This window comes from Serratia odorifera, from assembly GCF_041448735.1.
GTDB classification, from domain to species: domain Bacteria; phylum Pseudomonadota; class Gammaproteobacteria; order Enterobacterales; family Enterobacteriaceae; genus Serratia_F; species Serratia_F odorifera.
Genome location: NZ_JBGMUT010000007.1, coordinates 1 through 115343, shown reverse-complemented (window position 1 = coordinate 115343; position 115343 = coordinate 1). Strand labels below are relative to the sequence as shown.

Below are 115343 nucleotides of genomic sequence, written 5' to 3'. Positions count from 1 at the left end.
CAGTCGCCAGCGGCAGGCCTGCCCCGCACAGCCGTATTGTGCTGTTGCCATGCTTGCTGCGGTAGTCGCATCATGGGGCTAGCTGTGTCGCAGAATGGGGAACGCTGAAGTGAATATTGAAGAGCTACAGACATTCGTCGAAGTTGCCGATGCCGGTGGGATTTCGCCTGCCGCACTGCGGCTCGGCGTCGCCAAATCGATCGTCAGCCGCCGCCTCGCCCGGCTTGAGAAAGCGCTGGGCGTCCAACTGCTGGCCAGAACCACCCGTGGGACGGCGCTCACCGAGGCCGGCGCCACCTTCAGGGACTACGCGGCCAGAGCCTGCGCCGAGATTGATGCCGCCAGGGAAACCATTTTGCCTACTGGAGAGCTGCGTGGCCGCCTGCGCGTGGCAGTGCCGCTTTCTTTCGGCTCCACACACTTTGCTCCAGCGATCGCGGAAATGGCACGACGCCACCCACGGGTTAATATCCAGGCCTGCTACAGCGACCGTTTCGTTGACCTGATCGCCGAGGGCTACGACTGTGCGATACGGGTTGGCTATCTGCAGGACTCCAACCTGATCGCAAGACGCATCGGCCCGATTTACGGCAAACTGGTCGCCAGCCCGGACTATATCCAGGCACATGGGCAACCGAATTCGCCAGAGGAACTGCTCAGTCACCAGGCTCTGATGCAGGGAACCGAAACCTGGCAACTGACGGATGGCGACAAAATCATTACGGTGCGCCCGCAGGGGCGTTTCAAGGCCGATAACGGGACCGCACTGGTGGCCGCCGCAACGGCCGGCCTCGGCATTGCCTACCTGCCCGACTGCCTTACCCACCCGCACCTGGCCTCCGGCGCACTGGTGCCGGTGATGATCAACCATCCGCCACCGCCAGCCGGGGCCTACGTTATCCGACCGCCAGGACAGCATCCGGCACGCAAGATACGCGTCCTCACCGAACTGCTGATTGAATATTTCGACCCACCGCCACACTTTGCAACGACGCCCGTGGTGTAAGCATGCACCGACCAGGCTGTCTGGCATGAGCCGAGGTAACCCTGGTGGACGGTGATTCTGCTGGCGTGGTCGGGCGATACCAATGGGAAAAAATGTCGGTCATCCAGCCAAATATAACGACAGAGCATGCGGACCATTCGTTCACCAACCGCCAGATTTCTCTGGGCCAGTGGATCATCTCATGCTGTAAAACCGCTGCTGCCTGCTGCCCAACCAATAAGTATTGTCAGTGGCACTACTCGATGCAAATCAATGACTTACATATCAATCACGGTCAGAAAAACAAAAAAAACGCCACCCAGTGCGGACACCGTCGGCGCCAAGCCATTACCCGTATAAAATCTCATTCGCCATATAAGCGCATACGTTTGATGTCGCGCTGCGGAGACTCGCCAAACTCCCGGCTGTATTCGCGACTAAACTGCGATGCGCTTTCATAGCCAACGATTAACGCCGCGCTGTTGGCATCAAGATTGTTGCTTAACATCTGCTGCCGGGCTTCCTGTAGCCTGAGCTTTTTCTGGTACTGCAGTGGGCTAACTCCCGTCACCGCACGGAAATGCTGCCGAAAAGTGGACGGGCTCATATAGGCGCTCGCGGCTAATTCATCGATGCAGACAGCCCGCGTGAAATTCTGTTTAAGCCAGCCCACCACCCTGGAAATATTCTGACTCGGCGAACCTGCCGTTGCCAGATGCCGCAGCTGTGGGCCATGGTTACTGGCTAATAAGCGGATAATAATTTCCTGCTGGATCAACGGTTCGAGATGGGCAATCAAATCTGGCTCAGCGAGCAGCTGTATCAAACGCCGTAACGCGTCGGTTAATCCCTCATCTAGCGGTTCAACAGAAAGCGGATTAAGCGGGACTTCTCTTATCGACTTCGCCGTCGGCATCAGTGCCGCCATCTGGACCACGGTCCGGGGATCCAACGTCAGCATCAGCCCCAGAAAAGGTTCATCCTGGCTGGCCTCGGTAACATGAGAAATCACCGGCAGATCTATCGTAGTCAGCATGGATTCGCCTGCGCGGTATCGGGTTGGTTTTCCTGCCAGCATGACCTCTTTTGCCCCCTGCACCACAACCCCCAGCCCCATCTGATAAATACAGTGCACTGGCGCCGTGGGCATCTGGCGGCGATGAACGGTAAGTGAAGGGATTGTCGTGGGATAGTCACCATCATTTTGGGCAATCATGGCAACCAGTTCTGCCAACGACTTTTTGGCAGAGGCAGCATTTAGTGCAATTTTATCGACCATATTCCGCCTATCAGCATCAATTTACATATCATAAATAATTTATCATCGGGAAAACAATGATGCATCTTTCAGCAACCATAAATCATTTTAGGCAAAATTATCGACAGATCTGACAAAGACATCAGGCGGCAATGGGCGAATAATAAATTACAATTTCACCCGAGTTATCGAGATGCCAGATGCCTAAGCTGTTTGATTGCTTCACGCTTAAAGATATTACCCTGCGCAACAGGATTGTCGCTTCACCGATGTGCCAATATCAGGCTGAGAACGGTTTTGTTAACGACTGGCATAGGTCGCACTATTCGATGCTGGCACGCGGTGGCGTAGGTTTGCTTATCGTTGAGGCGACTGCCGTTAGCCCTGAAGGACGCATCACGCCAGGCGATCTGGGGCTTTGGAGCGATGCACATGCCGAAGGCCTTACTTCCGTCGCCACTGCAATCAAACAGGCGGGTGCGGTAGCGGGTATCCAGCTTGGACATGCTGGCAGAAAAGCGGGATGTACCCCGCCCTGGAAAGGCGGCACGCCGCTGGATCGTCAGGATCCACAGGCCTGGAGACCGGTCGCGGCCAGCGCCCTACCTTACGTTCTGGAGAGCGATTACGTTCCTCGTGCCATGTCTCTGGCCGACATCCGCAAAGCGGTGCACGATTTCAGAGACGCGGCCCGTCGCGCCAGTGACGCCGGGTTCGAATGGCTTGAGCTTCACTTTGCTCACGGTTTTCTCGCGCAAACTTTCCTTTCATCAAAGACCAACGCCCGTGAAGACCAGTACGGCGGCGCCCTGAAGAATCGTGCTCGCTTTATGCTTGAGGTGGTAGAGGCGGTAAAATCCGTCTGGCCGTCACACCTGCCGCTTACTGCACGCCTGGGCGTCGTTGAGTTTGATTCCTGTCCTGAACACAGCTTTGCCGAATCCCTGCAGGTGATCCGCTGGCTGAAAACAGCGGGTATCGATTTTGTCGATGTCGGTCTGGCGCTTTCTACCCCAGATGAACAGGTGCCATGGGGGCCTAACTTTATGGTCCCCTATGCTGAACGGGTACGCCGGGAAACGGGCATTCCCGTATCAACGAGCTGGATGATCACCCGCGCCAGTGATGCCAGTGATTTTATTCAGGACGTCAAACTCGACCTGGTGTTTTTCGCCCGCACGCTGCTGACCAATCCCCACTGGGTTTTCCAGGCTGCACGAGAGCTTGGCATCGTCGCTCCCGAGTCCGTTTTACCGCAGCCATATGCCTACTGGCTGCAGAACTGGGCGGAATAACGTATCGCTACGCCCTCCCTTGGCAAAAACCCTTGAATGTGAACTAAGGAACCTGAGATGACAGACAATATTAAAGATAAAGTAATTGTAATAACCGGTGCTTCAAGCGGCATGGGTGAAGCTGCGGCTCGTCACCTTGCCCACAAAGGGGCCAAACTGGTACTTGCAGCCCGCCGTTCCGATCGCATTGATGTGCTCGCCAAAGAAATCAACGCTCAGGGGGGAACAGCAATTGCCGTAGCCACGGACGTCACCCGTGAAGATGATGTTAAAAAGTTGGTGGATACGGCCGTGAACCAGTTGGGACGTATTGATGTGCTGATTAATAATGCCGGTGTCATGCCGCTGTCACCGCTCGATCAGGTAAAAGTAAATGAGTGGAATCAGATGATCGATGTGAACCTGCGTGGCGTTCTGCATGGCATCGCTGCAGCCCTGCCTTATATGAAAGCCCAAAAGTCGGGGCATATCATCAACACGGCATCGGTTGCTGGCCACCTGGTATTTCCCGCATCCGCGGTTTACTCCGCCACTAAATATGCAGTACGCGCACTCACTGAAGGGCTAAGAAAAGAAACCTGTGCTTATAACGTCCGTGCAACCATTATCTCCCCTGGCGCCGTCTCTACCGAACTGCTGGAGCATATCAGCGATAAGGACGTGCAGGCGGCCAATCAGGAATATGTCGGCAAAGTAGGCGTTCCGCCGGAAACCTTTGCCCGTATGGTTGCTTTTGCGATCGGCGAGCCTGACGATGTGGGAGTTAACGAAATTATTTTCCGACCGACTGCCCAGGATCTGTAGGCGCAGAACCGTGAAGGGCCGAGAACCAGTCGGAAACCTGGCGGCGGCATCGGGCTGATGGCGGTGCAGCGGAACCGGTGGTGGGTAAGCGAAGGCACGATGAAGTTTCTTCTGTTTTGTTGGCGTAATCAGTAGGTCGCTCTTCATCGTGCTTTCATTTTTCTGGCGATCCTTCACCCTGTTGGCTACAGCTGGAGTTTATCAAGCCAACTTAGAACCAGGCCTCAAACATGCCGCCGATGTTCAGCGAATCCAGCTGCTGGTCGCTGGTACCATCTACTTTGGCGGTGTGCTGGTTATCCACCTGGCCACCGGTGACGTAGAAGCGCAGCATCGGGCGGAACTCCGGCCCCATGCCAATGGAGATGTTCTGCGACAGCGTCAGCTTCCAGCCCTTGTTATCCCCGCCCTGATCGTAGTCTACCCGCTGATAGCCCGCTTCCAGCCAGGTGGAGTGCACGTCGTTCCAGAAGTACATCGGCCGCACGATGGCACCGTAGTTTTTACGGTTGTCGGTATTGTCCTTGCCGTTATCGTAATCGTGGAACGCCAGCAGATATTCTACCTGCGCCTGCTGGGTAAACTTATGGCTGCCCTCAAAGCTGGCGTACACCGTGGTCAGGTCGTCGGTTTTGTTGTAGACGCTGTTATCCGAGTTATCGGAGTAGCGCAGAATGACCTTGTTCACCCCGCTGTCGTTGGTGTGGCTCAGTACCAATCCGCCCTGCCAGGCATCGAGACGCTCGTCGCTATCCACCGCTTTCGAATCAAAGCCGTAGTTGGCGTACACTTCGACGTCGATCGGCCCGGCCTTGATACCGTGGGTTTTGCTGGTTAACGCATAGTGGCCGTTGTCGCCGGTATCAGAGCTGCCGGTACAGGTGATGCGTGAAGGGTTAGTCTCGTCGGCCATCACTTCCGGGCTACAGGATTTCACCTGCGACACCGTCGCCACGTCAAACAGTACGCCGCCAATATCGAAGTTCTTCACCCCCGCCCCCTGGCCGTCGTGGTTCATCCAGAAGTAGTCGTTGATCCCCTGCTGCGGACGCTGGTGGAAGTCGCGCCCCGCCCAGATATAGGCATTCGGGTTCGATTCGAGAACGTTGGTAACGCCGACGTAAGCCTTTTTCAGGTTCACTTCGTCGCTCCAGTGGTCAAACATGACGTTAAGATCCCAGATGGCCCCCTGGCTGCTTTTGAAGGCCTTGCTGAGCTGGAATTCGCCACCGTTGCTTTCGTTGCCCAGACGGCCGATCGCCGAGGCGCCGTTATAGGAACCGTCAACGCCGACGTATTTCTGATCGCCGGTCTGGATGTGGGCGCCATAACGGGCGTAGCCGCTGAATTTGAGGCCGAATGGAATCGCTAAATCCGGCGAACCCGCAGTGGTTTGCGGGTCGGTAATCACGTCGACCTTTTTATCGGCGGCGGCAGTGATTTTCGCCTGCCGTTCGGCCAGTGCTTTATCGACCGCTTTAGCCACGATGGCGTCAATCTGTTCCTGAGTGAATTCCTGCGCCAGGACGGAAACAGGGCACAGCGCGGTGATAACCGCCATAGCTAAATGAATTTTTTTTACAGTTTTCATGGCTATCTCAAGTTAATTATTTTCTTAGAAAATAACCATCCTGTTCTGGTGTAAATAGCAACAATGCCACCAAAACAAGCTGATTTTATTTTTATTTCGCAGAGGTACAGTTAAATAATTGGCGTGATGAGTGTCTCCATAGTCAGAGTGATGAAATATAAATATTGATAATGATGAATGGTTTATTCTGCTAATTCGCGCGTCAGCAAGATGTTCGCCAGATAATTCTGACTGTACAACATAATCAAGATCGCAGGCTGGCATGCCTCGCCTGTATCTTGTTCAACCCGCGGAGTTTGCTTGTGCGGCGCCTGGCGGGGTAGCCATCGGCCTGCCGGCTTTAGCACCGTGTGAGTGCCAATCAGCAGCAACGCCCTTGATGGCCGGGCGTTGCACCTATTATCTGAGTTCGCGCTATCGTATTTAATTAAATCTCGATTCGCCTGCTTCCCAGCTATAGCCGTCATTGGCCGTTAACGAGTCACCCAGTTCCTGATAATCGAAACTATAAAATTCTGCACTGGCGGCATAACCAGAGTAGTCGACTACCGCCAGGCCAACGAATGCCCCGGTAAAGAACCCACCGTAACTTTGTAGTACATAATCATCTGAAAGAATTGCGGCATCCAATTTGACAGGGATTTCAGTGAAGCTCACCCCATCAAAGCTATATTCATAACAATAGCTTTCCTTTCTAACCCTGGTGCGGAACCAGACATATTCGGTACCATCTGGGATATTGATTGCCTGATCTTTCAGGTAGGAGGTGTATTTCCCACGATTATTCTCGCCTACTTCGATCACCGAACCATTAATTTCATTCCAGGTAATGAAAACAAAGCTCCAGTGGCGATCGTTATAATAATTGGTTAAGCCCGCCATTTGCTGGTAATTAAACGGATTGAATTTCACTTTGACTTGCGCATCAAAATAAAAGGCTTGCCAACGCCGGGCAATAAGCGAAAGGTCATGAGTATTCGCTAAAGAACCTTGACCTATAAGCGTCAATTTACCATCACCCGTTGTCCCCATTTTTTCGTTGAACGGGACACGAAGTGTATTCCAGTTAAGATCGAGCGTTGACGAGGTAAACTCATCCCGCTGACTATGATCTTCCGCACTTTGGGTATAAATAGCGTCCTTTGGCCCTTCGACAAAGGTTTTTCCACCGTGGCCCCCGACAATGCGTGGCCAGTCGTCTGCATCCCATATAACTTTTTGGATCGAGGTTTCTCTGCCAAGCGTTGACCAACCACGAGGATCGTAGACAGACTCACCAGCATGATTCCAGGGACGCGCACAGAGTGAGGCGTAATACCATTCCCCATTCGGGGTTGACACCAGACTGCCATGCCCCTGTTTTTGGATGTAACTGTCAGGGGTATCTACGTTGGTCAGGAAAACCTCTCCTGGCGCGGTTTCAAAACTGTTGGCGTCCAGGGTTTTGGAACGAGCAACCACCTCCTGGTGGGTAAATACGGTTCCTCCCTGAGCGGCAAAAAGATAGTAATACCCGTTTAGTTTGTAGAGATGTGGCCCCTCAACCAGCGCAACGGCAGTGCCGCGATAAATGGTACGCGCGGTTTCTGGTTTTAACTTCAGTGTCTTTGGATCAAGCTCGGTTAATGTAATGCCATTAAACGGGTGATGGTACTCTCGATGGTCCCAGGTTTGTTGAACCAAGTATTTACCACCATCATCGTCATGGAACAGTGAAGCATCAAAACCGACGCCATTAAGTTTGATAGGATCGGTCCATGGGCCACGAATATCCGTTGCGGTGGTCAGGTAGTTCGTCATGTCTTTAAAGGCACCTTCGGTGATTTTCACATCGGTATAAACCAACCAGAATTTGCCATCGGCATAGGAGAGCGCTGGAGCCCAAATCCCCCCTGATGAAGGATTGCCCTTCATATCTAAAAGAGCAGTGGTCGACAATGGACTAGGAAGAAGATTCCAGTGTTCCAGGTCTTTTGACTCATGCAAACGAACGCCTGGGAACCACTCAAATGTCGAGTTTGCGATATAGTAAGTATCCTCTACACGGATAATACTGGGGTCTGCATTGAATCCAGGCAATATAGGATTTTGAATGATTGACATGGCATTTACCTTTTTTAATCAACTTGTTCGTATTTATAAAAAAATCAAGAAACTTATAACTATATACGAATCTCATCAAGCCGACGGTTGATATCCGTGATATTTTTATCTGAGATTGGATATAACTGAATGACGATCATCGACACAAAGGCTAAAACTATCGGGATCCAAATCGCTGTCATGTTTATGCCGGCGATGGCATTTGCATGTTGCTCTACGCCGGTTTCGTTAAAGCCATACACCGCCAGCAGCCAAAGTGGCACCGCGCCGCCAATAGTAAAGCCAATCTTGAAAAACAGCCCCATAATGGCATTGATAATTGCGGCATTGCGCTTGCCTGACTTTAATTCACCATAAGCAATAACTTCAGGCACCAGTGCCCACATAAAGCCGGTAGCCGAGGTTAAGCCCCATTGCTTAATAAATGTTGCGATATAAGCCAGCCAGAGCTCATCATGCATTCCATCAAGTGACCAAATGTACGTCAAAAACTCCCCCACAATAAACATGCCAAGGAAAAGGTGGAAGAAGCCTTTTTTACCAAATATTTTCTTCAGTCGTGGCCAGAAAATCGGGAATACAATACCTGGAATTGAGGCTACCAGGCCAACAGCGCCCATCCATTCTGAATGGCCGACCACATACTGATTGAAAAAGCCATTAACCGTGTTCATGAAAAACATGAAGGTAAAGGCCAGCATGAAAAAAAGTCCGAGAACAACCAGCGGCCGATTGTTTTTGAGTTCAAGGAATAAATCAGTGGCTTTTACGTTGGCAGATTGTTCTACCGTCGCAACCACCCGTTCCTTTGTTAATTTATAACAGAGTAAAAGTGCCACAGCCCCGATAACCATATACACCGAGTAAACGCCAAACCAGGCGTAACTTGCTGATGGATCGGTATAATTCCCCAAATTGAGTTCAAGTCCAAAAAAACCGGTATCTTTGAGGCTGCGATCTTTTGGCGCGGCCATTTGTACGAACATGGGGAAGAGCGTATAGACCAGAAGATTGGCGCTATTGGCCAGCATCATTCGCGTACTGGTCAATTTATCAATAGATTCAGGATCTCTGGTTAATGAAGCATTAAGGGAACCATAAGGAATATTCACAACTGAATAAACCAGATCCAGCGCCAAATACACGATAAAGGCGAAAGGAACAGAGCCTCTGACTTCAGGAATAGGGGCAAAAAGCAAAGCAGAAAGAATAACGAGTGGAATGCCTGCCCTTAACAACCATGGGCGATATTTTCCGGCTACTGAAATCCTTTTGTCAACAAAAGTCCCTACCATCGGATCCCAAAAGACATTGATGATTCTGACAAAAAGAAATATAAAACCGGCGGCGGCGGTGCTGATGGTATTAACAGTCAGCATGTGAAGAGCAAGAAAACCGCCGATGGTGCCAAAAACAAGGTTTTGGGCAAAGTCACCCATGCCATAACCAATGCGTTCACCACGCGTTAGTTTATGGTACTCATCATGCCGACTTTGCATTATGTTTCCACTCATTTTAATCACATCTCCTGCCTATTTTGTGAATGCGGAATACTTTCTGACACAGATTACATCCGGGGATCTATTACGTTTTTATATTTATTAATTATGTTTTTTTATTTCCGTGAGCGTTGTGACAAAGGTCTTGTATAGGTCATCTATCCAATGTGCTGACTGGCGGCTAACTAGCAATATCCGCAGTAGTTGAACGCACCAGATAAAGCGATATTTTTTTATTTCTGGTTACCTGTCTAACAAACGTTAACACCTCGTAGGGTTATTAACGTACTAAATAGATGATCGTACTTTTTGGGATATGGTTCACATTTGAGCATTATCTTAATCACAGAGTGAAATAACGTAATTGAGCAATCAGCCGGAAAAATACAGGATGATGCCGCATTTTTTATTTTCCGCTGACAGCATTACGGAGTTCATTATACAAACCTTTTTCGATCAACCTGACCGCCTGCGTTTTGCAACGCCGGAAACAGCAAACCCGCAGGCTTTTCGTCACTACACCCCGGATGAAAGCGTGCTGGGCAAACGGATGGAAAAGCACGTCGGTGATTGGCCCAACGCCTGCTGGAATGGCGCAGATATGCTTGGCGCCGGTTCTTTTGAACGCCCCAGCAGGCAGCCGCCATTGCTCTTTATTGCTATTACACTCGGCACATGGGTCAGTAATGCCGATTAATTGTTGCCTTGCATAAACCGTAGCTAACAGCGGCCAGAAAGTGCCAGATACAAAAACAAAAAAGCCCGCAGTGATGCGGGCTTAGAGGTGGTTTACGGCTTATACGTGCCGGCTGGTGCCAGACGTTAAATCATTCCCACTCAATGGTATTTTTAATAAAAAAAATCATTAAATTCATACATTTACATTAACATTTAAATAAAATACCATGATTAATACCACGTCACCACACATAGATTTGGTGACAGGGTTAGGACGCCAGAATGGCCCTATCACATTCCAAAACGACATACTCCGGCACATTATCGAACTTGTGGGGATTTAGCTGCATCACATATTCGTTCTCGATGTGGAATGACTCGTTCACAAATTTCTGAAGAATGCTATCCTGCTCCCCATTGGCGGAACCATGCACTTCCTTAAAGATGCGGAAAAGCTGGATTTTGTCGTACCCAACGGTAGCTTCTGTGAAGCGACGCTTCATCTCTGCTTTATCTTTAATCGCAGCAAGCACCGCCGAGTAATCAAAAGCCGGGATGAATTTCTTGATGCCAGCTTCGGCGTTCGCAATCTGTTCAGCATTCATAGCGATATCGCCCACCGCAGATTTTAGAATTGGCACGTCCCTAGCGTGTAAAAGATTGGCCAAATAATTATATTCTGCGCCTAGATCATTGATGATCTCAAAATGCCTTCTCAAATATATGCACTTAATAACTTCATCATCAAGTTCGAGAATATTATCACTACATATCTGCGCAAATGTTTGAATATTTTCCTCTCTAATCTCCACCTCGGATACTACACCCGCTTTCGACGCCAGAAAATATGCCGTTGGCTTAGGATGTTGGAATAACCGCTTAACGCCACGTATAACATCTATTGCAGGTTCAATATCATGGGTCAGCATAAGGACGGTCGTATCACGAAGACTTGCCTTGCCTCTAAACAACTCGTTCAGAATGGCGAATTTCTTCGTCTTATCAAAGCTTGAGACAGGATCGTCCAAGACCGCCAATCCAGGTTTTTCCCTCAAAACCTGATACATGAATAGAATAAGAGCGAAGGCGTTCCTTTCTCCATAGCTTAGGTGCTGGGCCGCTGTCTCAATATGTTCGTCATGGTCTTGGTGTACCAGCTTCATCTTGTAAGACTCGGCTTCAGACTTGATAACTACGCTGTACTTGTAACCAGCCGACTTAAGGAAGCCATTAATGCCATCTTGATTTTCCGCGACGGTCCTCTCAATTAGCTTTTTATGCTTGTTGATCTTACCTTTGAGTTCTCCCACCTTCTCCGCCAACTCTTGGAGCTTAGCATTTACGGGATCAACAACAGATTTAGTATCTGCCGAATTAAGTCTCCCAAGAAGGTCGAGATCAATTCTCAGCTTGCTGATTTCGTCTTCAATTTTCTCAACGTCTCGAAGTACAAAAAACGAGATAGATCGCAACCCTTCGAGTTTTGCAATGAGCGTTTCAACGTCGCCTCTAAGGGCGCTTAGGAAATTAGTTTCTTCTAACGAAAGCTCAACCTTTGATTTTGTGATTTTCTCCAAGCTCTCACGGCAAGCATCATCAAAATATTTTCCCAATCTTGCAATGATTGCCTGTAACGCACTCAAATGCTCAACGGACTTTGAATCGTATTCTTTGGCAACTGCTTGCGCCACGTCCTTCTTATCAGTACCTTGAAAACTAGAAGAACAATAAGGGCAGTTATCCGACAATTCCAAGAAGGAATTACCTTTAGTCTGCCAAGCTATCCACGTCGCCGGTTGATCACTTTTTATAAATTCTTCAAATGGCTTGAGATGTTCTGGAATATTTGCAATTTTATTTCCTGAACCAAATGCTTTATATCCCTTGCTTGACTTGGAAAGCGCCCCCGTTTTTGTAACTCCAAATGCATCACGAAGTTCTTTCAGATCTGATATAGCATTGCCCAAGTCCTCGTTTCCGTCGAAGGCCGCCTTAATTCCTTGGAATAGTGCTTCTATCTCCTGCATAGCAGCAAGAAAATCATCTGTCTTTATGAATATGTCAAAACTATTCTTGAGGACTTCATCCCGCTGGAATGCAAATTGCGAAACGTAGGTGTCGTCAAAAACCAAAACCGACTTTATATCTTCGACCCCAACCACAGACGGATCAAACTGCCCTGCAAACGCACGATGTTTAAAGGGCTTCAATTTTTGAAGCGTCCCATCATCGCTCACGGATGCTAGGATTGCTTTCGCTATTGAGCTTTTCCCCAATCCATTAGGCCCGTACTTTATATTAAGCGTGCCCTTATTGATCCGAATCTCAGCACTTTCGATGCTGTTGCAGTTTTTTATCTGAATCGTAAATGCAGACATCCCTTCCCCCCTTACAGTTTATAAAGATACATTTATAAATTGCAGAATTTATGCACCATTAAAATATATAAAACGCATTCTATTAGAAAACTTGAGAAGTACTCTCATCTCAGTTTTTTAACGCGCCGTATGGCGTGCGCTCAATCCCCCCCTTTCAGTCAATTAAGGTTCCAAGAGCCGCCGCGATATTGGTATGCACCATCAAGGATGCCAGCCAACCACACAGGCACAGTCGCGGTCTTAAACCCGCCGAACTGAACCGGTTGCTCGCCCTCGGTGTCCAGTATCGCCACCGGCAACTCGGGCAGCATGCCAGTACCGATTCCACTAGCCGGAAACACGTTGCCGAAATCACGCTTCAACAATAGGCGTGACGTGGCCTTTCCTAAGGTCATGAATATCTCTTTGCGAACCAGCCAGTAGCACTCAACGCCCGATGCAACGTACCGCTCCTGCCGACGCGTGAAGTCGCGTAGATGCTGGTAGGAACGTTGCAGCTCGATGACGATGGTGCGACCGGAAACCGAGAAGAGAACATCAGCCTCCCACTTGTCGCCGCTTGGTGATCGGCCCGGCACCTCGTCACGGTTTTCGATACCCATGCCGGTTAAGGCGGCCATCACTGCTGCCTTACCCGACTTATGCCATTTAGTCTCGGGTGCAGTGCCGCACTCCTCCGACAGATGAGCGAAGAAAGGTAAACCATTGATGCTTGTCTTGAGTACTGCCGGTGCCTTGCAGCACGGCATGACAAAGTCACCTAACTGCGCCGTCTGTTTCAACGCCTCCCACTCGGCGCCGGAAATGGAAGCCGCATCTACCGGCCGTCCGTCGAGTGTCCAAGCTGCTTGCGTCATAGTTGTCTCACCGGAGAGCCCGAACGTTTGCAGTCGCTCCCGAACGCCTCGTCCATCTGCCGCAACAGAATTGCCAGCTCGTCCGGGTTGCCGTCACGACGGACTTCGGCAAGCAACTCCGCTGCATAGGTCGGATCGGCTCGGAAGTACTCGGCCATGGCCTCTCTATGTGGTCTGTCTTTCATTTGATGCCATTCTCCTAGCCAGGGTCATGATATCTGCACCATCCTTACCCCGATAATAGACGTCTATTCGTCCTCCATCACCTTTTCGTAGGTACAGCCCCGTCTGATAGAGGCCTCTTGGATTGTGAACTTCGGGCCTAATTCTATCTGTAGCGCATGCATACGCAGACCAAAGAAATCGAAATGTTGAAGGTCTGTCTCTAATTCATCAATAAATGTAGATTTATAGGCGTTTGCATCAAACCCTTGAAACGGCACTCCCGCCGTATCCAATGCAGCAAAAACTCTCGAAACCGCAGAATTAAATATCGGCAACAAGTCCAAATACACCTGCTTGGTAGGATAGCGATCTTTTTTTGCTTTGGCCCACACTCTCTCGAAGGCAAGGCCATTTTCCAGAGTGATAAATCTAGATAAAGCATTGCTCTTACCCATTGGATTTATGTGCACCGATTCACGACGTGGGTCGAGCCGACTGTATATATCTTCCAACTTGATCAAGTGCATCATCGGCGGGGGATTGCCACCCGTCGTTCGATGCCTAGCCATTAAATACTCCGCTCCAAGCAGACGCTCTGGCTTCCCGTCCAACCAAATAGTCTGAAGAAGACTATGGAATAAAGGATGGTCACGATGATGAAGAGCATTACGAATAGCAATTAGGAGACTGGTATCCGGATGAGCATGAAAGTCAAAAACCCCTTGCGATACATCATATAACGTATGAAAACTCTCAAGATTTTGCTCAAATGCTCGGTCGAGGTTGTGGATAGCCTCTTCACGGTCGATTGCTGCCAGCCGTCGATATCTGATGAAGGCTTCACCATAGAGCCGCAGGGCGTTGGCAAAACGCCCAATAGCATTGGTAATAATTGTTACATTGCCCATTTGCGTCCTCAGCACGGCAGTATTTATAGACTAATTATTATGAATGTTCGATTGGATTGCACAATCCAATCGAACATCTGACAAATGAAATCGCTGGATATACGGCTATCGACATAAAATATCGGGACACTCACGCTCTCATATCGGGACACTCACGCTCTCAATTGGATTTGCATTGGGATAGATAAGAAGCGATATCATCCTTACTTACGTGTCGAGCATGTCCCACTCATCACCCAAGACCCATCGCAGGGCAGAGAGCTTCCCATTGAGCATCCCCCATTCAAAGTCGCTCCAAGGCCCAGTATCTTCATATTTATCCCTGACCCGTTGAGCTGCAATTTCTGCTTGGCCGAGGATATCTTCGTGAATCACATCATTGCCGTAGCGTTTTGTGCCAGCGGGGACGACCTCTATGTCACCATTATCTAGGTGATACATCATGTTCATATGGCGGTTGTACCAAACTTTATCGAACAACTCGTCCATCGCAGACATGATTTCCTGAAGCCCACGAGTTTCGTCCTCCCAAGCAAAGCTATTCTCATAGTGAAATTCTTCAAGATCGAGCAAATCCTCGATGGCAGAGCTTGTGGCGTTAAAGAATAAAGAGCTGCTGCCGTCAAAAATATCTGCGAAATCGTCGTGTGGCTGCCTGTGGTCTTTGCCGGAAAAATCCGTGACATTATGAGTGACAAATCTAAAGGTTTCGTACTCACTTGCGTGTGACACCCGAAACTCTTGGAAAGTCTCTGCTAACACTGCGTCAGCAACACTATTCTTCTGCTTATGGAACGGTGCCTTCTTAGCGATAGCCCGCTCTGCTGCTCTGATTTTTGCGACATCAGAGATTACAACTTCGTGGGCCATGTCAAAAAGTTTGGTAACACGATTTACTGTGTTTTGATTTACTTCGGAAAGAATAGGCAGCCTGTGATTAACATCATCCAAGGTTTTGAGCGCAGTCTCTTTACCTTCACCGCCAAACGACTCAACCACCCCTTTAATTACTCGAAATTCACTGGCGAGCCGTTTTCGCGTAGCCTCAATCACCCTATCTTTATTTCGTTCGTACTCGGCACGTATCAGATCGGGCAGTAGTATTTTGATACTCCCATCCTGCACCAGATGTTCTATGGCAGTAAGCATCGGCAATTCAGCTTTTTGAGACGAAATATCAAGCCAAACACATGTATCGAGCATTATTAGATGCATTAAAGCTCCTACTAATTATTCTTTCCAAGATTCAACCCATACACTTTATGGGATAATGCCTCGTCAGCATAGAACAGTGCCAATAAACGCAGGACAACCTACTTTCTGACGAGTCATTGAACGATGTTTTCAGCTATATCAGTCCATTAGAGCGGTCCTTCGGTTGCATCTGCCTACGCTGTGGGGCCACGCCTGGCATATCGCTCGCCTCTCCCTTTTTGGTGTCCTTCGGAGCGTATACCTCGGTCTGAAAGGCCCTCTCCATTTCCTTATGCTCGGCCGTCTCGCGGCGCATACGCTCCATCGCCGGATCGGTGAACGTGACCTTAAGGCCGTGCATACCGGCGAGCTGGGCGACTTCAAGCCGGAACTCGTCTGTGCCTTCCACGATGAGGGCTTGGCCCTCGAACCGCTTGGACGCCAGTTCGAGCGCAACCAGTGCCGCGCCGGTCGTGGCTTTCTGCGCCTGAACGTGCGTCTTCCGGTCGATCACCATGCCGCCGTCGATGGTGCTGTACGCCATCGTCCCGTCTTTCCGGGCCTTGGGCTTGAGCTTGTCGAGAACAACAGCCTTGGCCTTGTCGGCCCGGTCGGCGGTCAGTAGCTCCCCGTTCCAGCGGCGTGTCCGTTCCTCGCGGTCGCGCAGCACGGCCAGCGCCTCGGCGTTGCCGCGCTCGGCCTGCTGCGTCAGCCAGTCGGCCCAAGTCGGCATCGTCGTCTGTTTGAACAGCGCCTGACGGCGAGCGTCTGCGCTCTGCCGGTTCTTTTGGCGCGAGGCGTCGGCCTGCTGTTTGATAGTGCCGTACATCAGGCGTTTGGTCGGCCCCTTGCCCGCGACCTTCAAAAGCATTCGCTCTGTCTGGCTCCACTGCTTAACCTGCGCATTGAAAGCCGCACTATCGTGCTTGATCTGGTCGAGGCCCTGACGGCGGGCCAGAATGGCCGCCTGTCGCTCGCGCTGGTACTGGTTGAACAGGCCCGCTGTCGTCGGGTTATCCGGCCGCCGGGGTCGTGGCTCGTACCGCTTGCGGTTCGCCTTCGCCTCGGCCTGCCGTTCGGAAGGCTGGAACGGGCCAAGACGGTCAGTTAGGGCCTTCATGGAAAGGTCGCGGCCGACGTTGCTGGCCTTCGCCCAAATGCCTGAATCTGGCTCGCCGATGACAAGGCCAGCGCCGCGCTGGCGAACCTCTAGGCCGTGTTCGGCCGCTGCGTCGTGCAGCTCCTGCCAGCTCGTCGCCTGTCGCATCGCCGGGGCCAGCTCGCGGGCCGCGTACCCGGTCAGCGTCTCGATGCCGGACTGCGCCTCCACGCTGGCCACCTTCGCGCCGATGCGGACTGGCTCCGCTTTATCTGCTGACTGTCTCTGTAGACGGGTATCGGACAGCTTGCGCAACCCGTTCAGGGTTTTGGCTTCAGGAGGCTTCGATATGCTGAGGTCGTAAGCGTTTCTAAGGTGTTCCCGGAATAGGCTGTCGCGCTGCTCTGGGGCTTTCGCTGGCAACAGCTCAATGTCGCGGTTCTGATGCCGCTGCTTTGCCTCCAGACCATGAAACGTTCTTTGCAAGCCATGCTCTACCTCAAGACGCTCACAGGCCTCCATCAGGCGGAACTGATCGTAATAGGGTTCAATGTTCTGTAACCCGGTCGGGTGAACCTTGTTGATGGCCACATGCACATGCAGGTTATCGGTGTCGATATGAACCGCTGATACACGCTGGTGCTCATCGAGGCCGATGGCAGCGCATAGTTCGTCTTCGATGGCGTGCAGCGTCTCAAGGTCTGGCTGCTCGCCGGGCGGGAAGGAATAGACAAAGTGGTAGGTCTTTTCCGCCTTCGACCTGGTGTTAGCCGCTTGCGTGGCTTGGATCAAGATTGCGGCATCTGCCGGATCATCCGTACCGCAGTTGGTAACGCGGTAGCTGGCGACCTTCTCGCCCTCGGTCGTGCCATTGGCGGAATCCAGAATGTAATCGGCCGTGCGCTCCCAGCTCGTCGGGTCAATGCCGCCCTTGGCCGCCACCATATACTTGATTAACCGGGCTGGGCTTGAGGCCTTGCGTTCACGGTTGATGCGATGTGCGATCATTTGGAAATCCTCCCCATGAGCGCCCGCATGTCCTCTTGGATTGCGCGGAAATCCATCATCATCGCTTCTACGTCAATCGGTCGCGCGCCCTGACCGCGTTTCTCAGCGAGCCACAATTTCAGCAATCCGGCCACCCGGCCTAGGTCGCCATTCACCTTTGCCAACTGGCGGACAGCTTCCAAATCGGCCCGTGAACCTATAGGCAGATTCAGCCCAACAGCGCGAAGGAAAGCGGCATTCGACAATCCCGCCTGATCGGCCCTTTTGGCTAACTCTTTTTTCTCATCAATGCTGACCCAAACCTCAATTCGCTCCCGCCGTGGACGTGTCCCACGCGAATGCGGCTTGATAGCCTCAATCGCATTTTCACCGGCCATAAGCCTTTCCTCTTTGGTGTAAATATCGCGGAGCGACTGACAGCCTCGCAGAGCAAGATGCCGTCGAACCGCAGGTGAGTAAGGGGCGGTGTTGGACTGGTGCGGGCTTGCCCGTACCGGTACAACACACATCTTGCCGTACTGCTCAGTGCAATCTTAGGCAATTTAATACTAATTGCCAGATTTACTGATGACAGTCGCGTTGATTTTCCTTGAATTGCCTTCAGTTTACTAAAGTTGCCTAAAGTTGCCTTGTGACCGAAAAGAATTTCCCAAAATTGCCCTATTTTTCTCTGGCAGATACACTATTCGGAACAGAAGCGAGATAACGGAGAACGGAGATGAGCGACCATCAAAATCAAGATGCAAAACGTCACGCTCCGCGTCGTGGTCGTGCATCGTTCGTAGCAGTTCTTGAGGATGTACGAAGGGAGCACGAACGTGGCGTGCCATTGACTTGGATTTTTGAGACGTTCGAGGATCGGCTCGATATTGGATACACCCAGTTCACGAAATACGTCACACGGTACATCAAGCAGAGCCAGCCAGTTGTGGCGTCTTATAGGCCTCGCAAAAGCTGATGTTCCCGATATGGTTAAACCTGTAGTCGGTCGCTAGAATGCAATTACATTCAACGGCGTAAAGCCAAAATGGCACCAAAGAGGAGTAGATAAATTGGCCAGAAAGACACTTTCAGAGCGGCGAGCTGATGCGCTTTCGGAGCTTGAAACGGCAAAAGCAAGGCTGGCAAAACTTGACAATGAGGCAGCCGAAAGAATCGGAAGAATTGCAATAAAGTCAGGATTGGTTAATCTTGAGCTTACGGACGATCAAGTCCGGGAGGAATTCGACAAAATCGTGGAAAGGATCAGCAAGGGGAATTGATCATGAAGACAGCTCACCGCATCAGCGCATTGGCCAATCAACTCAACGAACTGCAAGCCTGCCTCGGTCGAGCCAGTGGGCGGCCTAGCAAGAGCGTTATGGAAGCCCAGCGCATTGCGGCCGAGCTGGCTTCTTTACTCGAAGAGTGGCACCTTGAAACGTTGCACATCCCTGAAACAGAGCGTGACCTCTATCGAGTACAGAATCCCTATTACGCGGCCCACTGACGCCGCGCACCGCCTAATCAAAAGCTCACTTCGGTGGGCTTTTTTATCCGCAAAACGTATCAAAACGAACAGCAAAACCCGTTACGCTCGTCATGAAAAACGCGATCAAAATCATAGTGTTGAGAAACAATCTCGTGAAGATTGACGGACAGTTTACGGACATAAGCCATTGAATTCTATGCGGATACAAGATTATCCGCATATTTAAAACCGCTCCATATCGGTCAATAATCAAACCTCGGACGATGACAAAATGAGGTATTCGGTATGGAAATGGAATCGCAAAAAACGTCGGCTTATGCCGCCCGCAAATTCGGTCGAGGCGTGGCGCTCGCTCTGGCAATGGCAAGCGCAGGCCTCGGTGTAAGTCTCTACATGGCACCGGCTCCGGCCTATGCCATCTATTGCTCGAACTGCTCGACGTTCTATCAGCAGATGTACGAGTACGCCGAAGCGGTGAATACGCAACTGAACACCGCGCAGCAGTTGCAGACGCAGATCCAGCAGTACGACAACATGATTAAGCAGGGCATGTCACTGCCCAGCCGCATGTTCAACACCATCACTGGCGACCTTCAGCGCGTGGCCAGCGTCTACAACTCGGCGCAGTCGCTCGGCCGCAACATCAGCAATCTGGACGAACAGTTTCGCCAGCAGTTCAAGGGCTATGACAGCTATCTGAACTCGATTGGCCAAGGGCAAAACAACATGCCGCAGCGTTATCGGGACTGGGCACAATCCGGCTTCGATAACGCCCGCACGGCCATGCAGGCCGCTGGGGTAAATACCAGCACATTCGAGGATGAGAACGCGATGCTGGATCAGTTGGTGAGCCGTTCGCAGTCGGCCGTTGGCCGTCAGCAGGCCATTCAAGCCGGGAACGAGATTGCGGCGCAGAACGTGCAGCAGCTCCAGAAACTGCGCGATCTGGTGGCCACGCAAATCACCCTGCAAGGCAACTACATGGCCAAGCAAACCGAGCAGGAGGCCGTGAAGAACGCCGCTGATGAACATTTCTGGGGCGGCCAAAGCACACGCGGCGGCGCTAAAGGGTACTGATTATGACGATTTCTAAGATCTTCCTTTTGATGCTGTGCCTCGGTTCCGCTCTTGGTGGGGCCGTTTTGACTGGTGTGATTGTCTACGCGGGCAATGATTGCGCGGTAACGACACCCCAGACCCCGAAAGAGGCAGACGCAAAATTCTGGAGCGGCCAAAGCACACGCGGCGGCGCTAAGGGGTACTGATTATGCAGCGTTCACTAATGCTGAATTGCATCATTATCGGCCTGCTTCTGACAGCCGGAAGCGCCTCGGCCGCCGGTGTCGATTTGGGGCAGAGCGACACTTCAATGCAAAGCCTCTTGGATATGATTCTGGAGAAATCCAGCGAGTGGGGGCCAAAGTTACAAGGGTATGCCCGAAATTTGTTGTTCCTGCTCGCTGGGATTCAGTTCGTTTGGACGTTCGGCAACTTGCTTTGGCAAAGTGCGGAAGTAGGAGAAATGTTCCGCGAGCTGATCAAGTTCGTCATGACGATAGGCTTTTTCCTCGCCTTGCTGACGTACTCCACGGAGTGGAGCACGGCTATCGTGAACAGCTTCCGTGAAGCAGGGGCACATGCTTCGGGGTTTGCCAAAGAACTGATGCCCGGCGATATGTTCGCCACTGCTGTGGAACTATCAGAGAAAGTGCTATCCAGCATTTCTCTTTTCTCTCCCGAAACTGCGATTGTCATTGCTATTTCGGGCATCATCATTCTGCTGTGTTTCGCGTTCATCGCCGCATTTATGTTCGTGACGCTTGTCGAGTCTTACGTGCTGATTAATGCGGCCGTGCTGTTCGTCGGCTTTGGCGGTTCGTCGTGGACGCGGGATTTCGCAATTGCTCCACTTCGCTATGCCGTGGCCGTTGGTGCCAAGCTGTTCATTCTGACGTTGATTGTCGGTCTGATCGTGACGGTATCAAAGGAATGGTTCGCTCACTACCAAGGTGATATTGGATCAACGCTAACCTTACTGGGTCTGTCATTGGTGTGCGCCTACCTGTCTCGCTCTATCCCGGAGCTGATTGCGGGCATGATCACCGGCTCATCGATGGGCGGCGGTGCGGCGATCGGTGGTATGGCAATGGCTGCTACGGCCGCCGTCGGCGGCTTGGCAGTGGGTTCCATGATGTCAGGCGGCGCAAATGCAGCCGGTGGCGCTGCGGGTGCGTTAGGCGGCGGTTCTGGTGGTGGCGCTGGAAGTGGATTGGCCGAAAGCATCAATGCGAGTATGGCCGGTGGCCAGCAGAACCCCGCACCGTCTGCCATGCCGTCCATGAACAGTACGGCAACCACAGGAACGGCAACGGGCGGTAGCACAGCCGCTCAGTCGGCCGGTTCTCGCGTCGGTGGCTCGCAGGCGGGCAAATCGCTGTCAGGTAGCGGCATCAACAGCCCGATCGACACTCCGCGCAGCAGTGGTCTCAGTGGGCCGCAGCAGGCGGCGCAAACACTGAAAAAAGCGGCCTCAGGCGCTAACAACTTGGCTAGTGCGGCCACCCGCGGCCTCGGGACGCTCGCCGCTATCTCTGTGCCGGGCATGGAAGGTGCGGCGAGTATGGGCGGCGGCACCCCGCCGCAAATACCTGACGGCGATGAGGGTGACGAAAAACGCCCACCTAACAGCGGTGTATCCGCAGATGTTGCGGAAGAAACCAACGTTATTCGTCCAGCACAAGAACCGTCCGCCGCCCCGGCACAGCCGACCGGCGCGGAGAAATCCAACAACCCGAAACAGGAAGGTGAGGCATGAACCCCTATAGCAAACCAATTCCCGGCACCCTTGCTCGCATGAAGGTGCCCGGCATGTCAGCGGAAGCAACGGCCAAGGCTGACGCGCTGGCAGCGGCAGGAAACCGCAAGAACGATGAAACACAATCAACTGCTGCCAAGGCGGCCAATGCACCGGAGACCGATCAATGATTGAATATCTGATTTTCTGTGTGGTGGCCTTCGCTGTCGCCTTCGGCATGTACTTCCTGCGCGAATACCTGCGCTCACGGGGCTATGGGCCGCAACTCGATGCGTTTGCGCGGTGGCTGGAACCACGAGAACAACGCATGAATCGTTATCGCCTTAAGGCTGCTAATGGCTTGTTTGGGGCAGCGCAGTCCATCAACCGCCTGCCGCTGTTCGGAAGCAAACATCAGGTGGTGCTGATAGAGCAACTGCGCATGGCCATCATGTCGGAACAAGCACTAAGGGAGCGCCAGCAGCGCCGCAAATGATCCCGCCCGCCCTGCCAAGTGCAGGGCTTTTTTATGGGCACCAAAAGGCAAGCAGCCCGGCCTGCGGGCCGTCGCCTGCGCCTGCTGGGGCTGTAGTGCGCTCTGAGCGGTTTTCAGACCTCACAGCTACACTATTCTCCCCTCCCCCTGAAATCGCCTCTCTGCGAGTCCTGCGAAGCCTGACAGCGGTTTTGCAGCGTGGCGACCGTCCTCTGCTGACATGGCCTTGATGTATGGGCCTGCATGGCCTGTCTCGCAGCTCCGTCTATTACACACCGCCAAAACATCCCGTGTCGCGCTCTACTGGATTTTTCGGTCTTGGCACCACCCTCCCATAGGCAGCGGTAAAAAAACTCGTGTTTGGGTCATACAGGGCCAATTTGCGACGTGTTTACAGCTCATTAGCCGATCTTGGCGTTGCCCTGCCCTTTTTTGGTGCCTGATCGTTCTTTGCCCTTTTTGGGTCTGACCAGGTGCAAATGGGGCGGTGGGTAATCCACGGAGCTAACCACGTCGGCGACGGCAAGCCGTCACCTCAAGCTAAACTTGTGAGCATAGCGAACGCATTTCATGCGGGCGGGGAACCCCGCAGGGGTGCCCGTGTCTGGACCGTGAAACCGAATTTTCGGTTCGAGTTATCCACAGGCAAACGGGTTTTAAACAGTTTTATATATGGTTTTAAAAGAAGTTTTAGGAAAAAATAAAGCCATTTTTCAATTTAAAAACATAGACTTACAAAACAACCCGGTACCTAATAGACGGTGATTGGTACCTAATAGACGGTCAGAAGGTACCTAATAGACGGTGATCGGTACCTATTAGACGGCGTATCCACAGGATGGCGAACTGATTCACTCCTTGTCCGGCAATCAAACGGCAAAAGGCCCGCAAATGGGGCCTTTTGTGATCTCGGTCACCGTCTATTAGGTACCGCCTGACGGCAGATCGGGGCGGAGCGTCATGATGAGCTGCGGTCCACTTTGGCCAATTTCCTCTCGCAAGTGGTACTCAGGCAGGTCGTTGGCTTCGATGATGCGCCGCAGGTTTTGCGAGAATTTCTTGAGAGTCCCTCCGCTGCCGCTGCGCTCGTAAATGGTCTTGAACGCCCATTTGGCCGTGTTCTTGCCCGCAGCACGACGTGCAAGCCGGTACAGGAAGCGACCGATTCCCGGCTCGATCAGGAAGTAATCCGGGTGGACAGTCAGCACGTCCGGCTGCTTCCCCTCTACCACTTCCCGATAAATCCACTCCGGAGCCTCGATTTCGACGGTTGCTATCTTCTTGGTGTCCGTGCGCGACAGAACACGATAACGCGCAATAAGGCCCTCTGCTTCGGTAGTGCGAAATTTGCCGTGCTCACGCACGGTCTTGATGGTCGTACCTCGCAGCCGGTCTAACGCATGCTCCACCTCTTCAACCTGACGACTTCCGTCACCGCGCCGGGTGAATTTGAGAATGTCACTGACATGCGGTCGGAACACTCTCCCCGGCTTGTCGCCCTTTCCTTCTCGATAGCGGTTCATAGCTTCGTTTAAGTGAGAAACCATCATTAGAACAATATCGTAGTCCCACACTGAGGCCATCCCGTGCGCCCCTGCGGAAACCTCTACATATCCATCCTTCAGGTCGTAGCGGATCAGTTCTCCGGCTCGCTTGTCCTTCTTGGACAAACGGAACACGGCCACATCCATGACGCTGCGATTGTCGCGGCCGCCCACGTCATAAAGGCTGGGCACAAAAAAATCTGTCTGGGCGTCGCCTTGTGGAGGCTCGCGGACAAGTGACAACGCTTTGTCCCGCTCTTTTGCCCTTTCCATCTGTTCATGCACGGTCGAGACGTTAGACGGTCTACCGCGTTCAGCAGCAGTTCGGTCACTGTTCCGCTTCCTGATATTTTCAAGGCGTTCCAGTAGCCCGCCAGAATCGCCTATTACCGCGCCTATGGGCTTAAGACCGCTGTTTCGGCTACTCATGCGCGGCCCAACCAGAGCCGTATTAAGTCCAGAACAAGCGGTCTATTCGTAAATGTCGCCTGCAAGTTGGCCGCCACAATTCAGTTCCCCGGCCGATGGGCTTTGCCGCCTCTGCGCGATTCAATCCACGCCTCGACCTCGGCCAAATCCCACGCAACCTTGTAGTTGGTAAGCGCCATGCGGCGAGGGAATTGGCCTTCTTTTTCAAGTCTGTCGATCGCCCGCTCTGCCAGCGGAATCATTGCCAGCAATGCTTTCTTGTCGATTAGCGTTGTGTTTTTTGGGTGCATACCTTGGCCTCTTCAGTCACTTCAACCTGTGCCTGAATATGCGTGGATATACGGTTTGCTTCGAGGGAATGATTGGCTATAATGGTTGACATGAAAAAAAGTTCAACCATTACCGTCTGGGAAGGATGTGATCCAACCATTGCAGACGCCATCAAGCAATTTGAGAATCGCTGGGAGTCCTACTCCGAGTCAGCCAAGCGTTACCCCATCGGGCGGCTGATTGAAGAACTCATTGACCCCGCCGTAGCCGCATATTCGGCAATGCTTCCCTCGCGCTATCTTGGGCACATACCCGGAGCCGGAACAGGCGTCCGCTTTAGCGAGATCATGCAATTGGTGGGGACCGATGCGATGGTTCGGTTACAGCGCCAGTTGATACGAGCGTTTGTTCTGACGGAGGACAAACAGACCGAAAGAGACCAACAATTTATCGCAACGCTCGAAACGATGATGGAGTTGGTATGGGCAAGTAAGCGCAAACAACCAAAAAAAAGAGACGTGCGCGGACTGAATAGTCAACGCGTACAGGGATTCTGCCGATTTTGCGGCGAGCTTGCGGAGCTGGCTTCATTCGCGGGTGGGAACGGGCAGCGCGGTCCAGATGATCAACTGCGACTGAGCAACCTGTACTGTGCTGCCCATCGACCCAAATTGCCGGATGGCGCGTGGAACCCCGCATACAGTCAAGCGAAACGATCCGTGGCGCAGTTCGATCTCGAACTAAGCAGGCTTAGCCTTCAATCCGCGAATCTCCGAACGCCTTTGGCAACTTCCGGCGACCCACTCATAGACAGCTACGTCTATCACTATGTCCGCAAATACGGCCTTCAACCAGCTGACGAACCAGAATTGCGCCATCACGCAAGGCGGATGGCGGACATGAAATTCACAGATCAGAAAAAGAGAATCGTGCTGCTTCAGCGGTATGGCGTGAGTCAGTCCGAGATTTCTAGGATGCTGCGGATCAGTCGCCAAGCCGTATCCAAGGCTCTTACCTCGACCCCCGCGCCGTTCCGCGAACTTCCGACATTAAGCGGCTTTCCATCCTATCTCTTTCGTCAACTAGAATGACCAATTATCATCTTACCAAAATCACTCTGTTATCCTGCGCTTCCTGAGCGTCCATTCGTCAATCATGTCCGCCCAATCCTGTAGCATTGCCCGGCGCTGATCGCGGTACTCGGCCTTGTTGTAGACGGCACGAACGCCCTTCTGTTCGTGCGCAAGGCACTTCTCGATCCAGTCAGTGTTATAGCCTGCCTCATGCAGCAGCGTGCTGGCTGTACGCCGCAAGTCGTGCGGTCCGAACTTTCCAAGCGACTGCCCTTCCTTCTGAGCCAGACGATAGGTCAACGTCAGCACCTGATTGAGCGTGGCGCTGCTCATCGGCAAGTCCGAGTCATAGCGCGACGGCAGCACGTACTCCGAGCCGCCCGCGAAGATTTTCAGAGCTATGAAAATGTCGAGCGCCTGCCTAGAAAGAAACACCAAATGGGGATTGCGGCGTTTCATCCGCTCCTTGGGGATTGTCCAGAGCGCTTCGGTGAAATTGATTTCGCTCCACGTTGCGTTGGTCAGTTCGCTTTTGCGTACCATCGTAAGCAACAGCAACTTGGCGGCTGCGCGGATCGAAGGTGTGGTGCCAATGCGCTCCATGTACTGGTACATCAAGCCGATTTCATCGGGCGTCAGTGCTCGATCTCGCGGCTCAAACTTTGCAATAGTCGACGGGCGCACCAAATCGGCCGGGTTCTCAACCTTCTGGCCGCGTTCTATAGCCCAACGGAAGACCTGCATCACAATTTCGCGGCAAAGCACGGCCGTTGCCGGTGCCCCGCGCTCCACAATCGCATCTGTGAGCGCCCGTAAATCCTCATGGGTGATTTCTGTCAGCTTCTGGTTACCGAACTTCGGCTTAAGCTCGCGCTCGAAGGTAGCTCGACGCATATCGCGGGTAACATCAGCCATTTGATAGCCGCGCAGCCACTTTTCGCCCCAAGCACCAAAGTTTTCAGCGTCCTTAACGCGGGCTTTGTCCCGCGCCTTCTCTTTGGCTGGAGATTTCCCTGCGGCGATCATCTTCTTGGCTTCGCCCAGCCGTTCGCGGGCTTCCGCTAGCGTAATCCCTCCGATACCGTAGCGGCCGAAGGTGATTGTCTCCTGCCTGCCGTGGATCGAGTAGTTGTAGCGGAATGAAATCGAACCCGCTGGCGTGATGGCCACGTAGAGGCCGTCACGGTCATTCACTTTGTAGAGCTTGTCCTTTGGCTTGAGGTTGCGCAGCTTGGTATCAGTCAGCATGGTCGGGTTGGGTCTCCACTCAAAAATACCATGCTCAAAAATCCTCGCATTTTCCCTATATATTTCATATAAATCAATGCGTTACACACCTTCAATACCATGAACAGCTCGTCAGGAGCACCATGGTATTGAATGCCGAACATGGCATCAGGTTCAAATCATACCATCTACCATACCGTAGAAATACGGTGCTTGGCTACGCGAGAATGGTGCGAGGATATGCGACACCAAAAAGCAAAAAAGCCCGCAATTACGCGGGCTTAAGAGCGATTTAATACGAAGATGCGCGAGGATGCGCGAGGCCTATGATCATTCCCACTCGATGGTCGCCGGTGGCTTGCCGCTGATGTCGTACACCACGCGAGAAATACCGTCGACTTCGTTGATGATGCGGTTGGAAACGCGGCCGAGGAACTCGTACGGCAGGTGTGCCCAATGCGCGGTCATAAAGTCGATGGTTTCTACCGCACGCAGCGACACTACCCAGTCATACTTGCGGCCGTCGCCCATCACGCCAACGGAACGCACCGGCAGGAACACGGTGAACGCCTGGCTGACCTTGTTGTACAGATCGGCTTTGTGCAGCTCTTCGATAAAGATCGCGTCGGCACGGCGCAGCAGGTCGCAGTACTCTTTCTTCACTTCGCCCAGCACGCGCACGCCCAGGCCCGGCCCCGGGAACGGGTGACGGTACAGCATGTCGTACGGCAGACCCAGCTCCAGACCGATCTTGCGTACTTCGTCCTTGAACAGTTCTTTCAGCGGCTCGACCAGGCCCAGCTTCATCTCTTTTGGCAGGCCACCCACGTTGTGGTGCGATTTGATCACGTGCGCCTTGCCGGTGGCCGAGGCGGCGGATTCGATCACATCCGGGTAGATGGTGCCTTGCGCCAGCCACTTCACTTCGCTCTGCTTGCAGGCTTCTTCGTCGAATACTTCGACGAATACCCGGCCAATGATCTTGCGCTTGGCTTCCGGCTCATCCACGCCGGCCAGCGCGCTCAGGAAGCGCTCTTCGGCAGGCACATGCACGATGTTCAGACCGAAATGATCGCCGAACATTTCCAGCACCTGATCGGCTTCGTTCAGGCGCAGCAGGCCGTTATCAACGAACACGCAGGTCAGGCGCTTGCCAATGGCGCGGTGCAGCAGCATCGCGGTCACCGAGGAGTCTACACCGCCGGACAGGCCGAGGATCACGTGGTCTTCGCCCACCTGCTCACGGATACGCGCTACCGCGTCTTCGATGATGGTGGCCGGCGTCCACAGCGCTTCACAACCACAGATGTCCAGCACGAAGCGCTCCAGCATCCGCTGGCCCTGGCGGGTGTGCGTCACTTCCGGGTGGAACTGCACGCCGTAAAAACGTTTTTCTTCGTTGGCCATAATGGCGAACGGACAGGTATCGGTGCTGGCAACGGTAACAAAGTCGGCCGGAATGGCAGTCACTTTGTCGCCATGGCTCATCCATACATCCAGCAGCGGCTTGCCGCTGGCGCTAACGGCATCTTCGATATCACGGATCAGGGCGCTCTGGGTGGTCACTTCCACCTGCGCATAGCCGAACTCGCGCTCGCTGGAGCCTTGCACGTGGCCGCCCAGCTGCATCGCCATGGTTTGCATGCCGTAGCACACGCCCAGCACCGGTACACCGGCGGTGAACACGTATTCTGGCGCGCGCGGGCTGTTCAGCTCGGTGGTGCTTTCCGGACCACCGGACAGAATGATGCCGCTTGGATTGAATTCGCGGATCTGCTCTTCCGTCACGTCCCAGGCCCACAGCTCACAGTAAACGCCGATTTCACGTACGCGGCGAGCCACCAATTGGGTGTACTGCGAACCGAAGTCCAGAATAAGAATGCGATGCTTATGGATATTTTGTGTCATGTGAGGCGAATTCCAGCAACAGAGAAAAAGGAGAAAATCTAAATCGTCAGGGCGATAGCCATCGGCGAGGCCCGGCGTGATGCCGGGCCAGCCTGTGGAATCAACCCATACGGTAGTTCGGTGACTCTTTGGTAATGGTCACGTCATGCACATGGCTTTCCTGAATACCGGCACCGCTGATGCGCACGAATTCCGCTTTGGTACGCAGTTCGTCGATGGTGGCGCAGCCGGTCAACCCCATGCAGGAGCGCAGGCCGCCCATTTGCTGGTGTACGATGGCTTTCAGCATGCCTTTGTAGGCCACGCGGCCTTCGATCCCTTCCGGCACCAGTTTGTCCGCCGCGTTGTCGGTCTGGAAGTAACGGTCCGAAGAGCCTTTGGACATCGCGCCCAGCGAGCCCATACCACGGTAGGACTTGAACGAACGTCCCTGATACAGTTCGATTTCGCCCGGCGATTCTTCGGTACCGGCCAGCATCGACCCCACCATGACGCAGGAAGCACCCGCGGCGATGGCTTTGGCGATATCGCCGGAGAAACGGATACCGCCGTCGGCGATAACCGGAATACCGGTGCCTTCCAGCGCTTCTACCGCGTCAGAAATTGCGGTGATCTGCGGCACGCCCACGCCGGTGACGATACGGGTAGTACAGATGGAGCCAGGGCCAATCCCCACTTTCACCGCGCTGACGCCGGCTTCTACCAGCGCTTTGGCACCGGCTGCGGTCGCCACGTTGCCGCCAACGATCTGCAGATCCGGGTATTTGGCACGGGTTTCACGAATACGCTGTAACACGCCTTCGGAATGGCCATGGGAGGAGTCGATCAGCAGTACGTCAACGCCTGCGGCCACCAGCGCATCAATACGCGCTTCGTTGCCGGCACCGGCGCCAACCGCAGCGCCTACACGCAGGCGGCCGTGTTCGTCTTTACAGGCGTTAGGCTTGCGCTCTGCCTTCTGGAAGTCCTTGACGGTGATCATGCCGAGCAGATGGAAACTGTCGTCCACCACCAGCGCTTTCTCAACGCGTTTTTCGTGCATTTTTTGCAGCACGACTTCTCGCGCTTCGCCTTCCTTGACCGTTACCAGACGGTCTTTCGGCGTCATCACGGCGGTGACTGGCTGGTTGAGGTCGGTTACGAAGCGAACGTCACGGCCGGTAATGATACCGACCAGTTCGTTGTCTTCGGTCACCACCGGATAGCCGGCAAAGCCGTTACGAGCGGTCAGCTCTTTGACTTCTTGCAGCGTGGTGGATGGGGTAACGGTCTGCGGGTCAGTGACTACGCCGCTTTCATGTTTCTTCACGCGGCTGACTTCTTCAGCCTGACGCTCAATGGACATGTTTTTGTGAATGAAGCCGAGGCCGCCTTCCTGCGCCAGCGCGATGGCCAGGCCGGATTCGGTGACGGTATCCATCGCTGCGGACAGCATAGGGATATTCAGGCGGATAGTTTTGGTCAGCTGAGTGCCTAATTCTGCAGTGTTAGGCAGAACCGTGGAGTGGGCTGGAACCAGGAGAACGTCGTCAAACGTCAGAGCTTCTTTAGCGATACGTAGCATGGGCAATATCTCACCAGGGTGGATGCGGAAAAGATAAAATATTGCCGCGGCATTATACAGAGCGTAATCGGTTGCCTCCAGCACTTTCTTACAAAAACTCTTGATTACCTGTTTGAGGCATGTAGTATCGACCAATTAAGTGGTTGTTTTGGAATTTGATCTGGGTCACATGTCACTACCTACCTCTCCGTCCATTTTTACCGTAAGCCGCCTCAATCAGACGGTTCGACAACTGCTGGAAATGGAAATGGGGCATATTTGGCTCTCGGCCGAGATCTCGAACCTCTCCCAACCCTCTTCCGGCCACTGGTATTTTACCTTGAAGGACGATCGCGCCCAGGTTCGCTGTGCGATGTTCCGTAACGCCAATCGCCGCACCACCTTTCGTCCACAAAACGGCCAGCAGGTGCTGGTTCGCGCCAGCATCACGCTGTATGAACCGCGCGGCGATTACCAACTGATTGCCGAAAGCATGCAGCCGGCCGGTGATGGTCTGCTGCAACAGCAGTTCGATCAGCTTAAACAGCGTTTGTCTGCCGAAGGACTGTTCGATCAGCAATTCAAACAGCCGTTGCCGAGCCCGGCTCGCCGGGTTGGGGTGATCACCTCCTCCAGCGGTGCCGCACTGCACGATATTCTGCAGGTACTGCAGCGGCGCGATCCGTCATTGCCGATTGTCATCTACCCGACGCCGGTACAGGGGGCGGAAGCACCGTTGAACATCGTGCGGGCGATAGAAACCGCTAACCGTCGCGACGAATGCGATGTGCTGATCGTCGGCCGCGGCGGCGGTTCACTGGAAGATCTGTGGAGTTTTAACGACGAACGGGTGGCGCGGGCGATTTTCGCCAGCCGCATTCCGATTGTCAGCGCCGTCGGCCATGAAACCGACGTCACCATCGCCGATTTTGTCGCCGACCTGCGCGCGCCGACCCCCTCCGCGGCGGCGGAGCTGGTCAGTCGCAATCAGCTGGAGCTGTTGCGTCAGCTGCAATCACAGCAGCAGCGTCTGGAAATGGCGATGGATTACTATCTGGCGCAGCGTCAGCAGCAGTTCAGCCGTATCAACCACCGTTTGCAGCAACAGCATCCGCATCTGCGTCTGGCGCGGCAGCAAACGCTGTTGCTGAAACTGCAACGCCGGTTGGAAGATGGCATGCAGCATCAGCTGCGGCTGTCTTCGCGCCGCAGCGAACGTGCCCAGCAACGGCTGGCGCAAACGCAGCCGCTGGGCCGCATCCACCGTTATCAGCAGCGGGTACAGCAGCAGGAATACCGCTTGCAGCAGGCGCTGGAACGCCAGCTCAATGCCTATCGTCAGCGTTTTGGCGTTGCCTGCAGCCAGTTGGAAGCGGTCAGCCCACTGGCGACGCTGGCGCGCGGCTACAGCGTGACACAAACCCCGCGCGGCGAGGTGCTGAAAACCACCCAACAAACGCAGGTCGGCGAAATGCTAAAAACCCGTTTGCAGGATGGCTGGGTCGAAAGCGAAGTGAAAACCGTCACCAAAGCGAAAAAGCCACGCAAGAAACGCGCGGCCGACTAGTCTATTTGGGCGCTTGACGCGCCCTCTACCCCTCACCCCAGCTTGAATACCGCCGCCGGCTCGCCGTTGATCCACAGTTGGCGCAGTTCGCTTGCCGGCAACGTCACCGCCAACTGCTGCCATGCCGGCCGGAAACGCCCCTCGGTGCTGATGGCAAGATCGATGCGGCTGGTGGTACAGCGCATCTGCCAACGCAGCCACAGCGCGTTACCCTGCTGCCAGCCATCGCTCACTCCATCGTCTTCAAACAGCAGACCCGAACATTCGCCGTGCATCAGCGGAAACAGCTTCAGTTCACGCCGATCGTCTGCCGCCACGTCGACGTGAGCCAGACGCTGCGATAGCGGAATGGCGCTCCCGGCGCGCGCCAGCAACGGCAGACGCTCCAGCGGCGCGTCCAGCACGATGCTCTGCCCGCCGCCGAACCATTGGCCGCTGTAGAAACAGTACCAGCCTTCGCCGTTGTCCGGCAGATACACCGTGCGTTGCCGCTGCCCCGGCTCCACCACGCTGGCCACCAGCAGATCGCGGCCGATCAGGAAGTCGTCGTTTTCATGCCAGGTGTGTGGATCCTGTTCATGATCGAGGAACGTCGGCCGCAGCATCGGTTCATCATCGACGCTGGCCTGCCATAGCAGGGTGTAAAAATAGGGCATCAGACGATAACGCAGGTTGATGGCGTCGCGGATGGTCGGCGTCACCGCCGGGTACATCCACGGTTCGTTTACCGTGGCATCATCATTCCACGAATGAATGGTAAAACGCGGATGCATTACGCCGTTTTGTACCCAGCGCACAAACAGCTCGGCGTCCGGCTTGTCGCCGGAGAAGCCGCCGACGTCATGACCGACGTTGTACAATCCCGACAGGCTCATGCCCAGTCCCATACGGGTGTTATAACGCAGAGTCTGCCAGTTGGTGCGATTGTCGCCGCTCCAGGTCTGCACGTAGCGCTGCATGCCGGCGCAACCGGAGCGGGAAATCAGGTACGGCCGCATGCCTGGCGCAAATTGCCGCTGGGCTTCCATTGACGCGCGCATCATCAGCAACGGCATCACCGGCCGGATATGCTTGATGGCGATCGGCCGACCAAAACCATGGCAGCGCGCCTCGCCATCCCATACTTCGTACTCGTTGTTGTCGTTCCAGGTCGAATCAATGCCCATTTCCAGCAGTTGCTGCGTCACGCCCTGCTGCCACCAGCGCACCGTCGCCGGGTTGGTGAAATCAAGGTGCGATCCTTCGTCGTCCCAAAAGCTCGAACGTTCCGGCGCATCGCTTTGCGAGTCGCGAATGAACAACCCCTGCTCCGCCACCGCCGCATACTGTGGATGGTCCTGCAACAGGCACGGCTTGATATTGGCCGCCAGCTTCAGTCCGGCGTGGTGAAACGCCTGGCTCAGTTGCTGCGGCTGCGGCACCTTGTCGTAGTTCCAGTTGAAGACATAACGTTTGTTACCAATCGAGGTATAGCCGGAGGAGAGCTGGAACGAATCGCATGCAATATCATGCTGTTGGCACAGCTGAATAAACTGTTGCAGTTGCACTTGCGCATCCGGCGCATCGGTGTAATGCATGGTCGAGCCGCTGTAACCCAGGCTCCATTTAGGTCCGAAAAGCGTCTTGCCGGTCAGCCGCACAAATGCCTTGGTGACGTCCAATACCTGCGGCCCGAGGAACAGGTAATAATCCAGATCGCCCGCTTCGGCCTGATAGCGACGGTAGGCCAGATGGTAGTTATCGATTTCATTGCCCAGATCCAGCCAGCAACTGCTCAGATTGTCGTAAAACAGGCCAAAACTGACCTCTTGCCGCCGGGTAATGGTAAACGGAATGTGCTTATACAGCGGATCGGTACTGGCGGCGTTATAGCCCATGGCATCGAGATTGCGCATTTCGAAACGGCGACCGCTGCGTTCCAGATCGCCGGCCTTTTCACCCAACCCATAATAACGGTCGCCGGCCAAACGCCGCTGATAGTGTGCCACGCCATCACCCTGTGGATTGAGCATATAGGCGCTGGTTGGGCGATCCGCCGCCAACGGCTGCCATTGCCCTGCGGTATCGCAATACTCCCATTCCAGCCACAGCGGTTGGTGCACGGTCACGCGCAGCGAGCCGGTCGACAGCGTCAGCCGATCGTCCCACTGCTGCAACTGATAACCCGGCAGGCTAAACCCCTCCACGCTCTGCCTATCACGCCCCTGCCACGGCACGTCGTTTTCCGGCGCGATGCTCCAGGTACGGTCGAGCGCCAGTTCACCGTTACGCTTCACCAACACTCGGAACAGGCCATTTTCCAGTACGTACAGGCAAAACAGATGGCGTTCATCCACCCGCAGTTCGATGCGGTCAGCGTATTGTCCTACCAGCACCCAGTTTTTTAACGTTTTCATAAGTATCCGTAATTACTGATTAAGAGGTTTTTTCTTGCCGCGTTCGGCGATCAACGCCACCAGGAACACCGCGCCGATCAGATCAAAGAAGCCCATCGCCACGAACAGCGGACTGAAGCCGACGGTGTCGGACACTGCGCCAATCAACAGCGTGAACAGGAAGCTGGCGATCCAGGCGCTGGAACCGCGCATGCCGTTGACCGTCGCCATCTGGTTTTTGTCGAACGACTCCACCACCAGCGCACTCAACATGCAGGAGATCACCTGATGACCGAAACCGCCGATCGAAATCAGCAGGATCGCCAGATAGGGATCTTTGGTGATCGCCACAAAGGCCAGCGACAACATCATGAAGGCCCCGGTAACCGAACTGGCCACTACCGAGTTAACGCGCGTACAGCCAAACCATTTGCGGTACAGGGTGGTGAGGTAACCGCTGGCCACGCTGCCGATGTCTGCCGCCAGGAACGGCAGCCAGGCGAACATCGCGATCTGCTTGAGATCCATGCCGCGTTCGGTCGCCAGATACAGCGGAACCCAGAAGCTGAATACCGCCCAGGCCGGTTCGGCCAGAAACGCCGGAATGGCAATGCCGTAAAATTTCTTGTTCTTGCACAGAATGGCGAGGGATTTAAAGAATGGCAGCTTGGGCAGCTCCGGCTCATTGTCTTCGCGGATCAGCGCCAGTTCCTGCTGGCTCAGGTTCGGGTGCTGCTGCGGCTCATGATAGAACAGCCACCACAGCACCACCCAGGCCATCGCCAGAATGCCGGAAAACAGGAATGCCCCCTGCCAGCCAAAGGAAACGTGAGCAATAACGATGATCGGCGGTGCCAGCATGGCGCCAATGGAAAAGCCGACTCCGGCCCAACCGGCGGCAATCGGACGCTCCTTTTTCGGAAACCATTCGGAAATCGCCTTGGCGTTGGCTGGCGTAGCGGCGGCTTCGGCGCTGCCCATAAAGAAGCGCAGGATCGCCAGTTGCAACCAACTGCCGGCGCCAGCATGCAGCATGCACACCACCGCCCAGACGCTGGCGCAAATCAGAAAGCCCATCTTCAGCCCAATCACGTCAATCAGCCAGCCGCAGATCGGCTGGAACACCGTATAGGCCAATTGGAACGACGCCACCACCCAGGAATACTGCTCGGTGGTCATGTTCAGACTGGTTTTCAGCTCTGGTGCCAAAATGCCAAGCGAATTGCGGGTAATGTAGTTTACCGTAACGCCCAGCAGGAACAGCGCCAGCATCCACCAGCGCAATGCCTTGAATTTGCGTCGTGCGCCGTGCGCGACGTTTTGGTTAATTTCAACACTCATCTCTCTGCTCCGTGGCGATTGCCGTGAAAACAAGCGCCTTATAGTGGGTACATTTGTTTTTCGGAGGGATTAACAGCCGCTAATGACGCCCGCCGCGCTGCTACAACAATCCTGGGAATAAAGCCTGTGTTAGGGTGAATTTTTCCTGCCAATTGGACTGATAACTCAGTTAAATTGGTGTACCAAAACAGACTAGCGAGCGACCTGGCAGAGAGAAACGTGGTTTTTTGCAAAAATTCCCATACAGTGGGAAAAACATGCCGCGGTACTTAATTAACCCACTCACAGCGGCAATCCAACGTTGTGAAAATTTTTTCATCACGAGATTTGAACGAGATCACAAAATGAACGGAAAATTGAAAGTGCAGGAAATTGCCCGCCAAACCGGACTTTCAATCAGTACGGTTTCACGCGTACTGGCAGGGAAAGCCAACACCAGTGCGGCAGCGCGCGAGCAGGTTTTGGCCTGCGCGCAACGCAATGGCATCCTGCAAGGCATTTCCAGTGGGCGGCTGATGCTCAACAACGTGATGGTGTTTGCGCCGCAGCGCGCGTTCGACGTACGCACCGACATCTTTTACTACAAGGTCATTCAGGGAATCATCGCGGCACTAACGGAGCATGAGGTGCGCATTCGCTACTGCGGGCTGGAAGAAAACCACAGTGACGGCGCACTGTTTCTGGAAAAAATGAGCGATGGCCATACCCAGGCGGCGCTGCTGATTGGCATCGATGATGAGCATATCCATTCGCTGGCCGCCGATCTGCACAAGCCCTGCGTGTTGATCAACTGCACCGACCGTACCATGCGGCTCGACAGCGTTTCCCCCGATCATCAGCTGATCGGCGAATTTTCTGCCAATTATCTGTTCCAGCAGGGCCACAGCCAGATCCTCAATATGCAGTGCCTGCGTCGCCATACCATGGAGCTGCGGCTGGCCGGCATCCGCCAGGCCTATGCACGACATCACCAGCCGTTCGACGAACGCCGTCATCTGATCGCCACCTCCGGCTTTGGCAGCGAAGAAGCGGAGCAGGCGCTCACTACCTTTATCTCGCGACTCCGCGACCGCAATCAGTTACCGAGCGCCATTCTGGCCGGCGGCGATTACATGGCGGTTGGCGCCGTCAACGCCCTGCAAAAATTGGGTTTCAGCGTGCCGGGAGATGTTTCCGTGATGAGCACCGACGGTTTTAACCTGGCCGAAATCCATGACGTGCCGCTAACCTCGGTGCATGTGCCGCGTGACGAATTGGGCACCGAGGCGATTCAGCTACTGCAACGGCGAATGCTGCGTGCGGATGCGCCGCCGTGCAATCTGTTGCTGCACGGCCAGTTGGCGGTGCGCGAGTCGGTCAAACGCCTGAGCCCGCACAGGGTAACGCCGGCAGTGAGCACCCACAATCATCGGCTTTATGACCAGTGAGCTACACTTGATACGAGAGTCTCTATCCATCAGGGTTGTTTTGCCCAAGGAGAGCCACTATGCCGTTTACCCGATCTGCCCGCACGGTTATCCCACCGTATATCCTGAAACGCATCGTAGAGCACGGCAGCCCCCCGCAGCGTGACTGTGCGCTGCATACCCTGCATCACGTACAGAGCCTGCTCGGCAATATGCCGCTGCGCGCGCCCAGCGCCAAAACCGCCACCGGCGGTGAAGTGATTCGCGACATTTATGATGCCCAGCATGGTAACCAGTTGCCCGGCAAAGCGGTGCGCAAAGAGGGGCAGCCATCCAATCACGACGTGGCGGTGGATGAAGCCTACGACTATCTGGGTGTAACCTATGATTTCTTCTGGCAGGCCTTCAAGCGCAACTCGCTGGATAACCAGGGTATGGTGCTGACCGGCAGCGTACATTACGGTAATGAATATCAGAACGCCTTCTGGAATGGCCAACAGATGGTATTTGGCGACGGCGATGGCGAGATCTTTAACCGTTTCACCATCGCCATTGACGTGGTTGCCCATGAGTTGGCGCACGGCGTCACCGAAAGCGAAGCCGGGTTAATCTATTTCCAACAGGCGGGAGCGCTGAATGAATCCCTGTCCGACGTGTTCGGTGCCATGGTCAAGCAGTTCCGGCTGCAACAGACCGCCGATCGGGCCGACTGGCTGATCGGCGAAGGGCTGCTGGCCAAGGGCATCAATGGCAAGGGTCTGCGATCGATGTCGGCGCCCGGCAGCGCCTATGACGATCCGTTGCTCGGCAAGGATCCGCAGCCAGCCAGCATGCGCGACTATATTGAAACCAAAGAGGATAACGGCGGCGTTCATCTCAATTCGGGCATTCCCAACCGCGCGTTCTATCTGGCGGCAACCGCGCTGGGTGGCCATTCCTGGGAACAGGCCGGCGTTATCTGGTACCACACAGTGTGTGATAAGACGCTGCCGCAAAATGCCGACTTCGCCACCTTTGCCGCTCTCACCGTCAAACACGCCCGGCAACGCTTCAGTCAGCAGGTTGCGGATAAGGTACAACAGGCCTGGCAACAGGTCGGGGTGGCGTGATGCGACCGCTGCCGACCCTCGATCAGGACAGCGTCATTGAGCTGGCGCGCGAAGGCGGTTTCGCCTTCATTCCAAAGCTGGCGGGGCCGCGGCGCATCGCGCTGGCAGATATTCCGCCGGCGCAGCGCCAGCGTCTGGATCAACTGCTCAAGCAGACGTTGCCCTATGCCCAGGAAGCCGGTCAGCCAGATTCGCCCGGCTGCGGCGATCAACGTTATTTCCGCGTGCAGATCAATTACTACAGCCAGAATAGCAGCAGCGAAATCGTGCTGCTGATCCCGGAAAGCAGCGCGCCACAGGCGCTAATCGATCTGTGGAAGACCGGTCAGGTGGATCAGTAAACGCGCAGCGCGCAGGCAACGCGGCGACGGTGTCAATCCAGCGGGATATAGCTGAACCGCACGCGCTTTTTGGATATCAACCCGTGGCCATGCTGGCAGAAGTAATCCACCGCGCCACAGGCCTGCAAGGTTTGTAGCGGTTGACCGCAGTCCGGACAATTGGCCAACGGCTGATAGTTGCTGTTGCAGGCATCGCAATGAAAGTGACCATTGATCCAGCTCATTGGCTGACTGCATTGTGGGCAATATGCGTCCATGGTGTACTCCCGATTAAATCACGCCCCATGAGCGTAAAAAATAGATCCCCAACGCGGTGGTGAAGAAGGATCCGACGGTGGTAATGGCAATAATGTTCGCCGCCAGCGTGGCATTGCCACCCATGGCGCGCGTCATGACATAGCTGCCGGACGCGGTCGGGGTGGCGGAAAACAGGAAGATAATCCCCAGCGCCGCCCCCTGGAAGCCGCATAACCAGCCACCGAAGGTCATCAGCATCGGCACCACAAACAGTTTGGCCGACGACGCCAGCGCCGCAACGTTGGAGGAGCGGAACATGGCGCGCAGATCGAGGCTGGCACCGGTGCACAGCAACGCCAACGGCAGCGACAGCCCGGAGATATAGCTGCCGGTCTGGGTAATCACATGGGGAATGCCAAGCCCGGTTTGTGCATAGGCCAGGCCACACAGCAGGCCGATAATCAACGGGTTGGTGACAATGCCGCGCAGCAGGGCGAAATGGCTGATTTTCTTGTCCGGCCCGCCTTGCAAACTGCGCGTCAGGGTCACTACCGACAGCACGTTGAACAGGATCACCGTCACCGTCAGATACAGCGAGCCGAGCGCCACGCCTTGGTCGCCGTAGGCGGTCATCGCGTAGGCCAGTCCGACAATCGCAGTATTGGCGCGAAAACCGCCCTGCACGAATACTCCGCGTTCGCGTGGCTCCTTCACCAGCCAGATCGCGGCAATTTCCAACAGCAGGAAGGTGGCGACGGTGCCGATCGCGCCGTACAGCACCAATGACAGGTTGGCCAGGATTTGCGGATGGTTGGTCGCAATGCTGAAAAACAGCAGGCATGGCAGCGCCAGGTTGAATACCAGCCTGCTGGCGCCGTCGATCAGGCGATCGTCCATCAAGCGCCAGTGGCGTAGTAAAACACCCAGCAGCATCATCAATAAATTGGGTACGGTGACGTTAAACGCAAAACTCCAGGTTTCCCAGGACATGGTGTTCCTTCAAACTGACGCGATAATACACGGATAATAAAACGATTTTGTCGCAATTAAAAAGGGCGCGGTGTGTACCGCGCCCTGTTATCTGGCAAACTGCCGCTTATTTTTTGCCTTTCTTCAGATGGCTCAGCAAACGCTTACGCTTGCGCATCTGGTTTGGCGTCAGGGTGTTGCGCTTACCGGCAAACGGGTTCTCACCCTCTTTGAACTGAATGCGGATCGGCGTGCCCATCACGTTCAATGAACGACGGAAATAGTTCATCAGATAGCGTTTGTAAGAGTCGGACAGGTCGGCCACCTGGTTGCCGTGGATCACCACGATCGGCGGGTTATAGCCGCCGGCGTGGGCGTACTTCAGCTTGACACGACGGCCGCGGACCAACGGCGGCTGGTGATCTTCCGCCGCCATGTTCATGATCTTGGTCAGCATCGAGGTATTGACGCGACGGGTCGCGCACTCATAGGCTTCCTGCACCGATTCGAACAGGTTGCCGACGCCGCTGCCGTGCAGTGCCGAAATAAAGTGCACGCGGGCGAAATCGACGAAGCCCAGGCGCAGATCGAGCATCTCTTTCACGTGGTCGCGGTCTTCTTCGCTCATGCCGTCCCATTTGTTGACTGCAATCACCAGTGAGCGCCCACTATTGAGGATAAAGCCGAGCAGCGAGAGATCCTGATCCGAAATGCCTTCGCGTGCGTCAACCACCAGCAGCACCACGTTGGCGTCTTCAATGGCCTGCAACGTTTTGATGACCGAGAACTTTTCGACGGTTTCCGTTACCTTGCCGCGCTTGCGCACCCCGGCAGTGTCAATCAGCACGTATTCGCGCTCATCGCGTACCATCGGAATATAAATACTGTCACGGGTGGTGCCCGGCATGTCGTACACCACCACGCGCTCTTCACCGAGGATACGGTTGGTCAGCGTCGATTTACCGACGTTAGGACGCCCGACGATAGCCAGCTTGATCGGCAAATCCTGCGGATTGAAATCGTCTTCTGGCTCTTCAGCCAGCGCTTCGTCCGACAGTTCGCCTTGCTGTTCTGCCCAGTAAGCGGCATTGGCCTGTTCTTCGGTCAGTTCGACTTCCTGTTCTTTTTCAGGCAGGAATGGCACCAGTACGTGTTCGATCAACTGGGCTACGCCGCGGCCATGGGAAGCGGCAATCGGGTGCACGTCACCGAGGCCCAGCGAGAAGAAATCGGCGGTCGCCAGATCCGGATCCATGCCATCGGTCTTGTTGGCAACCAGGAAGGTGGCCTTGCGACGGCTGCGCAGGTGCTGTGCGATACCCTGATCCGCCGGCATCAGCCCGGCGCGGGCATCCACCATAAACAGCACGATGTCAGCTTCTTCGATCGCCAGCAGCGACTGCCCCGCCATGCGGGTTTCGACGCCGTCTTCGGTACCGTCGATACCGCCGGTATCGATGATGATAAATTCGTTACCCTCAACTTCAGCACGACCATACTTGCGGTCTCGCGTTAGCCCGGGGAAATCCGCCACCAGCGCATCGCGCGTATGTGTTAAACGGTTAAACAAGGTGGATTTACCCACATTCGGGCGCCCGACCAGCGCGACGACAGGTATCATTGTTGAAGCCTCATTACTTAATTATCAATGCGTTACCACGCAGCGGATAGACACCGACAACGCAGTTTATAAAAATACGAAACGGCCCCTGAACAGTCAGGAGCCGTTTTCCCCAACCCGAAAGCTTTCGGGTACAAGAAGGGTCGCGACGAGCGGCGTTAGCGGGTGAAAGCGTAAACCTTGCCGCCCTTCGCCTGAATCAGCAGTTTATCGCCGGCCACTAGCGGTGCTGACAGGAAACCGGAGCTGTCCACTTCCTGCTGGGCAACGAAGCGACCATCGGTGGTGTTCACCCAATGCAGATAGCCTTCGGAATCGCCGACCACCAGATAGCCATTATACATCACCGGTGGCGTCAGATTGCGGTGCAGCAGTTCGCTTTGCGTCCAGACGGTAACGCCGCCTTCGGTGCTCAATGCCACTACGCGATCGTTTTGATCAACCAGATAAATGCGACCCGCATCGACGATGAAATCATTTACCGAGCCCAGTTCACGCTTCCACATGATCTGGCCGGAACGCAGATCCAGCGCCGTCAGGTTGCCATTGTAACCCAATGCGTAAATAACGCCGTCAACAATCACCGGCGTGGTGTCGACGTCGTTCAGACGATCGATTTCCGTCGCGCCACTCGGCTGGGAAATACGCTGCTGCCAAATCAGCTGGCCTTGCTGCATCAGCACCGCGCTGACGCGGCCGTTGTCGCCGCCGACAATGGCAGCGCCAAATGCGGTCGCAGGCGCAGACTCACCGCGCAGCGACAGCGCCGGCATATCCAGGTTCACGGTCCATTTTACCGCGCCGTCGGCTTCATTCAATGCCTGCAACTGGCCGTTGCTGGTATGCACCAGCACCATGCCGTCGCTGACCACCGGACGGGAAATGGCTTCACCAGCCACTTTGGCCTGCCAGGCAATGGTGCCGTCGGCGGTATTCAGCGCGTAAACCTGCGCTTTTTCACTGCCTACGTACACTTTATCGCCGGTCACGGTCAGGCCGCCAGACAGCAGCGCCGAACGGTTACGTGACAGGAAGCCGGTCTTTTCGGACAGATCGACCTTCCATTTTTCGTTACCACTGTCGGCGTCCATCGCTTTCACGATGCCGTGACGATCGGCAGCATACACCGTGTTGTCCTGGTAGGCCGGACGCAGGTGCGAGTAATAGTCGCCAATGCCGTCGCCGACAGAGGTGCTCCACGCGCTGTTTGGCGTGAACTGATTTTCAACTTTTGGCAGCGGTGACATGGTGACCACGTCTTCTTCGCTGCTAAACAGCGAACAGCCACTCAGCAAGGCGACAGAAACCAGCCCGACCAAGAGTGTTTTACGCAATTGCATGGGAAATCCCCTTAGCTGGACAAGTTATTCAGCTTCATACGCAGCAGCAGCTGTAGCGTCTGAGAAGCGTTGGATTCAATACCTTTGCTGTAGGCTTCGCGTGCGCCTTTGGCATCGCCTTTCGCCAGCAGAACGTCACCGCGCAGATCCGCCTGTAACGCCGCCCAGCCTTCGCCTTTCACGCCGTCCAGCGTTTTCAGCGCTTCATCCAGCTTTTTTTCCTGCAGCTGAACGCGTGCCAGACGCAGATTGATCACCGACAGCAGATTGTCATCTTTTGCCTGCCCCTGCGCCACTATCAGCTGTTGCTCCGCTTTCGCTACGTCGTTTTGCTCAACGTAATGCTTCGCCAGCTCCAACGCGGCCATCACGCCGTAGTTATTGCCATTGGCCTGGATAAACTTCTCCGCAGCGGCGACGTCATCGGCCTTACCGGCGGCAAGCGCTTCGCTTGTCTGCTGGTAACTTTGCGACGCAGCCATCATGTTGGAGTTTTGGTTGCTTTGCCAGACACGCCAGCCAACCAGGGCACCAATACCGAGCACCACGCCCACCGCCAGCGCCTTGCCGTTTTCGGCAAAGAAGCGACGTACGGCGTCGACCTGTTCGTTTTCAGTGGTATAGACTTCCACGGTGTCCTTCTCCTTAACCTAACATCAAAGCCAGACGCGCCGCGAGTTCGCTTTGCGCCAGCGTTTCTTGTTCACCACTGCGCAGGTCCTTCACCACCACCTGCTGTGCCGCGACTTCGTTTTCGCCCAGGATCAAGGCGACGCGCGCGCCCCACTTGTCCGCCCGGGTGATCTGCTTTTTAAAGTTGCCGCCGCCGTAGTTAGTCATTAATTTCAGCTGTGGCGCGGCGTCACGCACCGCTTCAGCCAGACGCATTGCCGCGCTCTGCGTGCCGGCACCAGAAGAAATCACGTAAATATCAATGGTCGCCGGCGCCTTGAAGTCCGGGTTAACCGCCTGCACCAGCAGTACCAGACGTTCCAGCCCCATCGCGAAGCCCACCGCCGGCGTGGCACGGCCGCCCAGCTGTTCTACCAGGCCGTCGTAACGACCGCCTGCACAGACGGTGCCCTGCGCACCCAGACTGGAAGTAACCCACTCAAACACCGTACGGTTGTAATAATCCAGACCGCGCACCAGTCGCTCATTGATGGTATATGGGATACCCGCCAGCGTTAAAAGTTCACACAGGCCGTCGAAGTGGGCTTTGGAATCGGCATCCAGGTATTCGGACAGCCGCGGCGCGTCGTTCAGTAACGCCTGTACCTGCGGATTCTTCGAATCCAGCACCCGTAGCGGGTTGCTGTACATGCGGCGCTTGCAATCGTCGTCCAGCAGTTCGACGTGCTGTTCGAGGAACGCCACCAGCGCGTCACGGTAGTTGGCGCGCGCCTCCAGCGAACCGATGGAGTTCAGTTCAAGCTTGACGTGTTCGGCGATACCCAGCGCTTTCCACCAACGGGCGGTCAGCAGGATCAGCTCGGCGTCAACGTCCGGGCCCTGCAGGCCGAATACCTCGGCACCCAGCTGATGGAACTGGCGATAGCGGCCCTTTTGCGGACGCTCGTAACGGAACATCGGGCCGATGTACCACAGACGCTGTTCCTGATTGTACAGCAGACCGTGTTCGATGCCGGCGCGCACGCAGCCCGCGGTGCCTTCCGGGCGCAACGTCAGGCTTTCACCGTTGCGGTCATCGAAGGTATACATCTCTTTTTCCACGACGTCGGTAACCTCACCGATCGCGCGTTTGAATAACGGGGTCTGCTCTACAATCGGCAACCGGATTTCGCTGTAACCGTAGCTGCCCAGCACCTGTTTCAGGGTGCCTTCAATACGCTGCCATAATGCCGTATCTTCCGGCAGGTAGTCGTTCATGCCGCGAATGGCTTGAATGTTCTTTGCCACGTGAGTTCTCTGTCCGTTTTATATAAAAATGAACCCGATTATAGGGACTTTACCCTACGCTGTTCAACGTGGAAGCGCCCCCGGGTTCATGAGTGAGCGGGCCAAACAGGCCCGCCCTACCTATAATGCTTATTTTTCCAGCAGATTGACGCTGATGCGATTGCCTTGATCCATCATCGCCGCCTTGGCGCGAATCTTCGCTTCCAGCTGATCGATCATCTGCTCGTTATCAAAGCGTTCTTTCTGGCGCACACCGTCTTCATAGAAGCCGCTTTTCTTATGGCCACCGGTAACGCCCATGGTCGAAACCAGCGCTTCGCCCGGACCATTCACCACACAACCGATAATGGACACATCCATCGGGGTGATGATGTCTTCGAGACGTTGTTCCAGTGCGTTCACCGTACCGATCACGTCAAATTCCTGGCGGGAACAGGTCGGACAGGCAATGAAGTTGATACCGCGAGCGCGAATGCGCAGCGACTTCAGAATATCGAAGCCAACTTTCACTTCTTCGACCGGATCCGCCGCCAACGAAATACGCAGCGTATCGCCGATGCCTTCCGACAGCAGCAGACCGAGGCCGATCGCCGACTTGACCGATCCACTGCGTGCGCCGCCGGCTTCGGTAATGCCGAGGTGCAGCGGCTGGTCGATACGCGATGCCAGCAAACGGTAGGATTGTACTGCCAGGAACACGTCGGACGCCTTGACGCTGACCTTGAACTGGTCAAAGTTCAAGCGGTCGAGGATGTCCACGTGGCGCATTGCCGATTCGAGTAACGCTTCCGGCGTCGGCTCACCGTATTTTTCCTGCAGGTCTTTTTCCAGCGAGCCGCCGTTGACGCCAATGCGGATCGGGATGTTTTTATCACGCGCGCAATCCACTACCGAGCGGATACGCGATTCGTTGCCGATATTGCCGGGGTTGATGCGCAGGCAGTCAACGCCGTATTCGGCGACCTGCAAGGCAATGCGGTAATCAAAATGGATGTCGGCAACCAGCGGTACATTGACCTGCTGCTTGATCAGCTTGAACGCCTCGGCGGCATCCATGGTAGGGACGGAAACTCGCACGATATCGACGCCGACGCGTTCCAGCGCCCTGATCTGATTAACCGTGGCTTCTACGTCGGTGGTACGGGTGTTGGTCATCGATTGCACGGCAATCGGTGCGCCATCGCCAATTGGCACCTTGCCGACGTAAATGCGTGTAGATTTGCGACGGGTTATGGGTGCTTGGTTATGCATCACTTACTCTCCATTGCTGCTCATGCGCAAAGACACCAGCCGCGCAATTACTGCGCGGCAACGGTCAGACGAGCAACACGGTTTGACTTAACAAACCGGCTTAGATCGACCGGTTTACCTTGATATTGAATCTGTACTGCAGCCGGCGCGCCAATGGTCAGTTTGTAAGGCGCTGTGCCGGTCAGGTTCAGCTTGCCACCGCTTTTTTGCGTGCCGCTGAACAGCGTTTTGCCGCTGGCGTCGGTCACCTGCAGCCAGCAATCGGCAGAAAAGTCCATAACCAGCGCGTTAGGATCGGCTGCTGGCGCTGCCACGCCGGCATCGGCGGTTGGCAACGGCGCATCTGCCGCCGGTGCGTTGGCTGCCGGCGCCGCGTCAGGAATACTCGCCTGGCTTGGTGAAACCACCGCCGGTTGCTGCGTGTTATCGGTGCCGGTTGCCGCTGGCGCCGTTGGCGTCGCTGGCACCGCCGGCGCGGGATCGATCGCCAGTGGAGCGGAGTTGCCGTCCACCGGCACGCTGCCGCTCTCGGCGTTGTTGTCGATCAACGGTACCGATTGACCTTCATTGTTTTGAGACAGCTGGGCAGAGGACTGATCGGCCATGGTGGCGATTTCGTCCTGCTGCGCCTTGTGGTTTTGCCACCACCAGGCGCCGGTCAGGCCAATCACCACAAACAGGATCAGCCAGGTAAAGCTCATCAGCCAACCATCGCGCTTTTTACGGCGCTTGCCCAGCGAGAAGCTTTGCATCGGCGCCACTTTGGCCGCCTTGATTGGCGCCTGCTTGGCCAGTATCGGCAGCAGCTCATCCTCTGGCAAATGCACCAGCTTGGCGTAGGAGCGAATATAACCACGGGCGAAGGTCGAAGCCAGATCGGCCGCAAGGTTGTCTTCTTCGATATCGCGCACGGTCGACATTTTGAGACACAGGCGTTCTGCCACCGCCTGCTGGCTCAGCCCGAGTTGTTCGCGGGCTTGACGCAGGCGCTGGCCTGTCGTCATGGATACGGTTTTATCTTGGGAGGCTTCAGTATTCATTAGCTAAGAACTGCTGGTGCTGTTTGGATTGTGGAAAACTTCGCGCTAGCTGCCTGCCATAGCGTTGAACGCTATCCTGACGGCCGGCTAACGCGGCGAAACGAATCTGTAACCATAAACTGTCGGCACTGGCCGGCAGAACGTGCTGATAAACATCTAACAAAAGCTGCGACTGCGCACGTTTCCCTGCTCCAAATTGCTTTTCTGCCTCAACCAACAGCGGCGTGCCCTTATCCGGATCGGCCTTCAGCGTGCGCGTTAACAACCTGCGCGCTTTATCGTTCTGACCCGCCCTCAGGAAGCAGTAACCGGCGTTTTCCAGACTGTCGGCAACCTGGCCGTAGTCAGGGGCCGATGCCGCCGCGCTAAACCGCTGTTGTGCAGGTACATACTGCCCTAAACTGCAAAGAAACGCACCGTAATTATTCAACACGCTACCGTTGCCGGGCGCCAGCTGCAGTGCCCGCTGGTAGCGCTGCTCGGCAGCGCTGTTATCGCCCACACGTTGTTCATACAACGCCATGGCCAACTGCGTCCGGTAATCCTGCGGTGCCGCGTTTGCCGCTTTTTGCAGATTCTGCTGCGCGGCGTCCAAATCGCCCTGCTGCAAATAGGCAAGACCCAGTTGCAAACGCGTCTGCCCCGCTACCGTTGCCGCGCCGTTTTCCGGCGCCGCCCCTGAACAGCCGGCCAACAGCCCAGCAGCCAGCAATAATCCCCATGCGGTCAGCTTCATGCTCAACGGTATGTCCTTATCCGGCGTTAGCCGACGGCCTGAGGAGGTATTGCTCACATAACAGGCTGTTAGTTAACAGAAATCACCCTATGGGATTCAGACCGCCCGCACGTTGATAGGTTCCCCGGCCATTTTCTTTTTCAGGGTACGCTTGGTACGGTCGATCACTTCTCCCGCCAACTGCCCGCAGGCGGCATCGATATCATCGCCACGGGTTTTACGAACAATAGTCGTAAAGCCGTATTCCATCAACACTTTGGAAAAACGATCGACGCGGCTGTTGGAGCTGCGGCCGTAGGGTGCGCCCGGGAACGGGTTCCAAGGGATCAGGTTGATCTTGCACGGCGTATCCTTCAGCACTTCCGCCAACTGATGCGCGTCGTCGGTGCTGTCGTTGATGTGATCAAGCATGACATATTCCACCGTCACCCGCCCCTGATTGGCGTTGGATTTTTCCAGATAGCGGCGCACCGAGGACAGGAAGGTTTCGATGTTGTATTTGCGGTTGATCGGCACGATCTCGTCGCGGATGGTGTCGTTTGGCGCGTGCAGCGAGATCGCCAACGCGACGTCTATCATGTCGCCCAGCTTGTCCAGCGCCGGCACCACGCCGGAGGTAGACAGCGTGACGCGGCGCTTCGACAGACCGAAACCAAAATCGTCCAGCATGATTTCCATCGCCGGTACTACGTTGTTCAGGTTGAGCAGAGGCTCGCCCATGCCCATCATCACCACGTTGGTGATCGGACGCTGGCCGGTCACCTTCTGTGCGCCGATGATTTTTGCCGCACGCCAGACCTGACCGATAATTTCCGACACCCGCAGGTTGCGGTTGAAGCCTTGCTGCGCCGTCGAACAGAATTTGCATTCCAGCGCGCAACCTACCTGAGAGGATACGCACAGGGTCGCGCGGTCGGCTTCCGGGATATACACGGTTTCGACCTGCTGATCGCCCACCTTGATCGCCCACTTGATGGTGCCATCGGCTGAACGCTGCTCTTCGGCCACTTCCGGCGCACGAATTTCGGCAATGCTCTGCAGCTTGTTGCGCAGGACCTTGTTGATATCGGTCATCTGCTCAAAATCGTCGCAGCAATAGTGATACATCCACTTCATCACCTGATCGGCGCGGAACGGTTTTTCACCCAGTTCGGCAAAAAACTCGCGCAGCTGCTGGCGGTTCAGATCCAGCAGGTTAATTTTGGCCGTAGCCGGTTGTTCCGTTTTAACGGATTGAGTAGTCAGCGAATTATTTTCAGACACGATGTGCTCGGACGTGATGGGTTCTAACATAATGATCTCTGGCCTCGTTATTACACGTTATGGCGCTAAAGAATGGAAAGTAAGTTGTGCACTCAGCCCGCTAAAATTCAGGCTGACGGCACGATGCCCACTGGTTTTCACGCAGCGGCCAACGATGCGGCGGCGAGAAAGACACAGGGTAAAAGCGCGCCCCTGACAAGTCGTCTCATCAGGGGCGCGGCATTGTACAAATTTTAGTAGCGGCTTTCCATGGCTGGAAGGCATTCAAGGCATTTTTATTGTTTCAGCCGGTGAATGCGTACCTGCGCCATGCAAACCTGAACGCATAATACCCAATGATTTCACGCGGTAGCCAAGCGGCTACAGCGTGAAAGACCACCCGGATTAGCGTGCGCAGATTTCGCTTTCGTTGAAGAAATAAGCGATTTCACGCGCAGCAGATTCCGCAGAATCAGAACCGTGCACCGCGTTGGCGGTAAAGCTGTCAGCATAGTCGGCACGCAGAGTACCGGCCAGCGCGTTGTCCGGGTTGGTTGCGCCCATGATGTCACGGTTGCGCTGGATGGCGTTTTCCGCTTCCAGAACCTGAACCATGATTGGACCAGAAGTCATAAACTCAACCAGACCGTCAAAGAATGGGCGGCCTTTGTGCTCGGCGTAGAAGCCTTCAGCTTGCTCGCGAGTCAGTTTCAGCATTTTTGCAGCGATGATCTTGAAGCCCGCACGCTCGAAACGCGCGTAGATAGCGCCGATGTCGTTGTTTGCTACGGAGTTTGGTTTAACGATGGAAAAGGTACGTTCTACGGTCATGATGGCCTCTGTCTAACTTCCAATATAAGCCGGACTAAAATATAGCGTGCCGGCTTTCTCAAGTGGCGCAGATTATATGTGTGCTGTTAACGCTTGCCTACGGGAAAATCAACATTTTATTAAAAAAATATGACCCATTGCGCAAGAAACCCGCGCATTCCCAGCGCGGTACGTCTGATACCGTCGACGGCGATCGGCCAGCGCTACGGCGTCTTATCGGTAGAAGGAATGATATTACGCAGCCAACTGCCCCAGCGACGTTGATAGAACGGCTGAGTGTGCGTTATCAGATAATGGCTTACGCCGCGCTCCTGCTCCGACACCAGGCAGAAATCCACCGGTTCATCTGCCGGCAAGGTTTCGCTGGCGACGCTGCCGGCCTCCTGGATCAGCGCCTCAATCGCCGCCGGTTCGCCATCGACCTCCAGCCCCACCAGCAGATTGGGCTTTTCATCAACGGCGCGGTCGTGCATCAACGCCAGAAATGCCCGTCGCACCGGCTTGCGCTGGCTGAACAGCGTGGTTAACGCATCCACCATCGCCGCCGGGTAATCGTCCGGTTGTCCAAGCAGGATCTGGCTGTCTTTGTCGACGTAGTGCTCCACCGGCTTGACCACGCCACCGGTTGCCAACAGCGTCGCCACTTCTTCCGGGTAGAACTCTTTGCCGTACTCCGCCTTCGGATTAAGGAACAGCTCGGCGCCCTGGGTAATTTCGAACAGCACGCGCGCCGGCATGGCGATAAACGGCTGCTGGCCTTCTACCGCCTTTTGCAGCGTGGCAAGCGAAGAGAAGAACGGCACAATGCTGCTGCCGTCCTGCTTTTCCCAATGCTGGATATTCACCGGCGTGTCGGCATTCAGGGCAATCTCGCCTTCCTGCTGCACCTGCTCGCTGTCGCCGAGAATATAAATCGTCGAATCCAGCAGTTCGCGGAAAAAGGACGGCCGATGCGCCGGTTCGCTTACCGCCAGTTTCAGCAGCCGTTCGAGTTCGTTTTCGCCGGCCACGGCATCGTGATGATGGGAACTCATTGTCTACTCCAATGATAAAGGGCTCAGCATGCTGAACCCTTGGCGTATTGATTCTCAACCAACGTTATTTGGCTTTACTCAACAACAGGTTGGCAACGGTGCGCACACCCAGCCCGGTGGCACCGGCCGACCACTGATCCACCGCACCTTTACGGTAGGTAGCAGAACAGTCGATGTGCAGCCAGCCCTGCTGATAATGCTGAACAAAGTGCGACAGGAAAGCGGCGGCAGTGCTGGCACCGGCGCTGTACGCCGCACCGGCCACGTTGTTCAATTCGGCGAAGTTAGACGGCAACTGGCTGCGGTGGAATTCGGCCAGCGGCAGGCGCCAGAACGGCTCGTGTTCAGCCTCGGCGCTGGTCAGCAGTTCTTGGGCCAACGCGTCGTCAAAGCTGAACAACGCGTGGTAGTCATTACCCAGCGCGGTTTTCGCCGCACCGGTCAGCGTCGCGCAATCGACGATCAGCGTCGGATTCTGTTGTGAAGCGTCGATCAGGCCGTCGGCCAGCACCAGACGCCCTTCGGCATCGGTATTCATCACTTCAACGGTTTTGCCATTGCGATAATGAATGATATCGCCCAGCTTGAAGGCATTACCGCTGACCATATTGTCGGCGCAGCACAGATACAGTTTCACCCGCTTATCAAGCCCACGCGCCACGGCCAGCGCCAGCGCGCCAGTCACGGTGGCTGCGCCGCCCATATCGGATTTCATCGAATCCATAAACGCGCTTTGCTTCAGGCTGTAACCGCCAGTATCAAAGGTGATGCCCTTGCCCACCAGACAGGCGAATACCGGCGCGTCCGGATTGCCGGTCGGGTTGTAGTCCAGCGCCAGCAGTACCGGCGGGCGCTCGGAACCGCGGCCAACGGTGTGAATGCCGTGATAGTTCTGCTCACGCAGATCTTCGCCTTTGGTGATGCGATAGCTGACGGCATCGCAACCGACGTCGCACAGCAGGTCGACGGCACGGGTCGCCAATTGCTCCGGCCCCAGATTCTCTGCCGGCATGTTGATGGTGTCGCGTACCCAGTCGATGATTTTCAGCCGCAGATCCAGTTCGTTGCGATCGGCCGGCGACAGTTCCGCCCACTCCACGCTGCGCTGACCTTTCGGGCCGCGAAATCCTTGCCAGAATGCCCAGCTTTGCTCCAGCCCCCAACCGTCGCCGGACAGTTTGACGCGCTTCACGCCCTGGCCGTCAATTTTGCGCGCCGCACGCTGGATGGCGTTCAGTTCGGCTGCGCCGCTCAGATGGATAGTCATGCCTTCGCTGTTGGTGCTCAGCAGCGCCTTTTCTCCCCAGCGCGCGTCAGCAGGGGCGTGGGACAGGGTAATGTGCATAGTTTCAGTTGTCATCGCCTACTCCGTATATGCTTTATACGCGTCATACTTCACGTGACAGGTGTGTTGACTGCGCTCAGTCACCCGGATCACTTGCCGATGGAAGTTGATCGGGATTTCTTCCCTTGCCGTCTTCCTGCCACACGAATTATGTAGGGTATATGCGTTCTTATTAGTCGGATACAAAATAAACGGGCCGCCCATGGCAGCCCGTTACGCTATTAGTCGCTAGTCTGCTTCATCTAACCAGACCAGCAGGATCGCTTCCAGTATTTTTTCGTTGGAAGCCTGCGGATCGTCGTCAAACTCTTCGAGATCGCAAATCCACTGGTGCAGGTCGGTAAAACGCACGGTTTTCGGATCGGTGTCCGGATATGCGTCATACAGGGCTTCGCCGATTTCCCGGCTATCGGTCCACTTCAGTGCCATTATTTCCTTCCTCTTACTCAGCGCTATCCTCTGGAGTTCAAGCTGCCGCCAATGACGCTAGCGCTTGAAAGACAACGGATATCAATGTTCGCGTGCGTGGTTGACGGTATAACGCGGCATCTCGACCACCAGATCCTCGTCGGCGACCAGCGCCTGACAGCTCAGGCGGCTTTCCGGCTCCAGTCCCCAGGCTTTGTCCAGCATGTCGTCTTCCAGCTCGCTGCTTTCTTCCAGCGAATCGAACCCTTCACGCACGATGCAGTGACAGGTCGTGCAGGCGCAGGATTTCTCACAGGCGTGCTCGATATCGATACCGTTGCGCAGCGCGACGTCGAGAATCGATTCCCCTTCGCGGGCTTCCAACACTGCCCCCTCCGGGCATAAATCTTGATGGGGCAGGAAAACAATTTTAGGCATGGTTAAACCTCATCCACAGAATGGCCAGCCAGCGCCCGGCGAATGGAAGCATCCATGCGGCGCGCGGCAAAATCTTGCGTAGTTGCATCTAATGTCTTGATCGCCGCTTCGATAGCAGCGGGATCGGTGCCCTGCACCGCCTGTTGCAAAGCCGCCACGGCGCTGTCGATTGCCAGGCGTTCCTCGCCGTCGAGTAGCGCTGCATCGGTCGCCAACGCGCCTTGCAGACTTTCCAGCACCCTTGACGCTTCAACCCGTTGTTCAGCCAGCATGCGCGCGCTGACATCGCTGTGCGCATGGGCCATCGAATCCTTGATCATGCCGGCAATTTCGGCGTCAGACAGCCCGTAGGACGGCTTGACCTGAATCGACGCCTCGACGCCGGTAGATTTTTCCATGGCGGTGACGCTCAGCAGCCCGTCGGCATCCACCTGGAAAGTGACGCGGATATGCGCGCCGCCGGCCGGTAACGGCGGCAGGCCACGCAGCGTAAAGCGGGCCAGCGAGCGACAGTCCTGCACCAGTTCGCGTTCGCCTTGCAGCACATGGATCATCATCGCGCTCTGGCCGTCTTTAAAGGTGGTAAACTCCTGCGCACGCGCCACCGGAATGGTGGTGTTACGCGGGATCACCTTCTCCACCAGACCGCCCATGGTTTCCAGCCCCAGCGACAGCGGGATCACGTCCAGCAGCAGCATTTCGCTGTCCGGCTTGTTGCCGACCAGAATATCCGCCTGAATCGCCGCGCCGATCGCCACCACTTTATCCGGATCGATCGAGGTCAGCGGCGTACGGCCAAAGAAGGCGCCGACCTGTTCGCGTACCAACGGCACGCGGGTCGAGCCGCCAACCATCACCACTTCCAGCACCTGGTCAGCCGTCACGCCGGCGTCTTTCAATGCCCGGCGGCAGGCCATCAGCGTACGCTTCACCAGCGTGGCGATCAGCGCTTCGAAGCGTTGACGACTCACCTCACCGCGCCAGCCGGCTACCTCAACGGCCACCGAATCGGCCTCGCTGAGGGCAATCTTGGCCTTGATGGCGGCGTCCAGCAGTTGGCGCTGCACACCGTGGTCACTGCGATCGGCAATGCCGGCCTGCTCGCGCAGCCAGTCCGCCAGCAGGTGGTCGAAATCATCGCCGCCGAGCGCGGAGTCGCCGCCGGTGGCCAACACTTCGAACACCCCGCGGCTCAAGCGCAGAATGGAAATATCAAAGGTACCGCCGCCCAGATCGTAAACCGCGATCACCCCTTCCTGCCCGGAGTCCAGGCCGTAGGCGATTGCTGCCGCCGTCGGCTCGTTGAGCAGACGCAGCACGTGCAGGCCGGCCAGACGCGCGGCGTCTTTGGTGCCCTGGCGCTGTGCGTCGTCGAAATAGGCAGGAACGGTGATCACCACGCCATCCAGCTCGCCGTCAAGCGCCTGCTGCGCGCGCGCGCCCAGCGCCTTGAGAATGTCGGCAGAGACGCCAACCGGGTTGAGCAGACCGCCTGCGGTAACCATCATCGGCAAGCCATTGTCGCTGGCCTGGAACTGGTACGGCAGGTTCGGGTAACGCTGCTGCACGTCGGCCAGAGAGCGGCCCATCATGCGTTTGACCGAACTGATGGTATTGGCCGGATCCTGCGCCGCCTGTGCGCGTGCCGCCCAGCCTACGCTGTGGCCAGCGGCAGCATAATGCACCACGGAAGGCAACAGATGGCGATTGTCGGCATCGGGCAGCGTTTCCGCCTGCCCGCTGCGCACCGTGGCAACCAGCGAATTGGTGGTGCCAAGATCGATGCCGGCAGCCAGACGCCGCTGGTGTGGCGCGGCGCTGAGGCCGGGCTCACTGATTTGTAATAAGGCCATATTGAGCTTCCAAAATGAAAAGAATTACTCAAAACCCAGCAGTTTTTCTTCGAGTTGTTCAACCTGTTGCTGGAGTTTGTCCAAGAAACGCAGTTTGCGTACCGTATCGGCGGCGTCGGTCCACTGCTGAGCGTCCAACTGCTGTACCATCTGCGCGCTGCGCTGCTGGCAGGCATCGTTCAGACGCCCGGCAAACGCCGCCAATGCGTTTTCGTCCGCCTGGCGTTCTATCGCATCGAGCTCTTCGCGCAGCTCCAGCTGTTCCATCAGGAAAGCGGTGTCGCGCAGGGTGTGCTGCTCGTTGCCCAAGTCAAAACCGTGCAAAGATAGCATATACTCCGCGCGTTTTAACGGGTGCTTCAGCGTTTGGTAGGCTTCATTGATGGTCGCCGCCTGCTGCAACGCCATCAGGCGTTCACGCTCTGGCTGGCTGGCAAAACGGTCGGGATGGAATTGGCGTTGCAGATCCTGATAGCGGGATGCAAGCAGGCTGCCGTCCACGGGATAGCGAACTGGCAGCCCGAATAAAGTAAAGTAATCCATAGCGTGCTCTGGGCGTTATCGTGATGGTTTAGGTTCCCCCGCGACGCGAGCGGGGGAGCATCTCATCAAACCGCAAGTGAGTAGCGGAGGAACACGATGGACTGTCAGACGTTAAAACTTTCGCCGCAGCCGCACTCGTTTGAGACATTCGGGTTGTTGAACTTGAAGCCTTCGTTCAGGCCTTCCTTAACGAAGTCAAGCTCGGTGCCGTCAAGGTAGACCAGGCTCTTGCCGTCAATGATCACCTTAACGCCTTTGTCTTCGAAAATGACATCATCGTCATTGGTTTCGTCAACAAATTCCAGCACATACGCCATCCCGGAACAACCAGAGGTACGCACCCCAAGGCGCAGGCCGAGACCTTTGCCGCGGTGGTCCAAAAATGCCTGGACGCGTTGCGCAGCGCTGTCGCTCATAGTAATCGACATAACAACCTCACACTCAATTACCCGCCTGGCTTAAGGCCGCCGCCAGTTTGGCCACGGCCCCGAGGTTCAACGGGTAGATAACTCAAAGATAATCACTTGGCGCCGTGCTTGCTCTTATAGTCGGCAATCGCTGCTTTGATGGCGTCTTCCGCCAGGATCGAGCAGTGGATCTTGACCGGTGGCAACTCCAGCTCTTCGGCAATCTGGGTATTCTTGATCGACTCGGCCTGCTCCAGGGATTTGCCCTTCATCCATTCAGTGACCAGCGAGCTGGACGCGATGGCGGAACCGCAGCCGTAGGTTTTGAAGCGTGCGTCTTCGATAATGCCGGCGTCGTTGACCTTGATCTGCAGTTTCATTACGTCACCACAGGCCGGTGCACCCACCATGCCGCTGCCTACGCTAGGATCTTCGTTATCAAAGGATCCCACGTTGCGCGGGTTTTCGTAGTGATCGATTACTTTTTCGCTGTAAGCCATGACTTTGCTCCTGAATCCGATGAATTAATGGTGTGACCATTCGATGCTGTTGATATCCACGCCCTGTTTGAACATCTCCCACAGCGGGGAAAGATCGCGCAGACGGCCGATGGAGTTGCGAACCAGCTGAATGGTGTAGTCGATCTCTTCTTCGGTGGTAAAACGCCCCAGAGAGAAGCGGATCGAGCTGTGTGCCAATTCATCGCTCATGCCCAACGCACGCAGCACATAGGAAGGTTCCAGGCTGGCAGAGGTACAGGCGGAGCCGGAGGAAACGGCCAGGTCTTTCAATGCCATGATCAGCGATTCACCTTCAACGTAGTTGAAGCTGACATTGAGGATATTAGGTGCACCCTGCTCCAGTGAGCCGTTCAGGTAGACTTCTTCCATATCCTTCACGCCGTTCCACAGACGGTCACGCAATACGCGCAGACGCGCCATTTCGCTGTCCATTTCTTCTTTGGCGATACGGTAGGCTTCGCCCATACCGACGATCTGGTGCACTGGCAGCGTACCGGAACGCATGCCGCGCTCGTGACCGCCACCATGGATTTGCGCTTCGATACGGATACGCGGCTTGCGGCGCACATACAGCGCACCAATGCCCTTCGGCCCGTAGATTTTGTGACCGGAGAAGGACATCAGGTCAACTTTCAGCTGGCTCAGATCGATAGGCAGTTTGCCCACGCTCTGAGTCGCATCAACGTGGTAGATGATACCGCGCGCACGGCACATTTCGCCGATGGTGGCGATATCCTGCACCACGCCGATTTCGTTGTTCACGTGCATGATGGACACCAGAATGGTGTCGTCGCGCATGGCGGCTTCGAGCTCTTTCAGATCGATGATGCCATTGCTCTGCGGCGCCAGGTAGGTAACTTCAAACCCTTCGCGCTCCAGCTGACGACAGGTGTCCAGCACGGCTTTATGTTCGGTTTTGCTGGTGATGACGTGCTTGCCTTTCTTTTGGTAGAAATTGGCAGCGCCTTTAATCGCCAGGTTGTCGGATTCGGTTGCCCCTGAAGTGAACACGATTTCGCGCGGGTCAGCGCCAACCAGTTCAGCAATTTGGTTACGGGCGATATCTACCGCTTCTTCCGCCTGCCACCCGAAACGGTGGGAACGGGAAGCCGGGTTACCGAAAGTACCGTCCAGGGTCAAAAACTGCATCATTTTCTCGGCAACGCGCGGATCGACCGGCGTCGTTGCTGAGTAGTCCAGATAAATCGGTAATTTCATTGCTCTTGTGCTCCGTACATCACTTCCAAAAACAAAAATACGTATCGCCAGCTGCTTATGCGCGCAGATTAACGTTAATGGTTTCTTGCAGACGACCGTTGGCCGTGCGGCGCGTATCGTTATTCTGACGGTCTGCCACATCCAGCACTTCCTGGTTGTTCACCAGTTCGGCCAGCGTAATGTTGTTCAAGAACCCGCTGATGCGCTCGCTCAGATCGCGCCACAGGGTGTGCGTCAGACAGCGATCGCCGCCCTGACAGCCTTCCTTGCCCTGACAACGGGTTGCATCTACCGATTCATCGACGGCAGTAATCACCGCGCCAACGGCGATTTCAGCCGCGTCTTTACCCAGCAGATAACCGCCGCCCGGGCCACGCACGCTGGCCACCAGGCCATTCTTGCGCAGACGGGAGAACAATTGTTCCAGATAAGAGAGCGAAATACCCTGACGTTCTGAAATATCCGCCAGAGGAACGGGCCCTTCCTGAGAATGCAATGCCACGTCGAGCATAGCGGTTACGGCATAACGGCCTTTGGATGTCAGTCTCATAGCTAAGTGGTTACCTGTTGGTGAAACATGGCCGAAAGTCTGACATTCCCGAGTAAATCAGTCAACTATTTAACCGAGTAATTTACTCAAGTATTAGCATTATTTGTACCGATTTATAACAAATGCATCTTGAATGCATGTTATATCCCACGGATTAATAATGCTATTGCCGCGTTGCCTGTCCACAGCGTCGCAATAATTACCCTGCTACTTGATCTGCTTATCGATCGACGTCAGCATGCCGCGCAGAATATTCAGCTCCTGCGCTTCCGGGCGCGCGCGGGTAAACAGGCGGCGCAGCCGACTCATGACCTGCCCTGGATGCGTTGGGCGGATAAAGCCGGTGGTCGACAGCGTTTGTTCCAGATGCTGATAAAAACGCTCAAGGTCGTCTACCAGCGGATAAGCCGCTTCTTGCGGCGCCGGCGGCGCGTCTGCCTGCTGACGTTCGAGGTACGCCACGCGCACGTCGTACGCCAGGATCTGAACCGCCATCGCCAGGTTCAGCGAGCTGTAATCCGGATTGGCCGGGATAGCGACATGATAATGGCATTTTTGCAGTTCGTCGTTGGTCAGACCCACGCGTTCGCGGCCGAAGACCAGCGCCACCGGCGCCTGTTCGCCCTCCTGCACCGCACGCACGCCGCATTCACGCGGTTCCAGCATCGGCCAGGGTAGCGTACGTGAACGTGCGCTGGTGCCGACCACCAGACTGCAGCCGGCAATGGCTTCATCAAAGGTATCGACGATGGTGGCATTACCAATGACGTCACTGGCGCCGGCGGCCAGCGCAATGGCCTGCGAATCGGGTTTTACCAGCGGATTGACCAGATAAAGGTTGGTCAGGCCCATGGTTTTCATGGCTCTGGCGGTCGAGCCCATGTTGCCGGTATGAGAGGTTTCTACCAGAACAATGCGAATATTGTGCAGCATACAAACTCTGAGCGTAGCGGAAAATCGTAGCATCTTAACACAGGATGAAGGACATTAGGTATTTTGCCGAACACCTGCTATACTCCGCGCCGTTTCCTGTTCTTTAACATCCTAGTTGGAAGATACCCATGCATCCGATGCTGACTATCGCCGTGCGCGCTGCGCGCAAGGCCGGTAACCTGATTGCCAAAAACTACGAGACCCCGGACGCCGTTGAAGCGAGCCAGAAAGGGACTAACGATTTCGTCACCAACGTCGATCGTGATGCAGAGCATCTGATCATTGACGTTATTCGCAAGTCTTACCCGCAACACACTATCATCAGCGAAGAACGCGGTGAGCTGGTCGGCGAAGATCAGGATGTACAATGGGTGATCGATCCACTGGATGGCACTTCAAACTTCATCAAACGTTTCCCGCATTTCTCCGTTTCCATTGCCGTGCGCATCAAAGGCCGCACCGAAGTGGCGGTGGTTTACGATCCAATGCGCAACGAACTGTTCACCGCGACTCGCGGCCAGGGCGCTCAGCTCAACGGTTTCCGCCTGCGTGGCACCAATGCCAAAGACCTGAATGGCACTATCCTGGCGACCGGTTTCCCGTTCAAACTCAAGCAACACGCGACCCCTTACATCAACGTCGTCGGCAAACTGTTCACCCAGTGTGCGGATTTCCGTCGTACCGGTTCTGCCGCACTGGATCTGGCTTACGTGGCTGCCGGCCGCGTTGACGGTTTCTTCGAAATCGGCCTGAAGCCGTGGGACTTCGCTGCTGGCGAACTGCTGGTGCGTGAATCCGGCGGTTTGGTCACCGACTTCGTTGGCGGTCATAACCACTTCAGCTCCGGCAACGTCGTTGCCGGCAATCCGCGCGTAGTGAAAGCCATGCTGTCCAGCATGCGTGAAGAATTGAGCGAAGCACTGAAACGTTAATATCGCCCGATGAGCTCAGCACGTCTGAGCCTGCTTTGACTATTGAAGCGCTGCTGTTGCAGCGCTTTTTTTATGCCCGTTAACGGGAGAAGGGGTGCACGCCGCTGCCGAATTCCGGCACCGCGCTGGCGTACAACAGAATGCCGGCAAACAGCAGAATCAACCCACCGGCCAGTGCCAGGGTTCCCCACGCCACCGCGCTCCAGGCGGCCGGCGTGCGCGTGCCGCTAATGCGCACCGCCAGACGACGGCTGTAATGCACCAGCAACGCCAGCAGTGAAATGGTTATCGAGGTGCCCAGCGCCATCGCCAGCGCGGAAAGCACGCCCCAGAAAAATACCCCGATCACTTTGGCAAACAGCAGCACCAATATCGCGCCGGAGCATGGCCGCATGCCCATCGCCAGTACGATCGCCAACTGGGTACGCCAGCCGCCGCCGGCCTGCAATTCACTGTCGCTCGGCAAATGACGATGGCCGCAACCGCATTCGGCGCTGTGCAGGTGATCGGCCGGCAACGGCTGCACGGCGCGAATACGCATCGCCGGCACCGGGCGCAACGCGCGGATCGCAGTAAACAGACGCCGCAGCGCACGCCAGCTCAACAGAACGCCAAGCAGCGCCACCAGCAGATAGCTGCCCTTTTCCAACCAGAAACTGCTTTGATGCAACTGGCGTGACGACAGCGCCAGCACTCCCAACACCAGCGTGACCAGACCAATCGCCACCAGCCCTTGCACCAGCGAAGCGGCAAAGGTTAACCGCAGGCTGCTTTTCAGTCGCGCCGGGTGTGTCGCCAGATAGGTGGAGATCACCACTTTGCCATGACCGGGGCCAAGGGCATGCAGCACGCCGTAACCGAGGCTGAACAGCACCAGCGCCATGCCGGCCTGCTGCGGCGCGGCGTTAACCTGTTGCAACAGGCCGGCCATGTGCTGATTCAGCGTTTTTTGCCACACCACGCTCTGCAGCAGAATTTGCGGCCAATAATGCCACACCAGCCGTGCGCCAAGCGCAAACAAGACGCTAAACAGCAGTAGCGGCCACAGGCTGAAGGCCCAGTGACGCCGGCGGCCGGCGGCGCTGCCGAGATTCATTGACATTGCAGGGTAATCCGTTGTGCGAACTGCTGACCGAGTTGCATGTCTTCTCCCGGAGAATCATTTTTATCGAGCGACAGCGCATACGCCTGCAGCGACGCATCCGGCTTCGGCGTCATCAGTTTGAATTGACATTGCTGCGCCATATCCGGCGGCAGATGGATAGCAGATTGATTTTTATAACTCATATCAACAAAGAAGGTCGGATCGTAGGTGGCGATGTCAAACGGTTTGCCCGCCAGCGGCTGCGCTTGTGCCAACGGCAGTACAAATTCCAGCACCGCATTATGGCCACGGCGCGAAAGGTGATATTCCGTTGGCAAATTCACGTATTTTACCGGCTTGCCGTCACGATAGATGTCGGTGAAATAATGCTGCCCGAGCACGTTGGCCATTACTTCAGCCGCCAGTTTCTTCCAGGTCACCGAATCGCTTTTGGCATTGCCCGCGTCGTACAGCAGATCCGCCGAGGTGATCTCATCCATAACCCACACCATTCTCAAACCGACCAATTGACGATCCTTGGCAATAAAGGTGGTGTTCATATCAATAAAGCTGTGCGGATGGGCGGTGGCTGTCACGCTGTACAACACCGTCAAACCAGCCAGCAGATTTCGTAGTTTTAGCATTAAGCGACACTCATTATTGTTATAAAGTAACACAACCTGGCGCAAAATTTCCGCTCAACGGCATAATAACTGTGACGAAAGTTGTAAGCCGAAGTAAAAGCAGGCGTACTGTCCACGTCACGGTAATGCCTTTTGCTATGCTTAGGCATAATTTTAACGTTACCTGCTAGAAGGTGATATGAGCCTGGACACCTCTCCTGTGCCTGAGCTCTCCGGTCAACAACGGCGCTGCCAACTGCTCTTGATGCTGTACGCACCGCTGCCCACAGTAAAACTGGAGACCCTCAGCCAAATCAACGGCGTCGAGCTCCCCATTACCCGGCAAGATATAGCCGAGGTCGCCAGCGAAATCCAGCGTTTCCACCATTTGGACATCGCTGGCAACCCCGACGATGGCTACCAGATTATGGGAAGCACGCTGAATAAGCGCCTGTGCCTGATTCACTGGCTGCGGCGTGCGCTACGTTGCTGTCCGCAGTTTGTCGAGAGCGCGTTCAGCCCGCCGTTGCTGCATGCGCTGGGGGCCGATGCCAAGTTGTCCACGGGTTTGCAGCGCGGCATTGATGACTGCAGCCGCTGGCTTGCTCGTGAACTCGACGCCCGAGATCGCCAATTCTTGCAGCACTACCTTTGCTACTGCCTGTGGGAAAGCGCCTGCCAGCGCCACCCAAAGTTCAACGATCGCCAACGTGCCTGGCTGCATCAGAAAGCAGAATCTCAGGCCGCAAACGCATTATCACAGACGCTGGTGGCGCTGTCTGCCGCTCCGCCGGATGACAGCGAGCAGGATTTTCTGGTGTTGCTGTTTACCATGTTAAAGAACCACAGTTACGAAAGCAGCGATTCCGCGGAAGATTTACGCCTGATGCGCGCCATTGAGCAGATGGTGGAGCGTTTTCAGCAGCTTTCCGGCATGAACTTCAGCAGCAAAAAAGATCTGATCAGCCATCTGTTTGCCCATCTGGCGCCCGCCGTCGAACGCTGTCAGTTTGCTATCGGCATCGACAATATGCTGCTGGACGAGGTGGTGCGTAAATACCCACGCCTGATGCGCACTACGCTGGAAGCGATGGCGCCGTTCGAACAGGAATACGACATTCATTTTTCGCGCGAGGAGGCCGGTCTGGTAGCCATCAGCTTCGGTGCATGGCTGATGCAAGGCAACGCATTGCAAGAGAAACAGGTGCTGCTGCTGACGCTGGACGATCCGCAGTTGGAAGAGGCGCTGGAGTACCAGATCCGCGAATTGACATTATTACCGTTAAATATCAAGTATCTGTCGCTAAGCGAGTTTCACGATTCCGGCGCGCCGCAGGGCGTGGCGCTGGTCATAACCCCCTACGCCACCCTGCCGCATGCGGCGCAACCACCGCTAATCCACACCGTCTTACCGCTGGAACGCGGACAGCGCAAAACTATCCGCGCATTGTTGGAATCACCTTAGCGAATGGCTGACCGCGGCGGCCGGTGGGCGGATAAACAACGCCGGCACCACGATCGCCGCCATCACCCAGAACACCCCGGCTTGCAGATGTTCGAACAGGAAACCGGCAATCACCGTCATCACCGCAATACCACCGCCCATCGCCAGCGCGGAATAAACCGCTTGCAGCCGGATCACCTCCGCTCCCTTGCGCGCGGCAATGAAACGCATCGCCGCCAGATGACAGACGGTAAAGGTGCCACAGTGCAACACCTGCACCAGCAGCAGCCAGCTAAGCTCAGTGGTCGAGGCCATCAACCCCCAGCGCAGTATGCCGCAGCAGGCAGACAGCAACAGCAGATTGCGGGCGTTCCAACGGCGGAACAGGATATTGCTGCTGGCAAAAATAATCACTTCTGCCACCACCCCCAACGACCAGAAGTAGCCGATGGCAGAGGCTGAATAGCCGGCTTCCTGCCAGTATATGGAGGCAAAACTGTAATAACCGGCATGCGCCCCCTGCAACAGGGTGACGCACAGCAAAAAACGCCAGACCGGCCCTTCGCTGAGCAGTTCACGCCAGGAACGGTGAGGCACCTCATGCGCGCGCGCCTCGCCTTGCGGCATGACGCTGGGTTTGAGCAACATGCCAAGCAGCATCGCCATCAGGCTGAAAATCAGGCTGAACAGGATGGCATTATGACCCCAGGCCGACACCAGTTGCCCGGTGAGCGCCGAACCAATGACGAACGCCAGTGAGCCCCATAGGCGCACTCGCCCATAATCCATGGAAATCTGTTTTTGCCAGGTGGCGGCTAATGCGTCAGTCAGCGGTACCAGCGGCGAGAAAAACAGGTTAAAACCGGCGATCACCAGCATTAGCCAGCCCCAGCCATTGCCAAAACAAAAGCCGACCGCAAAGGCCAGCGTCAACAACGCCAGGATGCGTAATGCGGTAACCAGATTCGACGGATCTTTAACCCGTGGAGCGATCAGTAAACTGCCAAGAAAACGTGCTACCAGTCCGGCCCCCAGCAACATGCCGATGGTATCGGGTTCCAGCCCTTCGCCTTTTAACCAAACGCCCCAGAACGGCAGGAAAATGCCATAAGAAAAGAAATAGGTGAAATAGCTGAGAGACAGCCAACGCGTTGATTGCAAAACCATGTTCCCTCCGGTGTGTGGGCGATACTTTGACAGAGCTCACATCGGCTAGCAATCATGATTCATATCCACCGAACCATAGTGTCGATCAGTTCACACTTTGCCGGATATCGGCGTAAAAAAACCCGCCGCAGCGGGTTTGGTTCATCCCAATGGAACTTATGCGTAAACCGGCAGGCGGGCGCAGATATCCAGGACTTTCTGTTTGGTGCGTTCGATAGTGGCTTCGTCGTTGATGTTGTCCAACACGTCGCACATCCAACCCGCCAGCTCGCGAACTTCCGCTTCCTTGAAGCCGCGACGGGTTACCGCCGGCGTACCGATACGAATACCGGAGGTCACGAACGGGCTCTTCGGATCGTTTGGCACGCTGTTCTTGTTAACGGTAATATTGGCGCGGCCGAGGGCTGCGTCCGCTTCTTTACCGGTCAGGTTTTTCTCCACCAGATCCAGCAGGAACAGGTGGTTGTGGGTGCCGCCGGAAACCACTTTGTAGCCGCGCTCCAGGAACACTTCGACCATCGCCTTGGCGTTGTTGGCCACCTGCTGCTGGTAAACCTTGAACTCGGGCTCCATGGCTTCTTTCAGCGCGACGGCCTTGCCGGCGATCACGTGCATCAGCGGGCCGCCCTGCCCACCCGGGAACACCGCGGAGTTCAGTTTCTTGTACAGATCTTCGTCGCCGCCTTTCGCCAGGATCAGGCCGCCACGCGGGCCAGCCAGCGTCTTGTGCGTGGTGGTGGTAACGATATGCGCGTGCGGCACCGGGTTCGGGTAGACGCCAGCGGCGATCAGACCGGCCACGTGCGCCATGTCAACGAACAGGTAAGCGCCGATGCTGTCAGCAATTTCACGCATTTTTGCCCAGTCGACCACGCCAGAATAGGCGGAGAAACCGCCGATGATCATCTTCGGTTTGTGCGTCTGTGCCTGCTTGGCCAGATCGTCATAGTCGATTTGGCCTTTTTCGTCGATGCCGTAAGGCACGACGTTATACAGTTTGCCGGACAGGTTGACCGGAGAGCCGTGGGTCAGGTGGCCGCCGTGCGCCAGGTTCATGCCCAGAATGGTGTCGCCCGGCTGCAGCAGCGCGGTGTAGACAGCAAAGTTGGCCTGAGAACCGGAGTGCGGCTGAACGTTGGCATAATCCGCACCGAACAGCTGCTTGGCGCGATCGATAGCCAGTTGTTCAACGATATCGACGTATTCGCAGCCGCCGTAGTAACGCTTGCCCGGGTAGCCTTCAGCGTATTTGTTGGTCAACTGGGAACCCTGAGCCTGCATGACGCGCGGGCTGGTGTAGTTCTCAGAGGCAATCAGCTCGATGTGCTCTTCCTGACGCACCACTTCTTGCTCCATTGCGCGCCACAGTTCGGCATCGTAATCGGCAATGTTCATTTCACGCTTTAACATCCGGCTTCTCCTGACTTGAATCCCGCTAACTAAAAAATCACCAAATAACTACCCGTTTGGGTTCTGGGCAACAGTGTAAACTGTTTTCACCTGTCGAAGATAGGTCTTGACAGAGGTTTTTACGCAAACGATTGGCTTTAGCTGCGACAAGGCTTTGATCCACCAAATGCGCCCGTTATTCAACGGACATTTCCTCATGCCGCCAATGCGTTTTTTTCATGTTCTGTGAAGCCGATCGGTGATTAACAAACACATAACAAAAAAGCGGGTATTTACAAGCCTGACGCAACCTTATAAGATGCATTTAAAATGCATCATTATATAAAATCGGAACATAGCACAAAGGAGTGCCACCATGCTGGATAGCCAAACCATCGCCACCGTAAAGTCCACCATCCCCCTGCTCGCCGCCACCGGGCCAAAGCTGACCGCGCATTTCTACGATCGCATGTTCGCCCATAACCCTGAGCTGAAGGATATCTTCAATATGAGCAACCAGCGCAACGGCGATCAGCGCCAGGCGCTGTTTGATGCCATCTGCGCCTATGCCGGCAATATTGAAAATCTGGCGGCGCTGCTGCCTGCGGTTGAGCGTATTGCGCAAAAACACGCCAGCTTCAACATTCAGCCAGAACAGTATCAGATTGTCGGGACACATCTGTTGGCAACGCTGGACGAAATGTTCAGCCCGGGACAGGAAGTGCTGGACGCATGGGGTAAGGCTTACGGCGTATTGGCCAACGTATTTATCCAGCGTGAAGGCCAGATTTATCAGGAAAGTGCTACCGGAGACGGCGGCTGGCGCGATCGCCGCGCTTTCCGCATCGTGAAAAAACAGCCACAGAGTGAGGCAATCAGCAGTTTTATTCTGGCGCCGGTCGACGGTGGCCGCGTGGTTGACTTCAAGCCGGGCCAATATCTGGCGGTGTATATCAACCACCACAGCATTGAACACCAGGAAATACGTCAGTATTCACTGACCGCCGCCCCTAACGGCGAATTTTATCGCATCGCGGTAAAACGCGAACAGCACGGCATCGTGTCCAACTTCCTGCATCAGCAGGCAAAAGAAGGCGATGTGATTGAGATAGCACCGCCGCACGGCGACTTCTTCCTCGACGTTTCACCGTCGACGCCGGTGGCGCTGATTTCCGGCGGCGTTGGCCAAACGCCGATGCTTGGCATGCTTAACGCGTTGTACAACAATCAGCACCAGGCTGAGATACATTGGCTACACGCGGCGGAAAACGGCCGCGTCCACGCTTTTGCCGACGAGGTTGCCGACCTTGCAACACGGATGCCGAAGCTGAGTCGGCATGTGTGGTATAGCCAACCGAGCGAGAACGACGTTGAAGGCCGTGATTACCAATCACGCGGCCTGATGGATCTTGGCACCGTTCGCGCTTCGCTCGATAACCCGTTGATGCATTACTACTTCTGCGGCCCGGTGGCGTTTATGCAATTTGTCGCGCAACAGTTACTGGCAATGGGCGTTAACGTCGAGCGCATTCACTATGAATGCTTCGGCCCGCACAAGGTGCTGTAACTACCGCGCAATACAATAAAAAACGGGCCGACGTGGCCCGTTTTTTTATGCCGGAAGGGGTGACTTAAATGGCCTCTTCGTCCTGCTCGCCGGTACGGATACGCACCACCCGCGCCACGTCAAACACGAAGATCTTGCCGTCGCCAATTTTGCCGGTCTGCGCAGTTTGCATGATGGTTTCAACGCAGGTATCGACAATATCGTCGGCCACCACAATCTCGATTTTCACCTTGGGCAGGAAGTCGACCATATATTCCGCGCCGCGATACAGTTCGGTATGCCCCTTCTGCCGGCCAAAGCCTTTAACTTCGGTCACGGTCATGCCGGTAATGCCGACTTCAGCCAGCGCTTCACGCACGTCATCCAGTTTGAACGGCTTGATAATAGCGTCGATCTTTTTCATCTCGTTTCCTCGCGCCTATCCACTAGGCTGTTTTCTGGTCATTTTGCGCCAGGGCAGTGCTCGGACGTCTCACGTACTGCCTGTACGCTGTGGCCCTGCGCGCTGCCCGTACCCAAACTGACGGCGACAATGACGCCTAGTGAATAGGCGCTTCAATTACCAATTTTTGCGGCCAAAGCCGGAGGTGATCGGATAGCGACGATCCTTGCCGAAGTTCCGGGCGGTGATGCGCGGCCCGACGGCGGCCTGACGACGCTTGTATTCGTTGATGTCCACCAGGCGGATCACTTTGCGCACGATCGCTTCATCGAAACCGGCGGCGACCAGATCGACCACCGACATATCGCGTTCGACGTAACCTTCCAGAATGGCATCTAAAATATCATAAGGCGGCAGGCTGTCCTGATCGACCTGATCCGGCGCCAGCTCGGCGGACGGCGGACGATCAATCACCCGCTGCGGGATCACATACGACACGGTATTACGGTATTCCGATAGCTTGAACACCAGGGTTTTCGGTACATCCTTCAATACGTCGAAGCCGCCAGCCATATCACCGTACAGCGTGGCGTAACCCACCGCCATTTCGCTCTTGTTGCCGGTGGTCAGCACGATGCTGCGCCGTTTGTTCGACAATGCCATCAGCACCACGCCGCGGCAGCGCGCCTGCAGGTTTTCTTCGGTGGTATCGCGTTCGGTGCCGGCAAACATCGGCGCCAATTGGCCCATAAAGGCGTCAAACATCGGCTCGATGGAAACAACGTCAAACTCGACGCCGAGTATCTCGGCTTCTTCCTTGGCGTCGGCAATGCTGATATCCGCGGTATAGCGGAACGGCATCATCAGCGCCTGCACTTTTTCCTTACCCAGCGCATCCACCGCAATCGCCAGCGTCAAGGCCGAATCGATGCCCCCCGACAGGCCCAGTACCGCGCCTTTGAAACCGTTCTTGTTGACGTAGTCGCGCACCGCCAGCACCAGCGCTTCGTAGATTTGCGCCAGCTGCGGCAATTCGGCGGCAGGCGCAGTCATTGGCACCACTTCACGCTCGTTGAACTGCAACAACGTCACCTGTTCGGCAAACGCTGCCAGGCGGTGGGTCATATTGCCTGCGGCATCAAAGACCTTTGAGCAACCGTCGAAAATCAGTTCGTCCTGCCCGCCGATCTGGTTCAGGTACACCAGCGGCAGATTGGTGCGCCGGCAGTGGCCGGCCATCAGCGTCTTGCGGATATACGGCTTTTCCCGGTTATAAGGCGAGGCGTTAATCGACAGGACAATTTCAGCGCCGGCGGCTTTCGCCGCGTCAATCGGCTCGGGGAACCACAGGTCTTCACAAATCAGCAGACCGAGACGGTAGCCTTTCAGCTCCACCACGCAGCTTTCCTGCCCGGCGTGGAAATAGCGTTTTTCGTCAAACACGCCATAGTTCGGCAACTGCTGCTTGAAGTAACGCGCCCGCAGCTCGCCGTCGGCGAACAGCGACAACGCATTGTATAACTTGTCGCCTTCCCGCCACGGATGGCCCACCAGGATCGCGACCTCGCCCGACGCCTGTTGCAGGCGGTTAAGCTGCAGGTCGCAGCGCTGATAGAAATCGTCACGATACAGCAGGTCTTCCGGTGGGTAACCGGACAGCGCCAGTTCGGTGAACATAACCAGATCGGCTCCCGCCTTCTGCTGTTCCTGCACGATTTGCAACATGCGCTCGCTGTTGCCTTCAATATCGCCCACCAGCAAATTCAGCTGGGCTAACGCAATGGAAAGTGATCTGCTCATATTTCTATGGTCTGTTTCCAGGTCATGTGTTGCGAACCTGCCGAAGCACGTTCAGGAAAAAACATCATTCTTTAAAATCGTTGGCGTCAAGTTCATGACGCGATAACAACTTATAAAACTCGGTGCGATTGCGGCCTGCCATGCGCGCAGCCTGGGTCACGTTGCCCTTGGTAATTTGCAATAGCTTGCGCAGGTAATGCAATTCAAACTGGTTGCGCGCCTCGACAAAGGTCGGCAACGCGGTGTTTTCGCCTTCCAGCGCCTGCTCCACCAACGCTTCGCCGATCACCGGCGCCGAGGTCAATGCCACGCACTGTTCAATCACGTTGACCAGTTGCCGCACATTGCCCGGCCAACTGGCGGTCATCAGGCGTTTCATCGCATCGGTAGAGAAACTGCGCACGAACGGTTTGTGTCGTTTGGCCGACTCTCTCAGCAGATGATTGGCCAGCAGTGGGATATCCTCGGCACGTTCGTTCAACGCCGGAATTTTCAGGTTCACTACGTTCAGACGGTAGTACAAATCTTCACGAAATTCATTCTTCGCCATCGCTTTCTGTAAATCGCGATGGGTGGCGGAAATGATGCGTACGTCGATATCCAGATCGCGGTTGCTGCCCAGCGGCCGTACCTTGCGCTCCTGCAGCACCCGCAGCAGTTTGACCTGCAGCGACAGCGGCATATCGCCGATTTCGTCGAGGAACAGCGTGCCGCCGGCCGCCGCCTGGAATAGCCCTTCTCTGCTGCTGACCGCGCCGGTAAAGGCCCCTTTGGCATGACCAAACAGTTCCGATTCCAACAGCTGTTCCGGCAGCGCGCCGCAGTTGATGGCGATAAAGGTTTTCTTGGCCCGTGGGCTGGCGCCGTGAATCGCCTGCGCCAGCACTTCCTTGCCGGTGCCGCTCTGGCCATTAATCAGCACGCTGACATCTGACTGCGCCACCATTTTCGCCTGCTCCAACAGACGCAGCATGATCGGGCTACGAGTGACGATGGCTTCACGCCAGCTTTCGTCACCGGCCGGTTTTGACAGCGACAGCGCATCGTCGATGGCTTTATACAGCGCATCGCGATCGACCGGCTTGGTCAGGAAGCTGAACACCCCCTGCTGGGTTGCCGCGACGGCATCGGGGATAGAACCATGGGCGGTGAGAATGATCACCGGCATGCCCGGTTGATGCTTCTGGATTTCGGCAAACAGCGCCATACCGTCCATTTCATCCATACGCAGGTCGCTGATGACCATGTCGATTTTTTCACGCGCCAATAGGCGCAGCGCTTCCTGGCCGCTTTCAGCGGTGGTGACATGGAAACCTTCGCTGGTCAGGCGCATCCCCAGCAGCTTCAACAGGCTGGGATCATCGTCAACCAATAATAAATTGGCCGGTTTGCGGGCTGTCATTGCGCTTTAGGCTCCTTATTGGCAGGTGGCGGCGCATAAGTGTCTTCCGGTTCAACCGGCAGCGCGGTGCCCTTTTCCGTTGCGCCTTCCGGCTCGGCCGGTTTGGCCGTAGCGCTCGGCTTGGCCTGACTGGCGGCATTATCGGGGATCTCACCCTGCATTTGCTTACGGGAAGAGAGTTGACGCTCGATATCCGTCAGGTTTTCCAACTTGCGTGAGGTGTCCTGCAGTTGGCTTTGCAGCCGAGCCTGGCTTTGGCGCAGCGTATCAATCTGGCTGTCGGTTGCCTCTTGCAGATGCTGATAGCGGGCTCGTTCATCGAACAGCGAAATTTGCAGCACCTGCTGTTGACGCCACAATTGCAGCAGCGGCCGCAGCGTACTCGGGAAGTCCAGGCGGTAGTGGTTCAGACGATCGATCATCTGGCGACGTTCCGCCGACGTCGGTTCGGCGCTGCCCAACAGGATGCTTTGCTTGAACATGCCATCCCAGGCGGTGCCGGGAAGGGTTTTTGCCAGGGTACGTGCCTGGGTGGAACCGATCCGATCGGCACAGTCCATGGCACGCAGCCAGTATAGGGAATTGTCCAGCGCATCCTTGTCGTTGAGCTGCCACAGGGTATCGCACGGTGCGATACGGTAGTCGACAACTTTGCTATCAGGAATCGCTTCCTGCTGCTGCGGCTCGAGACCGCTGCTGACGGCGCGATCGGCGCAGCCGGCTAACAAAAACGGGGCAAAAAGAAGCGTGCCCAGAAAAGAAAGTGGACGCTTGCCGAGCGGTGCGCGCGCAGTAGCACGCGGGGAACGTTCGATCTGGGTCAGACGAGCGCGTTGTGGCCATATGTACATTATTTATTCATTCTCGGCGGTTAATGGCAATTCAATTCGGAAGCAGACATCAGCGTCATCGACGTTGACCAACTGCAATTCGCCGCGCATCCGGCGGATACAATCTTGTGCGATACTCAGGCCGAGCCCGCTTCCTTTTACCGCCCCTTTCCGCTGCTGACTACCTTGGAAAAAAGGCTCGAAAATCATGGTTTGTTCGGTTTCGGGGATTGGCGTGCCAGTGTTGGCGACGTCAATCTGCACCCGTTGCCCAATTTGGCGGCTACGAATCCAAATGTTACCGGATTCCTTGCCGTAGTGCACCGCATTGGAATAGAGATTATCCAGCACGCGCATTAATAGCGTAGGCTCTGCCCAGCAAATTTCGGCATCAAGCTGTATGTCGGTGCGGATCATCTTGGCTCTCGCCGGCAGACTATGGGCCGCCACCACCATCTCGACCATCTCGCTCAGCTCGACGTTTTCATGCTCGGCCGGCCCATCCGCCAGCTTACGATTGTAGTCGAGCAATTGCTCGATCAACTGCTGCAGATGGCGACTGCTGTGATCGAGAATGGTCACCACTTCTTTTTGATCGGAGGTCAGCGGCCCCGCCACTTCGTCCGCCAACAGTTCGGTGCCTTCACGCATGCTGGCCAACGGCGTTTTCAGTTCATGGGAAATATGGCGCAGGAACTCATGACGCTGCGATTCCAGCCATGCCAGCCGCTCGCTCAGCCAGATGATCCGCTGTGCCAACGAGCGCAGTTCGCGCGGCCCTTTGAACGATGCCGCCGAGCCCAGCGCACGGCCTTCGCCCAGGCGGTTAATCATCTGCTCAACCGCCTTTACCGGCCCAATAATCATGCGGGTGAACAGCACCACCAACAGCACGCTGACCAGAAACAGCAACAGCGCCTGCCAGCCGAAAAACTGCCCGCGTTCGGCAATCGCCTGCTGCAGTTGCTGACCGCGCGAGTACACCACTGCACGCGTCGCCTGCACCATTTCGGCATTGGAACGCGAGAACGACTCCAGCAGGGTCGAGGTTTCTTTATCGGGGCCGCTGCTTTGGCATTTGATGGTCGCCAGTTGCGTCAGCAGATCGCGCAACGTCTGATAATAGCGTTCATCCGGCAGGATCGGGGCATGGGCATCAAGCATTTGAGAATATTGTTTGCGCTGATTTTGATACAGGCGTTCCAGCGTCGGGTCAACCAGCACACAATACTGACGATAGCTGCGCTCCATTTCCAGCGCCACGCTGGTCATCGCCTCACTGCGGCGGGCATCCACCAGCGTGGTGCGGTTGATATCGGCCGCCTGCGAGCTGAGATGATTCAGACTTTGATAGGCTTGATATGCCAATACCAGCAATGGCAGTAACACCAGCAGAAACGCCATCAGCACCAATTGGCGCAGCGAGCGGGGGAATAAACGCCATCTTTTCAACGAAATCATCTCATTGTCCCTTATCTGCCCTGATGCTAACCGAGTCGCCGGCAAGAAAAAAGCCTGTAGGTGGATAATCCTGCATGCACGGCGCAAAATGGATTGCAATGCAAAACAGCGCCAGGCAACGCGCCACACCGCTTTCACGCAGGTAAATCGGTAAACAGGGGGATTGCAGGGCGGCAAACAGACGGACGTAAGAAGAGGACTGGAGCAGTGACGTTGGGGCAAAACTGCCCCATCGCAAGGAATATGTGGATGCCCTTAAGCCTCGTCCCCAGGGTGATGTAGCCCGCAGGCTGGCATCGAATGGGACGAATAGCATCCAGATGTATCCGATATTGATGAACGTTTCATCACAGTTGGATACAGGCGGTGCCTCACTCCACGTGTCGCCCGATGCTTGATAAAGTCGCTTGCGCGTCTGTTATCGGTTTGGTTGGACGATAGGCACCATTTCTTTGGCATCATTCGGAGGCTTATGAGGCATGGATTCGGTTTATTTACCGGCCATCATAAAAAGTTGAATGAGCAACTGACAAGTATCATGCATTATGTGTGCCAACTTTTCAAATATTTTTATATCCAACTGATTTAAAACGATTTATTAACAAACATCCTTATTTAAAGGGTGTTTTCACCCGGCAATGCTGTGCGTAAATTCACCAGGCTGTCGCCAAAACACGACAACCTAAGTCAATTTATTTACTATCATTATAAATCAATAGGTTAGATGTCACCTTTTAGCGACATCCTTAATAAGGTTTGTCGCGAATAACCGACAGTCTGCAATTTTGGCGAGAATCAGCAGATTAAGCGCGACTGGCGAGTTTACTGGCCGGTACCTTGCCGCATCGAACAAGCCGAGAGAGGACGTCTGGTGACGCCGACAGCTCAGCCACTCCGCCGCGATAAGCTGGGGTCTGGGGTCTGGGGTCTGGGGTCTGGTTGCACATTTTAACTGGAGGAACCGACACCCAGGCATCCATTGGCCAAGGTGTCGGTAACCGGGGCCGGGAACGGCCCCTGAGACATTAACCCAGTTGCTGGCGCGCATTGCGGAACATGCGCATCCACGGGCTGTCTTCACCCCACTCTTCCGGGTGCCAGGAGTTGCTGACGGTACGGAATACCCGCTCCGGATGCGGCATCATCACCGTCGCACGCCCGCTGGCGCTGGTCACAGCGGTAATGCCGTTTGGCGAGCCGTTCGGGTTGGCCGGGTAGGCTTCCGTGACCTGGCCGGCATTGTTGACGAAGCGCAATGCCACCAGTCCCTGACTTTCCAACGCGGCCAAATGCGCCGCATCACGGACTTCAACATGCCCTTCGCCATGCGACACCGCAATCGGCATCCGCGAACCGGCCATGCCCTGCATAAACAGCGACGGGCTGGCCGCCACTTCGACCAGGCTAAAGCGTGCTTCGAAGCGATCCGACAGGTTGCGTACGAAGCGCGGCCACTGTTCGGCACCGGGGATCAGCTCACGCAGGTTGGACATCATCTGGCAGCCGTTACACACGCCCAGCGCCAGCGTCTGCGGACGGTGGAAGAAAGCTTCAAACTCGTCACGTACGCGCGGGTTGAACAGAATCGACTTCGCCCAGCCCTCGCCAGCACCCAGTACGTCACCATATGAGAAACCACCACAGGCTACCAGCGTATGGAAGTCCTGCAGATCGCGACGCCCCGTCAGCAAATCGCTCATATGCACGTCGATGGCGTCAAAACCTGCGCGGTGGAACGCCGCCGCCATTTCAACGTGGGAGTTGACGCCCTGCTCACGCAGCACCGCGACTTTCGGCCGCGCGCCCTTGGCAATATAAGGTGCCGCGATGTCCTCTTGCGGCGCAAACGTCAATTTGACGTTCAGCCCCGGATCGCGTTCATCCTGTTTGGCCTGATGTTCCTGATCGGCACAGTCAGGGTTATCGCGCAGGCGTTGCATTTGCCAGGTGGTTTCCGCCCACCAGGTGCGCAGCGTGCTGCGGCTTTCGCTATAGACCGGTTTATCGCCCTGGGTTATGACGAAGCGATCGCCAGCCTGAACCCGGCCGATATGATGCACATTGTCGCTCAGGCCATGCTGGGCAAAAATCTGTTGCACCGCAGCCCGGCGTTCGGCGCTGACCTGAATCACCGCCCCCAGTTCTTCATTGAACAGCGCCGCCAGCGCATCCGCGCCCAGCGCCTGGATATCCACCGCCACGCCGCAGTGACCGGCAAAGGCCATTTCCGCCAGCGTGACCAGCAAACCGCCATCGGAACGGTCGTGGTAAGCCAGCAACGCACGATCCGCTACCAGCTGTTGCATCGCATTGAAGAAACCGGCCAGTTGCTCAGCGCTGCGCACGTCCGCCGGTTGGTCGCCCAACTGGCGGTAAACCTGCGCCAGTGCGGTTGCCCCCAGCGCGTTGTGGCCGTTACCGAGGTCAATCAGCAACAGCTCGGTGTCGCCCTGGTCGGTACGCAGCTGTGGCGTCACGGTATGGCGAACGTCTTCTACCCGGGCAAAGGCGGTGATCACCAGCGACAGCGGTGAGGTCATCTCGCGTTGCTCATTACCTTCCTGCCAGCGGGTTTTCATCGACATCGAATCTTTCCCCACCGGGATCGTGATGCCCAACGCCGGACACAGTTCCTCGCCCACCGCTTTTACCGCCTCATACAGGCCGGCATCTTCCCCTGGGTGGCCGGCTGCAGCCATCCAGTTGGCGGAAAGCTTCACGCGTTTGAGGGAGCCAATGTTCGTCGCCGCCAGGTTGGTCAGCGCTTCGCCCACCGCCAGACGGCCCGAAGCGGCAAAGTTCAGCAGCGCCACCGGCGCACGTTCGCCAAGAGACATCGCTTCACCATAGTAGCTGTCGAGGCTGGCGGTGGTTACCGCGCAATCTGCCACCGGGATCTGCCATGGGCCTACCATCTGATCGCGCGCCACCATACCGGTCACGGTACGGTCGCCAATGGTGATCAGGAAGGTTTTCTCTGCAACAGCCGGCAAGTGCAGCACGCGTTTCACCGCGTCAGCCACGCTGATACCGTCGCGCAGCACCGGCTCGCCCTTGGCCTGCAGACGCGTGACGTCGCGGGTCATTTTTGGCGTTTTGCCAAGCAGCACGTCCAGCGGCATATCGATCGGCTGGTTATCAAAATGATCATCGTTCAGCGTCAGGTGGCGTTCTTCGGTTGCTTCGCCGATCACCGCGTACGGCGCACGTTCACGGCGGCAAATTTCGTCAAACTGCGCCATCTGTGCCGGCGCAATCGCCATGACATAGCGTTCCTGCGATTCGTTACACCACACTTCCAGCGGGCTCATGCCCGGCTCATCGTTAAGGATGTCACGCAGTTCGAAACGGCCACCGCGGCCGCCGTCGCTCACCAGTTCCGGCATGGCGTTGGACAGACCGCCAGCGCCCACGTCGTGGATAAACAGAATCGGGTTGTCGGCGCCCAGTTGCCAGCAACGGTCGATGACCTCTTGGCAACGACGCTCCATTTCCGGGTTGTCACGCTGTACCGAGGCAAAATCCAGATCGGCGTCGGATTGGCCGGAATCCATTGACGATGCCGCACCGCCGCCCAGACCGATATTCATTGCCGGGCCACCCAGTACCACCAGCTTGGCGCCAACGGTAATTTCGCCTTTCTGCACGTGATCGGCGCGAATATTGCCGATACCGCCCGCCAGCATGATTGGCTTGTGGTAGCCACGCAGTTCAACGCCGTTGTGGCTATTGACCTGTTCTTCATAGGTACGGAAGTAACCGAGCAGCGCCGGACGGCCGAATTCGTTATTAAACGCCGCCCCGCCCAGTGGGCCTTCAGTCATGATATCCAATGCGCTGACGATGCGATCCGGCTTGCCGAAATCCTGTTCCCACGGCTGTTCAAAACCAGGAATGCGCAGGTTGGACACCGAGAAGCCCACCAGACCGGCCTTCGGCTTGGCACCCCGGCCGGTGGCACCCTCGTCACGGATTTCGCCGCCGGAACCGGTGGCAGCGCCCGGCCAAGGAGAAATCGCCGTCGGGTGGTTATGGGTTTCAACCTTCATCAGAATGTGCGTATCTTCCTGATGATAATCATATTGGCCGTTTTGCGGCGCAGCGAAGAAGCGCCCGACCTGCGAGCCTTCCATCACCGCGGCGTTGTCTTTATACGCTGACAGCACGTAGTCCGGCGTATGTTCGAAGGTGTTTTTGATCATCTTGAACAGCGATTTAGGCTGCTGTTCGCCGTCTATGATCCAGTCGGCGTTGAAAATCTTGTGGCGACAGTGCTCAGAGTTGGCCTGTGCAAACATATACAGTTCGATGTCCGTCGGGTTGCGCCCCAAACCGGTAAATGCATTCAGCAGGTAGTCAATTTCGTCCTGGGCCAGCGCCAGGCCCAGTTTGACATTCGCCTTTTCCAGCGCACTGCGTCCTTCCCCCAGCACGTCCACCGCCTGATACGGCGCTGGCTGGTGGTGAGCAAACAGTTTTTCCGCCTGTTGCAGATCGCTGAACACGGTTTCCATCATGCGATCGTGCAGCAATGCGGCCAGTTGCTGCCATTGCGCTTCGCTCAACGCCGGCGCCGTGACGTAAAACGCCAGACCGCGCTCCAGGCGTTCAACCTGCGACAAGCCGCAGTTATGGGCAATGTCGGTGGCTTTGGATGACCAGGGGGAAATGGTGCCCGGACGCGGCGTTACCAACAGCAGGCGTCCCTCCGGAGCGTGTTCGGCGAGAGAAGGACCGTACTTGAGCAAGCGCGTGAGCTTGCCATGTTCTTCGGCACTTAGCGGTGCGCTAACATCGGCAAAGTGGACGTACTCGGCATAGATATCACTGACCGGAAGTTGTGCGTCCTGGCAGCGGGACAGCAGTTTGGTAACACGAAAAGCCGACAAAGCGGGCGAACCACGCAGTATTTCCATAATCAAAGTTCTCTCGTCTTCGAAGCCACTGACTCCAGTGCTTCATTGGGCGCAACAGGGGAAAACGCGCGCTATTATAGAGAATCCACGCCGCCGACGAAACCGTTTGCGTGGCGATAATTGATAAATCGTATTCTTACCGACGAATTGTCATAACATGCCAATAAAGTTGCACGCTGGCGTTTTGTTACGCAAAATGCCCCGATACTGTTGATATAACCATACCAAAAAACCCTTTCCGGCCTGCGGCAGACATGCATCGCCGAGAGACAACTATTTGAAACGCCTAAAAATAAATTACATCCTTGTCGGTACTGTCACTCTGCTTCTGGCGCTAGCCCTGTGGCCTAACATCCCATGGCGGGGCGGCCAGGACGGACAACTTGCAGAGATCAAGTCCCGCGGCGAATTACGCGTCAGCACGTTAAATTCGCCATTAACCTATTTCACCACGCCACAGGGGCCGAGCGGCCTCGATTACGAGCTGGCAAAGCGCTTTGCCAACTATCTGGGGGTGAAACTGGTGGTTTTGCCGCATCAAAACATTAACGATCTGTTCGACGATCTGGACGATGACAACGCCGATATCCTCGCCGCCGGCCTGATCTACAATCAGGATCGCCTTAGCCGTGCCCGCACCGGTCCGGCGTACTACTCGGTTTCCCAGCAGTTGGTGTATCGCCTTGGCAGCCCGCGGCCGAAAAACTTCGCCGATCTCAAAGGCACGCTGGCAGTGGCTTCCGGCTCTGCCCACGTCAGCACGCTAAAACAGCTCAAAAACGGCAAGTTCCCCGATCTCGGCTGGCAATCCTCCAGTGACCTGACCTCCAAAGAACTGCTGGAACGGGTGGCCGACGGCAAATTGGACTATACCCTCGGCGACTCGGTGACCATCGCGTTGCTGCAACGCATCCATCCACAGTTGGCGGTGGCCTTCGACGCCACCGACGAAGAGCCGGTCACCTGGTATCTGAAACGCAGCAATGATGACAGCCTGTACGCCGCTCTGCTCGATTTTTACAGCCAAATGGTAGAAGACGGTACCTTGGCGCGTCTGGAAGAGAAATACCTTGGTCACGTCGGCAGTTTCGATTATGTCGATACCAAAACCTTCCTGTCGGCCATCGATTCGGTGTTGCCGACCTTTCAGCCGCTGTTTGAAAAGTATGCCAATATCATCGACTGGAAACTGCTGGCCGCCATTGCCTATCAGGAGTCTCATTGGAACCCGCTGGCAACCTCGCCAACCGGCGTGCGCGGCCTGATGATGTTAACCCGCGCCACCGCAGATGGGCTGGGGGTCAATGACCGTCTCGATCCGGAAGAAAGCATTCAGGGCGGAGCCCTGTATCTGCAACGCCTGATGGACAAAATGCCGGACACGGTGCCGGAAGACGAACGCGTATGGTTTGCCCTGGCGGCGTACAATATGGGCTGGGGGCACATGCTCGATGCGCGCAAACTGACAAAAATGCAAAAGGGCAACCCGGATAGCTGGGTTGACGTCAAACAACGCCTGCCGATGCTCAGCCAGAAACGCTATTACCCGCAGCTGACCTATGGCTACGCGCGCGGTCGCGAAGCGTATAACTACGTGGAAAACATCCGCCGTTATCAGGTCAGTCTGGTAGGATATTTGCAGGAAAAGGAAAAGAAGGCGGCGCAAACGGCGCAGGCTCAGGCGGCACTCGGCCGCGGCTACCCTACCGTAGCGCCCGATTTGGCGCTCAATCTCGATTAATCCTGCGGTTTTGCCGCCCGCTGCGCCTGCTTCAACGCTTTTTGCTGTTCCCGGCGCAGGCGGAAGAAGTTGCTCAACGTGGCTGCACATTCCTCGGCCAGCACGCCGGCGGTAATATCTACCTGATGGTTCATGCCAGGATGGCGCAAAATATCCACCAGCGATCCGGCAGCCCCGGTCTTTTCGTCCGATGCGCCGTACACCAGACGGCGAATACGACTGTGCACCATCGCGCCGGCGCACATCACACAGGGCTCCAGCGTGACATACAGCGTGGCGTTCAACAGCCGATAGTTCTGCAACACCGCGCCGCCCTGCCGTAACGCCATAATTTCCGCATGCGCGGTCGGGTCGTGTCGGCCAATCGGCCGATTCCAGCCTTCGCCAATCACCTGGTTGTCGAGCACCAGTAGCGCACCCACCGGCACTTCTCCCTCTTCCTGCGCACGCAGGGCCAGCGTCAGCGCCTGTCGCATCCAGTAGTCGTCGTTGTATTCAATCATCATATAAGTCCTCGTGCGCATTGCGGCGGGCATTATACACAGTAGGCCAGCTCGGCTCCTCTTTTGTCACCAGCGGCCGTAGTGCATTGGCTGTCAGGCAAACCAAGGCGCCGAGCCGCTGGCTCACGCCGCAGCAGGCAAAAAAATGCCGCTCAGGTTTCCCCGAACGGCATCGTGGCTCATCTGGCCAGGTGCGTCACTCCAGTTGCTGCAGCTCACCCTCTTTGCTGACCCGCCAGCGATGCTCGCAGAAAAACAGCAACGGGTTATCCTGTTTGCTGTCGCTGTAACCGCTGTATAATTTCAGCGGTGCGCCGATACGTTGTTCAAGCTGCATCACCTTTTGCACCCCCAGACAGCGCATTGCCAGTACCCAGCCGCCATAGCGAGGCGCAATGCGGCTGCCCACCAGACGTACCCGCGGCAGAAAAGAGGAATCCTGATAGACCTGCTCCACCAGGCGTTCGGGCGAGCCGGTAATCAGCCACACTTCGGCATCATGCTCGTCCAGATACTGGCGCAGACGCAGCTGTACCACCGGAAAGGCGGTGACCTTTTGGCGGAAATAGTTAACAAACTGCAATTCCAGCGCCTGCAGCCTGGCCTGTGAACGACCGAAGGTAATCGACCACAGCAGCACGCTCATCGGCCAGCGCGCGGCACGACCGGCGACCAGCATACTGATACCGACCACCGGCAATAGCGGCACTACCAGCAATAAGTTCAGCGGCAAACGGCGTAATAAAAAGCGCAAGAAACTGCCAAACATATCCTCCTGATGTAGCGTACCGTCCAAATCGAAGAACACGACGCGGCGGCCTTCCTCAGCCTGTTGGCGTGGTTTGTCACTCAAGCGCTACTCCTCAGGATCGTTGAAACCCATTAGCCAGGTAAAAATGAAGCCCGCTATAATCGTAATCAGCATACCTGTCAGATACAACATCACCTTACCTGATACGATGGTTAACGCCAAAGGCAGTCCTGAAATACCGAAGGTGATCACCGTCGCCACTTTCCAGTAGCTGATCAGTGCGCCGCCCACCGCGCCACCGAGACAGGCGGCAATAAACGGTTTACCCAGCGGCAACGTCACGCCAAAGATCAGCGGCTCGCCAATGCCCAGCACGCCAACCGGCAAGGCGCCCTTAATCACTTTCTTTAAACGTTCGTTGCGGGTTTTCAGCAGCACCGCCAACGCTGCGCCCACCTGGCCGACACCGGCCATCGCCAGGATCGGCAACAGCGGGTTGGCACCGTGCGCCTGCACCAGTTCAACGTGGATCGGCACCAGTCCCTGGTGCAATCCTGACAGAACCAGCGGCAGAAAAACGCCGGACAGCACCGCCCCCACCAGCAGGCCGCCTTTGTCGATCGCCAGATTGGCGCCATGGGCGATGGCATCGGAAATGTAACCGCCAAGCGGCTGAAGCAGCACTATCGCCAGCGATGCGGTAATCAAGGTGGTGAATAAGGGATTCAGGATCAGTTCCAGCGATTCCGGCAACAGTTTACGCAGCCTTTTTTCCACCCAGCACATAAAGGCCACCACCAGCAGTACCGCAATCACCCCGCCGCGTCCCGGCTGCAGCGCTTCGCCGAACAGGGTGATCTGCGCCAACTGTGGGCTGGAGAGGATGCCGGCCATTACGCCGCCCATCGCCTGCGAACCGCCAAACACCCGCGCCGCATTGACCCCGACCAGGATATTCATGATGGCGAAAACCGCACTGCCGAAAACAGCCAACAGCCCCAGCACATTCGGATAACTCAACGCAATGTCGCCGGCGATATCCGGGCGTTTCAAAATATTGATAATGCCGGTAATCAACCCCGATGCGATAAACGCCGGGATCAGCGGAATAAACACGTCGGCCAGTTTCTTTAACGCGTCGCTCATTGGCGCGGCATATCTGGCCTTGGCGGCGGCCTTGTTACGCGAGATGTCATCCGCCGCCGACACTGGTGGCGCACTGCCAAGCAGCGCCTGCATGGCGTCCACCACTTTGGCTGCCGCACCCGGCCCGACGATAAACTGATGCTGATCGCCCTGCTTGATATACCCTTTTACCCCGTCCAGCTTTTTCAGCAGCGCCAGATCGAGACGTTGCTCGTCGCTGACTTCAACCCGCACCCGCGTCATGCAGTTTTCCAGCTTGAGGATATTGCCTTCACCGCCGATGCCCGCCAGAATTTGTGTCGCCAGAGCCGTTGTCTTGTCCATCGCCTGCCCCGAAAGTGGATTAACCCGCCAGTGCCGCACGCAAGAAACCGTGGTGCCGTTGCAAACGCCGCTGCGCTTCTTCGGCGCTGACCTCGGCCAGAATCATCAGGATCGCCGGTTTGACCTCAAAGCCGGTTTGCGTCAATGCCGCCTCCGCCTGGCTACGATCGGCGCCGGTGGCCTCGGTCACGATACGGCAGGCGCGATCGACCAATTTGACGTTGGTCGCCTTAACATCAACCATCAGGTTCTGATATACCTTGCCCAGTTTGACCATCGCCCCGGTGGAAATCATGTTCAGCACCAGTTTTTGCGCCGTGCCGGACTTCATGCGGGTCGAACCGGTCAGAGCTTCCGGGCCGACCACCGGTGAAATCGCCACCTGCGCCTCTTGGGCAATCGGCGAATCCGGGTTGCAGGAAATGGCCGCCGTCGGACACCCCAACTGGCGTGCATAGCGCAGCGCGCCTATCACATACGGCGTACGGCCAGATGCCGCCAGCCCGATCACCATATCGGTCGCGGTCAGTTGCAGATCGCGCAGGTCACGCCCCCCCAGTTCAGCGTCGTCTTCCGCCCCTTCCACCGCTTTCAGCAGTGCGCCCGGCCCGCCGGCGATCAACCCGACCACCACGCCGTGCGGTACGCCAAAGGTCGGCGGGCATTCCGAGGCATCCAACACCCCCAGTCGACCGCTGGTGCCGGCGCCGAGATAAATCAGCCGACCACCGGCCTGCAATGCCGCCGCCGTCAGATCCACCGCCTGCGCGATCTGCGGCAGTACCGGCTCGATCGCCAACGGCACTTTGCGATCTTCATGATTAAAACAGGTCACCATTTCCAGCGTGGACATCTCGTCCAGCCGCAGCGTTGCCGGATTACGGGTTTCTGATACCAATGCGCCCAGGTTCATTTCATCACCTTTGAATTTTTAATTCACAATGTTAATTCAATATTTGAATATTTTATTCAACAAAGCGAGCACTATTTGCTATTTTAACGGGGAGCTCACAAAAATTTTCGCTGCACGTTTCCACGCCCACCGTGGCAGAATGCCGACTGACATCAAGGAAAAAATAATGAGTACCCTTCTTCGCATTCGCCAAATGTATCCTGCGCTGGCGCAGAACGATCGCAAGCTGGCCGATTTCCTGCTGCACAACGCTGAACAGGCGCGCCATCTCAGCTCGCAAACGCTGGCTCAGGTGGCTGGCGTCAGCCAGTCAAGCGTGGTCAAGTTTGCCCAGAAAATGGGCTATAAAGGCTTCCCGGCGTTGAAACTGGCGCTAAGTGAAACCCTCGCCCAACCGCAAAGCGCTCCGGTAGTCACGGTGCATAATCGGATACTCAGCAGTGACGCGCTCAAAACCGTCGGTGAAAAGTTACTGGTGGAAAAGCACGCGGCCTTGCGCGCCACGCTGGATATCAACAGCGAAGAACGGCTGCACCAGGCGTTAAGCATGCTGCGCGCGGCGCGCAGGGTGATACTGATGGGCATTGGCGCGTCCGGGCTGGTGGCGAAAGACTTTTCCTTCAAGTTACTCAAACTGGGCGTGATGGCGGTTGCCGAATCGGATATGCACGTTCAACTGGCGGCGGTGCAAGCGCTGGACAAACAGGATTTGCTGGTGGCCATTTCGTTCAGCGGCGAACGGCGTGAAATCAACCTGGCGGCAGAAGAAGCACGTATCGCCGGTGCGCAGGTGCTGGCCCTGACCTGCTTTTCCCCCAACGGCCTGCAACAGCGTGCCGATCACTGCCTGTATACCATTGCGGAAGAACCCAATACCCGCAGCGCCGCGATCTCGTCCAGCACCGCGCAGTATGCGCTCACCGACCTGCTGTTTATGGCGCTGATTCAGCATGACCTGGACCATGCGCGCGATCGGATAAAACACAGCGAACAGTTAATGAAAAAACTGGTATGAAGCGTATAATTCGCGCTCCGCTTAAATACCCTTAGAAATAATGAGAGATAGTTTATGGCCCTGTTAATCACACGCAAATGCATCAACTGTGACATGTGTGAACCAGAGTGCCCGAATCAGGCGATCTCGATGGGCGAGGATATCTACCAGATAGACGCCGATCGCTGCACCGAATGCGTTGGACATTACGAGACGCCGACCTGCCAGCAGGTATGCCCGATCGATAACACCATCATTATCGATCCCGGCCGGTTGGAAAGTCAGGAACAGCTGTGGGACAAGTTTGTGGTTCTGCACCACGCGGACCGGCTGTAACCTTGCCGTAACCGGGCGCCGCTCGCCGCGCCCGTCTGAAGTCAACCTTCGATAATCACCGTCGCACAGGCATAGCGCCGTTCGTCAGCCAGCGAGACGTGGATCGAAGTCACCCCCATCTCCTGTGCCAGTTCGGCGGCGCGCGCATGCAGGCGGATATTCGGCTTGCCCAGGCCATCATTGAACACTTCAAACTGATTGAAGGCCAGGCCGTTGCGAATGCCGGTGCCAAACGCCTTGGCCGCCGCCTCCTTGACCGCAAAACGTTTGGCCAGAAAGCGGACCGGCTGCTGATGCTGCTGATAGACCGCCCATTCCGCATCGCTCAACACCCGCCGCGCCAAACGATCGCCGCTACGCTCCACCACCGCTTCGATGCGCGCCATCTCGACAATGTCGGTACCGAGGCCCAGCACGGCCATTAGCGACGCGCTTCCCGCATCAGCAGTTTCATGTCGCTGACCGCGGCAGACAGGCCACCGATCACCGCCTGGCCGATAATCGCATGGCCGATGTTCAACTCATGCATTTCCGGCAGCGCTGCGATCGGCTGCACGTTATGGTAGGTCAAACCGTGGCCGGCGTTGACCTTCAGGCCTTTTTGCGCCGCGTAGCGCGCCGCCTGGGCAATGCGCTTCAGTTCGGCCTGCACCGCCAGCTCGCCTTGCGCTTGCGCATAGGCACCGGTGTGAATTTCGATATACGGCGCGCCTACTGCTACCGCAGCATCAATCTGCCGGTGGTCCGGGTCGATAAACAACGAAACCTGAATACCAGCCTGGGTCAAACGCTCTACCGCCAGCGTCATTTTGTCCAACTGCCCTGCCACGTCCAGCCCGCCTTCGGTGGTCACTTCTTCGCGCTTTTCCGGCACCAGGCAGCAGAAGTGCGGCCGCAGTTCGCAGGCAATATCCAGCATTTCGTCGGTCACCGCCATTTCCAGGTTCATACGGGTCTGAATGGTCTGGCGCAGAATACGTACGTCACGATCGGTAATATGACGACGGTCTTCGCGCAGGTGAACGGTAATGCCGTCCGCGCCGGCCTGTTCGGCGCTGAACGCCGCCTGCACCGGATCGGGGTACTGGGTTCCGCGCGCGTTACGCAGGGTGGCAATATGATCGATATTAACGCCGAGTAGCAAATCAGCCATGACAACCTCTAGATTACGATTTCAGTGTCAGCAGTTTACACGCAGCGGGAAAAGCGCAAAAGCAGAAAGCGGATTACGCGTCGTCGACCGGGGGATCGGGCTGCTTGCGCACAAACTGCCGAAACAGTTCGCGGCTTTTTAGCGGTTTGCCGCCCAGATAGGGTTTTAACGCCATGCGGGTAAAACGTTTGGCGGCACGCAGGGTATCGGCGTCGGGAAACTGGCGTTCGGCCAGCGCACGCAGTTCACGTCCGGTAAAGCTGTAATGGTCTACCACCAGACTGGCGATAAAGCCTTTTTCTTCGCGATAGCGGTAGGTCATGCCGTCGTCAACCGGCTCGCCGCTGCCGGCACAGTGCAGGAAGTCGACGCCGTAACCCAGGTGGTGCAGCAGGGCCAGCTCGAACTGGCGCAAGGCCTGTTCCGGTGAGCGTTCGGCAGCCGCCAACGCCTGCAAACATTGCAGGTAGTCGAAAAACAGCAGTGAATAGTCGGCTTCCTGTTCCAGCACCCGCGACAGCAGTTCGTTCACGTACAGGCCGCTGTAAAGCATCATGCCGCTAAGCGGTAAGCCAAGGGAAACCGCTTCGGCATTGCGCAGCGTCTTGATATCGCCACGCCCGCCCCAGCGGACTAATAAAGGGGTAAAGGGTTGCAGGCAACCCTTTAGATTGGAGCGGCGGCTGCGCACGCCTTTTGCCAGCAAGCGCACCCGTCCGTGGCCTTCGGTGAACAGATCCAGCATCAGGCTGGTTTCACTGTACGGCCGCCCATGCAGGACGAAAGCGCGCTGCCAGCCTTCCATCGGACGTTACTTCAGATCGTCGACATAGCCCAGGCTACGCAGCGCACGTTCGTCGTCCGCCCAGCCGGATTTCACTTTCACCCACAGTTCCAGATGCACCTTGGCTTCAAACATCTGTTCCATATCCTGGCGGGCTTCAATGCCGATGGTTTTGATCTTCGAGCCTTTATTGCCGATGACCATTTTCTTCTGGCCTTCGCGTTCAACCAGGATCAGGCCGTGGACATCATAGCCACCGCGATCGTTGGCCACGAACTGTTCGATTTCGACCGTGACCGAATACGGCAGCTCTTCACCGAGGAAACGCATCAGTTTTTCGCGAATGATCTCCGACGCCATAAAGCGCTGGGAACGATCGGTGATGTAATCTTCCGGGAAGTGATGCTCCGCTTCCGGCAACAGTTTGCGCACGATGCCGGCGATGGTGTCCACGTTCATGCCTTTCTCGGCAGAAATTGGCACCACGTCGAGGAAGTTCATCTGCTGGCTCAAGAAAGCGATATGCGGCAGCAGCTTGCCTTTGTCAGCCACGTTGTCGACCTTGTTGATCGCCAACAGCACCGGGCATTTCAGGCTGCGCAGCTTATTGACCACCATTTCGTCGTCGGCAGTCCAGTTGGTGCCTTCAACCACGAAGATCACCAGTTCCACGTCACCGATCGAGCTGCTGGCGGCGCGGTTCATCAAACGGTTGATGGCGCGTTTTTCTTCGATGTGCAACCCGGGGGTATCGACGTAAATCGCCTGATAAGGCCCTTCGGTGTGAATGCCCATGATGCGGTGGCGCGTGGTTTGCGGCTTACGCGAAGTAATGGAGACCTTTTGCCCCAGCAGTTGGTTCAATAACGTGGATTTGCCCACGTTCGGACGACCAACGATCGCGATAAATCCGCAGTATTGTGTTTCTTCGCTCATTCAAGCTCCAGCTTTTTCAGCGCTTGTTCCGCTGCCGCCTGCTCGGCTTTACGGCGACTCGAACCGGTGCCCACAACGGGCTCGCTCAAACCGCTCACCTGGCAGTGGATAGTAAATTCCTGATCGTGCGCTTCACCGCGAACCTGCACCACCAGATAAGAAGGCAACGGCAGATGACGACCTTGTAAAAACTCCTGCAAGCGGGTTTTTGGGTCTTTCTGCTTATCACCGGGGCTGATTTCGTCCAGCCGGCTGCGATACCAGTCCAGAATCAGTCGTTCAACGGTCTGGATATCACTGTCCAGGAACACGCCGCCAATCAATGCTTCCACCGTATCCGCCAGAATCGACTCGCGGCGGAAACCGCCACTTTTCAGTTCTCCCGGCCCAAGGCGCAGGCATTCGCCCAGATCGAACTCACGCGCCATTTCCGCCAGCGTGTTTCCGCGCACCAGCGTGGCGCGCATGCGGCTCATGTCGCCTTCATCAACGCGCGGGAAGCGGTGATAAAGCGCATTGGCGATGACGAAACTCAGGATAGAGTCACCCAGAAACTCAAGCCGTTCATTGTGTTTACTGCTGGCGCTGCGGTGAGTCAACGCTTGCAGCAAGAGCTCCTGCTGTTGAAAAGTGTAGCCCAGCTTCCGCTGCAGCCTGTTTATTACGATGGGGTTCATGAGTTACCAATAGATCAAGAATGCGTCAAAAACTTTGCAGCACACGGAACAGGCCTGCTTCGTCGAGAGCCGATCCAAAGCTGTTTCGTTTGCAGTGGCTCCCAACAGGGAGCCAACTTTTATCGCTCAGGAAGGTATTCTACAACGGAAGAAATTATTATGCTGCGTTTATACGCGCAAGATTAATGAATTCCGCCAATACGGCTCAAACGTACGCCGGTAGGCCACTCGCCTTCCTGTTTTTCAAAACTCATCCAGATAGCCGTGGCTTTGCCCACCAGGTTCTTCTCCGGCACGAATCCCCAATAACGGCTGTCAGCGCTGTTATCACGGTTATCGCCCATCATGAAGTAATGGCCGGCTGGCACTACCCATTCCGCCAATTGCTGGCCTGGCTGCTGATAGTAAGCGCCTACCTGATCCTGGGTGCCAGGTACGGTCAGCACCGAATGAGTGACGTTGCCCAGCGTTTCATTACGCTCGCGCAGGCGGATACCGCCCTGCGGCACGTTGTCGCTCACCGGGATATTATAGAAGCCATTGCTGGCTTCGCCGGCGCCGCTACGGCTGAACATCTGCACAAAGTCGCTTGGCTGTGCGTCGTTATAGGTCACCGCCAGCGCTTTGTCACACGGTCGATCGGTATTGCACACCGGCTGTACCGTTACGCGTTTGTTCACCGGATCGTACGATACGCGATCGCCCGGCAGGCCGACCACACGCTTGATATAGTCCAGTTTCGGATCGAGCGGATATTTGAATACCGCAATGTCGCCACGCTTCGGATGGCCGGTTTCAATCAGCGTCGTCTGGGTAATCGGATCTTTAATGCCGTAGGCATATTTCTCCACCAGAATAAAATCGCCGATCAGCAGCGTCGGCATCATTGACCCTGACGGGATCTGGAACGGCTCGTAGATAAACGAACGCACCACGAACACCACCAGCAACACCGGGAACACCGATGCCCCGGTTTCAACCCAGCCCGGTTGCTTGGCCACTTTCGCCAGCGTCTTTTCGTCTACAGCGCCTGCGGTCTGCGCGTTGACCGCTGCGATTTTCGCCCGGCGTGCCGGAGCCCATTTAAAGCGCTCAAAGCACCAGATGATCCCGGTCACCAGCGTAGCAACTGCCAGGATCAGGGCAAACATATTCGCCATGCAAACTCCCTAGTTACGTGAGCTTTCGCTCTTACTTACCGTCTTTGCCAACGTGCAGAATGGCCAGGAACGCTTCCTGCGGCAACTCGACGTTACCCACCTGCTTCATGCGTTTCTTACCGTCTTTCTGTTTCTGCAACAGCTTTTTCTTACGGCTGACGTCACCGCCGTAGCACTTCGCCAATACGTTCTTGCGCAGCTGTTTGACCGTTGAACGCGCAATAATGTGCGTACCGATCGCCGCCTGAATCGCAATGTCGAATTGCTGACGCGGGATCAGCTCTTTCATTTTTTCCACCAGATCGCGCCCGCGATACTGCGAGTTGTCACGGTGAGTGATCAGCGCCAGCGCATCCACGCGCTCACCGTTGATCAATACGTCAACCCGCACCATGTCGGAGGCCTGGAAGCGTTTGAAGTTATAATCCAGGGACGCATAGCCACGTGACGTCGACTTTAGACGGTCGAAGAAGTCGAGCACCACTTCCGCCATTGGAATTTCGTAGGTCAGCGCCACCTGGTTGCCGTGATAGACCATGTTGGTCTGCACGCCGCGTTTTTCCACGCACAGCGTGATCACGTTACCGAGGTATTCTTGTGGCATCAGCATGTGACATTCGGCGATCGGCTCACGCAGCTCAGCGATGTTGTTCAACGGCGGCAGCTTGGATGGGCTATCGACGTACACCGTTTCACCGCCGGTGGTTTCCACCTGATAGACCACCGTCGGGGCGGTGGTGATCAGATCCAGATCGTATTCACGCTCCAGACGTTCCTGAATGATCTCCATGTGCAGCAAGCCCAGGAAACCACAGCGGAAGCCGAAGCCCAGCGCGGTGGAACTTTCCGGCTCGTAGAACAGCGAGGCGTCGTTCAGGCTCAGCTTGCCCAGCGCATCGCGGAAGGCTTCATAGTCGTCGGAGCTTATCGGGAACAGACCGGCGTAAACCTGCGGCTTCACTTTTTTGAAGCCCGGCAACGGCTTGTCTGCCGGCTGGCGGGACAGCGTCAGGGTATCGCCGACCGGTGCACCGAGAATGTCCTTGATGGCACATACCAGCCAACCCACTTCGCCGCAGTTCAGCACATCGCGGTCGACGCGCTTCGGCGTGAAGATCCCCAGACGATCGGCGTTGTACACCTGTCCGGTACTCATTACCTTGATCTTGTCGCCTTTGCGCATGGTGCCGTTCTTGATGCGCACCAGTGACACCACGCCCAGGTAGTTATCAAACCAGGAGTCGATGATCAGCGCCTGCAATGGCGCTTCCGGATCGCCTTCCGGCGGCGGAATATCGCGCACCAGGCGTTCCAGTACTTCCGGCACGCCAACGCCGGTCTTGGCCGAGCAGCGCACTGCGTCAGTGGCGTCGATGCCAACGATATCTTCGATTTCCTGCGCTGCACGATCCGGATCGGCCGCCGGCAGGTCAATTTTGTTCAGCACCGGCACCACTTCCAGATCCATTTCGATCGCGGTATAGCAGTTGGCCAGCGTCTGCGCTTCTACGCCCTGGCCGGCATCCACCACCAGCAGCGCGCCTTCGCAGGCCGCCAGCGAGCGGGAAACTTCATAGGAGAAGTCAACGTGGCCGGGAGTATCGATAAAGTTAAGCTGATAGGTTTGACCATCCAGCGCCTTGTAATCCAGCGTGACGCTTTGCGCCTTGATGGTGATACCACGCTCACGTTCCAGATCCATGGAATCCAGAACCTGCGCGGCCATTTCACGCTCGGTCAGGCCGCCGCAAATCTGGATAATACGGTCGGACAGCGTCGACTTACCGTGGTCAATGTGGGCAATAATAGAAAAGTTTCTTATGTGCTTCATTTAATTAATGTTTTCTCTAATTAAGCGCTTAAGTATTTGATCGGTGGACGCAGTGATGGATACGAAACCCAAACTACCCACATAGAATGTGACGCATCTTACACTGTAAGAGCGCCGTGCGAAAGGAGGCCGGCAACGGAAGTCCCTGTCGAGCGTTATGCATTAAAAAACCCTACTTTTTATGTTTTACTGCCTATATGATGTACGCCTTACGCACCATCCCCATTGCTAATGCAGACGCCAGTCTGGCGTTAATGATGGACATAGCGATAAAAAACCAAGCTTGCTATTAAATATGACTTAGTGAAGCTAAATCAGGTTTACAAAACACGACAAACCAATAATTCATTTTAACCAAACGTTAAAACAATAATATAAATACCTGCTTCGAGCTCAACATTACTACTTTTATTATTATCCGTTGGAACCTTTAATGAAAAACAATAATATTGAAAGCATACAGCTATTACGTGGCATTGCAGCATTGATGGTAGTATTTGGCCATAACAGATCTCTTCTAGGCGATATTAACAGCGGTTCGTTTATGGATTACCTTACGTTAAATGCCGCATTTGGCGTAGAGATATTTTTTATCATCAGTGGATTTATTATTGCCTACTCCACCAAAAGATTACTGTCTTACCCGATTGTAGATTTCACCATCAAGCGCTTCTTTAGGGTTTACCCGCTTTATTTTATGGTGTTTTCACTTTTTATCATGGTTATTGGCTATAACAGCTCCTCCGGAACCTGGCTAGGACCAGAATTTTCTCTTACCAATGTGCTGAAGTCCTATCTGCTGCTGCCGTTGGATCCCAACAATATCGCTCCTTATTATGGCTGGGGTACGCTGGTCGTCTCGTGGACTCTGGGCTATGAAGTCTACTTTTACCTCCTCTTCGCCCTGTCCATGGCGTTAAGCAAGAAGTATCGCAGTTACCTGTGCGCTTTGCTGCTGGTCGCCGGTTATCTACTGGGCTGCATGCTGCCTGGTGGCCAATTCACGCTGGATGCGAACAGCTTCACCATCGCTGATATCGGTGCGTGGCGCAACGTCGGCTTTATCTTTAATCCTATCGTATTGGATTTTGTCTTGGGATTGATGCTGGCGGAGCTTTACCAGTCAAAATATAGCCGACTGTTCCACCATAAGCCAACTGCGGTGTTAATGATCCCAATATTTATTATTTGCATATTATTCTGGCTAACCGGTTATCGTGCCGGACAGGGTATAACCCACTCTGCCGTTATCGCCCTGGCGTTAATTGTCGCCTTACTGACGATGGAACACGCACTCAAACTCACGCTCCCATCCGTACTGGTTAACATTGGCGCCTATTCTTATTCTTTATACCTTATTCATGTGCCGGTATTAAAGTTCATTCAAATCCATGGAGATCGGCTACCGGGCCTACCAGCCAATGAAGGTGTCGTCAAATATATTTATTCGATTTCACTCTCCATCAGCTTGTCGATTATCCTGTATTACTTCGTGGAACAGAGGCTGATTAAATTTGCACGGAACATTTGCCGTAGAATAGAAAACAGCTCGCAACCAGGTTAAATCCCTCGCTATCAGGTAATATTGATTAAGCTGATTCTCGGAACTGAGTAATTTTAACCTCGGTTCTTTACGCAAAGAATAACCACGCGGCAAAATAACGCCGCGTCGGCCCACTTTACCCCGGCAATTTTGTTACAAATACCGCGCATTGCTAACACCTCAGCGCTGTTGTCATTGGCGAATGCAACATGATAAGTGTCTCTCCCGCTTTAGGAAAAAACCCATATACGCCCCTGCCCCGCCTCCTATAGAAAGGAGGCAGAACTCCGTAACAAATATTAAACAGGGCTCTACATCGGCATGCCCAACGGAGTTCATCAGCATATCTCTGTAAGTTGATTGGAAGGTGCGTAATGATCGATAAAGGGCAGATGCTGAGCCGGCACGATTTTTCAAAGGTCAACTGGGGCATTCTGGCGGCGGCAGCGCTGCTGTTAACCATTGGCGGTACGCTACTGTTGTTACCGCTGCTGAGCAACATGGAAGAAAGCGGCGTGTTGACCCTATTGCAAACCGGCGCAGCGACGATTTTACTCGGCTGTATCCTCCTGGCGCTGCGGCATTTTCTGCGGCCTGCATTCAGCTACCGGCTGTATGAACATGGCGTTCGGGTGGTCAGTAGCCATAACCACAAAGAACGCTTTATCCCGTTTGAAAAAATCACCGATATCTATCGTTTCCGTGGCATACCGTTACTCGGTGGGCTATGCGGTGGATTATGTGAAGCGATGGCCTTTCGCACCGCGGCCGATCAGCCATGGTGCACGGTATTCAGCAATGTATCTCATGCCTGGACGTTGCGAGATACCATCATTAATCAGCAAATTCAGCTACGCGGCACCATGGCACTGAATGCCTTGTATCAGGGGGAGGTTATCGATTTCCGCTACCAGAATTGCAAAGCACGTTGGCTGAATTTGCTGCTACGCGGCGATTTGCAGCGACTGCAAGGCCAAACGCTGCATTTGAGCGCCAAAACCCTGTCAACGCCGCAGGGCAATATCGCCATTGAACAGATACATTCGCAGGTAACCGATGCTGAGCAAGGAAAGATCCATCTGCTCAATGATCAAGGCCAGACGCTGGTGACGTTGTGTTATTTTTCGCTGCTGAGCGCCGATCTCTTCATCGCGCTGCTGGAGCATATGATCGCCAACCGCATCCCCGCCTACCGTAATCCGGCGGTGACGCAGCAAGCGTGCTAGTGAGGAAGCGGGTTGTCGGCCTGCAGGCGCAGTGCCGTTGGCGGCAAGCCGATTTGCAGTACGATCGGCTGATAGGCATCCTGTTCGCCCAGACGCCGCGCCAAGCGGCGCGCCAGCAAGAATGCACCCACGCCGCCAACCAGTGCGCCGATCGCCGCCGCCCCGTCGCTACCCAGCCACAGCTGCAATAAGCCGCCGCCCAGCATCATGCCGATCAATGGAGTGAGATATACCAGCATCGCCGAGCGCAGCAGACTGCCTTCGGCGATACCGACTTCAATGCGCTGTCCCGGTTCCAATGGCTGCTCGATATGCACCCGCAGCTGGTGCTCGGTTTCCGGCACCAGCTCATTCAGCGCCCGCGCGCCGCAGCCCGAACGGGCATGACAACTGCCGCAGCCGGCTTTGGGTTCACAACGCAATAACGCCACACCCTGTTGCCACGATACTACCGTGGCCCATTCTTTCATCATTGTGCTGCTACCTTGAAGGTGATGCTGTCAGCAATACGCTTGGCCGTAGACGGTGGCAATTCACCGACGATGATAATCTCGTGGCCGTTACGCACGATGCTTTGTATGGTACGCCGCCCTTGCCGATAAAACTGTTGGCCGGCGCCAGCGCCACTCGGGCTGACATTAACCGAGAAGCTGAACAGACCGTCGCTGTACAAGCGTGATTCTACCGGTACCGATACGTTTGGCAACTTGCGACGATTGCGCGCCACTTCGTTCACCCCGGCCGGCAGCCAGCCGGTGTTCCAACTCAGATTGACCTTTTCGGTCGCAGGCAGCGACAGCAACGGTGGCAGGTTGACCTTCAGCAGGCCCTGCATAATATTCTGCACTTCGGCGCCAACCACGAACGAGATGACGCGAAACTGTTCCAGCGTTTCGCCATCACGATCGAGCAAATCGACCCGAAGCGGCAGCTTGGTGTCTACGTCCATCCAGACGATATAGCTGTAACGCGAACCGTCACGCGCCACCACGCGAATCACCTCACACGGGCGATCGGAAATGCGCGTACGGCCAACGGAGATAAAGTCGTAATATTTCGCCAGACGGTCAAAGTCGGCATACACCAGGGCCGGCAACGCGTCGACAATATGGTCGCCGGTTAACGTGAAGGGCTCCAGCCCGGGTTCGAAATAGCTGATGCCGCCGCCGCGCTGTAACACTTCGCGACGCGGGCCGTCCATGTGCAACAGTTGTCCCAGAGGTTGTTGATCGACCACCGCATGACGATAGCGTAGCGATTCAATCCCCTGTTTACTGATGCTGATATAGGCGAGTTCATAATTGAGTGAACGGCTGGCGCTGCTCATTTGTTGTAACAACGCCCCGGACGCAGTCTGCGCCGGGGCGATGTTTGAATAGAGCAGGCTACCCGTCAATAGACAAACGGAGAACCAAAGTTGCTTCATTACTGCTGTTGCATTCCTAAAGACTGGGTTCCTGGAACCTGAACCGCCGCTTGCTGCGGGTTAGCGTGTTCAAGTTGTAACTGATCCGAATGCAAACGACGTTGCAGTTCGTAGTCTTGCAACATGGCGTTGATACGTTTGCGCTGTTCCTGCACCTGCTGCTGTTGGCCGCTGCCGGTAGAGAAGCTGTCGGCCGGCACGCCCAGGCTCACCGGTGACGGCTGCCCCATGATTGGCAAGGTGTTGAACACCGGCGCTTCCGCGCTGCCCTGCTCGGTTGCCGCAGGTTGATTGTAATGCTGTACGCCGACGATCACCGCCAGCGACACACAGGCCGCAACGCCCACCTGGGTCAACTGGGTTGCCCATGGACGCACCTTGTGCCAGAACGGCATTTTTTGCCAGGTATGTGGTTGCGGCTGAGATTCAGGCACTGCGGAAGGAACCAGACGTGCAGGTTCTTTCTCCAATGCAGCAGCAACGCGTTCGGCGATGTCGAGATGAATGACTTGTCCGACATCACCACGTAACGTATCACGTATCAGGTGATAGCTCTGCCAGCTTTGCTGAAGCACACGATCTTTGGATAACGAACTGAGCAGTTCGTTGTCGAGTGATTCACCATCCATCAGAGCGGAAAGCTTTTCTTTCTGCATGCCTAAGTACCCTTCCTGTGCCCGCCATCGCTAACGCTGAATCAGCGGTTGAACTTTATTATCGATAGCCTCCCGGGCGCGGAAAATACGCGAACGTACGGTTCCGACCGGGCAATCCATGATGGCCGCTATCTCTTCGTAGCTTAGACCATCCAACTCACGCAGGGTAATCGCCATGCGAAGATCCTCCGGGAGTGACTCAATGGTACGGAAAACTATCTGTCTCAACTCTTCAGACAACATTAAGTTCTCAGGGTTCGAAATTTCTTTTAGTGCGCCTGCACTTTCAAAGTTTTCCGCATCGTTGGCATCCACATCACTAGCCGGTGGACGCCGCCCCTGAGCAACCAGATAATTTTTTGCTGTATTGACAGCGATTCGATATAACCAGGTGTAAAAGGCGCTGTCGCCGCGGAATGATTCCAGCGCGCGATAGGCTTTAATAAACGACTCCTGCACCACATCCGGCACATCGCCCTGCGGCACATAGCGGGAAACGAGACTCGCAACTTTATGCTGGTAACGTACTACCAGTAAGTTAAACGATTTCTGATCGCCCTTTTGGACCCGTTCAACCAGCACCTGATCCGTTAACTGCTCGCTCATCCGAGGTAAATTCTCCCCAAATCTGTCTCCACGCGTGAAATTGTACTGCCAGCCATACGTTATTTTCCTGAGCAAGCACTCGCTTGGAGTTCATATGAAACCCGAAGTTCCATACCGCCATTGTTTTTTCTGTAGATGTCGCCCTATCCGTGGCTTTTGCCCGGACAAGTAGGCTAACATGATTTTCACTCTTCTTCTGCACACATCATACGTTATGCAACCATCATATGAACATGTCAGTGATGTACTGATCGTCGGCAGCGGCGCGGCGGGCCTGTCACTGGCCCTGCGACTGGCGCAGCATTGCAAGGTTACCGTGCTGAGCAAAGGCCCGCTCAACGAAGGCGCCACCTTTTATGCCCAGGGCGGGATCGCCGCGGTATTTGATGAAACAGACAGTATTGCCTCACACGTTGATGACACGCTGATTGCCGGTGCCGGATTGTGTGACAAAGACGCGGTAGAATTTATCGCCGGCAACGCTCGCCACTGCGTACAGTGGCTGATCGACCAGGGCGTGCTGTTCGATACCGAAACCAACGCACAGGGTGAAGAACGTTATCACCTGACGCGCGAAGGCGGCCACAGCCATCGCCGCATCCTGCACGCAGCCGATGCCACCGGTAAGGAAGTAGAGACTACCCTGGTAGGGAAAGCAAGCGCCCACCCGAATATTTGCGTGATGGAGCGCCGCAACGCGGTTGACCTGATCACCTCAAACAAGATTGGCCTGCCGGGCACCCGACGCGTCGTAGGAGCCTATGTCTGGAACCGAGAGCGCGAACAGGTGGAAACCTATCGCGCCAAAACCGTGGTACTGGCTACCGGTGGCGCCGCCAAGGTTTACCAATACACCACCAATCCGGATATCTCCTCCGGCGATGGCATTGCCATGGCCTGGCGTGCGGGCTGCCGGGTAGCGAACCTGGAGTTTAACCAGTTTCATCCCACCTGCCTGTTCCACCCGCAAGCGCGTAATTTTCTGCTGACCGAAGCGCTGCGCGGCGAAGGTGCCTATCTGAAACGCCCGGATGGCAGTCGGTTCATGCCGGACTTCGATCCGCGGGGTGAACTGGCGCCACGCGATATCGTGGCGCGCGCCATCGACCATGAAATGAAGCGCCTCGGCGCCGATTGCATGTATCTGGATATCAGCCATAAACCGGCTGAGTTCATCACCCAGCACTTCCCGATGATCCATGAGAAGTTGCTGACGCTGGGCTTTGATCTGACAAAGCAGCCGATCCCGATCGTTCCTGCCGCCCACTACACCTGTGGCGGCGTAATGGTCGATCAACATGGCCGCACCGATCTGGACGGCCTGTATGCGATTGGCGAAGTCAGCTACACCGGCCTGCACGGCGCCAACCGCATGGCATCGAATTCTTTATTGGAATGTCTGGTTTACGGCTGGTCGGCGGCGGAAGACATCATTACCCGCCTGCCGTTCATTACGCTAGCCAGGCAGCTCCCTCATTGGGATGAAAGCCGCGTCGATGACTCCGACGAACGGGTAGTGATTCAGCACAACTGGCACGAACTGCGGTTGTTCATGTGGGATTATGTCGGCATCGTGCGCACCAGCAAGCGCCTGGAGCGGGCCCTGCGCCGCATCAATACCCTGCAACAGGAAATCGATGAGTATTACGCCAACTTCCGCATCTCCAACAACCTGCTGGAACTGCGCAATCTGGTTCAGGTCGCGGAGCTGATCGTGCGCAGCGCCATGGCGCGCAAGGAAAGCCGTGGCCTGCACTATACGCTGGACTACCCGGATATGCTGCCAGACTCGCGCCCGACGATCCTGCAACCCTGACCTGCGAATCGGGGCACCAGCGGTGTCCCGGTTAATTAATAGAACAGATAAAAATCGGCAATCAGCGCGCGGAATGCCTCGCTGTAGCTGCCGTCGGCCTGCTTGATCGCCAGATCGTTTTCCACACAACGCTGCGGTTCACGCGTCAACGACAGCAGCATTCGGTGGCGCGGCGTCTGTGGCCGATCGCTGACGTTCACTCGCAGCGCCATATGCCAGCCGCGCCGCTGTGCATCGGCGGCGAACGCCTCGCCGATGGCATACGGCAGCACCACGCACAGCTGGCCGTTGTCGCCCAGCAAGCGCTGCGCGCAATCCAGTAGCAGATCGTGCGGCAAGGTTTCGGTATAGCGCGCGGTGTCTCTCGCCCGATCGCGGCAGGCCACTGACGGCTCAAAGTATGGCGGATTGCTGACAATTAGCGCATAGCGCCCGGCGTGACGCTGGGCGAAATCCTCGATATTCTGCGCATAAACCCTGATACGTTGCGACCACGGTGATTGCAGGACGTTTTCCTGCGCCTGCTCTGCGGCAGCCGTATCCAGTTCCACCGCATCAATATGTATCTCAGCCGGCGAGCGCTGCGCCAGCATCAAGGCGATCAAGCCACTGCCGCAGCCGATATCCAGCACCTTGCCGCTCTGCGCCAATGGCGCCCAGGCGCCCAGCAGCACGCCGTCGGTGCCGACTTTCATCGCACAGCGATCGTGACCAACGAAGAATTGCTTGAAGGTAAAACCACCGCGTCGCGGTTTGAAATCGGCGTTTGATTGACTGCTCACATTGACCATCCGGCTAGAAAACTGGCGTAGCATAAGGCAATCTGCTAGTGGGTAAAAGAGATGCTTTCCTTAAAAAGGGTGAACCCGGCGGCCAACCCGTCTATAATCGGCGCCCCAAGTAGAGGTAGACCATGACAGCAACCAATTTTTCCGAACTCGATCTCGATGAACGCCTGATTAACGCCCTGCGCGATAAAGGCTACGACCGCCCAACCGCCATTCAGGCCGCAGCCATTCCGCCGGCCATGGACGGGCGTGACGTATTGGGTTCGGCGCCAACCGGCACCGGTAAGACCGCCGCATTCCTGCTGCCGGTATTACAGCATCTGCTGGATTTCCCACGTAAAAAATCCGGCCCACCGCGCGTACTGATCCTCACCCCAACGCGTGAACTGGCAATGCAGGTCGCCGATCAGGCGCGTGAACTGGCTGCTCATACCTCGTTGGACATCGCCACCATTACCGGCGGCGTGGCGTATATGAACCACGCGGAAGTGTTCAGCGAAAATCAGGACGTGGTGGTCGCCACCACCGGCCGCCTGCTGCAATACATCAAAGAAGAAAACTTCGACTGCCGTGCGGTAGAAACGCTGATCCTCGACGAAGCCGACCGCATGCTGGATATGGGCTTCGCGCAGGATATCGAAACCATTTCGGCCGAAACCCGCTGGCGCAACCAGACGCTGCTGTTTTCCGCCACGCTGGAAGGCGAAGCCATCCGCGAATTTGCCGAGCGCATTTTGAAAGAGCCGGTGGAAGTTGAAGCCGACCCTTCTCGTCGCGAACGCAAAAAGATTTTGCAATGGTACTACCGTGCCGACGACGTTAAGCATAAAACCGCGCTGCTGGTTCATCTGCTGCAACAGCCGGATGTGCAAAAGTCGGTGATCTTCGTGCGCAAGCGCGAACGGGTGCATGAACTGGCGACCTGGCTGCGTGAGGCGGGCATCAACACCTGCTATCTCGAAGGGGAAATGGTGCAGGCCAAGCGCAACGAAGCGGTAAAACGCATGATGGACGGCCGGGTCAACGTGCTGGTTGCCACCGACGTTGCGGCACGTGGTCTGGATATTCTCGATATCACCCACGTGTTCAACTTTGACATGCCGCGTACCGCCGATACCTATCTGCATCGCATTGGGCGTACTGGACGCGCCGGACGCAAGGGCACCGCCATTTCACTGGTGGAAGCGCACGATCATCTGCTGCTGGGCAAGGTCGGCCGTTATCTCAATGAACCGCTGAAAGCGCGGGTGATTGATGAGCTGCGACCAAGCACCAAGCAGCCAAGCGAAAAGAGCAACGGCAAACCGTCCAAGAAGGTGCTGGCCAAGCGCGCAGAGAGCAAAGAAAAGAACAAAGAAAAAGCCAAAGTGAAGGTGCGTCACCGCGACGCCAAAAACGTTGGCAAACGTCGTCAGGCCAAAGCCAAGCCTGAAGACAGCGGCAAGTAATCAATAACTCGCCGCAATAAAAAACCGCCGTATCAACGGCGGTTTTTTTATGCCTGTGGCAAGCGACGCATCCGTAAACGAATGCCGTCAATGTCAGGGCCAGTTACAGGCTTTCGGTGAAGGTGCGGGTAATAACGTCGCGTTGTTGCTCCGGGGTCAGCGAGTTGAAGCGCACCGCATAGCCAGAAACGCGAATGGTCAATTGCGGGTATTTTTCCGGGTTTTGCACCGCATCCTCCAGCGTTTCACGGCTCAGCACGTTAACATTCAGATGCTGGCCGCCCTCTACCCGCACGGTAGGTTGCAGTTCCATCGGGATTTCGCGGTATTCGATCTGCCCCAGTTCGGTTACCGGGACGATTTGATCTTCCGCATAATCGGCTTTGGCGCAAACGCAACGCGCTTCTGACTTTTCGTCATCCAACAGCCAGAAAGAGTTAACCAGCGCCTGATTGCTGGCTTTGGTGATTTGAATACCGGTGATCATGTTGTTGCCTCCGTACAAGGGCGATAAATTATTTTGATTAAAACCCAAACCGGGTTTCACCCAATGGGTAGAACCCCGTTGCCATATCATTCTGTATACCAGTCCGACGACGGCAATTCTTTGATTAAAATCAATTTCCACCGGACACCTCGCATCGTAAAGGCGGCAAATTTTTGTTTTATATCAATATTCTTCCGTTGGCCCAACGCAATAAGTTTTGTAAATTTTCAAAAAAAATTGAAAGTCACCGCGACAATGCCGTGACCAGGGCAAGAAAGAGCGGTTTCACTCGCGGGGCGTAAACGGTAAGCTATAGCCAATTAATTGCTAACAAAAACAAAGGAGAGCGTTAATGACCACCTCCCTCACCTGGCATGACGTCATCGGAAAAGAAAAAGAGCAACCCTATTTTGTTGAAACACTCGCCTTTGTTGCCGCAGAGCGCCAGGCTGGCAAGACCATCTACCCACCGCAAAAAGACGTTTTCAATGCGTTTCGCTTTACCGAACTGGCGGATGTCAAAGTCGTCATCCTCGGTCAGGATCCTTATCATGGGCCGAATCAGGCGCATGGTCTGGCGTTTTCGGTGCGCCCCGGCGTCGCGGTGCCGCCTTCGCTGGTCAACATCTATAAAGAGTTGACCAGCGACATTGCCGGTTTTGAGCGTCCGAGTCACGGCTGCCTGCAAAGCTGGGCGGAACAAGGCGTACTGCTGCTCAATACCGTGCTCACCGTCGAGGCCGGTCAGGCGCACTCCCACGCCAGGCTCGGTTGGGAAACCTTCACCGATAAAGTGATCGCCGCGCTGAACGAAAATCGCCAAGGCGTCATCTTTTTACTGTGGGGATCGCACGCGCAGAAGAAAGGTAATTTTATCGATCGCCAGCGTCACCACGTCCTGAAAGCCCCGCACCCGTCGCCGCTTTCCGCTCACCGCGGTTTCCTTGGCTGCCAGCATTTCTCGCAGACCAATCAATTGCTGGAACAGCAAGGGCTGGCACCGATCGATTGGACGCCGCAACTGCCCAACGAGGTAGAACCGGCATAATCCAGACGCAAAAAAGGCACCCTAAGGTGCCTTTTGTTTTCAGAAACCGTCAGGCTTTGGCTTTTGATACCGCCACCATCGCCGGGCGCAGCAAACGGCCGTTCAGCGTGTAGCCTTTCTGCATCACCATCATTACGTGGTTTGGCTGGTGTTGATCTGATTCCATCAGGCTCATCGCCTGGTGCACGTCCGGGTTGAACGGCACGTTGACATCGCCAACGATTTCGATGCCGTACTTGCGTACCGCGTCCTGCAGCGATTTCAGCGTCAGTTCGATGCCTTCGATCATTGCAGCCAGTTCCGGGTTATTGCGATCGGCCAGTTCCAGCGCGCGCTCCAGGTTATCGATCACCGGCAACAGATCGGCGGAAAACTTCTCCAACGCGAACTTGTGCGCTTTTTCGATATCCAGTTCGGTGCGGCGACGAACGTTTTCCATCTCGGCCTTGGCGCGCAGCAGGCTATCGCGCTCGCGTTGCTGAGCTTCTGCCAGTTGAGCTTCCAGCTCGGCAATGCGTTGATCACGCAGATCGACACCTTCCGCTGCTTCCGGCTGCTGTTCTTCGTGCTGAACGTTTTCCATTTCTTCCGAGACTTGCTCGTTTGGCGTCTTGTGTTCTTTACTACTCATGAATATCTCCGCGTTTTAGCATTAATCTCGCAACTTGGCTTATTATGGGGATCAAAATCGGGGTTTCAAGTCAACCGGTCACAATGTGGGGCATAATCTGGCTCCGGTGAGGAAAATCACAACAATGAATAAAAAATTCGCATGTATTGGCATTGTTGGCCACCCGCGTCACCCCTCGGCGCTGGCCACTCACGAGATGCTGTTTCACTGGTTGGTCGCTCGTGGTTACTCGGTGCTGATCGAACAGCAGATCGCCAAGGATTTGGGCCTGAAAGACGCGGTGACCGGCAGCCTGGCGGAGATTGGCCAGCAGGCCGATCTGGCGGTGGTGGTGGGCGGCGACGGCAATATGCTCGGCGCGGCGCGCGTGCTGGCGCGTTACGACATCAAGGTGATTGGCGTCAACCGCGGCAATCTGGGCTTTTTGACCGATCTGGATCCCGACAACGCGCTGCAACAGTTGGCTGACGTGCTGGAAGGCGAATACATCGACGAAAAGCGTTTTCTACTGGAAACCATCGTTCATCGCCAACACCAGCAATGCCGCATCAGCACGGCGATCAACGAGGTGGTACTGCACCCCGGCAAAGTCGCACACATGATTGAATTTGAAGTGTATATCGACGATAGCTTTGCCTTTTCGCAGCGTTCCGACGGCCTGATCATCGCAACGCCGACCGGCTCGACGGCCTATTCGCTGTCTGCCGGCGGCCCGATCCTGACACCCTCGCTGGAGGCGATCGCCCTGGTGCCGATGTTCCCGCACACCCTGTCTGCCCGCCCGTTGGTGATCAATGGCGACAGTACCATTCGGCTGAAGTTTTCCCATATCAGCAGCGATCTGGAAATCAGCTGCGACAGCCAGATAGCGCTGCCGATTCAGGAAGGCGAAGAAGTACTGATACGCCGCAGTGATTATCACCTGAATCTTATTCACCCAAAGGACTACAGCTATTTCAATACGTTAAGCACAAAGCTCGGGTGGTCAAAAAAATTGTTCTAAAATTTACGCCAGCCACTTTACTGTATATAAAACCAGTTTATACTGTATGAAACTACAGTCATGTGTTTATACACAGGAAGGTTCTCATGCTGGCGCAATTAACCATCAACAATTTTGCTATCGTTCGTGAGTTGGAAATCGACTTTCAACCGGGTATGACGGCGATTACCGGTGAAACCGGTGCCGGTAAGTCAATTGCCATTGATGCACTGGGCCTGTGCCTCGGCAGCCGCGCCGACGGCAATGCCGTGCGGCAGGGAGCCTCCCGCGCCGATCTGTGTGCCCGCTTCTCGCTGGCAGATACCCCTTCCGCCCGTGAATGGCTAGAACAAAACCATCTGGACAATAACGACGAATGCCTGCTGCGGCGGGTTATCGGTACCGACGGCCGTTCGCGCGGCTTTATCAACGGCATCTCGGTGCCCCTGTCGCAACTGCGCGAACTCGGCCAGCGTCTCATCCAGATCCATGGCCAGCATGCGCATCAATTGTTGCTAAAACCTGAACACCAAAAATCCCTGCTTGATGCCTACGTCGGCGAACCCACGCTGCTGCTGGCCATGCGTCATGCTTATCAGCAATGGCACCAAAGCTGTCGTGAGCTGGCGCATCATCAACAACAGTCCATCGAACGTGACGCGCGCCGGCAACTGCTGCAATACCAATTGAAAGAGCTCAACGAGTTCGCACCGCAGAGCGGCGAATTCGAGCAGATCGACGCAGAATACAAACGTCTGGCGAACAGCGGCCAACTCTTGACCCTCAGCCAGCACGCGCTGCAATTGCTGGCCGATGATGACGAGCACAACATGCTCAGCCAGTTGTACAGTTCCAAGCAGCTGCTGGTGGAGCTGATCGGCATGGACGACAGGCTTTCCAGCCTGCTCGACATGCTGGAAGAGGCGTCGATCCAGATCAGCGAGGCCAGCGACGAACTGCGTCATTACGCCGAGCGGATGGATCTCGATCCCAATCGGCTGCACGAGCTGGAACAACGCATTTCGCGGCAAATCAGTCTGGCGCGCAAGCACCATGTCGCGCCGGAGGAACTGCCGTTGCTGCATCAGCAACTGCTGGATGAACAGCAGCAACTTTCGCAACAGGAAAGCGATCAACAGCATCTGAGCGAGGCCGTTTCGCTGCATCACCAGCACGCGCTGGCGTTGGCGCAACAGCTGCATCAAAAGCGTCAGCAGTATGCCGACGAACTGACTCACCTGATTACCGAAAGCATGCATGCACTGTCGATGCCGCACGGTCAGTTTTGCATCGACGTACACTTTGAACCGGAACACCTGGGCGTCGAAGGCGCCAGCCGCGTTGAGTTCCGTGTGTCCACTAACCCGGGGCAACCGATGCAGGCGCTGGCCAAAGTTGCTTCCGGCGGCGAGCTTTCTCGCATCGCCCTGGCAATTCAGGTGATTACCGCGCGCAAAATGGAAACCCCGGCGCTGATTTTCGATGAAGTGGATGTCGGTATCAGCGGCCCAACGGCGGCCATCGTCGGGCGTTTGCTGCGTCAACTGGGCGAATCCACCCAGGTTATGTGCGTGACCCACCTGCCGCAGGTGGCCGGTTGTGGTCATCAGCACTTCTTTGTCAGCAAGCAAACCGACGGCACGGAAACCGAAACGCAGATGTCGCCGCTGGACAAACGCGCCCGTCTGCAAGAGTTGGCGCGACTGCTTGGCGGCAGCGAAGTAACAAAAAATACGTTGGCCAACGCCAAGGAGCTGCTAGCGGCATAAAAAAGCCCAACTTTTTTGCATTCCTGCGGTCTGACTTTAGCGCTGCAACCCGGACGATTTCAATGCAACAACGTGAAAGATGAAGGAGTAACCGGTAGATTTCCGGTTTCCAACTGCTGCAAGGTCTATTATCATCGGCATCCTATGCCCTAAAGGAATGTGATTACTATGCGCTGTAAAATGCTGACTGCTGCCGCTGTGGCTCTTGTGATGCTGACCGCAGGCTGTTCTACTTTTGAAAAAGTGGTTTACCGCCCCGACATCAATCAGGGCAATTACCTGACGGCAACGGACGTGGCAAAAATCCACAAGGGTATGACCCAGCAGCAAGTCGCTTACACTCTCGGAACCCCGATGCTGCAAGATCCTTTCGGAACCCAGACCTGGTTCTACGTGTTCCGCCAGCAGCCTGGCCATGAAAAGATCACGCAGCAAACGCTGACGCTGACCTTTGACAGCGCAGGCGTACTGACCGATATCCAGAACAAGCCGGCGCTGACCAAATAATCAGCACGGCCCTTTTCCGGCCCATGCGAGAAGCTCCATCCCTTGCATGACAGTGGCAGGCTGCAACTCGGAACAGCGGTCAATGGGGTTTTGGTAAGAAATAAGGCGCCTGGAGCGCCTTATTTTTTTGCTTTCTCTGCCCGTTGCCGGCGCAGTTCTTTGGGATCGGCAATCAAAGGCCGGTAGATTTCAACCCGGTCGCCGTCGTTAAGCACATCGGCCAATTTTGCCGGCCGGCTGTAAATTCCCAGCTTGTTGCTGTGCAAATCGATATCTTTACGTAATTCCAACAGGCCGGACGCCACAATGGCCTGCTCAACGCTGCTGCCGGCGTCTAACGTAACCTGTCGCAGATACTGCCGTTCCGGTAGTGCATACACCACCTCTACGCGTATCTCAGACACTGTAGACCTCTTTTGCACGCTGCGTGAAGGCCTGAACCATGCTGCCGGCCAGCTCTTTGAATACCTTGCCGAACGCCAGCTCAATCAGTTTATTGGTAAATTCGAAGTCCAGGTGCAATTCAACCTTGCAGGCCTCCGGGCTCAGCGGCGTAAACTGCCAGCCACCCATCAGTTTGCGGAACGGGCCATCAACCAGCTGCATATTAATGCTGTGGTTATCCTGCAGCGTGTTGCGCGTGGTAAACGTCTTGCTGATCCCCGCCTTGGCAACGTCAACCGCCGCGGTCATCTGGTTAGCGGAAGCGTCAAGCACCCGACTACCGGTACAACCAGGCAAGAAATCGGGATAAGAATGAACATCGTTAACCAACTGGTACATCTGCTGGGCGCTAAAGGGCACCAAGGCAGAACGACTAATCTGGGGCATATCATTTCCTGTGAAACATAAAACGTACAGATAATAACATTTATCTGGCTTCAGACAAAAAATCTGCTACGCCCTACCACTGGCAAAAATGAGAAAATTTGCTCAGGCATTGAACGCTAAAGGATTTCTTTCGCTGGCGCATCCAGTATAATGAACGCACTATGACAAAGAAAAAAGCATACAAACCCGGCTCAGCCACCATTGCGCAAAACAAGCGTGCCCGCTTTGAATACTTCATCGAAGACGAATTCGAGGCTGGCCTGTCCCTGCAAGGGTGGGAAGTTAAATCACTGCGCGCAGGCAAGGCCAACATCAGCGACAGTTACATTACCTTTCGCGACGGTGAAGCCTATCTGTTTGGCGCCACCATTACGCCACTGAACGTGGCGTCGTCGCATGTGGTATGCGATCCAACCCGCTCGCGTAAGCTGCTGCTGAACAAGCGTGAACTGGATTCACTGCTCGGGCGCGTCAACCGCGAGGGCTACACCGTTGTCGCCCTGTCAATGTATTGGAAAAATGCCTGGGTCAAGCTGAAGATTGGCGTGGCCAAGGGTAAGAAAGAACACGATAAGCGCGATAACATCAAGGATCGTGAATGGCAAACGGCGAAAGCCCGTATCATGAAGCACGCAAACCGTTAAGCCACTGGCGTTACGGCGCAGACTTCTGATATAATGCCGATTAGTTACTTGGGGCTGATTCTGGATTCGACGGGATTTGCGAAGCCCTAGGAGCATGCCGAGGGGCGGTTGGCCTCGTAAAAAGCCGCAAAAAAATAGTCGCAAACGACGAAAACTACGCTTTAGCAGCTTAATACCCTGCTCAGAGCCCTCTCTCCCTAGCCTCCGCTCTTAGGACGGGGATCAAGAGAGGTCAAACCTAAAAGAGATCGCGTGGATGCCTTGCCTGGGGCTGAAGCGTTAAACCCAATCAGGATAGTTTGTTAGTGGCGTGTCCATCCGCAGCTGACCGGCGAATGTAAAGATTGGACTAAGCATGTAGTGCCGACGGTGTAGTAATTTCGGACGGGGGTTCAAATCCCCCCAGCTCCACCATTTTTAAGTAGTATGAAGTAAAGTAAAGTCTACTAAGCCCGCTTGGAACCAGCCTCGCGGGCTTTTTTACGTCTAATGAAGTCTACTGAAATTTGCTAGAAGCTACTTGCTATGGCACCCTTTTTGGGACCCATCATTTTGGGTCCTAAAGCAGAGGGTCCTAAAATGGCAAAAATCGCAAAGAAACTTACTGACACTGAATCAAAAATACCAAGCCAGCAGAAAAGGAAATCAACCTTTTTGACGGTGATAGCCTGATGCTACGAATCGCTCCCCTATCAAAGGGCGGTAAGAAAAATTGGTATTTCAGGTATGCAGTGCCAGTAAGCAAGAAGCGAACAAAGATGAGCTTAGGAACCTATCCTCATCTCACACTTGCCAAGGCTCGGGCTTTACGTGATGAATACTTGTCGTTGCTTGCAAATAATATCGATCCGCAGATTCACAACAACGATAAAGCCAACGCCCTTAAGGATGCTACAGAGCACACGCTGCAGGCGGTTGCTAGGAAATGGTTAGATGAGAAGGTTAAGACCTCTGGTATCTCTCTAGACCACGCAGAAGACATCTGGCGGAGCCTTGAACGAAATGTTTTCCCCGGTTTAGGCCACGTTCCTATCAAAGAGATCCGACCCAAGCTCTTAAAACAACACCTTGACCCCATAGAACAACGAGGCGTATTGGAAACCCTGCGCCGTATCATTTCACGTCTAAATGAAATCTTCCGTTGGGCTGCGACAGAAGAACTTATTGAGTTTAATCCTGCTGACAATCTCGGCCAGAGATTTAGCAAACCCAAAAAGCAAAATATGCCAGCTTTACCACCAGATGATTTACCCCGATTCTTAATTGCTCTATCTAACGCGTCTATACGGCTCGAAACACGTCTTCTAATTGAGTGGCAACTCCTTACGTGGGTTCGTCCGGGAGAAGCTGTCCGTGCTCGGTGGAATGATATTGACGAAGATAATCGATTCTGGAACATCCCCGGTGAGTTTATGAAGATGAAGCGCCCTCACAAGATTCCGCTGAGCAAAGAGGCTATGCGCATCCTTGAGTTAATCAGACCAATCAGTGGTCATAGAGAGTGGGTTTTCCCAAGTATCAAAGCCCCGCTTAATCACATGCATGAGCAAACAGCTAATGCTGCAATCATCCGAATGGGATTCGGTGGTGAACTGGTAGCTCACGGAATGCGTTCTATAGCAAGAACGGCTGCTGAAGAAAGTGGTAAATTTAGAATAGAGGTGCTTGAATCAGCCTTAGCTCATACCAAGAACAATGAAATCATAGCCGCTTACAATAGTGCTGAGTATCTTGCTGAAAGAACACAGTTGATGCAGTGGTGGGGAGATTACGTTCAGGCGCAGAAGCGTAGAGCTATGGCAGCATGAAAGTAGATTGAAGATGGCAACAACAATAGTGCTGTATTTTTCTACAGCACATGATTTTACAATAGAAAATGTTTACTGATTTCCTCTTGCCACGTTGTTATGGTTCAAACTTCAAGCAATGATTTTAGGTCCATCGCTATGTTATCGCTTGAAAATGGTATTATATAAAAAGAGGAAATTATACGAAGAGCAAGATTGAGAGGCCTGATGAACGCTGGAGAGATTGGAACTGAAGCCGGACGTATTTTTGAATACAACTTACCAAGCCATTGGATTTTCCGAAGCCAAGAAGATCAAAATGATTTTGGTATTGATGGAGAAATTGAACTCAAAGATGGTAGTGGCAAAGCTCTTGGAAAAGAGAGTGTTTTCAAAGTTCAGATTAAGGGTGAAGAGAACTCAACTTTTATTCATGATAATAGCTTATTATCATTTACCCTGAAAACAGAGCGTTTGAGATATTACTTTGAATTTAAAGTGCCTGTTATTTTAGCTGTAGTAGAAATCTCCTCTGAGAAAATATTTTGGCTACCCTTAACTAACAATGAAATATTAAGAGAAAAGGCATCAAAATCTAATCAAAATGAAACCATTCAAGTTCATATCCCAATTGAGAATACGTTAGTAAGAAAAGATATTGCTTCAGCAAATAAAATATTAGATGCTGTCATGGATTGTTGGGATCACTTGAATATTAAGGGGCTTAAGGATTCTGTTGTCAGATATCCTATCATTAGTCCGTCGTCACTCGATAAGAAAATTGAAGATATAGGTGAAGCATTATATAAAGCGTATCACCAGCAGCTGGATAATCTTTTATCTGAAAGAAAATATGACTCGGTTTTTGAACGTTCTACCGAAATAAGCAATTCACCAATAGTTCCAGCAAAAGATAGATTTATCGCAGTATTATATTACTTGCAAGCATTCCAAATTTCTCCTTATACTAATATCAAGAGAGAAGTTTACAGAGAAAATTTTCATATTTGCCAGCATTTGATACTATTAGCCAGAGAGCAAAAAAGTCGGATTCACAGATTAATTGCTTTAGGAAAATCAAGGAAAGCAAAATTTAAGGCTCAGCTGGATCAGCTTCATGCAAGTCATCATTCAGTCAATCACTTCGAAGAAAAATCTTTAGAACGTTATATTTTCAATGATCAAACTCAAATAATGTATAGAGATTGTTGTATCTCCCTACAAAAGATCATTGAGTTATGTAATCGTATGACAAGAGATCAGCAGTATCACATACTCTCAGATTTTTTTGTTGATATCTATGCATCAATTTTAATATTCAAAGGAATCCATGAAGCACGAGGTTCTAAGGAATCCATTGATTTTCTAGATGATTGGTATGAAAGAATGTCATTATTAGTAATGACATATTGTGTATTATCAAAAGATATTGAAAAAATTGAAAAATTATACTTCCTTACTGCCACCTTACTAAAACAAAATCCTAAAGCAACCCAACCCCATCGGAAAATGATTCTTTCAACTTTTCCAGATTTTGAGAAAGCCCTAACAGAAATAGAAAATCATGTTATCAGTCTTGACAGTCAAAAAGATTTTTATGATCTTACAACTGAAGAGCAAAAAGAATACTTCTTGAGTATGGCCAAAAATCTAGGAATGGACCCTGATGACCCACAAGGAGAACATCATGAGTTCCTTAAAATTGGATTTGCTAATTATGATCCCACAAATATAATGAAAAACTGTGAGCATTTATTCGTTCATTATCGCCCCGGAGGAATATTTGCCCAATCATTGAGAATGCACTCTCTCGGCGGGATGCATCTCTTAATCTGCTTAAAACACGGACATGCTCAAGGAACAGGAAATTTATTAAGTCAATTATATGACAGTACTGGCAGTTATGATTTTGGTAATAGCTTCAAACAATCAAATTGTGATAAATGCGCGGATTGTAAACCAAGAGAGGAGAGTTGGGCATGGAGTCTCAAATGGTATTTAAAAGAAGTTGAACATCATAAAACTCTTCTTAAGAAGTATAGATTCTAATTACATACAATTAGTTCCAATTTGAGTGGTCTGTATGGGACAGCCACTCTGCTTATCAAGATTGGCATGTTTGTTATTTCTATTAATTTTCCGCCGTGGAAAGACAGGATCTACATCTAAAGTGCAACTCTATGATTTAAATCATAATTATCAATCATCACTTAACTAATACTATTGATGCCTTTAATATCACTGAATTTTTTTAAACACCAAGATTCTTATGCATAAGCTAACGATTGACTTACATACCCTTTACGGATCACAACGCTTCTACGAACAGTCAGAATTCTTGCCCATATTCATACCTTCCAAAATCCCCTTAAAGCGATAACTATCTGTATTATATATAAATTTTCACACCTCGATATTAGATAAAAAAACAAGCTTTGACTTAGCAATTTAACTGTTGACCTACTTATTGTAATGGTTAATTATGTTGTAGTTTTAAGCTTGGTTTACATTGTGTAGCAGATAAAAATCACGAAATACCAATTGTAAATTATGGAGTGGAAAAATTGAAAGCAACTACGGAGCCTCAAAAACAACGATTAATTGCTACATTGCTTAGTGATCTAGCAGAAGATAATTTGGCTATTTTTGCAGGTGCGGGCCTGTCCGCCCCCGCAGGCTTTGTAAGCTGGACTGAATTACTCCGTCCTATAGCTGAAGATCTTGAACTTGAAATTGAAAAAGAAACAGATTTAGTTGCTTTAGCTCAATATCACTGCAATTCAAACTCAGCAAACCGAGGTAAACTCAATCAGCTCCTGATAAATAAGCTATCTGATGATGTTGAAATAACTGCAAACCATAAAATTCTTGCAAGACTTCCAATATCTACATATTGGACAACTAACTACGATAAACTTATTGAGAAATCATTAACTGAAGCAGGGAAAATACCTGATACAAAATATCGTGTCAAACAACTGAGCTTTACAAAACGGGGCCGAGATGCTGTTGTTTACAAAATGCACGGAGATATTGAGAATCCAGATGAAGCAGTGCTCACGAAAGATGATTACGAGAGTTATCATGTCAAGATGCAGCCGTTTATTAATGCTTTAAGCGGTGATCTCGTCTCAAAGACATTTTTATTTTTAGGATTCAGTTTTACAGATCCGAACCTTGATTATATTCTTAGCAGAGTACGGATTGCTTACTCAAATGATCAAAGGCAGCATTATTGCATTCAGAAACTTGTGGCCTCAGCTGCCGGGGAATCTCAAGCCGACACAGAATATAGAAAACGTAAACAAGAGCTCTTTATTCAAGACTTGCTTCGATTTGGAATAAAAACAATACTTGTATCTGACTATTCAGAAATAACAGATATTCTTCATAAACTGGAATGGGCATATAGAAGAAAAACAATTTTTTTATCTGGATCGGCACATGAGTATAGTCGATGGAAATCAGATGAAGCCCAACACTTTATTTACTCTTTGTCGAAAGATATAGCTGCTTTAGGATTCCGAATAGTATCTGGATTTGGGTTAGGCGTTGGTAGCTCCGTTATTACCGGTGTATTAGAAAATGTATATATGAGCGGTAAGCGTTTAGACTCTGATCAGTTAATACTAAAACCTTTTCCACAGTATGAAGTTGGTAAACGACCTATTTCAGAAATATGGAATGAATATCGTACAGATATGATTTCGCATGCTGGGATAGCGATTTTTGTTTTTGGTAATAAAATAAAAGATGGCAATGTTGTTATCGCTGATGGTTTAATTAAAGAGTTTGAAATAGCAAAAAATAACGGACTTTTGTTAATACCTGTAGGCGCAACTGAATATGCGACAAGAGAAATTTATAATAAACTTTCTCGGGATGGATACTTTGATAGTGCTGAATTCCCTAAAGAGTTTAAAGAACACATAAATAAAATTTCTGATCAAAACTCAGATCTGGAAACTATTAAGGGTGTTTTAATCGACTTACTTAGAGCATTGAAATAAGGACTAAATCATGACTAAACGTAATTGCTTCTACAGTTTTCATTATATACCAGATAATTGGCGTGCTGCCACAGTTCGTAGTATCGGAGCCATTGAGGGTAATAGCCCTACTTCAGATAATAACTGGGAAACAGTTAAAAAAGGCGGAGAGGCTGCGATAAAAAAATGGATTGCAGACGAAATGTATGGTAAATCATGCATTGTTGTGCTTGTTGGTAGCGATACAGCCAATCGCAAATGGATCAATCATGAAATCATTAAAGGGTGGGATGACGGAAAAGGTGTCGTAGGCATTTATATTCATGGTCTAAAAGATAGCGGTGGAAATACCTCTACTAAAGGTGATAATCCTTTTGATTATATTGGGTATGGTAATACAGGGAAAAAGCTTTCTACTATCGTGAAATGCTATAATCCCACGGGCTCTACAAGCCAAGAAAAGTACAATTGGATAAAAGAGCATCTAGCAAATGCTGTTGAAGAAGCAATTACAATAAGAAAAAATAACTAGCCTTCAGTTTTCATAAATAAAAGAGGCTTTAGGCCTCTTTTATTTTGGTTTAAAGATTTTATGTTTAGCAACCTGCTCTGCGTCTTCTTGTTGTAGTTTTAACGTGCCTTTTTTCAAGCTTGATTTCAATTTCATTTTAAATATACTTTCATATTCAGTTATACGAACCAGCTGTTTTTTAATATCCTCATGAATGACTATTCCTTTATTTTTAGAGACTATATTGGTTTTACTTATTCCTAATCGTTTTCTCATTTCTTCGATCTTAGTTGCTCCACTATTGATGTTGCTACGTTTTTTGAGTCTAAAGTTATTTGTGGCTGTGGTAGCTGTTTCTGTATGATCAAGTATCCTATTAATATAACTACCATCATATTTATTACACCAACGACTGAAGCCACCTTGATTATTAATTTTGTTTGATTTTTGATTGTATTGTTTTTTAACTCCGTTGAGTATTTGTGTATTTTTCTGTTTTGTATTTCTAAATCGTCTATTTGTTTGTCTATCGTATTCCTTGACAGATTTAGTAATGATGATGTTTTTGAAGCCGTTTTCTCTGTCCTCTCTAATACTTCCTGCGTCTGAATTAATGCTATGCTGACTGACTCCGAAAGAATCATCATCGATTCTGATAATGGTTCTATCGTCATTGATATTTGGTTCAATAGGTAATCGTCCAATACTATTTTCGTCATCTGTTTTTCTTGCTGCGAATCTTCTAATGAGTTCATCATCTCTATTTTTGTCATATTTCACCTTTGCCTTAATTGTGTTCCAACTGAATTTTTTACCAAGAGATGATCCCTTGAAGAAAATGTTTTTTTCATTATTTTTGATCTTACCCAGCAATAGTGGACACGCGACTAAGTGAGTAAACTCTCAAGCAAGAGGTGACTCACATGACAAAACCAGCATCAACCACTAAAAAGCCACGCAAGCAACATACACCTGAATTCCGCGACGAAGCCCTGAAACTGGCTGAACGTATTGGTGTGGCCGCAGCCGCCCGCGAACTCAGCCTTTATGAGTCGCAAATTTACACCTGGCGTAGCAAGCGGCAGCAACAGGCAACGTCCTCTGAACGTAAGGGCGAACTCGCCGCTGAGAATGCCCGCCTCAAACGCCAACTGGCTGAACGGGACGAGGAACTGGCCATTCTCCAAAAGGCCGCGACATACTTCGCCAAGCGCCTGAAATGAAGTATGTCTTTATCGAAAAGCATCAG

Annotated in this window: 103 protein-coding genes, 1 other RNA gene and 3 pseudogenes; 36 read left to right on the top strand and 71 right to left on the bottom strand. The window is 54.5% G+C overall.

Annotated elements, in window-relative coordinates; genetic code table 11:
• Positions 1 to 109: 109 nt before the first annotated feature.
• A complete protein-coding gene (locus tag ACCC84_RS17195) occupies positions 110 to 1006 on the top strand; it encodes a LysR family transcriptional regulator (protein WP_273870228.1) in 897 nt (298 codons plus the stop codon).
• A 343-nt stretch (positions 1007 to 1349) separates the two neighbouring features.
• On the opposite strand, the gene ACCC84_RS17190 is transcribed toward ACCC84_RS17195, so the two are convergent.
• Positions 1350 to 2264: an AraC family transcriptional regulator gene (locus tag ACCC84_RS17190; protein WP_004959741.1), complete on the bottom strand. Its 915-nt coding sequence runs from the start codon at positions 2262 to 2264 to the stop codon at positions 1350 to 1352.
• A gap of 179 nt (positions 2265 to 2443) precedes the next feature.
• On the opposite strand from ACCC84_RS17190, the gene ACCC84_RS17185 reads away from it, so the two are divergent.
• Positions 2444 to 3538: an NADH:flavin oxidoreductase/NADH oxidase gene (locus ACCC84_RS17185; protein ID WP_371902099.1), complete on the top strand. Its 1095-nt coding sequence runs from the start codon at positions 2444 to 2446 to the stop codon at positions 3536 to 3538.
• Between the two features lie 57 nt (positions 3539 to 3595).
• On the top strand, positions 3596 to 4342 hold the full coding sequence (locus tag ACCC84_RS17180) for an SDR family oxidoreductase (RefSeq protein ID WP_004959733.1): 747 nt from the start codon (positions 3596 to 3598) through the stop codon (positions 4340 to 4342).
• A 211-nt stretch (positions 4343 to 4553) separates the two neighbouring features.
• Here the strand turns inward: ACCC84_RS17180 and ACCC84_RS17175 are convergent, their stop codons facing one another.
• From ACCC84_RS17175 to ACCC84_RS17165, 3 genes are all read right to left on the bottom strand, one after another.
• Positions 4554 to 5933 carry a carbohydrate porin gene (locus ACCC84_RS17175; protein WP_004959731.1) on the bottom strand — a complete coding sequence of 460 codons (1380 nt, stop codon included), beginning with the start codon at positions 5931 to 5933 and terminating at the stop codon, positions 4554 to 4556.
• A 423-nt stretch (positions 5934 to 6356) separates the two neighbouring features.
• Positions 6357 to 8036, bottom strand: a complete 1680-nt coding sequence (locus ACCC84_RS17170) for a glycoside hydrolase family 43 protein (protein ID WP_198774095.1) — start codon at positions 8034 to 8036, stop codon at positions 6357 to 6359.
• Between the two features lie 59 nt (positions 8037 to 8095).
• Complete coding sequence (locus tag ACCC84_RS17165; protein WP_371902097.1) at positions 8096 to 9535, bottom strand: MFS transporter; 1440 nt, start codon at positions 9533 to 9535, stop codon at positions 8096 to 8098.
• 439 nt (positions 9536 to 9974) lie between these two features.
• On the opposite strand from ACCC84_RS17165, the pseudogene ACCC84_RS17160 reads away from it, so the two are divergent.
• Positions 9975 to 10166, top strand: a pseudogene (locus ACCC84_RS17160) (xylose isomerase); the annotation flags it as partial.
• Between the two features lie 316 nt (positions 10167 to 10482).
• On the opposite strand, the gene ACCC84_RS17155 reads toward ACCC84_RS17160, so the two are convergent.
• The 7 genes from ACCC84_RS17155 to ACCC84_RS17125 form a co-directional block, all read right to left on the bottom strand.
• Positions 10483 to 12591 (bottom strand): AAA family ATPase, encoded by a 2109-nt coding sequence (locus tag ACCC84_RS17155; protein ID WP_371902095.1) that lies wholly within the window; start codon positions 12589 to 12591, stop codon positions 10483 to 10485.
• Between the two features lie 158 nt (positions 12592 to 12749).
• Positions 12750 to 13448, bottom strand: a complete 699-nt coding sequence (locus ACCC84_RS17150) for a competence protein CoiA (RefSeq protein ID WP_021577793.1) — start codon at positions 13446 to 13448, stop codon at positions 12750 to 12752.
• A complete protein-coding gene (locus tag ACCC84_RS17145; RefSeq protein WP_251864884.1) occupies positions 13445 to 13606 on the bottom strand; it encodes a transcriptional regulator in 162 nt (53 codons plus the stop codon). The genes ACCC84_RS17150 and ACCC84_RS17145 overlap by 4 nt, the downstream gene beginning before the upstream one ends.
• Positions 13607 to 13696: 90 nt before the next feature.
• Entirely contained in the window at positions 13697 to 14521 is an 825-nt protein-coding gene (locus tag ACCC84_RS17140) for a hypothetical protein (RefSeq protein ID WP_371902092.1), read from the bottom strand.
• A 207-nt stretch (positions 14522 to 14728) separates the two neighbouring features.
• The gene (locus tag ACCC84_RS17135) at positions 14729 to 15736 is read right to left on the bottom strand and encodes a PIN domain-containing protein (protein WP_029392364.1); all 1008 of its coding nucleotides are present in this window, start codon (positions 15734 to 15736) and stop codon (positions 14729 to 14731) included.
• A 133-nt stretch (positions 15737 to 15869) separates the two neighbouring features.
• Complete coding sequence (gene traI / locus ACCC84_RS17130; RefSeq protein ID WP_371902090.1) at positions 15870 to 17822, bottom strand: TraI/MobA(P) family conjugative relaxase; 1953 nt, start codon at positions 17820 to 17822, stop codon at positions 15870 to 15872.
• Positions 17819 to 18199 (bottom strand): plasmid mobilization protein, encoded by a 381-nt coding sequence (locus ACCC84_RS17125; RefSeq protein ID WP_371902088.1) that lies wholly within the window; start codon positions 18197 to 18199, stop codon positions 17819 to 17821. Before ACCC84_RS17125 ends, traI begins: the two co-directional genes overlap by 4 nt.
• A gap of 675 nt (positions 18200 to 18874) precedes the next feature.
• On the opposite strand from ACCC84_RS17125, the gene ACCC84_RS17120 reads away from it, so the two are divergent.
• From ACCC84_RS17120 to ACCC84_RS17095, 6 genes are all read left to right on the top strand, one after another.
• Entirely contained in the window at positions 18875 to 19084 is a 210-nt protein-coding gene (locus tag ACCC84_RS17120) for a TraC family protein (RefSeq protein WP_016943285.1), read from the top strand.
• 2 nt (positions 19085 to 19086) lie between these two features.
• The gene (locus tag ACCC84_RS17115) at positions 19087 to 19311 is read left to right on the top strand and encodes a hypothetical protein (protein WP_000844753.1); all 225 of its coding nucleotides are present in this window, start codon (positions 19087 to 19089) and stop codon (positions 19309 to 19311) included.
• A gap of 267 nt (positions 19312 to 19578) precedes the next feature.
• Entirely contained in the window at positions 19579 to 20370 is a 792-nt protein-coding gene (trbJ, locus tag ACCC84_RS17110; protein ID WP_371902087.1) for a P-type conjugative transfer protein TrbJ, read from the top strand.
• Between the two features lie 190 nt (positions 20371 to 20560).
• Positions 20561 to 22108 carry a P-type conjugative transfer protein TrbL gene (gene trbL, locus ACCC84_RS17105; RefSeq protein ID WP_371902086.1) on the top strand — a complete coding sequence of 516 codons (1548 nt, stop codon included), beginning with the start codon at positions 20561 to 20563 and terminating at the stop codon, positions 22106 to 22108.
• Positions 22105 to 22278, top strand: a complete 174-nt coding sequence (locus tag ACCC84_RS17100; RefSeq protein ID WP_371902085.1) for a hypothetical protein — start codon at positions 22105 to 22107, stop codon at positions 22276 to 22278. Before trbL ends, ACCC84_RS17100 begins: the two co-directional genes overlap by 4 nt.
• The gene (locus ACCC84_RS17095; protein WP_371902084.1) at positions 22275 to 22583 is read left to right on the top strand and encodes a hypothetical protein; all 309 of its coding nucleotides are present in this window, start codon (positions 22275 to 22277) and stop codon (positions 22581 to 22583) included. Before ACCC84_RS17100 ends, ACCC84_RS17095 begins: the two co-directional genes overlap by 4 nt.
• Positions 22584 to 23506: 923 nt before the next feature.
• On the opposite strand, the gene ACCC84_RS17090 is transcribed toward ACCC84_RS17095, so the two are convergent.
• Positions 23507 to 24412 carry a replication initiator protein A gene (locus tag ACCC84_RS17090; protein WP_443096496.1) on the bottom strand — a complete coding sequence of 302 codons (906 nt, stop codon included), beginning with the start codon at positions 24410 to 24412 and terminating at the stop codon, positions 23507 to 23509.
• A 224-nt stretch (positions 24413 to 24636) separates the two neighbouring features.
• Positions 24637 to 24846 (bottom strand): helix-turn-helix transcriptional regulator, encoded by a 210-nt coding sequence (locus tag ACCC84_RS17085; protein ID WP_126531671.1) that lies wholly within the window; start codon positions 24844 to 24846, stop codon positions 24637 to 24639.
• An 81-nt stretch (positions 24847 to 24927) separates the two neighbouring features.
• Between ACCC84_RS17085 and ACCC84_RS17080 the strand changes: the two genes are divergently transcribed.
• Entirely contained in the window at positions 24928 to 25917 is a 990-nt protein-coding gene (locus ACCC84_RS17080) for a LuxR family transcriptional regulator (RefSeq protein ID WP_371902083.1), read from the top strand.
• A 21-nt stretch (positions 25918 to 25938) separates the two neighbouring features.
• Here ACCC84_RS17080 and ACCC84_RS17075 read toward each other — a convergent pair whose 3' ends face one another.
• The 3 genes from ACCC84_RS17075 to guaB form a co-directional block, all read right to left on the bottom strand.
• Positions 25939 to 27147, bottom strand: a complete 1209-nt coding sequence (locus ACCC84_RS17075; protein WP_135769545.1) for a tyrosine-type recombinase/integrase — start codon at positions 27145 to 27147, stop codon at positions 25939 to 25941.
• A 309-nt stretch (positions 27148 to 27456) separates the two neighbouring features.
• Positions 27457 to 29034: a glutamine-hydrolyzing GMP synthase gene (gene guaA / locus ACCC84_RS17070; RefSeq protein WP_004959712.1), complete on the bottom strand. Its 1578-nt coding sequence runs from the start codon at positions 29032 to 29034 to the stop codon at positions 27457 to 27459.
• A 100-nt stretch (positions 29035 to 29134) separates the two neighbouring features.
• Entirely contained in the window at positions 29135 to 30598 is a 1464-nt protein-coding gene (gene guaB, locus ACCC84_RS17065) for an IMP dehydrogenase (protein WP_039991841.1), read from the bottom strand.
• Positions 30599 to 30767: 169 nt separating this feature from the next.
• Between guaB and xseA the strand changes: the two genes are divergently transcribed.
• Positions 30768 to 32144 carry an exodeoxyribonuclease VII large subunit gene (gene xseA, locus ACCC84_RS17060; RefSeq protein WP_039992607.1) on the top strand — a complete coding sequence of 459 codons (1377 nt, stop codon included), beginning with the start codon at positions 30768 to 30770 and terminating at the stop codon, positions 32142 to 32144.
• Between the two features lie 32 nt (positions 32145 to 32176).
• On the opposite strand, the gene ACCC84_RS17055 is transcribed toward xseA, so the two are convergent.
• Together ACCC84_RS17055 and ACCC84_RS17050 are read right to left on the bottom strand one after the other, a co-directional pair.
• Positions 32177 to 34540, bottom strand: coding sequence for a glycoside hydrolase family 31 protein (locus tag ACCC84_RS17055; RefSeq protein WP_004959704.1), 2364 nt, complete (start codon positions 34538 to 34540; stop codon positions 32177 to 32179).
• A 12-nt stretch (positions 34541 to 34552) separates the two neighbouring features.
• Complete coding sequence (locus ACCC84_RS17050; RefSeq protein ID WP_004959702.1) at positions 34553 to 35860, bottom strand: MFS transporter; 1308 nt, start codon at positions 35858 to 35860, stop codon at positions 34553 to 34555.
• Positions 35861 to 36204: 344 nt separating this feature from the next.
• On the opposite strand from ACCC84_RS17050, the gene ACCC84_RS17045 reads away from it, so the two are divergent.
• Genes ACCC84_RS17045 through ACCC84_RS17035 form a run of 3 tightly spaced genes read left to right on the top strand, consistent with a single transcriptional unit; the run spans position 36205 to position 38716 of the window.
• Positions 36205 to 37287 (top strand): LacI family DNA-binding transcriptional regulator, encoded by a 1083-nt coding sequence (locus ACCC84_RS17045; protein WP_039991840.1) that lies wholly within the window; start codon positions 36205 to 36207, stop codon positions 37285 to 37287.
• A 59-nt stretch (positions 37288 to 37346) separates the two neighbouring features.
• On the top strand, positions 37347 to 38375 hold the full coding sequence (locus tag ACCC84_RS17040; protein WP_004959697.1) for a M4 family metallopeptidase: 1029 nt from the start codon (positions 37347 to 37349) through the stop codon (positions 38373 to 38375).
• On the top strand, positions 38375 to 38716 hold the full coding sequence (locus tag ACCC84_RS17035) for a protealysin inhibitor emfourin (RefSeq protein ID WP_004959694.1): 342 nt from the start codon (positions 38375 to 38377) through the stop codon (positions 38714 to 38716). The genes ACCC84_RS17040 and ACCC84_RS17035 overlap by 1 nt, the downstream gene beginning before the upstream one ends.
• Before the next feature lie 32 nt (positions 38717 to 38748).
• On the opposite strand, the gene ACCC84_RS17030 is transcribed toward ACCC84_RS17035, so the two are convergent.
• The 22 genes from ACCC84_RS17030 to trmJ all read right to left on the bottom strand — a co-directional run bounded on the left by ACCC84_RS17030 (position 38749) and on the right by trmJ (position 59153).
• The gene (locus ACCC84_RS17030; protein WP_004959690.1) at positions 38749 to 38973 is read right to left on the bottom strand and encodes a zinc ribbon domain-containing protein; all 225 of its coding nucleotides are present in this window, start codon (positions 38971 to 38973) and stop codon (positions 38749 to 38751) included.
• A gap of 13 nt (positions 38974 to 38986) precedes the next feature.
• Positions 38987 to 39943 carry an AEC family transporter gene (locus tag ACCC84_RS17025; protein WP_004959688.1) on the bottom strand — a complete coding sequence of 319 codons (957 nt, stop codon included), beginning with the start codon at positions 39941 to 39943 and terminating at the stop codon, positions 38987 to 38989.
• Between the two features lie 106 nt (positions 39944 to 40049).
• The gene (der, locus tag ACCC84_RS17020) at positions 40050 to 41543 is read right to left on the bottom strand and encodes a ribosome biogenesis GTPase Der (protein ID WP_004959685.1); all 1494 of its coding nucleotides are present in this window, start codon (positions 41541 to 41543) and stop codon (positions 40050 to 40052) included.
• A gap of 158 nt (positions 41544 to 41701) precedes the next feature.
• A complete protein-coding gene (gene bamB / locus ACCC84_RS17015; RefSeq protein ID WP_004959682.1) occupies positions 41702 to 42883 on the bottom strand; it encodes an outer membrane protein assembly factor BamB in 1182 nt (393 codons plus the stop codon).
• A gap of 11 nt (positions 42884 to 42894) precedes the next feature.
• Positions 42895 to 43515, bottom strand: a complete 621-nt coding sequence (locus ACCC84_RS17010) for a YfgM family protein (protein ID WP_004959680.1) — start codon at positions 43513 to 43515, stop codon at positions 42895 to 42897.
• A 13-nt stretch (positions 43516 to 43528) separates the two neighbouring features.
• Positions 43529 to 44803, bottom strand: coding sequence for a histidine--tRNA ligase (hisS, locus tag ACCC84_RS17005; protein WP_004959677.1), 1275 nt, complete (start codon positions 44801 to 44803; stop codon positions 43529 to 43531).
• A 129-nt stretch (positions 44804 to 44932) separates the two neighbouring features.
• On the bottom strand, positions 44933 to 46054 hold the full coding sequence (gene ispG, locus ACCC84_RS17000; RefSeq protein ID WP_004959672.1) for a flavodoxin-dependent (E)-4-hydroxy-3-methylbut-2-enyl-diphosphate synthase: 1122 nt from the start codon (positions 46052 to 46054) through the stop codon (positions 44933 to 44935).
• 47 nt (positions 46055 to 46101) lie between these two features.
• On the bottom strand, positions 46102 to 47094 hold the full coding sequence (gene rodZ / locus ACCC84_RS16995; protein WP_004959669.1) for a cytoskeleton protein RodZ: 993 nt from the start codon (positions 47092 to 47094) through the stop codon (positions 46102 to 46104).
• Positions 47084 to 47830: a type IV pilus biogenesis/stability protein PilW gene (gene pilW, locus ACCC84_RS16990; protein WP_371902082.1), complete on the bottom strand. Its 747-nt coding sequence runs from the start codon at positions 47828 to 47830 to the stop codon at positions 47084 to 47086. The genes rodZ and pilW overlap by 11 nt, the downstream gene beginning before the upstream one ends.
• Positions 47831 to 47926: 96 nt before the next feature.
• Positions 47927 to 49123, bottom strand: coding sequence for a dual-specificity RNA methyltransferase RlmN (gene rlmN, locus ACCC84_RS16985; RefSeq protein WP_004959664.1), 1197 nt, complete (start codon positions 49121 to 49123; stop codon positions 47927 to 47929).
• A gap of 354 nt (positions 49124 to 49477) precedes the next feature.
• Positions 49478 to 49903, bottom strand: coding sequence for a nucleoside-diphosphate kinase (ndk, locus tag ACCC84_RS16980; RefSeq protein WP_004959658.1), 426 nt, complete (start codon positions 49901 to 49903; stop codon positions 49478 to 49480).
• Between the two features lie 203 nt (positions 49904 to 50106).
• Entirely contained in the window at positions 50107 to 50937 is an 831-nt protein-coding gene (sseB, locus tag ACCC84_RS16975; RefSeq protein WP_004959656.1) for an enhanced serine sensitivity protein SseB, read from the bottom strand.
• Between the two features lie 64 nt (positions 50938 to 51001).
• Positions 51002 to 52297 carry an aminopeptidase PepB gene (gene pepB / locus ACCC84_RS16970; protein WP_004959651.1) on the bottom strand — a complete coding sequence of 432 codons (1296 nt, stop codon included), beginning with the start codon at positions 52295 to 52297 and terminating at the stop codon, positions 51002 to 51004.
• A 213-nt stretch (positions 52298 to 52510) separates the two neighbouring features.
• On the bottom strand, positions 52511 to 52711 hold the full coding sequence (iscX, locus tag ACCC84_RS16965; RefSeq protein ID WP_004959645.1) for a Fe-S cluster assembly protein IscX: 201 nt from the start codon (positions 52709 to 52711) through the stop codon (positions 52511 to 52513).
• An 81-nt stretch (positions 52712 to 52792) separates the two neighbouring features.
• Positions 52793 to 53128: an ISC system 2Fe-2S type ferredoxin gene (gene fdx / locus ACCC84_RS16960; protein ID WP_004959643.1), complete on the bottom strand. Its 336-nt coding sequence runs from the start codon at positions 53126 to 53128 to the stop codon at positions 52793 to 52795.
• Between the two features lie 2 nt (positions 53129 to 53130).
• The gene (gene hscA, locus ACCC84_RS16955; protein WP_004959640.1) at positions 53131 to 54981 is read right to left on the bottom strand and encodes a Fe-S protein assembly chaperone HscA; all 1851 of its coding nucleotides are present in this window, start codon (positions 54979 to 54981) and stop codon (positions 53131 to 53133) included.
• A gap of 24 nt (positions 54982 to 55005) precedes the next feature.
• Complete coding sequence (gene hscB / locus ACCC84_RS16950; RefSeq protein WP_004959639.1) at positions 55006 to 55524, bottom strand: co-chaperone HscB; 519 nt, start codon at positions 55522 to 55524, stop codon at positions 55006 to 55008.
• A gap of 104 nt (positions 55525 to 55628) precedes the next feature.
• On the bottom strand, positions 55629 to 55952 hold the full coding sequence (iscA, locus tag ACCC84_RS16945) for an iron-sulfur cluster assembly protein IscA (RefSeq protein WP_004959636.1): 324 nt from the start codon (positions 55950 to 55952) through the stop codon (positions 55629 to 55631).
• A gap of 92 nt (positions 55953 to 56044) precedes the next feature.
• Positions 56045 to 56431 (bottom strand): Fe-S cluster assembly scaffold IscU, encoded by a 387-nt coding sequence (iscU, locus tag ACCC84_RS16940; RefSeq protein ID WP_004959632.1) that lies wholly within the window; start codon positions 56429 to 56431, stop codon positions 56045 to 56047.
• Between the two features lie 24 nt (positions 56432 to 56455).
• A complete protein-coding gene (iscS, locus tag ACCC84_RS16935) occupies positions 56456 to 57670 on the bottom strand; it encodes a cysteine desulfurase (RefSeq protein WP_004959628.1) in 1215 nt (404 codons plus the stop codon).
• 55 nt (positions 57671 to 57725) lie between these two features.
• Positions 57726 to 58220: a Fe-S cluster assembly transcriptional regulator IscR gene (gene iscR, locus ACCC84_RS16930; RefSeq protein ID WP_039991839.1), complete on the bottom strand. Its 495-nt coding sequence runs from the start codon at positions 58218 to 58220 to the stop codon at positions 57726 to 57728.
• Between the two features lie 207 nt (positions 58221 to 58427).
• Positions 58428 to 59153 carry a tRNA (cytosine(32)/uridine(32)-2'-O)-methyltransferase TrmJ gene (trmJ, locus tag ACCC84_RS16925; RefSeq protein ID WP_004959622.1) on the bottom strand — a complete coding sequence of 242 codons (726 nt, stop codon included), beginning with the start codon at positions 59151 to 59153 and terminating at the stop codon, positions 58428 to 58430.
• A gap of 128 nt (positions 59154 to 59281) precedes the next feature.
• Between trmJ and suhB the strand changes: the two genes are divergently transcribed.
• Positions 59282 to 60085 (top strand): inositol-1-monophosphatase, encoded by an 804-nt coding sequence (gene suhB, locus ACCC84_RS16920; RefSeq protein WP_039991838.1) that lies wholly within the window; start codon positions 59282 to 59284, stop codon positions 60083 to 60085.
• Between the two features lie 79 nt (positions 60086 to 60164).
• Here suhB and ACCC84_RS16915 read toward each other — a convergent pair whose 3' ends face one another.
• Positions 60165 to 61187 carry a nickel/cobalt transporter gene (locus ACCC84_RS16915; RefSeq protein ID WP_371902081.1) on the bottom strand — a complete coding sequence of 341 codons (1023 nt, stop codon included), beginning with the start codon at positions 61185 to 61187 and terminating at the stop codon, positions 60165 to 60167.
• Positions 61178 to 61813 carry a DUF1007 family protein gene (locus tag ACCC84_RS16910; RefSeq protein ID WP_004959614.1) on the bottom strand — a complete coding sequence of 212 codons (636 nt, stop codon included), beginning with the start codon at positions 61811 to 61813 and terminating at the stop codon, positions 61178 to 61180. Before ACCC84_RS16910 ends, ACCC84_RS16915 begins: the two co-directional genes overlap by 10 nt.
• 178 nt (positions 61814 to 61991) lie before the next feature.
• On the opposite strand from ACCC84_RS16910, the gene csiE reads away from it, so the two are divergent.
• Positions 61992 to 63257, top strand: coding sequence for a stationary phase inducible protein CsiE (gene csiE, locus ACCC84_RS16905; RefSeq protein ID WP_198774096.1), 1266 nt, complete (start codon positions 61992 to 61994; stop codon positions 63255 to 63257).
• On the opposite strand, the gene ACCC84_RS16900 is transcribed toward csiE, so the two are convergent.
• Both ACCC84_RS16900 and glyA read right to left on the bottom strand, forming a co-directional pair.
• Positions 63249 to 64403, bottom strand: coding sequence for a 3-phenylpropionate MFS transporter (locus ACCC84_RS16900; protein ID WP_004959612.1), 1155 nt, complete (start codon positions 64401 to 64403; stop codon positions 63249 to 63251). The genes csiE and ACCC84_RS16900 overlap by 9 nt on opposite strands.
• Positions 64404 to 64559: 156 nt before the next feature.
• The gene (gene glyA, locus ACCC84_RS16895; protein WP_004959609.1) at positions 64560 to 65813 is read right to left on the bottom strand and encodes a serine hydroxymethyltransferase; all 1254 of its coding nucleotides are present in this window, start codon (positions 65811 to 65813) and stop codon (positions 64560 to 64562) included.
• A gap of 355 nt (positions 65814 to 66168) precedes the next feature.
• On the opposite strand from glyA, the gene hmpA reads away from it, so the two are divergent.
• On the top strand, positions 66169 to 67359 hold the full coding sequence (hmpA, locus tag ACCC84_RS16890) for an NO-inducible flavohemoprotein (protein ID WP_004959606.1): 1191 nt from the start codon (positions 66169 to 66171) through the stop codon (positions 67357 to 67359).
• A gap of 64 nt (positions 67360 to 67423) precedes the next feature.
• Here the strand turns inward: hmpA and glnB are convergent, their stop codons facing one another.
• The 6 genes from glnB to purL form a co-directional block, all read right to left on the bottom strand.
• Entirely contained in the window at positions 67424 to 67762 is a 339-nt protein-coding gene (gene glnB / locus ACCC84_RS16885; RefSeq protein WP_004847623.1) for a nitrogen regulatory protein P-II, read from the bottom strand.
• A gap of 156 nt (positions 67763 to 67918) precedes the next feature.
• Positions 67919 to 69541, bottom strand: a complete 1623-nt coding sequence (locus ACCC84_RS16880; protein WP_004959602.1) for an NAD+ synthase — start codon at positions 69539 to 69541, stop codon at positions 67919 to 67921.
• Positions 69542 to 69605: 64 nt separating this feature from the next.
• Positions 69606 to 70943, bottom strand: coding sequence for a two-component system response regulator GlrR (glrR, locus tag ACCC84_RS16875; RefSeq protein ID WP_004959600.1), 1338 nt, complete (start codon positions 70941 to 70943; stop codon positions 69606 to 69608).
• Complete coding sequence (gene qseG, locus ACCC84_RS16870) at positions 70940 to 71794, bottom strand: two-component system QseEF-associated lipoprotein QseG (RefSeq protein ID WP_004959597.1); 855 nt, start codon at positions 71792 to 71794, stop codon at positions 70940 to 70942. The genes glrR and qseG overlap by 4 nt, the downstream gene beginning before the upstream one ends.
• 3 nt (positions 71795 to 71797) lie before the next feature.
• A complete protein-coding gene (locus ACCC84_RS16865; protein WP_004959594.1) occupies positions 71798 to 73234 on the bottom strand; it encodes a sensor histidine kinase in 1437 nt (478 codons plus the stop codon).
• A 1025-nt stretch (positions 73235 to 74259) separates the two neighbouring features.
• Positions 74260 to 78150 (bottom strand): phosphoribosylformylglycinamidine synthase, encoded by a 3891-nt coding sequence (gene purL / locus ACCC84_RS16860; RefSeq protein WP_371902080.1) that lies wholly within the window; start codon positions 78148 to 78150, stop codon positions 74260 to 74262.
• A gap of 277 nt (positions 78151 to 78427) precedes the next feature.
• Between purL and mltF the strand changes: the two genes are divergently transcribed.
• Positions 78428 to 79891, top strand: a complete 1464-nt coding sequence (gene mltF, locus ACCC84_RS16855) for a membrane-bound lytic murein transglycosylase MltF (protein ID WP_004959585.1) — start codon at positions 78428 to 78430, stop codon at positions 79889 to 79891.
• Here mltF and tadA read toward each other — a convergent pair.
• The 4 genes from tadA to murQ all read right to left on the bottom strand — a co-directional run bounded on the left by tadA (position 79888) and on the right by murQ (position 83528).
• A complete protein-coding gene (gene tadA, locus ACCC84_RS16850; protein ID WP_039991836.1) occupies positions 79888 to 80394 on the bottom strand; it encodes a tRNA adenosine(34) deaminase TadA in 507 nt (168 codons plus the stop codon). The genes mltF and tadA overlap by 4 nt on opposite strands.
• A gap of 196 nt (positions 80395 to 80590) precedes the next feature.
• A complete protein-coding gene (yfhb, locus tag ACCC84_RS16845; protein WP_004959580.1) occupies positions 80591 to 81247 on the bottom strand; it encodes a phosphatidylglycerophosphatase C in 657 nt (218 codons plus the stop codon).
• Between the two features lie 3 nt (positions 81248 to 81250).
• The gene (locus ACCC84_RS16840; protein ID WP_004959576.1) at positions 81251 to 82615 is read right to left on the bottom strand and encodes a PTS transporter subunit EIIC; all 1365 of its coding nucleotides are present in this window, start codon (positions 82613 to 82615) and stop codon (positions 81251 to 81253) included.
• Between the two features lie 19 nt (positions 82616 to 82634).
• The gene (gene murQ, locus ACCC84_RS16835; protein ID WP_371902079.1) at positions 82635 to 83528 is read right to left on the bottom strand and encodes an N-acetylmuramic acid 6-phosphate etherase; all 894 of its coding nucleotides are present in this window, start codon (positions 83526 to 83528) and stop codon (positions 82635 to 82637) included.
• A gap of 166 nt (positions 83529 to 83694) precedes the next feature.
• Between murQ and ACCC84_RS16830 the strand changes: the two genes are divergently transcribed.
• Both ACCC84_RS16830 and ACCC84_RS16825 read left to right on the top strand, forming a co-directional pair.
• Positions 83695 to 84543 carry a MurR/RpiR family transcriptional regulator gene (locus tag ACCC84_RS16830; RefSeq protein WP_004959569.1) on the top strand — a complete coding sequence of 283 codons (849 nt, stop codon included), beginning with the start codon at positions 83695 to 83697 and terminating at the stop codon, positions 84541 to 84543.
• A gap of 54 nt (positions 84544 to 84597) precedes the next feature.
• Complete coding sequence (locus ACCC84_RS16825; protein ID WP_004959566.1) at positions 84598 to 84858, top strand: YfhL family 4Fe-4S dicluster ferredoxin; 261 nt, start codon at positions 84598 to 84600, stop codon at positions 84856 to 84858.
• Positions 84859 to 84899: 41 nt separating this feature from the next.
• Here ACCC84_RS16825 and acpS read toward each other — a convergent pair whose 3' ends face one another.
• From acpS to lepA, 7 genes are all read right to left on the bottom strand, one after another.
• Complete coding sequence (gene acpS / locus ACCC84_RS16820) at positions 84900 to 85280, bottom strand: holo-ACP synthase (protein WP_004959563.1); 381 nt, start codon at positions 85278 to 85280, stop codon at positions 84900 to 84902.
• Positions 85280 to 86011, bottom strand: coding sequence for a pyridoxine 5'-phosphate synthase (gene pdxJ / locus ACCC84_RS16815; protein ID WP_004959560.1), 732 nt, complete (start codon positions 86009 to 86011; stop codon positions 85280 to 85282). Before pdxJ ends, acpS begins: the two co-directional genes overlap by 1 nt.
• A gap of 73 nt (positions 86012 to 86084) precedes the next feature.
• Positions 86085 to 86816 carry a DNA repair protein RecO gene (gene recO / locus ACCC84_RS16810; protein ID WP_371902078.1) on the bottom strand — a complete coding sequence of 244 codons (732 nt, stop codon included), beginning with the start codon at positions 86814 to 86816 and terminating at the stop codon, positions 86085 to 86087.
• Positions 86817 to 86822: 6 nt separating this feature from the next.
• Entirely contained in the window at positions 86823 to 87731 is a 909-nt protein-coding gene (era, locus tag ACCC84_RS16805; RefSeq protein WP_004959552.1) for a GTPase Era, read from the bottom strand.
• Positions 87728 to 88408 (bottom strand): ribonuclease III, encoded by a 681-nt coding sequence (gene rnc / locus ACCC84_RS16800; protein ID WP_004929158.1) that lies wholly within the window; start codon positions 88406 to 88408, stop codon positions 87728 to 87730. Before rnc ends, era begins: the two co-directional genes overlap by 4 nt.
• Before the next feature lie 182 nt (positions 88409 to 88590).
• On the bottom strand, positions 88591 to 89568 hold the full coding sequence (gene lepB / locus ACCC84_RS16795) for a signal peptidase I (RefSeq protein ID WP_004959548.1): 978 nt from the start codon (positions 89566 to 89568) through the stop codon (positions 88591 to 88593).
• 31 nt (positions 89569 to 89599) lie between these two features.
• Entirely contained in the window at positions 89600 to 91399 is a 1800-nt protein-coding gene (gene lepA, locus ACCC84_RS16790) for a translation elongation factor 4 (RefSeq protein ID WP_004959545.1), read from the bottom strand.
• Between the two features lie 433 nt (positions 91400 to 91832).
• On the opposite strand from lepA, the gene ACCC84_RS16785 reads away from it, so the two are divergent.
• The gene (locus tag ACCC84_RS16785) at positions 91833 to 92963 is read left to right on the top strand and encodes an acyltransferase family protein (protein ID WP_004959542.1); all 1131 of its coding nucleotides are present in this window, start codon (positions 91833 to 91835) and stop codon (positions 92961 to 92963) included.
• Positions 92964 to 93316: 353 nt separating this feature from the next.
• Entirely contained in the window at positions 93317 to 94168 is an 852-nt protein-coding gene (locus ACCC84_RS16780) for a hypothetical protein (protein WP_004959539.1), read from the top strand.
• On the opposite strand, the gene rseC is transcribed toward ACCC84_RS16780, so the two are convergent.
• The 4 genes from rseC to rpoE are packed head-to-tail and all read right to left on the bottom strand — an operon-like array spanning position 94165 to position 96856.
• Positions 94165 to 94641 carry a SoxR-reducing system protein RseC gene (rseC, locus tag ACCC84_RS16775; protein ID WP_004959536.1) on the bottom strand — a complete coding sequence of 159 codons (477 nt, stop codon included), beginning with the start codon at positions 94639 to 94641 and terminating at the stop codon, positions 94165 to 94167. The genes ACCC84_RS16780 and rseC overlap by 4 nt on opposite strands.
• Entirely contained in the window at positions 94638 to 95594 is a 957-nt protein-coding gene (rseB, locus tag ACCC84_RS16770) for a sigma-E factor regulatory protein RseB (protein WP_004959534.1), read from the bottom strand. Before rseB ends, rseC begins: the two co-directional genes overlap by 4 nt.
• Positions 95594 to 96250, bottom strand: a complete 657-nt coding sequence (gene rseA / locus ACCC84_RS16765) for an anti-sigma-E factor RseA (protein ID WP_004959530.1) — start codon at positions 96248 to 96250, stop codon at positions 95594 to 95596. Before rseA ends, rseB begins: the two co-directional genes overlap by 1 nt.
• 30 nt (positions 96251 to 96280) lie before the next feature.
• Positions 96281 to 96856 (bottom strand): RNA polymerase sigma factor RpoE, encoded by a 576-nt coding sequence (gene rpoE, locus ACCC84_RS16760; RefSeq protein ID WP_004959528.1) that lies wholly within the window; start codon positions 96854 to 96856, stop codon positions 96281 to 96283.
• A 214-nt stretch (positions 96857 to 97070) separates the two neighbouring features.
• On the opposite strand from rpoE, the gene nadB reads away from it, so the two are divergent.
• Entirely contained in the window at positions 97071 to 98672 is a 1602-nt protein-coding gene (gene nadB / locus ACCC84_RS16755; RefSeq protein WP_182646437.1) for an L-aspartate oxidase, read from the top strand.
• 35 nt (positions 98673 to 98707) lie between these two features.
• Here the strand turns inward: nadB and trmN are convergent, their stop codons facing one another.
• Positions 98708 to 99463 (bottom strand): tRNA(1)(Val) (adenine(37)-N(6))-methyltransferase TrmN, encoded by a 756-nt coding sequence (gene trmN / locus ACCC84_RS16750; RefSeq protein WP_004959522.1) that lies wholly within the window; start codon positions 99461 to 99463, stop codon positions 98708 to 98710.
• 122 nt (positions 99464 to 99585) lie between these two features.
• On the opposite strand from trmN, the gene srmB reads away from it, so the two are divergent.
• Positions 99586 to 100908 (top strand): ATP-dependent RNA helicase SrmB, encoded by a 1323-nt coding sequence (gene srmB, locus ACCC84_RS16745; RefSeq protein ID WP_004959519.1) that lies wholly within the window; start codon positions 99586 to 99588, stop codon positions 100906 to 100908.
• 103 nt (positions 100909 to 101011) lie between these two features.
• Here the strand turns inward: srmB and grcA are convergent, their stop codons facing one another.
• Complete coding sequence (gene grcA, locus ACCC84_RS16740; RefSeq protein WP_039991834.1) at positions 101012 to 101395, bottom strand: autonomous glycyl radical cofactor GrcA; 384 nt, start codon at positions 101393 to 101395, stop codon at positions 101012 to 101014.
• 352 nt (positions 101396 to 101747) lie between these two features.
• Between grcA and ung the strand changes: the two genes are divergently transcribed.
• Positions 101748 to 102443 (top strand): uracil-DNA glycosylase, encoded by a 696-nt coding sequence (gene ung, locus ACCC84_RS16735; protein ID WP_004959514.1) that lies wholly within the window; start codon positions 101748 to 101750, stop codon positions 102441 to 102443.
• 49 nt (positions 102444 to 102492) lie between these two features.
• Here ung and grpE read toward each other — a convergent pair whose 3' ends face one another.
• Positions 102493 to 103074, bottom strand: a complete 582-nt coding sequence (gene grpE, locus ACCC84_RS16730; protein ID WP_004959510.1) for a nucleotide exchange factor GrpE — start codon at positions 103072 to 103074, stop codon at positions 102493 to 102495.
• Positions 103075 to 103198: 124 nt separating this feature from the next.
• Between grpE and nadK the strand changes: the two genes are divergently transcribed.
• The 3 genes from nadK to bamE all read left to right on the top strand — a co-directional run bounded on the left by nadK (position 103199) and on the right by bamE (position 106332).
• Entirely contained in the window at positions 103199 to 104077 is an 879-nt protein-coding gene (gene nadK, locus ACCC84_RS16725; protein WP_088499764.1) for an NAD(+) kinase, read from the top strand.
• 86 nt (positions 104078 to 104163) lie between these two features.
• Positions 104164 to 105825: a DNA repair protein RecN gene (gene recN, locus ACCC84_RS16720; protein ID WP_039991832.1), complete on the top strand. Its 1662-nt coding sequence runs from the start codon at positions 104164 to 104166 to the stop codon at positions 105823 to 105825.
• Positions 105826 to 105993: 168 nt separating this feature from the next.
• A complete protein-coding gene (bamE, locus tag ACCC84_RS16715; protein ID WP_039991831.1) occupies positions 105994 to 106332 on the top strand; it encodes an outer membrane protein assembly factor BamE in 339 nt (112 codons plus the stop codon).
• 119 nt (positions 106333 to 106451) lie between these two features.
• On the opposite strand, the gene ACCC84_RS16710 is transcribed toward bamE, so the two are convergent.
• Positions 106452 to 106736: an RnfH family protein gene (locus ACCC84_RS16710; RefSeq protein ID WP_004959500.1), complete on the bottom strand. Its 285-nt coding sequence runs from the start codon at positions 106734 to 106736 to the stop codon at positions 106452 to 106454.
• Positions 106729 to 107163 carry a type II toxin-antitoxin system RatA family toxin gene (locus ACCC84_RS16705; RefSeq protein ID WP_004959498.1) on the bottom strand — a complete coding sequence of 145 codons (435 nt, stop codon included), beginning with the start codon at positions 107161 to 107163 and terminating at the stop codon, positions 106729 to 106731. Before ACCC84_RS16705 ends, ACCC84_RS16710 begins: the two co-directional genes overlap by 8 nt.
• Positions 107164 to 107324: 161 nt before the next feature.
• Here ACCC84_RS16705 and smpB point away from each other — a divergent pair, with 161 nt between their 5' ends.
• The 6 genes and pseudogenes from smpB (at position 107325) to ACCC84_RS16675 (ending at position 114115) form a co-directional block, all read left to right on the top strand.
• A complete protein-coding gene (gene smpB, locus ACCC84_RS16700; RefSeq protein WP_004959495.1) occupies positions 107325 to 107807 on the top strand; it encodes an SsrA-binding protein SmpB in 483 nt (160 codons plus the stop codon).
• Between the two features lie 50 nt (positions 107808 to 107857).
• Positions 107858 to 108221: a transfer-messenger RNA gene (ssrA, locus tag ACCC84_RS16695) on the top strand.
• Between the two features lie 165 nt (positions 108222 to 108386).
• Positions 108387 to 109615 (top strand): annotated as a pseudogene (locus ACCC84_RS16690) (phage integrase central domain-containing protein).
• Positions 109616 to 109822: 207 nt separating this feature from the next.
• Entirely contained in the window at positions 109823 to 111643 is a 1821-nt protein-coding gene (locus ACCC84_RS16685) for a DUF4365 domain-containing protein (RefSeq protein WP_371902077.1), read from the top strand.
• A 515-nt stretch (positions 111644 to 112158) separates the two neighbouring features.
• Positions 112159 to 113604, top strand: coding sequence for an SIR2 family protein (locus tag ACCC84_RS16680; RefSeq protein ID WP_371902076.1), 1446 nt, complete (start codon positions 112159 to 112161; stop codon positions 113602 to 113604).
• A gap of 10 nt (positions 113605 to 113614) precedes the next feature.
• Positions 113615 to 114115 carry a TIR domain-containing protein gene (locus ACCC84_RS16675; RefSeq protein ID WP_163525674.1) on the top strand — a complete coding sequence of 167 codons (501 nt, stop codon included), beginning with the start codon at positions 113615 to 113617 and terminating at the stop codon, positions 114113 to 114115.
• A 39-nt stretch (positions 114116 to 114154) separates the two neighbouring features.
• On the opposite strand, the gene ACCC84_RS16670 is transcribed toward ACCC84_RS16675, so the two are convergent.
• Positions 114155 to 114967, bottom strand: coding sequence for a hypothetical protein (locus ACCC84_RS16670; RefSeq protein ID WP_371902075.1), 813 nt, complete (start codon positions 114965 to 114967; stop codon positions 114155 to 114157).
• Between the two features lie 50 nt (positions 114968 to 115017).
• Here ACCC84_RS16670 and ACCC84_RS16665 point away from each other — a divergent pair.
• Positions 115018 to 115343: pseudogene (locus tag ACCC84_RS16665) on the top strand (transposase); the annotation flags it as partial.

Excerpts from the sequence above, each read along its gene's own strand:
- ACCC84_RS17145 (WP_251864884.1), bottom strand. The coding sequence starts at position 13,606 with ATGGCCGAGTACTTCCGAGCCGATCCGACCTATGCAGCGGAGTTGCTT.
- ispG (WP_004959672.1), bottom strand. The coding sequence starts at position 46,054 with ATGCATAACCAAGCACCCATAACCCGTCGCAAATCTACACGCATTTAC.
- bamB (WP_004959682.1), bottom strand. The coding sequence starts at position 42,883 with ATGCAATTGCGTAAAACACTCTTGGTCGGGCTGGTTTCTGTCGCCTTG.
- ACCC84_RS17095 (WP_371902084.1), top strand. The coding sequence starts at position 22,275 with ATGATTGAATATCTGATTTTCTGTGTGGTGGCCTTCGCTGTCGCCTTC.
- ACCC84_RS17085 (WP_126531671.1), bottom strand. The coding sequence starts at position 24,846 with ATGCACCCAAAAAACACAACGCTAATCGACAAGAAAGCATTGCTGGCA.
- ACCC84_RS16910 (WP_004959614.1), bottom strand. The coding sequence starts at position 61,813 with ATGCTAAAACTACGAAATCTGCTGGCTGGTTTGACGGTGTTGTACAGC.
- ACCC84_RS17190 (WP_004959741.1), bottom strand. The coding sequence starts at position 2,264 with ATGGTCGATAAAATTGCACTAAATGCTGCCTCTGCCAAAAAGTCGTTG.
- trmJ (WP_004959622.1), bottom strand. The coding sequence starts at position 59,153 with ATGCTGCACAATATTCGCATTGTTCTGGTAGAAACCTCTCATACCGGC.
- pepB (WP_004959651.1), bottom strand. The coding sequence starts at position 52,297 with ATGACAACTGAAACTATGCACATTACCCTGTCCCACGCCCCTGCTGAC.
- traI (WP_371902090.1), bottom strand. The coding sequence starts at position 17,822 with ATGATCGCACATCGCATCAACCGTGAACGCAAGGCCTCAAGCCCAGCC.
- ACCC84_RS17125 (WP_371902088.1), bottom strand. The coding sequence starts at position 18,199 with ATGGCCGGTGAAAATGCGATTGAGGCTATCAAGCCGCATTCGCGTGGG.
- hmpA (WP_004959606.1), top strand. The coding sequence starts at position 66,169 with ATGCTGGATAGCCAAACCATCGCCACCGTAAAGTCCACCATCCCCCTG.
- suhB (WP_039991838.1), top strand. The coding sequence starts at position 59,282 with ATGCATCCGATGCTGACTATCGCCGTGCGCGCTGCGCGCAAGGCCGGT.
- rnc (WP_004929158.1), bottom strand. The coding sequence starts at position 88,408 with ATGAACCCCATCGTAATAAACAGGCTGCAGCGGAAGCTGGGCTACACT.
- ACCC84_RS17100 (WP_371902085.1), top strand. The coding sequence starts at position 22,105 with ATGAACCCCTATAGCAAACCAATTCCCGGCACCCTTGCTCGCATGAAG.
- pdxJ (WP_004959560.1), bottom strand. The coding sequence starts at position 86,011 with ATGGCTGATTTGCTACTCGGCGTTAATATCGATCATATTGCCACCCTG.
- rlmN (WP_004959664.1), bottom strand. The coding sequence starts at position 49,123 with ATGTTAGAACCCATCACGTCCGAGCACATCGTGTCTGAAAATAATTCG.
- ACCC84_RS16900 (WP_004959612.1), bottom strand. The coding sequence starts at position 64,403 with ATGGTTTTGCAATCAACGCGTTGGCTGTCTCTCAGCTATTTCACCTAT.
- ACCC84_RS16705 (WP_004959498.1), bottom strand. The coding sequence starts at position 107,163 with ATGCCCCAGATTAGTCGTTCTGCCTTGGTGCCCTTTAGCGCCCAGCAG.
- ACCC84_RS17045 (WP_039991840.1), top strand. The coding sequence starts at position 36,205 with ATGAACGGAAAATTGAAAGTGCAGGAAATTGCCCGCCAAACCGGACTT.
- murQ (WP_371902079.1), bottom strand. The coding sequence starts at position 83,528 with ATGAACCTGGGCGCATTGGTATCAGAAACCCGTAATCCGGCAACGCTG.
- ACCC84_RS17055 (WP_004959704.1), bottom strand. The coding sequence starts at position 34,540 with ATGAAAACGTTAAAAAACTGGGTGCTGGTAGGACAATACGCTGACCGC.
- ACCC84_RS16675 (WP_163525674.1), top strand. The coding sequence starts at position 113,615 with ATGACTAAACGTAATTGCTTCTACAGTTTTCATTATATACCAGATAAT.
- ACCC84_RS16685 (WP_371902077.1), top strand. The coding sequence starts at position 109,823 with ATGAACGCTGGAGAGATTGGAACTGAAGCCGGACGTATTTTTGAATAC.
- bamE (WP_039991831.1), top strand. The coding sequence starts at position 105,994 with ATGCGCTGTAAAATGCTGACTGCTGCCGCTGTGGCTCTTGTGATGCTG.
- ACCC84_RS17150 (WP_021577793.1), bottom strand. The coding sequence starts at position 13,448 with ATGACGCAAGCAGCTTGGACACTCGACGGACGGCCGGTAGATGCGGCT.
- der (WP_004959685.1), bottom strand. The coding sequence starts at position 41,543 with ATGATACCTGTCGTCGCGCTGGTCGGGCGCCCGAATGTGGGTAAATCC.
- fdx (WP_004959643.1), bottom strand. The coding sequence starts at position 53,128 with ATGCCTAAAATTGTTTTCCTGCCCCATCAAGATTTATGCCCGGAGGGG.
- qseG (WP_004959597.1), bottom strand. The coding sequence starts at position 71,794 with ATGTACATATGGCCACAACGCGCTCGTCTGACCCAGATCGAACGTTCC.
- ACCC84_RS17155 (WP_371902095.1), bottom strand. The coding sequence starts at position 12,591 with ATGTCTGCATTTACGATTCAGATAAAAAACTGCAACAGCATCGAAAGT.
- recN (WP_039991832.1), top strand. The coding sequence starts at position 104,164 with ATGCTGGCGCAATTAACCATCAACAATTTTGCTATCGTTCGTGAGTTG.
- smpB (WP_004959495.1), top strand. The coding sequence starts at position 107,325 with ATGACAAAGAAAAAAGCATACAAACCCGGCTCAGCCACCATTGCGCAA.
- acpS (WP_004959563.1), bottom strand. The coding sequence starts at position 85,280 with ATGGCCGTGCTGGGCCTCGGTACCGACATTGTCGAGATGGCGCGCATC.
- ACCC84_RS17050 (WP_004959702.1), bottom strand. The coding sequence starts at position 35,860 with ATGAGTGTTGAAATTAACCAAAACGTCGCGCACGGCGCACGACGCAAA.
- grcA (WP_039991834.1), bottom strand. The coding sequence starts at position 101,395 with ATGATCACCGGTATTCAAATCACCAAAGCCAGCAATCAGGCGCTGGTT.
- era (WP_004959552.1), bottom strand. The coding sequence starts at position 87,731 with ATGAGCGAAGAAACACAATACTGCGGATTTATCGCGATCGTTGGTCGT.
- rseB (WP_004959534.1), bottom strand. The coding sequence starts at position 95,594 with ATGAAGCAACTTTGGTTCTCCGTTTGTCTATTGACGGGTAGCCTGCTC.
- ACCC84_RS17035 (WP_004959694.1), top strand. The coding sequence starts at position 38,375 with ATGCGACCGCTGCCGACCCTCGATCAGGACAGCGTCATTGAGCTGGCG.
- sseB (WP_004959656.1), bottom strand. The coding sequence starts at position 50,937 with ATGAGTTCCCATCATCACGATGCCGTGGCCGGCGAAAACGAACTCGAA.
- iscX (WP_004959645.1), bottom strand. The coding sequence starts at position 52,711 with ATGGCACTGAAGTGGACCGATAGCCGGGAAATCGGCGAAGCCCTGTAT.
- rseC (WP_004959536.1), bottom strand. The coding sequence starts at position 94,641 with ATGATGAAAGAATGGGCCACGGTAGTATCGTGGCAACAGGGTGTGGCG.
- ACCC84_RS17040 (WP_004959697.1), top strand. The coding sequence starts at position 37,347 with ATGCCGTTTACCCGATCTGCCCGCACGGTTATCCCACCGTATATCCTG.
- ndk (WP_004959658.1), bottom strand. The coding sequence starts at position 49,903 with ATGACCGTAGAACGTACCTTTTCCATCGTTAAACCAAACTCCGTAGCA.
- lepA (WP_004959545.1), bottom strand. The coding sequence starts at position 91,399 with ATGAAGCACATAAGAAACTTTTCTATTATTGCCCACATTGACCACGGT.
- ACCC84_RS16785 (WP_004959542.1), top strand. The coding sequence starts at position 91,833 with ATGAAAAACAATAATATTGAAAGCATACAGCTATTACGTGGCATTGCA.
- rodZ (WP_004959669.1), bottom strand. The coding sequence starts at position 47,094 with ATGAATACTGAAGCCTCCCAAGATAAAACCGTATCCATGACGACAGGC.
- ACCC84_RS17165 (WP_371902097.1), bottom strand. The coding sequence starts at position 9,535 with ATGCAAAGTCGGCATGATGAGTACCATAAACTAACGCGTGGTGAACGC.
- ACCC84_RS17140 (WP_371902092.1), bottom strand. The coding sequence starts at position 14,521 with ATGGGCAATGTAACAATTATTACCAATGCTATTGGGCGTTTTGCCAAC.
- iscA (WP_004959636.1), bottom strand. The coding sequence starts at position 55,952 with ATGTCGATTACTATGAGCGACAGCGCTGCGCAACGCGTCCAGGCATTT.
- ACCC84_RS16865 (WP_004959594.1), bottom strand. The coding sequence starts at position 73,234 with ATGATTTCGTTGAAAAGATGGCGTTTATTCCCCCGCTCGCTGCGCCAA.
- grpE (WP_004959510.1), bottom strand. The coding sequence starts at position 103,074 with ATGAGTAGTAAAGAACACAAGACGCCAAACGAGCAAGTCTCGGAAGAA.
- ACCC84_RS17080 (WP_371902083.1), top strand. The coding sequence starts at position 24,928 with ATGGTTGACATGAAAAAAAGTTCAACCATTACCGTCTGGGAAGGATGT.
- rseA (WP_004959530.1), bottom strand. The coding sequence starts at position 96,250 with ATGCAGAAAGAAAAGCTTTCCGCTCTGATGGATGGTGAATCACTCGAC.
- iscR (WP_039991839.1), bottom strand. The coding sequence starts at position 58,220 with ATGAGACTGACATCCAAAGGCCGTTATGCCGTAACCGCTATGCTCGAC.
- hscA (WP_004959640.1), bottom strand. The coding sequence starts at position 54,981 with ATGGCCTTATTACAAATCAGTGAGCCCGGCCTCAGCGCCGCGCCACAC.
- ACCC84_RS16825 (WP_004959566.1), top strand. The coding sequence starts at position 84,598 with ATGGCCCTGTTAATCACACGCAAATGCATCAACTGTGACATGTGTGAA.
- ACCC84_RS17025 (WP_004959688.1), bottom strand. The coding sequence starts at position 39,943 with ATGTCCTGGGAAACCTGGAGTTTTGCGTTTAACGTCACCGTACCCAAT.
- glyA (WP_004959609.1), bottom strand. The coding sequence starts at position 65,813 with ATGTTAAAGCGTGAAATGAACATTGCCGATTACGATGCCGAACTGTGG.
- xseA (WP_039992607.1), top strand. The coding sequence starts at position 30,768 with ATGTCACTACCTACCTCTCCGTCCATTTTTACCGTAAGCCGCCTCAAT.
- nadK (WP_088499764.1), top strand. The coding sequence starts at position 103,199 with ATGAATAAAAAATTCGCATGTATTGGCATTGTTGGCCACCCGCGTCAC.
- trmN (WP_004959522.1), bottom strand. The coding sequence starts at position 99,463 with ATGGTCAATGTGAGCAGTCAATCAAACGCCGATTTCAAACCGCGACGC.
- trbL (WP_371902086.1), top strand. The coding sequence starts at position 20,561 with ATGCAGCGTTCACTAATGCTGAATTGCATCATTATCGGCCTGCTTCTG.
- ACCC84_RS17170 (WP_198774095.1), bottom strand. The coding sequence starts at position 8,036 with ATGTCAATCATTCAAAATCCTATATTGCCTGGATTCAATGCAGACCCC.
- ACCC84_RS16840 (WP_004959576.1), bottom strand. The coding sequence starts at position 82,615 with ATGGACAAGACAACGGCTCTGGCGACACAAATTCTGGCGGGCATCGGC.
- ACCC84_RS17115 (WP_000844753.1), top strand. The coding sequence starts at position 19,087 with ATGAAGACAGCTCACCGCATCAGCGCATTGGCCAATCAACTCAACGAA.
- glrR (WP_004959600.1), bottom strand. The coding sequence starts at position 70,943 with ATGACAGCCCGCAAACCGGCCAATTTATTATTGGTTGACGATGATCCC.
- recO (WP_371902078.1), bottom strand. The coding sequence starts at position 86,816 with ATGGAAGGCTGGCAGCGCGCTTTCGTCCTGCATGGGCGGCCGTACAGT.
- ACCC84_RS16915 (WP_371902081.1), bottom strand. The coding sequence starts at position 61,187 with ATGTCAATGAATCTCGGCAGCGCCGCCGGCCGCCGGCGTCACTGGGCC.
- rpoE (WP_004959528.1), bottom strand. The coding sequence starts at position 96,856 with ATGAGCGAGCAGTTAACGGATCAGGTGCTGGTTGAACGGGTCCAAAAG.
- nadB (WP_182646437.1), top strand. The coding sequence starts at position 97,071 with ATGCAACCATCATATGAACATGTCAGTGATGTACTGATCGTCGGCAGC.
- ung (WP_004959514.1), top strand. The coding sequence starts at position 101,748 with ATGACCACCTCCCTCACCTGGCATGACGTCATCGGAAAAGAAAAAGAG.
- iscU (WP_004959632.1), bottom strand. The coding sequence starts at position 56,431 with ATGGCTTACAGCGAAAAAGTAATCGATCACTACGAAAACCCGCGCAAC.
- lepB (WP_004959548.1), bottom strand. The coding sequence starts at position 89,568 with ATGGCGAATATGTTTGCCCTGATCCTGGCAGTTGCTACGCTGGTGACC.
- trbJ (WP_371902087.1), top strand. The coding sequence starts at position 19,579 with ATGGAAATGGAATCGCAAAAAACGTCGGCTTATGCCGCCCGCAAATTC.
- ACCC84_RS16830 (WP_004959569.1), top strand. The coding sequence starts at position 83,695 with ATGAGTACCCTTCTTCGCATTCGCCAAATGTATCCTGCGCTGGCGCAG.
- guaA (WP_004959712.1), bottom strand. The coding sequence starts at position 29,034 with ATGACACAAAATATCCATAAGCATCGCATTCTTATTCTGGACTTCGGT.
- tadA (WP_039991836.1), bottom strand. The coding sequence starts at position 80,394 with ATGATTGAATACAACGACGACTACTGGATGCGACAGGCGCTGACGCTG.
- guaB (WP_039991841.1), bottom strand. The coding sequence starts at position 30,598 with ATGCTACGTATCGCTAAAGAAGCTCTGACGTTTGACGACGTTCTCCTG.
- iscS (WP_004959628.1), bottom strand. The coding sequence starts at position 57,670 with ATGAAATTACCGATTTATCTGGACTACTCAGCAACGACGCCGGTCGAT.
- ACCC84_RS17185 (WP_371902099.1), top strand. The coding sequence starts at position 2,444 with ATGCCTAAGCTGTTTGATTGCTTCACGCTTAAAGATATTACCCTGCGC.
- ACCC84_RS17030 (WP_004959690.1), bottom strand. The coding sequence starts at position 38,973 with ATGGACGCATATTGCCCACAATGCAGTCAGCCAATGAGCTGGATCAAT.
- ACCC84_RS17075 (WP_135769545.1), bottom strand. The coding sequence starts at position 27,147 with ATGCTGACTGATACCAAGCTGCGCAACCTCAAGCCAAAGGACAAGCTC.
- ACCC84_RS16880 (WP_004959602.1), bottom strand. The coding sequence starts at position 69,541 with ATGAGCAGATCACTTTCCATTGCGTTAGCCCAGCTGAATTTGCTGGTG.
- ACCC84_RS17180 (WP_004959733.1), top strand. The coding sequence starts at position 3,596 with ATGACAGACAATATTAAAGATAAAGTAATTGTAATAACCGGTGCTTCA.
- hscB (WP_004959639.1), bottom strand. The coding sequence starts at position 55,524 with ATGGATTACTTTACTTTATTCGGGCTGCCAGTTCGCTATCCCGTGGAC.
- ACCC84_RS16780 (WP_004959539.1), top strand. The coding sequence starts at position 93,317 with ATGATCGATAAAGGGCAGATGCTGAGCCGGCACGATTTTTCAAAGGTC.
- pilW (WP_371902082.1), bottom strand. The coding sequence starts at position 47,830 with ATGAAGCTGACCGCATGGGGATTATTGCTGGCTGCTGGGCTGTTGGCC.
- purL (WP_371902080.1), bottom strand. The coding sequence starts at position 78,150 with ATGGAAATACTGCGTGGTTCGCCCGCTTTGTCGGCTTTTCGTGTTACC.
- ACCC84_RS17135 (WP_029392364.1), bottom strand. The coding sequence starts at position 15,736 with ATGCATCTAATAATGCTCGATACATGTGTTTGGCTTGATATTTCGTCT.
- ACCC84_RS17175 (WP_004959731.1), bottom strand. The coding sequence starts at position 5,933 with ATGAAAACTGTAAAAAAAATTCATTTAGCTATGGCGGTTATCACCGCG.
- srmB (WP_004959519.1), top strand. The coding sequence starts at position 99,586 with ATGACAGCAACCAATTTTTCCGAACTCGATCTCGATGAACGCCTGATT.
- glnB (WP_004847623.1), bottom strand. The coding sequence starts at position 67,762 with ATGAAAAAGATCGACGCTATTATCAAGCCGTTCAAACTGGATGACGTG.
- csiE (WP_198774096.1), top strand. The coding sequence starts at position 61,992 with ATGAGCCTGGACACCTCTCCTGTGCCTGAGCTCTCCGGTCAACAACGG.